Below are 104924 nucleotides of genomic sequence, written 5' to 3'. Positions count from 1 at the left end.
CTTGTAATTTTTATCCTTGAAAAAATTGAAAACTTTTATAGGAAAAAGTAAGAAAAGCACGGTTTTTACCGTGCTTTTCTATTATTTTTAACTTTAATATAATCTTCCCCTAAAACACTTTTAAAAGCTTCCTCAGCATTATTATAAGTAGGTACAGTACTATCTTTTGCTATTATTTCAGCTTCTTTTATAGCCTTTATTGTTTCAGGATTATAATTATTTATTTTTGCTTCAAAAGGTAATCCACCTGTTCTAATCATTGATTTAACAAACATATTAAATGCTGTTGTCATATTTAAACCTAACTCATTACATAAATCATTAAATTCTTTTTTATCTTTTTCATCAATTCTTATATTTATAGTTGCTAATCCCATCTTATATCCCTCCTTTGAATATCCATTGTATGTATATTATATACATATTATACATATATTTTTATAAAAAGTCAAAAAATGATAGTAAATTTATATAAAACAAAACTCAGCCTCAGTGTTTAAAACACCAAGACTGAGTTCTGTTTAATGGGAGTTTTTTCTATGATGGGTAATTATATTTTTATTTACCATCTAAAACCAAACTAGAATTCATATCTAAATCCTAAGTTAGCCTGCCATTTATTATCTACTGTTGCTTCTCCTGTTTTTTGAACATCAATATACACATTCATATTTTCAACAAATCTGTAGTTTACTCCAACTCCAAATTCTGCCCAAGTATCTCCTAAATCTTCAGAAGTTCTTTCTAATGCTCCATCTTTTTCATATTCTGTGTCAATATCTCCTTGGAATTCTTTTACAAGAGCTGCTCTTGCATAAACATTTCCTTTATCACTGAATTTATATCCAACTGATGTTCCAACATTTCCTACTAGAGAATACATTGTATCTTGATGAACATCTACTCCTGCACTTGTTGTATAAGTTGTGTCATCTACTCTTCCAAGAGTTAATTCTACGCTTGGTTCAAGGAAGAATTTATCGTTTAAGTCAAATCTCTTTCCATATTGTCCACTTAAACTTGTTCCCCAGTTATTATAATCTCCAGATTGAGATTTATTTCCATCTTTGCTTGTTACATCAAATTTATTATGAAGTCTGCTTTGTTTTAAAACTACATCTGCAAACTGTCCGTCATTATTAAGCCATGTTGCATAGATTCCTGCTCCTACTGAATAGTTTTCTCCATGTCCTAAAGCATAGTCTGTTTCTCCATCAGTATAGCTTACTAATCCTCCAACAAACATTACACCATTATCAACAGTGTATTTTTTATCATATCCAACTTGGTAAGTTTGATAATCATTATCATATTTACTTCCATTTTCAATTTTACCAGTATATACTCTTGACCAAACTCCATGCTCTCCTGTAGAATTTCTTAATTCTCCCATTCTTTTATTTAGAGAGTTCATTTCTTGTCTCCAAGTTAAAAGATTAATTGTAGCAAGGTCTCTTATTCCTTCAACCATTGAGTTAAGATTTCCAACTTTTACAGAATCTTCTTTTACAACAATATTTCCTTTTTCATCTTTTACAAGTTCTGAAACATATTCTCTTGAAACAAATCCCTCTTCAAGTTTTGCATCAGCATTAAATTCTCCTTTTTCTACTTTTATATTTCCTGCAAGTTGGTTGAATACTTCTTCTGCTTTTTCTTTATCAACTTCAAGATTATCTATTCCTTGATAATTTACAGCAAAACGAGCATTTTTATTTTCTATTGTTCCTACATTAAGTTTTCCTGAAGTTGCTTTACCTGTTTTTTCATCAATAGCAGCAGCCATATTTACAGCTCCACCAGTTCCTTTTAAAGTTTTAACTTTAATATCATTGTCAATAGAATTATTATTTATAATTCCATTATCTAATGTTAAATCAGTAACAAAGCTATCTCCTGTGTTATTCCATTGAGCTTCATTAGATAATGATAATAACATTCCATTATTTTCACTGTATTCTAAATCACTATATTTAGTTGGTCTATAAATTTTTCCATTTAATACAGAATCTTTAGTAGAAAGATTTAAATTTATTCTAGTATCTTTTTCATTATCAGAATCTCCTTGGTGTTCAAAATAGATATCTCCATTCAATATAACCTTCTTATCTTTATTTTGATTTATATTTAATATACTATTTCCTCTAGAATCAATAGCTATTGTTAATCCTTTTTCAGATTTTGTATTAATTGTTAAATTTCCATTAACATCTATATGACTGTTAGAAAAACAAAGTATCCCAAGGGCATTTCCTTTTTTGGTACTAATATCCATTATAATATTTTCACTATTTAGTTTAATTTTTGCAACTTTTGTCACATCTACTTTATTAAGAGGATTACTAGTATTATTTTGAGAAATTACCCCAAATCCTGCACCTTCAGTAGAATTTACTGTTATTTTTAACTCTTCCCCATTAACAACTGTTTCTGCTCCTAGATTTTGATTATTATCATGACCTATATTAGCAATCCCAATAGCTAAACCTGTATTTTTCACATTTATTTCAACTTTTTCTGTATTTTTCTTTCCTAAAAAAAGTTTACTACCATTTATAGTATTAATTCCTCTAGCACCACTTTTATTAGAATTATTACTTTCTAATCTAATACTTATATTATTGCTTTCAACTTCTAGATTATGATGATTATTTATAATGTCCTTAGAGTTTAATTGTATTCCTATAGTAATACAGTATTTATACTTACATCATCTCTTATTGTTTCTTGATATAGTTCATTTCCTTTATCAATTGGTTCTGTAATAACTTCAGCAAACCCAACAGTTCCAGTAATCATAAAAGCAACCACAAATCCCATTGTAATTTTCACTTTTCTCTTTAAAAATCTCTTCAATGAACTTTCTACATAATTTTTCCCCATTTTAAAATCCTCCCGTAAATAAAATTCCTTAATAAATTTTTCAGGCAATAAGATAAGGTAAAATTAATTTCTGTCCCCACAGCATTAATTTATAAAGCGTTACCATCTCTGCCTCTTATCCTGAGTATAGTACATTTTATTTGAAATGCAAAATATTTTTTATAAAAATAAATTTTTAATATGTTTTTTTCATTAAAAAATATAGAAAAAATTTTTAATTATTTTAAATATATATTTTTATATATAAAAATAGAACTCAACCCCGATGTTTTCACATTAAGACTGAGTTCTGTTTTATTAATGATTTTTACTTAGATACTTAGTTAGATAAAATTTTATTTAATAAAAAGCCTATAAGTTTACTACTCACTTTATTAAGCATATATAGCAACAGGAATTACTATCGCTGAAGGACTGTTTATTTCAAATCTTACTTCAGGTAAATTAAATTGTTTCATATCAGCATTATTAAAAATATCTAAAAATCCATTTAAACTATTTTCATCCAAAAGATATAAAGATGTTTTCCTCAATAAATTTATACTTTCATCCTTCTCTTTACAAATTTTTATTACCTTTCCTAAAATTTTAAATTTTCCTCCAATTATTTCAGAAATATTGTCATTAGAAAGATATTGTTCTTGAGTTGACAACACTAATGTCCCATTTGGATTTTCTAAAATAAAATCAACTGTTCCTGAATGTTTTAATTCATCTAAAAATAGTTTTATTTGCTGTGCTGTACTATTATCTTCTTTTTTATAAGGCATATTTTTAACTTTTCCTGTATGTTTTTTAATAAAAATATCACTCATACGAAATAAATCCACAAATTTTTCTAGAAGATCAATCATAGGATTTTTTTGAAGCTCCCCTTCAATCTCAATAAAATCCCCTGTATTTATTTTAGAAATATCTAAATCTTCTCCTGCAGTACATGCTAGTAACTGATTATTAATAAGCTCTGAACGAAATTTTGATAATAAAGATACATTAGTGTGTACTTTTTCAAGTTTTGTTTGAGATACATTACTTACATTATCTTCTTTATCAAGACTTGCATTCACTTGTATTTTTAATAATTTGTCTAAAATTGCTTTTGTTGATAATCCACCACCTATTTTCATATCAGTTGTATTACTATTTTGATTAGATGAACTTACTTCACTTATCATAGAAAATCCATCTTCAATTATTGCTAACATATCTAAAACTGTTTTTTCATTTAAATATATTGGTATAATTAATTGTTCTTTTAAAGATATTTTTTTCATCATTATGTCACCTTTTATTAAATATATTCTTACAGTAATTTATTTAATAACTGAAAATGTTTTTTAACTTCCTCTTTTTCTTCCCAAGAATGACTCATCAGTAAAGTATTAAAAGTTGCTGTTGATCTATCTGGGTTTGTCACTGAAATAACTGCTGAGAATTTAGCTTTCAATACTTCTCTTTCATGTGTTAAATACCTTTTTAATTTTGCTTCAGGAATAAAAAAACTTTTAATATATTTATTAGCTTCATCAACTATATATTTTTCTTCCTGAGAGCTTTCACTGATAGCTTTCATAAGGAGAGTTTCTATTGCTCCTTGTTCATCAAAAGGTAAAATTATTGGAATTATACCAGTTGTATAATTTTCTCCCTCTGATTCAAAGTTCCAAGAGTTCAAGGCATTATTATTTAAATTTTGTATATTTATTCCACTTTCATTTAAAACAAATTTTATATTTTCCAAAGCTGTTTCTATTTCTGCATTATCTCTGTCTTGAATTATAAACACTTGATTAACTGCACATTCAGGCTGATTTAAATTAATTTCTTTTATGCTTTGAAAAGCCTTAAGAAAGTTATACTTCTCTTACTCATACTCTTAACTCCAAATCATAGTTTTCTCTATTATTAAGAGCTTCTTTCCCATTCATAATTTTTGCATATGTTTTATTTTCTTTCTTTTTAAGTCTTATTATAGAAATATCTTCAAGTATATCCTTATTAGCATATAAGAATTTATCTACTGCTTCAAGACTATGAGTTGTTAAAAATAGCTGAACATTTTCTTTTTTTGCAACTTCAACCATAAATTTAAAAACTTTCTGCATAATTGAAGTATGAAGAGCAGTTTCATATTCATCTACCAATAAAACTCCATTTTCTGCTTTTATAATAGCATTCAGCATTGTAAGGGCTTTTTTCAATCCATCTCCATATAATGCTACTGGAAGATATTCTCCATTTGACAATTCTAATACAGGAATATAATTATTTTCATTTGGAATATATCTTATATCCATAATATCTTTATCAAATTCTTGCAATAATGTAACAGCCTTATCTTTAATATCCTTACTTTTTAATAATTCAACAAAAATATCATTTATTATATGGTCTATCGTTTGAATAAAATGAACTTTAAAGTCAGGTGAAGTTACTTTAAAAGAAAAATTAGAATATTTATTTAAAACTAACTTTTCAATTTTATTATTTATAGAAATTTCATAAGTATAGTTGTCAATTTCCTCTTGATTCCCAATAATATTTTTATTTTCAGTAAGATGATATATTTTTTCTTTTGTAACTTTTATTTGTACATCTCTATTTTTATTTTTTATAGTTCCATTTATATTAAAGAAAGGAGAATCAGACTCTTTAATATTAAATAAATAATATAGTGAGTCTAGTATATTCATTCTTATTTCTGTTTTATAATTGTCTCTTTGGCTTGAAATCTTTGAAAGAGTATACATGGTTGGATTTGAAAAAATCTGTATTGCCTCTAATAAACTGGTTTTTCCTGCATTATTATCACCAACTAAAATATTAACACTTTTTAATTCTGTAATATTTAATTCCTGTATCCCTCTATAATTTTTTATATTAATATTTTTTATTTTGAGCATACTTCACCTCTCTTCTTTATTTTATTATAGTATACCATATTTTATAATTTTTAAACAAAAAAAACACATACAAAAAACAAAACTCAGCCCCAGTGTTTAACACCAAGACTGAGTTCTGTTTTTATTAAGGATTTTTATTTGGGTGCTTATTTAGTTAAGATAATATTTAGAATTTATATCCTATACCTGTTCCTATTATCCATTCATCATCATTATTATCATGTTCAAATCTATATGAGCCTTTTACATCAAACATTAATCCTTTTTCTGTTTCAAGTTCATATCTTAAATTTAGAGATAATGTATCTTTTTCTTTTTCAGGGACAAGAATATCAAAATCTTTTCCTAATTTTTCTCTACCGATTATTCTTCCAGTGATATATTCACTGTCATAACCTGAAAGCATTCTCTCATAAGATACACCACTTATAAATGAATGAGTAAGAGTATCAGATGTTATATTTTTTCTTAAATCAAGATTAACTGTTCCAGATAGATAGTCAAAAGTTTTAGAATCTGTTTCTATTGCAAGAACACCATATTCTTTTACTCCATCTTGGTCTACATAGCTATATTCTAAAGTTACTGATGGTTCAAAGAAGAAGTTGTTTCCAAGTTCTTTTGAATATTTTGTATTTCCATAGATATTAAATCCTCTGTCATGATAATTTTCAGAGTATTTTCTTGTATCAGTTACTCCATAACCTAAGGCTGTTCTATCTCCCTTATAATCTCCATGTTGGAATCCTGCTCCTAAAGTAAATCTAAAATTATTTAGATATTTTTTAGCATAAGCACCAAAGTAGAAAGAATCTCCTTCAACTTTTGAAGCACCAATTTCTGTTTCAGAGTTATTTCCACCGAAGATTATACCTGTAGTTAAATCTTTTTCTTTTCCATATTCAGCTTTAAAGTATCCACCATTTATTTTTGTATCAGCATGGTCAGTATGAGAGCCTACATCATAAGTGTAGTATCCTCTTCCATAGAAAGTATCTTTTGTTCCACCGTCAACATGAGTGAATCCTCCGTAGATTGCCCACTCTTTATAATCAGGTTTTAAATCTCTGTCAGCAAGATTTTTCATCATGCTCATAGTTTTTCTTGAAAGTTCAGATGAATAAGCATAAGGGTTTTCTGCAAAAATATCGTGAAGATATTTTAAAAACTCTCCTACTTTTTCATCTGTAAGTCCTGCAAATTCACTTGGAAGAAGTCCATCTACAGAATGCATACTTTCATAAATTTTATTTAATTTTTCATAAGTAATTGTATCTATATCCCCTGTATCTTGTTTACTTCCTCCAATGAAATCATCTAAATTTTCTGCTACACTTACTTGTATTTCAGATGTTGAATCTTTATCACTTGTTTCTTTTGTCATATATAATGGATTAGTAAAATCAACTGTTACATTTTCTAATTTATTACTTCCAAAAGAGATAATCTCTTCATTTTGTCCACCAATAAAATTAATATTTAATTTTCCATTTTTATCAGGAGAAATAGAAGTTATAATTGTTCCGTCATTTCCATGAAGAGCATGACCTATAATTTTTCCATCAGAATCTTTTTTAGTTCCATCAACTCTTAAAGTAAGAGTTCCTTTATCTTCTATTGTTATTTTTTCTGCTCCTGAAATTTTTATATTTTCAAATAAAGTTATATTACTGTCTACATTAATATTTTCAAAGTTTGAAATATTATGAAGAACATTCATATTATCAGCAGAAGATGAATTAAATGTAAGTGTATCACTATCTGCTCCGCCATCAAGGTCTTTATTAATTTGAACAGTATTATTTATAGTAAGCTCATCTTCTCCAGCTCCTAAATCAATTTTACCATTTATTATTGATTCTCCTGTAAGAGTAATAGTATCTTTTGAAGTACTTCCAGTAAAAGCATTTTCTCCTGCATTTACTATAACATTATTTCCAGTGAAATCTTTTCCAGTAAGAGTTACTGCATTTTTATAACCATTTATTGTACTATCAGAAAGTGTAAGTTCACTGTCTATATTAAAAGCTGTACCTTCTTTTCCAACAACATTAATAATAAGGTTTTCATTTTTATTTTTATCAGCAAGTTCTGTTGATGTAACAACTCTAGCAGTAGTTTTATCAGATTCAACACCATTTATAATTTCTTTTCCGTCGTGTATTCCTCCATCTCCTGCTTCAATTTTATCTCCACTTATTAATAAACCATAGTTTGTTATTTTGCTTTCATCAACACCTTCAATAGCTTTATTACTTCCAGCTATTATACCATAATTTTTTACTGATACCATTTTATCATCATCAGCTATAGATATTAATCCATTCCCTGACATTTCACCTGAATTTTTATTTCCTAAAATTATGCCTTCATTTAATAGATTAATTGAACTTACAGTGATCATTCCATTTCCTGACCTATCTCCAACTTTACTACTTCCGGATATTATACCATAATTTTCTACTGATACTTCTTCTGTATGGGGATCCTTTGCAAATCCATTTCCTGAACCTTCTCCTGAACCTTCCCCTAAGATTATTCCTGTATTTAATATCTCTTTTATTGTTTTTCTTTCTGGATTGTAAATTCCACTTCCCTCAGCTTCTCCTAAAATTAAACCACTATTTTCTATTTTTTCTATTGTTCCATCATTATAAATTCCGAATCCTGAACCAAGAAATGGAGAATTTCCTGAGATTATCCCTGTATTAGTTATTTCTTTTATTATTCCACCAACATTTATTATTCCATTTCCTATATATGTTTCTGAAGGATTTCCTAAAAAATTTCCTGAAAAATTTCCTGAGATTATCCCTGTATTAGTTATTTCTTTTATTATTCCACCAACATTTATTATTCCATTTCCTGAAAAATTTCTTGAACCTTCTCCTAAACCTTCTCCTGAAATTATCCCTGTATTAGTTATTACTCCTATGTTTGTTTTAACCTCTTCTTCCCCTTTATAACCAATCGCAATTCCATTTCCTAATAAAGTATTATTTTCAGTATTTCCAAAAATACTTCCATTATTGATAATATTAAAGTTTTCATTTTCCCCTGTTATTTGAATTCCATTTCCATCTTGGACATTAATAATATCATCAGTAGTCCAAGTATTATTATTCTTATCAAGAATACCTATCTCTTGGTTTATTTTAATCTCTCCATTTTCAAGTGTGATTTCAACTGTTTTATCAGCAGCTCCAAATGAAACCATTCCAGTAATTAAAAAAGAAACCACAACCCCCATTGTGATTTTTACTTTTCTTTTAAGAAATCTCTTAAGTGAATTTTCTACATAATTTTTACCCATACTTAAACCCCTCCTGTGAAACCTTTACCTCTTTGACCTCTTTTTTAACCTTTTTTTTGACCTATCAAAAGTAATTACAATATTTTATCCCCCTTTAATATTGTATAATTACTTTTAAATTTTTCTACATCTTGGAAATATGGTAATCAGATTATTTTTCTATTACTTTTATTAAAAAAAGTAATAAAAAAACAGTCTGATTTAAGGGGAATCAAACTGTTTAATTAGTTAAAATTATTTATACTATTTTTTGTAAAACTCACTCTATATTTTTTAAATACATTCAATTTGATTATAGTCCTGCTTGTTTTAATTGTCAAGCACTTTTTTTAAAATTAAAATTTTTTAAAAAAATTGAAGTTTTTTTGATAATTTTTTTTATTCACAATTTTTTCTCATTTTACAACTGTTCACTTTTGGGAATTGGTTATTTCTTGTGCAAAATAAGCCCTTTCGTGTAAATTTTGACCGTTTTTATTTTTGACATTTTTCAAAGTTTTTTATATAATTCTGTCACGCATGCGGCTTAACTTAAGAGAAATTTCTCTGTTTAATAATTTTTTAAAGGGAGAGATAAAAATGCTTAAAAAGTCACTCAAAAGAAGAAGTAAAAAAAATTTAACACCTAAAGATATTTTAAAAATAAATAACTATTTTAAAGAACAGGAATATATAAAGTTCTTTCAAACTTACAAAACCTCTGAACAGCACCAAAAACAAATAAACGGTTTTTATTATAACTGTTCAAAATATCTTGAAAATCCTTTTTCATATATCCCAAAATATACTGACGACCTTTTTGAATACAGATATATGACAAAGGCTATAAAAACACTTGGACCTCTTACCAAACCCCATAACCTAGCCGATTTCCTTGACATTGATGTGGACATTGTATTTGATGCCATTGAAAAAGGAGTTATCCCCTGCTTTGCCTATGACGGCATTTATTCCATAAAAACAAAAGAAATTTTTCCATTTTTAAGTAAAATTCATCCTCATCAAAGATATAGAAATGAATACTGATAATATTACAACCTTTAAAAAAAGGTTCTTATTTCTTTTTGACGATTTAGATATTGATAAATACAGGCATTTAAAAGATGAAAGACTTAAAAGGGAAAGGGAAGAAAAAATTAAAAGGGAAAAAGCTATAAAACGGCGTGAAAAAAGGAGGCTTAAACTTATGCAGATTGCTCAGGATATGGATAAAGAAATAAAGCTATATCTTCTTAAGGTGTCTCCTCCAAGAGATGACTTTGAAGAAATGCTTCTTGAAAAATTAAAAAAAGAACTGGGAACAATAACTTCTGTAAAAGAAGTTTCCATGTTTCTTAAAATAAGCAGAAGTTATATTTATCAGGCAATAGATAACGGGGAAATTCTTACTTTGCAAAAAGGAAAAAGAAAATTTATTATAACAGAAGGGCTTCTTCCCTTCTTAAGAAATTAATTATTAAAATTTTAACTCTAAATAATCTTATAAAAGGAGAGGATAGGAAAATGAAATATAATATCTGTGGATATAATCAAAAAGCTCTTATTAAATATGGACTTGACGGAAATGATGCTCTGCTTTTAAGAACTATCATGGATATATACTCAAGTTCCTCTGACACACTTGAATATTTAATTATAAATGAAGATAAATATATGTGGCTCACTTATAGCTATCTTGCTGAACAAATTCAGATTTTAGGAAGTGTGAGAACTATTAAAAGAAAAATTGATAACTTTATAGAAAAAGATATTCTTAAAAAAGTTATTCTTTCAAGCAAAAAAGGAAGAACAGGAAAATTTATGTATCTTGCTCCCGGAAATCTTTACAGCACTCTTAATGATTTTGACTTTTATAAACAAAATGAAAATGATTATTCTGAAAATACTCATATGACAAAAACAGGGTATCAAGTGACAAAATGTGACAGCCCTCATGACACAATGTCATCTGAACCAGTGACAATTTGTCATGACAAAGATACTTCTATAACTGATAATTCTATAGCTGATTATAATATTACTCACACAGGGGAGGAAAATCCCATGCCTGTCATTGAGGATATTTTGAAAAAATACAAAGAATATTCTCTCCCAACTTATGACTTCAGACCTAAAAACAGTGTAATTTTAAACTGTCTTTATTCTCTTGGGGCAGAAAAATTTTTTAAAGCATTGGAAATTATGGGAAAAAGTCAGTTTGTTAAAAATAATTTCAGCATAAACACAATTTTTAAAGTTGATAATCTTAAAAGTGCTTTAAACGGAAGTTTTGCTGACAGATGTTCTTCTTACAGAAAATCTCCCTCTGATACAAGGCTTAATATTAATAACAGCAAAGTTTATGAAGAAAATAAAGACAATGAAGAACTTTATAAAATGTTAGGGTTAAGGTGAGTGCTTTGGAAATTATTACATGGGAAAATATTAAAGATTTAAGCTCAGGAAATAAAAATTTAAACCTTGATTTTTCAGGAGATAAAACCCCTGAATATGACTATTCAAGAAGATGCAGTGAGTGTGGCAGCCCTTATATTATAAACCGTATGCTCCCTGAAGAAATGATTAAAATTTTAGGGGACAAAATAAAATATATTCCCAGCTGTAAATGCCATGAAACTTTCTATGAAAGAAAAATTAAAGATCTTTCTCTTAAATCTGACAGGGAAAGACTTTTAAACAGAGGCTATAAATACAGACACTTCTCTGCTATTGACAGCAAATTTTTAAATTCAACTTTTGAAAAGGCTGATTTCACTGAAAACCTTTCTATCTGTAAAAGATATGCTCAGGCTTTTATGATTAAAGATGTCCGTGTAGGGCTTATTTTATATGGAAACTCAGGAACTGGAAAAACTTTTGACAGTGCTTGTATTGGGAATTACCTTATGGAAAGAGGGAAAAGTGTTATGGCTCTTAATCTCGGGCTTTATTTAAGCAGACTTAAACTTGAATGGAGCACTATGGAAGTGGAAGTTTTAAAAAAAGCTGCTGAATGTGACTTGCTTATTATTGATGATTTCGGAGCAGAAAAAATTTCTGACTGGGTGCTTGAAAAAGTCTTTCTCCTTATTGATACAAGATACAAATCTGAAAAACCTATTATTATTTCAACCAATTTAGAATATATAAAAGATAAAGACTGTGATATTTCAAAACTTTTCGGAAAAAGAATAAAAGACAGAATAAATGAAATGTGCTATGGTTTGTGCTACAGAGGTAAAAGCAGAAGAAAAGCTGCTGATGATAAATTTAAAGAGCTTATTATATAAATTTCATTTTTCATCAACTTCCTTCCTTTATATTATATATAATCTCTCCCTTAATATATACGAATTTATATATAATAAAATAAGCTAAGAAAAAATAACTGCTGTTTATTACGGCTCACAGAATGAAAATTTGGAACTCACTTCGTTCAGACAGCCAAATTTTCTTTATTCTGTTTTGCCTTATAAACTAGAGCAGTTATTTTTAATATTGCTTATTTTATTTATATAAATTCTAAAAATAATTGTAAAATATAAATTTTTCTTTTATATAAAAACTTATATGATTATTTCTCCAATCTTAGCACTATGCGAAAAAAAATAAATACTCCCTGATTAAATATAATATATAAAAACCTGTATATTACAAAGGAAGGTTTTTGTTAAATATTGCAAAGTATATAATTAGTTCTTTAAATCTTAGCATCATGCGAATGAAAGGAAGTGAAAAACCATAATCTCTCCCACAATTTCATGCAATAAGTTTACATATATATAAAGGAAGGTTTTTGATAAAAAATAAATTGTAAAATATGAAATAAAGTGATATACTTAAGTTAATATGTTAGTACCATAGTGTTGACGCAAGCTAATAACTTGCCGAGCAAGTGGGAGACATCGCTGTAATATATAAAATAGTTACAGCGATTTTTTTATACAAAAATTAGGGAAGAGTTTTATCAGAAAATATCGCTTAACTCATACTACTTTATCTTTAAATTTACTTTTTAAGTGAAAGTGTATAAAGGAAAATTTATATAAATAAGATAATTTAAAAAAATCTGTAAAAATAAAATTTTTGAGATTAAAAATATTTTTGTAATTTATGAAGCGAACTGAATGCTAAAAAATGACATGTTTGAGGGCTTTAGCCCGAGTTTGTCATTTTTAATGAAGTGAGCAAAATAAATAAAAAATATTTTTTTGTAAAAAATTTTATTTTACAGATTAAATTTATTTCATTTTTTTATTAATATAACTTAAAGAAAAAAAGTCAGCGATATTTAATCACTGACTTTTTATATATCCTATTTTGTATATTTATCTTTTAATTTTTCAAGAAGTTCCTCATCAACATCTATATCTTCAAAGTAAACTCTTGGAATTACTCTGTCCATAGGCAGAATACCTATTGACATTACTATCCCTTCAGGCAGAGACATTCTGAAAGTTTTTAAGTATTTAAGCATTTTATCAACTTCTCCACTTGGAACACTTAACATGAATATACAGTCTGTTCCAGGCCATACAGTTGAATTCTTATGTTTTATCTTATCACTCCACACAGTTTCAAGTTTTTTCTGAACAGCATAATAATAAAATCTTATCTCTTCAAAGAACTCTTCCAATCTGGCTTTTTGTGCTTCATTGATATAAACTAGTATTAACTTAAAATCTGAATAAAATTCCTCTCTTTTCATTTCCAATCCTCCCCTTCATGGTTGTTCTTAATTTATTATTCTAAATTATTTATTTTTTTCCTTTTTTTTAGGAAACTTTGATATTAACTTTCTAAAAATCTTTTTAATAAATCTTAAAACAGCGTTGTTCATATCTTCTACAAGTGTATAGAAAATAGGAATTACAACCAGTGTAAGAAGTGTTGAAAATGCAAGTCCGAACATTGTTGTAATAGCCATACCTCTGTAAATTTCAGAACCTTCACCAATTCCAAGTGATAATGGAAGCATACCAAATACTGTTGTCATTGTAGTCATAAGAATTGGTCTAAGTCTTGTTCTACATGATTCAATTACAGCTTCTTCTCTTTCGCTTCCTCTTTCTCTTGTCATCTTAATGAAGTCAATAAGAACGATAGCGTTATTAACAACTATACCTGCAAGCATTATTACCCCAATCATAACCATTACATCTACAGGCTGATTTGTAACTATAAGCCCAAATATAACTCCGATAAGTGCAAGAGGGATTGAACCTATAATAATTATTGGGAATACAAAGTTTTCAAACTGTGATGCAAGTAGTGCATAAATAAGGAAAATAGATATTGCAAGAGCTGCTCCAAGCTGTGTAGAAGCATCTGCAAGGTTTTCAGATTCTCCTCCCCATTTATATGAAATAGAACTTGGTGGATTTGTTTCTTCAAAGGCTTTTAACATTTCGTTTTGAATGCTTTTAAGTCCAACTCCTCCATCGTTTGCAGATACAGTAACACTGTATATTCTGTCTGTTTTATTAATTTCAGGAGAACCTTCTGCCATTTCTATTGTTGTAAGGTCAGATAATTTTATAAACTGTCCTTCTCCAATTTTTATATTAATATTACTTAAATCACTTACTGTTTTTCTCTTATCTTTAGGAAGTCTGATTAAAACATCAATTTCTTCTGTTCCTGTTTTAACTGTAAGAGTATCTCCTCTGTCTCCTCCAAGAACAAAATAACTTACTGTTTGTCCAACTTCAACTGGGTTTATACCGTAGCTTCTTATCTTTTCTCTGTTAAGAACTACTCTTGCTTCTGGGTTACCTGCGTCAACTGTTGAAGTAACATCAACTGCTCCGGGATATTTAACAAGTTTTTCCATTACCTCTTTACCTATTATCTTAAGTTCATCAAGGTTTGGTCCAACTATGTCAAATTCAACTGCTCTCTGAGGAGAACGCATTTGGAAATCTTCAGAAAGGTTTGGTCTGATACCGGGTATCTTTTCAACCTTTGGTCTGATTTCATTTATAATATTGAATACTGATTCGTCTCTTGTATCTTTTTTACCAATTTCAACATTGACTGCAACTGTGTCATTTTGAACTAAGCTGAAATATGTTTGAGTATATGGATTTGCTTTTACTATATCCTCAATTTGTCTTGCTATTCTTTCAGCTTTATCAATATCCACACCTTTTCCAAGCTCAGCTACAACTGAATATCTACCTTGGTCTTGTTTAGGCATGAATTCAACTCTTAAGAATCTTGTTCCAACTGTCATTGTAAATATGAATAAAACTATTGGAATAAGTATTGTTTTAAATCTATTTTTTACAGCCCAGTTAATAACAACAAGGTATTTTTCTTTTACTTTAGCAAATATTTTTCCTTCTTTTGTAATGTTTTGTTTATTAGAAAGGAATCTGCTGGCAACCATTGGCATTAATGTAAGTGATACTATAAGTGCTGCAAGGTTTGAGAAGATAATTGAGAATGATAGATCTCTGAATATCTCTCTGGCAATTCCCGGAATAAATAATACTGGAATAAATACGACCATTGTTGTAAGTGATGATGCTATAACTGACATTGTAACTTCTGTTGTACCATCATCTGCTGCTGCCATAACAGGAGATTTAAGTTCTGTCATGTGTCTATAGATATTATCTATAACAACAACCGAGTTGTCTGTAAGCATTCCAACTCCAAGTGAAAGTCCCATAAGTGAAATAAGGTTTAAACTTGTTCCATTAAGGGCAAGGAATGCAAATGTAAATATTACTGATACTGGAAGTGCTATTGAAATTAAAACTGTTGCTCTTATATTTTTAAGGAATAGTAAAAGTACTATTGTAGCAAGTATAAGGGCTTGAACTGCACTTGATGCAATACTTGAAATTGATGTTACGATATCTGTTGATGTATCAAGCATTACTGTAAATTCTGTTCCCGGAGGCATTACTGATTTTACACTGCCAAGAACTTTTCTTGCTCCATTATTAAGGTCTATTGTACTTCCGTCAGAAGATTTTTCTATTACAAGAACCACATTTTCTTTACCATTGAAGTATCCCACATCTGTAGGATCTTCTGTTGTAAGCACAACATCTGCTATATCTTTTACTCTTAAAGTATTACCATTACTTTTTAAGATGATATTTTCAATCTGGTCTATGTAGTTTGTTTCTCCCATAAATCTTGCAACTATCTGTTTATCTCCAGTGTCAATAGTTCCAAGAGGGATACTTTGGCTTGATGCACCTATAAGTTGATAAAGTTCCATAGGAGACATTCCAAATGCTGCAAGTTTATCTCCATTTACTTGGATTTGAACTTGTTTGTCTGGTGTACCGAATACATTAACTTCTCCTATACCTTTTAAACTTTCAAGTCTTGGTTTTACATAGTTTTCAATGGCTGTGTTAAGTTCCATTCTTGATGCCCCTGTAACTGAAACAACCATTGTTAAGTTTCCTACCCCTGCTTCAACTTTTCTTACAACAGGAGTGTCAGCATCATCAGGAAGGTCATTTGTAAGTCTTGATACCTCTCTCTGAATATCTGTTACTTTGTCATCTGCATCTATACCGTAGTTAAATTGTACAACTACTGTTGATTGCCCATATTGTGAAGTTGATTCAATTTTATCTATTCCTTCTACATTGGGCAGAACTTCTTCTATTTTTTTAGTAATCTGTGTTTCCACATCTTCTGGTACAGCCCCGTTCCATGTTGTTCTTATAGTTACAACAGGAATGTTCATATTAGGAAGCATTTCAGATTTCATTGAAAACATTGCTATAAGCCCTATGAACATCATAGAAATCATAAGCATTGTTGTTGCTACCGGTCTGCGTATTGATAATCCTGCTAATGTCATCTATCTTTTCACCTCATTAATTTCTTATAAATTATTTTGCCTGAGTATTTGCTTCAGTTACTGCTTCCTGAACTTTGTCCCCTTCTTCAAGTCCGAATACTCCGTCAACAACGATTGTATCTCCTTCTTTTATTGTATCTGAAAGAAGTGCTGTGTATGGAGGGTTAGTTGCTCCTGGTTTAACTTCTATTCTTCTTACTCTTCCATCTTCTACTTTATATACATAACTTATAAGTTCTCTTATAAATACAGCAGAATCTTTTGTAGAAAGAACTTCAACTTCTCCAACAGGAATTGTTGCATAAGCATACATACCATCTTTTACAGCTCTGTCATTATTTTCTATACCAATTTTGATTTTGAATTTTTTAGTACCTGAATCTGCAATAGGGTTAATTTCAAGAATTTTTCCTTCTATTGTTTTTCCTGCTGCAGGAACTTCAACTGAAACAGGCCCTCCAACTTGAATTTGAGTAAGCCATTCAGCAGGGAATCCTACATAACTTTCCATTACATTATCATCAATAACTGTAAATACAACATCATCTGCAGAAACTTCATTTCCTTCTTTTCCAAATAAGTTACCTACAATTCCATCAATATCAGCTTTTCTGAATAATTTATCATAATCATTCTTAGCATTTTCAAATGATGCTTTTGCTGATTCATAAGAACCTTTTGCATTTACATATGTATTTTCATAATCAACATATTCTAAGTAAGAAATTAAATCTTTTTCATAAAGTTGTTTGAATTTTGAGTAGTTATTTCTTGCAATTTTATATGCAGCTTCAGCTGATGCATAGCTTGCTTTTGCTGATAAATATGTTGATTCAGTAGCAGAGTCTGTAAGTTTCATTACAATTTCTCCTTTTTTAACTGAATCTCCATTTCTTTTTAAAATCTTAGCTATTGTTCCACCTTTTTCAGTTTTATGATCAATTTTTCCTTCAGGCTCTAAAACAGCGTCTGTTTTAAAAATTTGGCTCATTTTTCTCATTTGAGCAGGTTCTGTTACTACATATTTTATTTTTTCAACAGGTTTAGCTTCTTCTTTATCTTTTCCACACCCTGCAAACATTACTGCAGCTGCCAGTGCTGTTAAAAATATCTTTTTCATGAATTTCCTCCTAAAATTTACCCTATTTTATATTAATAATGATCTGTATCTTTCAAAAGCAACTAGATAATCTGTTTCAGCTTTGTTATAATCAACTTTGCTTTGTCTTAACTGAGCTTCAGAATTTAAATAATCCTGAGTTGATAAAAGTCCAGCTTTATATCTTTCAGTATCTATTGCATAATTTTCCTGAGATGCCTCAAGAGAACTTCTCATTGCAATTCTTAGTTTTTCAAGTCTTATAACTTCACTGTAAGCAGTTGTAAGATTGATTTCTATATTATCTTGTGCAATGCTGTCATTTAATTTTTCAATCTTATAGCTTTCATTTGCTGCTCTGTAGCTGTCTATTCCACTTCCGAAGTTAAACATTTCCCAAGAAACAGAAACTCCTCCTCTCCATTCTTCATTGTGGAAAGTGTCGTCCATACTGTCTCTTTCATATCCTCCATATTGTACAAAAGCATTAACTTTTGGAAGGTTGTCACTGAAGGCTACCATCTTTTCAGCCTTAGCATATTCTACATTGTTCTTTGCAATAAGTGCATCAAGACTTGAAGTCTTAGCAGTAACCATATCTTTATCAAAGTCTATTCCTTCACTTAAACCTTCAGGAACTGAAAAATCTGTAAGTGTAAGTTCTTCATCAAGAAGTCCTGTTTCTATTTTAAGTTTTTTCATTTCAACTTCAATAAGGTTTTTAACCTGAACTATATTTGATTCAACTTCAAGCATAGAAACCTCTGTTTTAAGAAGATCTGCTTTTATAATAAGTTTTAAATCTAATTTATTTTTTTGCTCTTTATGTCTTATTTCAAGTTCTTTTTTTGAAGTTTCAAGAGCTTCAAGGTCTTTCTGATATCTTATAATATTAGAATACATTTGGATTGTATCAAGTCTTACATCTCTTTTTTCTGCAATGTAAGATAAATCCATAATATTTGACTGAGCCTTTGCTCCTTTAATTCCTCCTAAGATTGCTCCTCCTTGGAAAATAGGCTGTGATATTACAATTTGACTTGAATATCCACCTTTACCTTCATGAGCGTTATTCTTATACTTTCCTGAATCGCTTATGTTTGAAATTTTATTTACTCCTGTTTCTCTTCCATACATATCTCTTTTTGTATGTTCAAAACGAGAGTAGCTTCCTTCATAAGCCACACTTGGCAATGCTGTTTTAAAAGCTCTTGCCAGATTAAGTTCTCCTATCTTCATGTTTTTTGAAGATATTTGGATTTTTTTACTGTTATTAAGAGACAGCTCTATAGCTTCATCAAGTGTAAGATTTCTTGCAAATGCAGCTGTGCTCATTAAAAATAGTATGCCCAAAACCTTTTTCATGTTGCCTCCTTTAAAAATATTTATAATTAAAATTTTATTTTCTTACAAGTTTTATTAATATATTTGTCATAAATTTTGCTTCATAATCAAAATCTATACTGCTTATTTTATTTTTTACATCTGTAAGAGATGTTTCAACAAATCTATTTTCAGATGGGAACAAATTATTTATGTAGAAAGTGTTTATCATACCAAAGATTAAAAGTCCATATCTTTCATAATCTCTCTCTTCTTTAATATCCACTTCATCTTTAAATTTTTTAAGTATATTTATAAATTCCTGTTTTCTTCTTGCTTTATCTTTTTCAAGTCTTTCTATAACAACTTCTCCAACACTGTCCACACTTCTCATCATAGTTGTCATAACCAAAATAAATTCAGCATCATCTACAGATACTGTCAGATAATATTTCACATACTCTCTTATTATATCTTCCAAACTTCCTTCAGAAGCTATAATCTCTTTCACACTTCCACTTCTATTTTCAAGTTTTTCTATAAGAAGTGTTTCCATAAGATAATCTTTTGATTTAAAGTAAGTGTAGAAACTTCCTTTTGCTATTCCAGCTTCTCTTGTTATATCCTCAACACTTGTTTTCCTATAACCTTTTTCAATAATAAGCTTTTTAGCTGCGTGTATTATCTCCTCTCTTTTAACTTGTTTTTTCACAGCAATCCCCTTTCCAGACATATGACTATATGGTCATTATTATACCAAAACATTTTACTACATTCTGACTGAGTAGTCAATACTTTTTTCTTTTATTTTTACTTATTTTATAACAAAAAAAATTATAAAAATAAAACAAGCCTCCACAAAAGTGAAGACTTGTATCATAGCTTTTTTGTTTATCCTAAATTTAAACGAATTCCCTCAGTAACGGTTGTTACTTAGTAATTAAAAGAAAAGCAACATAATAACAATTCTACCATATATTATGAGCAGCTGCTCCATAACCTGAACTAGTTGAATAATATTTTGCATCTACAGGTTTTCCATTATAAAGCATAACTTCCCCATAAGTTTCTTTTATTGCTCTTGTAGAAGTAGGATTTTCATCTACATTATTATACATCTGGCTTCTTGTATCATCTATAACATGGAAACCTTCTTTTTTAAATCTGCTGTTAAAATAATCATTAAGAGCATAAGTTCTTGCTGCAACAGCCTGTGCTTTAAGGGCTTCAAGTCCAAAACTTTCAGGCATTTCACTTGGAAGAACCTGAAGAAGATAGTCTTCCATATTAACTTCATTTATCATTCTCACTGCCTTTGAATTTGTAGGAGAAAGTTTAATTTCCATAGTTCCTCTGTATACAGGGTAACTTGTTTTTCTATGTCCTCTTTTAAGGCTCGTTACTATTACTTTATTATCATTACTTTTATATTTTACCCCTTGAACAGTCTCTGCTCTTTTTTTACCATTTACATAGATTATTTTTTTTCTTCCATCTGAAACTATTTTTACATTATCTCTTGGATTAAGTTTCATATTCATCCAGCTGTTTGTAAGTGTTGCCTTACTATGTGAAGTAAGAGTTACTGTACTGTGGTCAAGGCTTCTGTGCCCATTTGTTGTTATTCCAACTCTTATAGTTTTTCCAACACCATCAAGTCTGTACATATTTCTTAAAGAAACATCTGTATAATAGCAACCAAGTATTTTCTTATGGCTGTATCCATAGTTTTTAGCAAGGTCATATGCTCCATATTGTGACATTCCCACTCCATGTCCATATCCTCCTCCATAAACATGGTATGTCTTTCCTTTTTTCTCTATTGCAAGGAAACCTGAAGGAAGAAGCCATGGATTTGAAAGAGCAGCCTTTTCAGAATATGTGCTGTCACCACCTTTTGCTCTGTAAACTTTAACTTTTTCTCCTATGTTATTTTTACTAAGTCCAAGGACAACTCTTACTGCATATTCTCCTTTTACAAGATATTCCCCATTTGTTCCACTTACAAGAAGATAAGTTATTACACCTGATTTTCCTCTTTCAAGAACTATAAGTTTTTTTAAGTTTCCCACAGGATTTGCAGGAACTTTTTTTCTCACCCATCTATTTCCAGAAAGAGTAAGAACAGAACTTGCTCTTGAATTATAAGAAGAAACTAATGTTTTGTTTATACTTCTTGAATAATCTCTCTCATCAACTGAAAAATACCATCTCCAGTAATATGAATTATCTCCAAAACCTTCTGTATCAAGGTCTTTATAAAAATTCAGTATTTTTGATTCACTATATCTGTTTAAAAATGTTCTTTTCCCTTTTATATGGCTTGTTGCCTGAAGATAAGGAACTTCTGTCCCTCTTCTTCCATCAGGAGAAGGATAACCATATTTTGAAAAATATGACATTCTGTCATTTGTACTGTGCTCATTTCTTGATGCTTCAAAATTTCTTGTTCCTGTTGACGAACACCCTGAAATTATAATCCCCATAACAAGAACAAAAATTATATATATATTTTTCATTGCTTCTCCTTATCTATATTTCAAGCTTATGACAAGCTATATACTCTCTTACTCTTTCAAGTTCTTTTTCTGTATCAACACCTATTATTTTATAAGGTGTAGGAAGAACTTTTATCTTATATCCATTTTCAAGCACTCTTAACTGCTCAAGAGATTCTGATATTTCAAGAGGTGTTTGTTCCCATTTTGAATATTCAAGAACAAAGTCTCTTTTATACCCATATATTCCCACATGTTTATAATAATTTTTCATATCCTCTTTTCTTGGATAAGGAATTACAGATCTTGAAAAATATATTGCATAATCATTTTTATCTGTAATTACTTTTACACTGTTTGGATTTTCAACCTCTTCCATTGTATCAAGCTTATGTTTAAGAGTTCCCATTTTAAGTTCAGGTTCTTTTCTAAAAGCCTCAATAAGAGAATTTATCATATCTTTTTCAATTAAAGGCTCATCTCCTTGAATGTTTATAACCACATCATAATCTGTTATTTTTTCACATACTTCTGCTATTCTGCTCGTACCATTTGGGTGATTCTCACTTGTCATTATAACTTTTCCCCCAAATCTTTCCACTTCATCAAAAATTCTTTTATCATCTGTAGCTACAATTACATCATCTAGGTCTGAAAGTTTTGCTCTTTTATAAACCCACTCTATCATACTGTGCCCACATATATCCTTAAGAGGTTTCCCCTCTAATCTGCTTGATCCATAACGGGCAGGAATTATTCCTAAAAATTTCATTTTACATCCTCCTTATTAATGTGTAAAATATAAATACCTAATATTGATTATACAAGAAAATAGAAATTTATAAAAGATTTTTTTATGGAGGTTATTTGATTAATGAAATTATACTTTGTTCGTCACGGAGAAACAGTCTGGAATACTCTTAAAATATTTCAGGGAATAAAAAATTCTCCTCTTACTGAAAATGGAAAAGAGCAGACAAGAAAACTTAAAGAAAGTCTTAAGGACATAGAATTTACACATTTCTATTCCTCTCCTCTTGGAAGAGCCCTTGAAACAATAAACATTCTTACAGAGGATAGAAATAATCCAAAAATTGAAATTATACCTGAATTCAGAGAAATAAATATGGGAGAAATGGAAGGAATTCCAAGAGCAGATTTTGAAGCTATGTATCCTGTGCAATTTTATAATCTTTGGAATAACGGGCAAGAATATGATCCTGAAGCTTTTGGTGGGGAAACTTTTGACAGTGTTTACAAAAGAGCTGGGGAAGGACTTAAGAAAATAATAGAAAATCATTCTCAAGATGATGTTCTTCTTATTGTTTCTCATGGGGTAACTCTTGAATCAATTTTTGCAAACATTACAAATTCTGGTGTTGAAAGTTTTGCTGAAAGAAAAGTACCTAAAAACACAAGTGTCACTGTTGCTGAATATAAAGATGGAAAGTGGGAAATTCTTCTATTCTCTGATACATCACATTTATCATAAAAATAAGGGGTTATTGTAAATCTATAACCCCTTATTTATAAAGATTTTTTGTATTTATAAACTTTACTGTTTTATTAGTGAGAAACTTTGAAACATCTTCTCCATTTCTTATTTTTTCCTTTATCTCTGTTGAAGATATATTAAAATAAGGATTGTCAACTGTTATCATTTTTGGAGAATCAACAACATTTTTGAAGCCCTTTCTCTTTAAAACAACTACAGTTGAAAGTTCAAGAATCTTTTTATATTCCTTCCACTTATCAAAATAATTTGCAGAATCTTCTCCTATTATTTCAAAATATTCATTATCCTCTCCCATATCTTTTATAACTGCTTCTAAAGTTTTAAAAGTATAGGACACACCTTCCATATTTATCTCAATAGGTGAAACAACTGCTTTTTCTATATCTCCAAAAGTCAGTTCACACATTTTCATTCTATCTTCAGATAAACTTAGACTATTTTTTCCATGGGAAGCTATTCCCAAAGGAATTACAAGAAGTTTATCAAGAGAAAGCTCCTTTATTACAAATTCTGCTATATTTTTATGACCGTAATGAGGAGGATCAAAACTTCCTCCGTATATTCCTATTCTCACTATACTTCTGTCTCCATTACTGCTTCCACAAGTTCTTTCTGATCTCTTGCTGTTTTTATAGCATCTCTGTTTTTCTTAACTCTAAAAATTTTAGAAAGACTTGAAAGAAGTCCAAGATACTCTTTGCTCTTATCCTTAGGTGCTCCTACAAGAGCAATTGTTTTTATAAGTTCTCCATCAATAGAATTAAAGTCAACAGGATATTCAAGAACTGCAAGAGCTACAACAACATCTTTAACTCCTGTACTTCTTGCATGAGGAACAGCAACTCCCATTCCAATCCCTGTACTTCCTACAGCCTCTCTTTCAAGAATTTGCTTATAAAATTCATCTTTATTTTCTATAAGGTCGGTATTTTGCTCCATGAATGATACAAGCATCTGAAGTATTTCCTCTTTGCTGTGTTTTCCTTCAATGTAAGTAATAAGTTTCCCGTTAAAATAATCTATCACTTTTATACCTCCTTAGAAAGATTTCTAAATATCTCTTTTTCTTTTGAAGAAAGTTCTTTATCTTCAGAAACTTTTTCAAATTCATCTATTTTTTCTTTAAGAATAGATGCAAATATATTTTCTTTCTCATAGCTGTAACTTAAAAGTACTGATAAATAACCTAAAATCTCCAGTCCCTTTTTAGTTTCATATTTATTTATATCTTTTTTTATAATTTCTTTCAACTGTTCTTTTGAAATATTTTCTTTTACTGCATTTTCATAGTCTCTGAAATCGGCTCTCATTTTAGCAACATATGAAATTGTAAGGTAAAGTGCTTCATCTGAATAACCATATTTTTCAAAATATTTTTTTAAAGAATAAAGAGCAAGAGGCTTTTCAAAAGATATATTGTCCATCATTGAAAGTGTAAACATCATTTTAAAGAACTCATCTTTATCTCTCATATAAAGTTCTTTACAATGTCTCATTGAAAAATGACAATCGCCTTTTACAATAAGCTTAAATATATTTTTCTTTACTTCTAAAGTATCTGCATTTGTCATTCTTCCTGTTTTTTCTATCTTTGTTTTTTCTGTAAAATCTAAACTTTCAGCAGTATAATTTATAAAATCAGCATCCTTTTCTGTAAATACTGCTGCAGGAATCACATATTCATATCCTTTTCTTTTTATATTTCCATACATATCAACAGTAAAATATGCTCTCTTATCTAATACTTCTGAACAAAAAGATATAACACCTGCTCTCCCTGATTCCAGTAAAATCTTTTCTATTACATCTTTTCTGTCTTTTTTTAAATCTTCCAGTGTAAACATTTATTTAATTCGCTCCTCTAAAACATTTTAATGTATTATTTTCTAAAAATTCAAATTCTATTTTAAGTATATAGAGATTTTCTATATATATATGCTTAGGCAGTTTAACTATATCCTTTTCTGTGGTTATAATATAAGATGCCCTCATTTCTTCAGACCTTCTTTTAATAAGATCTATATCCTTTTCTTTAAAGCTGTGATGATCAAGGAAATCTATCCTCTCTATATAACTTGGATCAAGTGATATAACTGTTTTTTCAAAGTTAAGAGGATTGGCAAGCCCTGAAAATAAAAGAACTCTTTTTCCTTTAACCCAGAAAAGAGGCTTTGCATTCCCTTCAACATCACATAGAGAACTTATTCCATGCTTTGCTGTTGAAACAGGCTTTTTATATTTCCCTTTTAAAAATCTTTTCAGCTTTTCAACTTCTTTTTCAGAAACAAGATCTGATTTAGTTATTATAAATTCTGAGGCTCTCTTTGCAGCAGGGTGAAAACTCTCCCTTAAAGTTCCTTTAGGAAGAAGTGCTTCCCAACCAAAAGGATTTGTTGCATCTATTAGAACAACATCCCAATTTCTGTAAAGCTTTCTGTGCTGAAAACCATCATCTAGAATTATTGTATCTACATCAAATACTTCTTTTGCAAGTTTACATGCTTTGTATCTGTCCTTCCCTACTATAACAGGGACTTTTAAATTTAAAGCATGGCTGTATGGCTCATCTCCGCTTTCTCTTGAAGACACAAGGATATTTTTTCCATCTGAAACAATAAGAGGTTCTACTTTTCTCTTCCCTCTGTACCCTCTGGAAACAACTGCCACTTTTCTTCCCTCTTCAGAAAGTCTTCTGGCAAAGTACTGAACAGCTGGAGTTTTTCCTGTTCCCCCAACTGTTATGTTTCCTATGCACATGATAAAAACATCATCAAGCCTATTTATTTTTAAAATTCCTTTGTCATAAAGCCAGTTCCTAAGGCTTGTAACAAAGTAATATATATATGCCAAAATTTTCATAATTCCCTCTTAGTACAATTTTTTCTCTCTGCTTAATATTGTACAGTTAATACTAATAAAAATCAAAGACTTTTTTCTCTTTTTTTAATCTTTTTTAACTATTTTTACAATTTCACAGGAACAATTTTAGAAATTCCTATTTTTTTATTCATAGTTACTCCGAACAGTGTATCTGATGATTTCATTGTTTCTTTATTATGAGTTATTAAAATAAACTGTGATTTCTCTGTAAATTCTTTAAGTTTATTTATAAGTTTTTTAGTATTTTTTTCATCAAGTGCTGCTTCAATCTCATCAAGGAAAGTAAAAGGACTTGGCTTATACATAAATATTGCCATGATAAATGCTATTGCAACCATTGATTTTTCTCCTCCTGAAAGAAGAGTAAGAGACTGTTTTTTCTTATTTTTAAATTTAACATAAATTTCAACACCACAGTTCTCATAACTTTCTTCACCTGAAAGAACTAAACTTCCTTCAGAGTTATCTATGGTTTCCATACACATCATATTAAAGTTTTCATTTATATTTTTATAAGCATCATAGAATCTTTCTTCTATAGCTTTTGAAATTTCTTCAATTATTTGAAGAAGAGAGGCTTTACTTTCTTCAAGATCCTCTTTTTGTGTTTTTATAAACTGATATTTTTTATCCAGTTCTTTAAATTCTTCAACAGCTAAAAGGTTTACTGTTTCAAAGTCCTTAAGTTTATTTGTAAGATTTCTTACCTTATCTGATGACTCTTTGTAATTAAGTTCTGCTACAAGTTTAGCTTCAACTTTTTCAAGTTGAGAAAGTCCCTCTTCAAGAGAAGAAATTTTTTCAGATACCTGAGAATATTTTTCTCTCTCTCCTTTAAGTTTTTCTTCCTCTTTATATTCTTGAGTTTCAAAATCTTTTATAACTCCTATAAGTTCTTTTTCTTTAATCTCAAGAAGTGCTTCTTTTTCTCTTGCAATCTGAAGTCCTCTATTTTCTTTTTCAAACTCAAATTCTTTTATCTCTTTTTCATCTTCAACTTTTTTAAGCTGTTCAAGTGATTTTTTAATTTCATCTTCCAACCTTAAAAGAGCTCCCTTTATTTGAGAAATTTCATTTTCTATATCATGCTTTTCATCTTCATTTCTTTTTATTTCATTATCAAGCTGAGAAAGTCTGTCTTTACTGTTTAAAAACTTTATTTTAATATCTGAAAATTCATCATTTAAAGTTTTTACAACTCTGTTTATTTCCTCAAGAGCACTGCTGTTTTTATCAATTTGCTCCTTATATTCTTTAGTAAGTTTTTCAATATTTTCTTTTCCAAGACTTGAATTTTTTATTCTTTTTTCATATTCTTTTGCATACTGTTCTTCTTCCTCTTTTTCAAGCATGAACATCTCTCTGTTTTTAGAAAGCTTTTCATCTTTCTGTTTAAGGCTTTCATATTCTTCAGTATATGCTTTTATGCTTTTCTTAAGAGCTTCTTCTTGGACATCAACCTGATAAATTTCATTTTCAAGTTCTTCAAGCTTTCTACTGTAATCATCAAGTTTTTTTCTGTTCTCATTTATTCTTGAAACCTGTTCATTAAGAACTGTCTCAAGTCTTTTCATCTCTTTTCTTCTTTCAAACATCTGAGAAATTGCAGAGTTTTTACTTTCTCCCCCTGTAATTCTTCCTGAACCACTTATAAGCTCTCCTGTAAGAGTTACAACATTTCCTGAATAAAGATTCTTCTTTGAAATATTTACTGCTGTATCAATATCTTTAACTATAAGAAGATTTCCAAGAACCATATCTATTATTTTTTGATATCTTGCATCAAATTTTATAAGTTCTGAAGCTCTTCCAACAACCCCTTCAAAAGAAGGCATCTCTTTTCTTGTAAATGTTTTTATTGTGTCAAGAGCAAGGAAAGAAGCTCTTCCAACTTTTCTTTCTTTAAGAATTTCTATACATTTTTTAGCAACAGTACTGTCATCTACAACAATATCTTGAAGATTTCCAGGAATTGCAGATTCAATAGCTTTTTCAAGATATTCAGGAATAGAAATAAGAGATATAAGTGCTCCATTTACACCTTTTATTCCACAGTTTAAAATTTCCTTTACCCCTCTGAAGAATCCATCATTATTTTCTTCAAATCTCACTAGGCTTTCATATTTTACTCTGTTTCTATTTTCTTCGCTCTCATCTCTTCTTAATATTTCAGACACCTTATTTGTATTTATACTGATTTCTGAAATTTGCTTTTCACAGATTACTTGTCTTTCCTCTGTCTCCTTAAGCATTTTTTCTTTAAAAAGTTTATTTTTAAGGGCACTTTCAAGAAGTTCTTTATTATCTTTTATTCTATCTTCTGTTTCTTTTATTTCCTGATTAAGAGAGTTTATTCTTGAATTACTTCCCTTAACCCTTCTTGAAGAACTTTCAATATCATTTACATACTGAAGTTTCTCAACTTCAAAATCAAGAATCTGTCTTTTCTTAACTTCTATATCTTTTTCAAGTTCTTTCTTTTCTGTTTCTTTCACTTGAATTTCATTTTCATATTTTGAAAAGTCATTTTCTCCAGACTTAATACTTTCTGCTGTCTTTTCTTTTTCTTTTATTATATTTTCAAGATACTCACTGTTTCTCACAGCTTTTTCTTCAGCATTTTTAAGTCTTTCTTTTCTGTCTTCTCTGTCTCTTTTATAAGCTTCCTGTCTTTCTGTAAGCTTTACTTTCTCTTTTTCAAAAGCAGTTATTGTGTTTTTAAGTTCTTCATTTTTATCTATATTTTCCTGAATAGATATTTTAAGCTGTTCTCTTTCTTCTGTTATTTTATTCAGTTCACTTTTTCCAGTTTCTCTTTTTTCTTTAATTTCTTCAAGATTTTTTCCAGCTTCTTCTATTTTTTCTTCTGTTTTTTGAAGAAGATTTCTGCTTTTTTCAAGTTCAAATAAAGTTATTCCTTTATTAAGAGAATCTCTTTCATTTTTTATTTCAAGAAAAGCAAGAGCTTTTTCAGCTTGTTTCTTTATCTTATTTCTGTTTTCATATGTTTCATTTAAGATAAGCTCTATTTTTTCAACTTCGTTGCTTACATTTTCAAGCTTTCTTTCAGACTCAGTTTTTCTCTGTTGAAATTTTTTAACTCCTGCAGCTTCTTCTATTATTTCTTTAACTTCTTTTTTAGAAGAAGATATTATTCTTTCAACTTTTCCCTGACCTATTACAGAATAAGCTGATTTTCCAACTCCTGTATCCATAAACATATCATTTATATCTTTAAGTCTTACTCTTCTGTCATTTACAGAATATTCATTTTCTCCATTTGCATAAAGTTTTCTTGTTATTTTTGCTGTATCTTCATTCATTGGAAAAAATCTGTCTCTGTTATCTATGTAAAGGGAAACTTCTGCACTGTTTGCAGGTTTTTTCTTATCTCCTCCTGAAAATATTACATCTTTACTCTCTTTTGCTCTTATATTTTTATATGACTGTTCTCCAAGAACCCATAAGATAGCATCAAGAATATTTGATTTTCCAGAACCATTAGGCCCTACAATAGAAGTTATCCCGCTGTCAAAATCTATTTTTATTCTTTCTCCGAAAGATTTGAACCCGTATATCTCTACACTTTTTAAATACATCTTTTGTTCTCCTTGATTAGTTTACAATATATATTTATCAAGATTTTCATCTTCAAACTGATCTTTGAAGACTTTTTCAACATATTTTTTATCTATGTTTATTTTTTTAGGCTCACCATAAGGAGCTTCAAACATTATGTCTCTTAATACCAGTTCCACTATTGCTGCAAGTCTTCTTGCTCCTATATTCTCTACATTGTCATTTAGTCTAAGGGCTGTTTCTGCAATTTTTTCAATTGCTCCTTTTGAAAAACTTATTTCCACATCATCAGCTTTTAAAAGAATTTTATACTGCTCAATTATGTTAAATTCAACATCTGTCAGTATTTTTATAAAGTCGTCCTTTGTTAAATCTTTCATCTCTACAACAATTGGAAATCTTCCTTGAAGTTCTGGCATAAGATCTGAGAAATCTGATTCTGAGAAAGCCCCAGCTGCTATAAATAAAATATGATCTGTCTTTACAGGCCCATAATTTGTCATTACAGTTGTTCCTTCAACAATAGGAAGAATATCTCTTTGAACCCCTTGTCTTGAAACTTCACTTCTTCCACTGTTTTCTCTTTCTGCAATCTTATCTATCTCATCTATAAATATTATTCCATCTTCTTCAGCCATTCTTAAAGCCTCTGGAATTATCTCGTCCATATCAATATTTTCGTTTATCTCTTTATTAAGCATAAATTCAATGGCATCTTTGACTTTCATTTTCATTTTCTTTGATTTTTTACTGCTGTCAAAAGTTGACATTATATTTTCAAGGACACTTCCTATCTCTCTTTCATCTCCTGCTCCTACAACTTCAACAATAGGAGAACCCATATTTGCAGTTTTAGGTTTTTCCACTTCAATAACTTCATCATCATATTTTCCTTCAAGAATATGATTTATAAGCTCATTTTTAAACTCATCATTAAGAGTATCCAGATTATTTATTTTCTTTGCCACATTTTCCACAGCATTCATATAGTATTCTTTTCTAAGTGACTCTATTTTTCTATTTTTCATTTTAGTTATAGTCACTGCAACAAGATCTTTTATTATGCTTTCAACATCTTTTCCAACATATCCAACTTCTGTATATTTTGTAGCTTCAACTTTTAGAAAAGGAGAATCTGTAATTTTAGCAAGCCTTCTTGCTATTTCAGTCTTTCCAACTCCTGTAGATCCCATAAGAATTATATTTTTAGGAGTTATCTCCTTTCTTAAAACCTCATCTTTTATCTCTTTTCTTCTGTATCTATTTCTAAGGGATACAGCCACATTTTTCTTGGCTTCTTCCTGAGAAACAATGTATTTATCAAGTTCTTCCACTATCTTTTTTGGAACAAGTTTATTATCTGTCATTATTTTTCTCCCAAATTTATTTTTTTATAAAAGGGGACTTTTGTATCTGAAAATCTGTAAAATAAAATTTTAGGAGATTGAAAATTTTTCCGTAATTTATGAAGCGAACTGAACGCTAAAAAATGACATTATTTGAGGACTTTAGTCCGAGTTTGTCATTTTTAGTGAAGTAAGCAAAATAAATAGGAAAATATTTTCACAGTATAAAATTTTATTTTACAGATATTTACAATAGTCCCCTTTAATTTCTATTTTAATATTTCATCTAAATTTTCTTTTAATTTTTCCAAAGCCCTTGCTCTATGGCTTATTTTATTCTTTATTTCAGGAATTTCAGCAAGAGTTTTTCCATACTCTTTCATAAAGAAATGAGGATCATAACCAAACCCCTCTGTTCCTTGAGGATTATCTATTATATCTCCTTCAACCTCTCCTCTGAAAGAATAAGTTTCTCCTGTAGGTTTAGCAAGAGTTATAACAGCGACGAATCTTGCTTTTCTATTTTCTATACCTTGAAGTTCTTTTACAAGCTTTTTATTATTATCAAGATCATTTCCATGTTCTCCTGCATATCTTGCAGAATATACTCCTGGAGCTCCATTAAGTGCATCTACACAAAGTCCTGAATCATCAGCTATTGTTATCATATTTGTAAACTTTGCTATTTCAAAGGCTTTTTTCTTTGAGTTTTCCTCAAAAGTAGTTCCGTCCTCTTCAACTTCAGGAATTTCTATTCCATCATTTATTGATAATATTTCCACATTATCCATTTTAAAAATCTTTTCTATCTCTTTTATTTTATGCTTATTTCCTGTAGCTAAAAATATTTTCATTTTTAAACTCCTTATTAATATTCCTGTATTCCATTAACTTGAAACTCTTCATGAAGAGTTTTAGCCTGAATATCTAAAAGTTGATTTATAGCTGCTTCTGCAAGGTCAAGAAGCTCATTTAATTCTGCTCTTGTATAAGTAGCTTCCTCTCCTGTTCCTTGAACTTCTATAAATTCTCCCTTGTCATTCATAATAACATTCATATCAACTTCAGCAGCTGAATCTTCACTGTATTTTAAGTCTGTCATAGGTATTCCACTTACTATTCCAACACTTACAGCAGCCACTTTTGATTTTATAGGATTTTCAGAAAGAACTCCATTTCTTACCATTCTTTCAACAGCCATAGCAAGAGCAATATATCCTCCTGTTATTGAAGCTGTTCTTGTTCCTCCGTCAGCTTGAATTACATCACAGTCTATAGTTATTGTTCTTTCTCCAAGTTTTTCAAGATCAATACATGAACGAAGTGATCTTCCTATAAGTCTTTGTATCTCCATTGTTCTACCTGAAAGTTTTCCTTTTGCAGACTCTCTCTGTGTTCTTTCTCCTGTTGCTCTTGGAAGCATAGAGTATTCTGCTGTTATCCAACCTTTTCCTTGATTTCTTAAGAAAGGAGGAACTTTATCTGAAACAGATGCAGTACATATAACCTTTGTATTTCCAAATGATATAAGTACAGATCCCTCTGCATGAATAGTATAGTTTCTTATAACATTTACTTTTCTGATATTATCTACTTCTCTTCCGTCTTCTCTTAATATTTTTTCCATTATCCTACTGTCTCCCTGTTTAATTTTAGTTCTTCATTTCTGTTGAACTGTATATTATATAGTCTTGTATATATTCCATTTTTTGCAAGAAGCTCTTCATGAGTTCCTATCTCTTTTATTTCCCCTTTCTCCATTACAACAATTTTATCAGCCCCTACTATTGTTGAAAGTCTGTGAGCTATAACAAAAGTTGTTCTTCCTACCATAAGCTTTTCAAGAGCATCCTGAACAAGTCTTTCTGACTCTGTGTCAAGAGCTGATGTTGCTTCATCAAGAATCATTATTGAAGGGTTTTGAATAAGAGCTCTGGCTATTGCTATTCTTTGTTTCTGTCCTCCTGAAAGAAGAACTCCTCTTTCTCCCACTTCAGTTTCAAAACCTTTTTCAAGATCTATTATGAAATTATAAGCATTTGCCATCTTAGCTGCTTTTTCTATTTCATCTCTTGTTATTCCTTCTTTTCCAAAAGATATATTTTCAGCAATAGTTCCACTGAAAAGGAAAGTTTCTTGAGGAACCATTCCTATATGCCCTCTGAAATCTTTAAGTGAGTATTCTCTTATATCAATATCATTTATTTTTATACTTCCTGAAACTGGATCATAAAATCTTGGTATCATATTTACAAGAGTTGTCTTTCCACTTCCACTGCTTCCTACAAATGCAACAACCTCACCTTTATTTACTTTAAGATTTATATTCTTAAGAACCTTTGCATCTGAATTAGGATATATAAAATCTACATTTTCAAATTTTACACTTTGAATATTTTCATCAAAAGTTTTTGGATTTTCAATATATGAATCTACTTCCTTTGCCTCTTTAAGAACTTCCATGACTCTGTCCCCTGACGGAATAATTTCATAAAGTTCACTGTTTCTGCTTATAAGCTTTTTAAGAGGAGACTGCATAAGTCCTATGGCTGTTATGAAAGATATTAAATCTCCTGCTGTTATAGATCCTGTATAAACAATCTGATATCCTCCGTAAGCTGCAACTAAAAGAACCATAGTTGTTGCAAGAAGTTCATTTAAAGGAGAAATCTTAGCTTTTATCTTTTGAGTTCTGTAAGTTCTCTCCATCTCTCCAAGAGTAACTTCTTTATATTTACTTATAACCATATCAGTTTTATTAAAGCCTTTTATAACCTGTATACCTGCAAGAGATTCCTGCATAAAAGCTGTTGCTTGTCCTATTGTATCCTGTCTTATTTTTCCTGATTTTCTCATTTTTTTAGTATATTTTTTTACAACTGCAAGCATTGAAGGAAGAACAGTTATTGAAACAAGTGCAAGTATAAAATCAACTTGAAACATTCTTACAAGAAAAATAAGAACTGTTACAAATTCTTTTAACATTTCAAATAGTAAAAAACCTATTTTTCCAAGACTTGAAGAATCTCCTGAAAGTCTTGCCATTATATCTCCCAATTTATTTTGTGTAAAATATGACATTGGAAGATTTTCAATATGCTCAAATATATCTATTTTTATATCTCTTCTTATTTTTTCTGTAAGATAAGAAGATGTTGTAGATGAATAGTAAGCTGTTACAAGTTTTAAAACCGTAGTAATAAAAATCGCTGCTCCGATAAGAATCATTGTTTTTCCATTTTTAGATATTAAAACATCATCTACAAGATATTTTGTAAGCCATGCTGGTGCTGCTCCAAGAGCTGAAGAAAGCGATGATATAAAGATCGTCCATATAAGCCACCCTTTATATCTCAAGCTATATTTCAGAAAACCTCCAAGGGCATCACTTTTATAAACCTGGTTTAATTTTTCTTTTATCATTAGTTTTTATCCCCTTAATATATACTCGCCGTAATTTTTTACCACATCTTTTCCTGAAAGCTTTTCTCTTATTTCTCTTATTTCTTTATTTATTTTATCCTCTTTGCTCTTTAAAAGATTAAGATGGAAAAGAACTTCTTTTCCTGTACATTTCTCCTGAAGAAGCTCAGGAAAAACTTCTTTGTTAAGAGTCAAATTAGGAAGAGAAACAAGCCCTAGTTTTAGTATATGTCTTGCTATAAAGGCATTTACAGCACTTGTTTTATAAAGAACAACAGCAGGTATTCCCATAAGAGCAAGTTCAAGAGTAACAGTTCCTGAAGCTGCCACTGCCACTTCACACTCCTTTACTGCCTCTTCAAGAGTTTTATTTGTCTCTATCACAAGATTTGGATATTTCAGTAAATCATTTTCTATCCATTCAAAAGGTTTTGCACTATGAAGTTTAAGTACAAAAGTTTTATCAGGTCTTTCTTTCACAACCTGAAGCATAATTGGCATAAGAGACTGTATCTCCTGCTTTCTGCTTCCAGGTAAAAGAAGAATTCTGTCCCCTCTCTTTTCAATAAGAGAATATTTTTCAGAAAAAGGATTTCCATAATAAACTGCATTTATCCCATGTTTTTTATAAAAATCAACTTCCCATGGGAATATAACAAGAATATGATCTGCAAGCTTTAAGGTATCTATTCTTTTTTCTCCCCATACCCAAAGTTTTGGAGGTATATAATAATAAACCTCAACCTCAGGTTGTTCTTTTTTAAGAAGTTTTAAAAAAGCAAGATTAAATCCTCCGTAATCTACAAGAATAACCTTATCTATCTTATTCTTTCTTATAAATTCAAGGTATTCTGCAGCCTTTTTTTTAAGAAAACCGTATTTTTTCAGTCCTTCTACAAATCCCATTACAGCAAGTTCTCTGATATCTTGTATTATCTCAACCCCTGCTTCTCTGCTGTGGTCTCCTGCTGCTCCATAAAATTTTACACTGCTGTCTATCTTTAAAATATTTTTTACTAAATATGAAAGGTGCAGGTCTCCTGAAACTTCTCCTGCTGATACAAATATTTTCATGCTGCTGCCCCCTTTAAGGCTTTACTCCTATTATAAATATATTATGTTCATCTGCAAGCTTTATAGATTCTTCCTGATCAACAAAAAGCATCTTTCCAGCTTCTCCTACAATTCCTCTGGCTTTTATTTCAACTAATCTTTTAATTGTGTTTATACCAACTGTAGGAATGTCAACCCTCATATCCTGCTGAGGTCTTGCCATCTTTACTACTATACATCCTTCTCCTCCAAGCTCTCCCCCTCTTAAAATAGCCTTATCTGTTCCTTCTATTCCTTCAAGGGCAACAACGGAACTGTCTTTGCATACTACAGTCTGACCTGCATCAATCTCACTTAAATGTTTTGCAGCTTCAATTCCTATGCTTATAGTCTTATTTTCCTCCTGAGCTGGTCTCATTTTTGTATAGCATTTTTCTTCAAACATTATGTTTTTTAAAAGATAGTTCTGAGGAAGAACTTTAATTCCATTAAGTCTGAAAAAAGCAATAACGGCAAAAAGGAGAGTTTCATCTTTTTTGTCTGGAAGACCTTTGATTATTTCCTCTCCATATTTGTCAAGCTCCATATTTTGAAAAATTACCTCTTTTTCCACTTTTCCAAGCATAACAACTTCTTTTATTCCGTTAATTATAAAGTGTTTTGTAATTTTTCCTACTTCGCCTATATTAAATCTTTTAAAGTTTTTATACTCTTTTACTTCATTTTCTATAGTGTCAAACAGTCCTATTGGAAAAACTTCTATATTTTCTTCTCTTTTTATTTCCCTTAAAAAAGAGCAAGGAAGCTTTCCATTTCCAACTATCACACCTATTTTTTTCATTATTTTGCTATCCCCCGTTTACTGTTTTTTATAAAATCAACAAGGTACATTACATTTTTACTTTCAGAATAAGTCTCTTCCAACTGACTTAATGCTTCTTTTAAAGGAAGTCCTTTTCTGAATATTGTTCTGTAGGCTCTTTTCAGTTCAAGAAGTTCCTCATCTGTAAATCCTCTTCTTCTAAGTCCTACATTATTAAGTCCTGCAGGGACAACTTTATTTCCATCTGCAAGGATAAATGGGCATACATCCTGAGTAACTGCTGATGCTCCTCCTACCATTGCATGTGCTCCTATTCTGCAGAACTGATGAACAGGAGTCATTCCTCCAACTATTACATAATCATCTATAACAACATGTCCTGCAAGAGTTGCATTATTTGAAAAAATACAATTATCTCCTATGATTACATCATGAGCAACATGAACATAAGCCATGATAAGATTGTTGTTTCCTATTCTAGTTTCCCATCTGTCGTCTGTTCCTCTGTGAATAGTAACAAACTCTCTTATAGTATTGTTATTTCCTATAATTGTTTTAGTTGGTTCACCTTTATATTTTAAATCCTGACTGGCTTTTCCAATAGATGCAAAAGAATAAATTGTATTATTTTCTCCTATTTCTGTAATACCTTCTATTACAACATGAGACTGAATAACTGTATTTGCTCCTATTTTTACATCCTTCCCTATAATACAAAAAGGACCTATCTTTACACCATCTCCTATAATGGCTCCCTCTTCTATTATGGAAGTCTTATGTATTTCTACCACTTTCTTCCCCCTATCCAGATATTATTTATCCATAATACTGAAAGTAAATTTTACTTCTGCAACAACTTTTCCGTCAACTTTAGCAGTTCCATTAGCTTTTACTATATTTCTTTTTTGTTTTTCAATTTGTGCTTCATACACAAGCTGATCCCCAGGTCTTACAGGTGCTTTGAATTTAACATTTTCAATAGCTGCAAAATAAGGTACTTTTGGATTTTCAGGATCTCCTTGTTGTTCAAAAACTAAAACTCCAAGACATTGAGCAATTCCTTCAACAATTATTACTCCAGGTACTATAGGGTGTCCTGGGAAATGTCCATTAAAATAGTTTTCATTTACTGTAACATTTTTTATTCCTTTTACTTTTTGATTTTCTAAATCAAGTTCTAATATTCTATCCACAAGCAAAAATGGATATCTGTGTGGTATTCTTTTCATTATTTCAAGTGTATCTAACATTAATTTATCCTCCTAAATGTTCTCTTAATATATTATACCAAATTTTTAATATAAAGTTATATTTTTTTTAATAAGTGTGCAAATTCTATATCAAGAGCATGTCCTGCTTTTACTGCTATTATATGTGCTTTTATAGGTCTGTTTAAGATTTTAAGATCCCCTATTATATCAAGCATCTTATGTCTTACAAACTCATCTTCATATCTAAGCCCTCCAGGATTCATCACTCCATCTTTCTGAATAACTATTGCATTTTCAAGAGTTCCTCCAAGAGCAAGATTATTTTTCTTTAAGTACTCAATTTCATAATCAAAACCAAATGTTCTTGCATTTTCTATATTATTTTTATAATTTTCTAAATTAATATCCAGTTCAAGCATCTGAGTTTTTAAAAAAGTATGATCAAATTTTATTGTATATGTAAGCTTATATCCATCATAAGGAAGAGCAACTATATGTTTATCGCCCTTTGAAAGATATACTGGCTCTTTCACAACTATTTCCATAACATCTTCATCAAGTTCTCTTATACCTGCTTTTTCCATTTCTTCAATGAATACTTTTGCACTTCCATCTCCTATTGGAAGTTCATTTTCATCAAGCTCCACAATTAAATCTGTTATTCCTAAAATATAAAGGGCAGATAAAAAGTGTTCTATTGTATGAACTTTTGCATCATACTCATTTTTTAAATTAGTTCCTCTTGTAAGGTCAAATGTATTTTCTATGTCAAGGGCTATTTCATTTTTCCCCTCTTCCATATCAACCCTTTTAAAAATGATTCCTCCTTTTTCAGCAGGAATAAGATGAAGCTTTATATTCTTTCCTTTATGAAGTCCTATTCCTTCATAAAATACTTCATTCATCAGAGTTTTTCTTTTCAATTCAATGCCTCCTATTTTTAAAATTCTATCTCTTAAAAATATTTATTTTTTTAAAAATTTATCTGCAAGTATCATAGCAATCTCTTTTTTTCCATCTACAAACTGCACCTGTATTTTTTTCTCATTTACACCTACAACTTTTCCAAGTCCGAATTTTATATGTGTAACCTTATCTCCCACTTTATATGGAAAATCTTTTACTGCCTCAAGCTGTTTCCCAAGTTTTTTTGTGTCTGAAATAATATTAAGTTTCATTCCACTTTCAGCTGCTTTATTTATTTTTCTTTCAATTTCTTTTACAGCTGTTTCTATTGCTATATTTTTTCTTACTTCAAAAAGATTCTGAGGTATCTCATCAACAAATCTTGATCTTGTTCTGTAATCCATATTTCCATACATATATCTAATTGCAGCATGACTTATATAAAGTTTTTCCTCTGCTCTTGTTATTGCAACATAACAAATTCTTCTTTCTTCTTCAAGAGCTTCTCTGTCAATCATAACTTTAGTTGTATTTGGAAAAATTTCATCTTCCATTCCCACTAAAAATACAACAGGAAATTCAAGACCTTTTGCATTATGAATTGTCATAAGTTTTACATATTCTCTTTCAGAATCAAGATCATCTGTTGCACTTACAAGAGAAACATTTTCAAGATATTCTCTTAAAGTAAGATTATCAATTACATTTTCAAGTTCTATAATAGAGTTTTTAAGTTCTTCTATATTTTCAATTCTTGATTCTGCATCATCATAAGAACTATTTAAATATGAGAAATATCCAACTTTTTTTATAATTTCATCAAAAAGTTCTGATACAGAAAGTTCCATGCTAAGTTCTTCAAATTCTGTCATCATCATTGAAAATTCTTTTAATTTTTCAATAACTGCAGAACTAAGCCCAGGTATATTTTCTGCTTCTTTTAAGCTGTCATATATTGAAAGCCCTTTCTCTTCAGCATAGACTTTTATTTTTTCTATTGTTTTATCCCCGATTTTTCTTTTAGGAACATTTATAATTCTGTCAAGATTAATACCATCTCTTGTATTATTAACTACAGACATATAAGCAAGAATATCTTTTATCTCTGCTCTTTGATAGAATTGCATTCCTCCAAAAACCTTATAAGGAATATTATATCTTAAAAATCCTTCTTCAAAAAGTCTTGACTGTGCATTTGTTCTGTAAAGGATAGTAAAGTCATTATATCTTCTTCCTTTATTTTTCATCTGAACTATTTCTTCAACAACAAAATTTACTTCATCACGACCGTCAGCACATGGCTTAAGTATAATTTTATCCCCTGAAACTTTCTTTGTCCAAAGTTTCTTATCTTTTGAACTTGTGTTATTTTTTATAACTTCATTAGCTGCTTCAAGTATTATCTTTGTTGAACGGTAATTTTCTTCAAGTTTTATAACTTTTGCATCTTTATAGTCTTTTTCAAAATCTAAGATATTTCTTATATCTGCACCTCTGAAACCATAAATACTTTGGTTTTCATCTCCTACAACACAAATATTTCTATATTTCTGTGCAATTTTATTTACTATCCTATATTGAATATTATTTGTATCCTGATACTCATCAACCATTATATATCTAAATTTTTCCTGAAGTTTTTCTAAAATTTCTCTGTTTTCAAGAAGTTTATATGTATTTGTCAAAATATCAGAAAAATCCATTCCATTATTTTCTTTTAAAGTTTGATTATATCTTTTATATACCTCATAAATTATATTGGCATCAGGTTCAAACCTACAAGTTTTTTCATATTCTTCAGGGGACATTCCATCCTCTTTTAATTTTGAAATTTTTGAAACAATTTTTCCCTCTGTTAAATCTTTATTTTTAATAACTAATTGTTTCATTATTCCTTTTACAACTTTTTTCTGATCATCAACATCATAGATTGTAAAGTTGGGATTATATCCTATGGCTTTACTGTAAACTCTTAAAAGTCTTAAACCAAAAGAGTGGAAAGTTGAAATCATTGCTCTTTTTCCATCTTCTCCAATTAAGTTTTCAACTCTTTCTCTCATCTCTTTAGCAGCTTTATTTGTAAATGTAACTGCAAGAATTGAGTAGGGAGAGATTCCAAGCTCCTTTATCATATGTGCTATTCTATATGTTATTGTTCTTGTTTTTCCTGAACCAGCTCCTGCAAGAATAAGAAGAGGACCTTCTACTTTTGCTCCTGCTTTTTTCTGTTCAGCATTTAAGTTATCAAGTATACTCATTGCATCTCCTTAAAATTATACCATATTTACTTCATCAATTAATCTATCAGGTAATCAATATGAATCATAACCTCTTTTACCTCTTTAAAATCCATCATAATAGATTCTTCAAGAGCATCAGCAAGGTGATGTGCCTTATATACAGTAAGATTTTTATCAACTCTTATATGAAGGCTTAAAAATATCTTATCTCCTGATCTTCTCATATATATATCATGTACATTTTTTATATTTGTATTTTTATAAACATATTCTTCTATCTCTTTTATAAAATCTTCTTCCTGTTTATCAAGAATTATATTTGAAGTTTCAAAAATTGTGCTCACTCCCTCTTTTAAAATAAGAGCAGCTACAATTATACTCACTATTGTATCAAATATTGGAGAAACATAAATAGAAAGTAAAATTCCTATTATAACCCCCCCTGAAGACAATACATCACTTTTACTGTCTCTTGCATCAGCTATAAGAGCTATATTATTTGTTGCTTTCCCAACTTTCATTTTATAAAAGTACATTCCATATTTTACTACAACTGAAATAAGAGCCAGATAAATTGTAGAAAAAGCTGGTATTACTTTATCATTTCCATTAAAAAGTTCAACTACTGCTCCCCTTCCTATTTCAAAAGCTGTAATTACAACAAAAAGACCAACCATTATCCCTATTACACTTTCTATTTTTTCGTGTCCATAAGGATGATCTTCATCTTCTGGCATATTGCTGAAATGAATACCAAGAAGAATAGCTGCTGAACTTACAACATCAGAAAGAGAGTTTACCCCATCTGCTATAAGGGCATTTGATTTCCCTTTTATACCACCAATTATTTTTATTGCAGCAAGAAATATATTAAGAAAAATAGATCCCAATGCAACAAGTGCACCATCTTTTTTTCTACTGTCTTTTCCTTTTATGTCTATAATAAATTTTCCTTTTATATCTTTAAAACCAAATTTTCTCAAGAAATTTTTTATATTTCTGTCTTCTCCCTCATAAACTATAACATCTTTTTTATCTTTTCCTGCATAATTTATAAAGAAGTTCATTAACTTTGTTCCAAAAGATTTATATCTTTCCTCTTTTTTTATAAAAATTTTTTCAATGATGAATCTGTTTCCCTTTTCAACAGCTGCAATATACCCTGTCTTTTCTCCATTGCATTCTAAAATTATATATTCTGCATCATCAAATACAGGTATTGACTTATCAAGTTTTTCATATTCTACTATGCTTTCTTTAATTTCATCTGCTTCTGCAACTCTGTACATTTTATGTCCACCTCTGTTTTATAAAAAAAAGGAGAAGTTACCTTCTCCCTATGACATCTTTTTTAAAGCCACAAACAGAAAATAACTTTGAACCTACACCCGCAATTAATACCTTAGTGCTGCTTCCTTCCGAATCTGACACGGTTCGATATAATTACGCCGTAAGCCTCCATCACCTCTGTTTGTGACCTTTAGCATTATATCATATCTCTTTTTTCTAGTCAATGTATATTATTTTTTATTTAAAAGATTTCAAAAATCCTTCAAGTTTAGATTTCAGTTCCTCTTTTCCTTTTTTTATTTCATCTCCATATTTTTCTTTAAATTCTCTCTCAAGTTTTTTTAGCTGAGACACATCTGCTCCCATATAAATTCCTATCTCTTCAGCAATATTACTTTTTACAGTTATCTTTCTTGTAGCTGGATTATATTTATATGATATTTCCATATCGCCTATTCTGTCTGAAATATTTCCTGTTATTTTTTCAATTGCATCTTTATCATTGAAGAATCTTTTTGCAATACTTTCTTTGTTAAGAATAATATTTTTTACTTCAACATCTCCTGAAATTCCTATTGCATCTCCATTTAAAACAATTTTTTGATTAAGGAAAGCCATTCCTCTTGCATAATCAGCCACTTCTTTTACTTGAGTTATATCTGCATTATTTATAACTGTTGAAATTTGTCCTTGCATTTTATAAGGATTTACAGATCCTGAAATTCTTCCTGTCTCCCCTCCTAAAAGGCTTTCAAGAACAAAAACAACTTCTTTGTCCATCTTTGTTTTATCAGTAGAAAATTCACTTACCATTCCTTTAAATTCTCTTCCAAAAAGATGTGTAGAAAGATTTATAACACCTATTTCAACACTCCATTCCATTTGAGAAGCTTCTTTAAGTCCTATTTGAATATTGTTGCTTAAAGCTCTGTATTCTTTTATTATTTCTAAAAGATATTCTTCTGCAACACTTCCAATTTTATAATTTATATATTTATCTATCATAGGAGTTGTTGCTGCAAGAAATATTCCTCTTGCTCTCTTAAATCTCTCTGCATCATTATCTGAAACTTTAAGAAGAAGCTGATAATTATTTAAAACTGTATCAGCAATAGCTTTAAGTTCTGCCTCAGAAAGTTTTTCTGTATTTGTTCCTGTAACTTCCTGTCTTGCATTAAGAAGAGGCTGTTTTACATTTTTTCTGTCAGTTTTCACATTAAGATCTATATTTTCAATATTTACACTGTCAACTCTTATCTTTTTATTGAAAAGTTCTTTATAATTTAATTTTGTTGTTATTTTTCCAATATGCACGATGTCATAAGCATCATTTTCTTTGCTTTCAATTCCTACACCTTTAAGTTCAAGAAGTTCTTTAAACACAGAATAATCAACACCATAAATTCTTACTGGTGTTCCAAGTGAGTTAGTAAGCTCTTTTTCAAGCACCTTTTTTATAACTGTATCTTTTAAACCAAAAAATCCTACAACTAAAACCATAAGAAAGACTATAATACCCTGTAATAATTTTCTCATTGCTGTTCCTCCTTCTATATGAACTTTTTCACATTTATTCTTATTTTATTTTTTCTGTTTTCTCCTTTTATTTCCTGAAACTTAAATTTTCCTATTTTCTTTACAGTGAGAATATCTCCCTCCTTTATTTCTGTACTTTTATCTTTTTGGATATTGTAATTAAGAAGAACATTTCCCTTTTCAATCTCTTCTACACTTTTTTGCCTTGAAAGTCCTGTAACAGCTGAAACAAAACTATCTATTCTAAGAGAACTCACAAGAAGTATTTCTGATTTAAATTCACTTTCAGGAACATCTTCTTTAAGTATTTCCTGAAATTTTACAGGAACATTACCTATTTTTTTTATCTCTTGATTTATTATACCATATTTTTCCTCTGTAATTATACCAAAACATATACTATTTTTTACAATTAAGTCTCCCATTATCTCTCTTTTAATTCCAAGACTCATTATTGTTCCAAGAAAATCTTTATGAAAAAGTTCTCTGAATTTATTTTGTCCATCTATTTTAAAATATACAACTGGAAAATCAAAGTATGAAATATCATAATCTTTAGGAGAAATCATTATCATTTTCTTTTCAGAATCACTATTTAAACCTTTGCATATAAATTTAAGCCCATTTATATTATTTTTTTCAAGAAAACTCCATATTGCTGGAGGATAAAATTCCTTTGTAAATATTGGAACTTCTGTTTCTTCTGCAAGTTCTATATCATTCCACAAGCTGCTTAGCATATATTCATCACTATCTTTAAAAAGTTTTAAAAATGATTTTTTATCCATCTTCTGCTCCTTATAAATCTTATTAAATCTAAATTTTATCATATTTTTATTTAAAAGAATATTTATTTTCTTCTTACCTTTTATATATAAAAATGGTAAAATTTATGTAAGGAAAACTGTGTTTATTTTTTATTTCAGCTTATTTTTACAATGTCTAAGGAGGTTTTATTTAATGAATTCAAACATTTTTCTGAAAAACAGATCCTACAGAACTTTTACACAGAAAACTCTTACTAAAAATGACCTTTTAAAAATGATTGAGAATGCAAGAGTTTCTGCAAGCTCAAGAAATAACCAATCAGTAAGATTTGCTCTTGTAAACTCACAGGATTTATGTGATAAAATATTCCCTCTTACAAAATGGGCAGGAAGTATTCCATGGAACCCTTCTAAAGAAGAAGCTCCTCATGCTTATATTGTTTTATGTCTTCCAAATGATATTCCTATAAATAAATGCCTTTTATATTTTGATATGGGAGTTGCTTCACAAAGCATACTTCTTACAGCTGTTGAGATGGGATATGGTGGTTGTATCATAGGAAGTTTTGACAAAAATAGTGTACATGAAGTTTTAAATATTCCTCAGAATTATGACTGTGAAATTATTATTGCTCTTGGAGAGCCTGCTGAAGTTTCAACTGTTGTTGATGCAGTTAATGGAGATATAAAATATTACAGAGATGAAGAAAACAGACATCACTATGTTCCTAAACTTCCTCTTAATGAACTTATATTATAATAATAAAAAAAGACTTATAAAATAAAATTTTATCTTATGAAAATATTTTTTATTTATATTGTTCGTTTCACTAAAAATGGCAAACTCACTTCGTTCAAACAGTGCCATTTTTCAGCGTTCAACTCACTTCATAAATCACAAAAATATTTTCAATATTCTAAAATTTTATTTTTATAATCTTTACAATTACCTGCATTGAAAAAAGTTTGTTGTTAATGTAATAAACAAAATCAACAGAACTTTTTTCATAAGCAGGGCATTTTTCATAAATTAAATATCAATTTTTAAATATACCTTTTCTATTATATAATTTTCAGGTTCTTTTATTCTTGCTTTTACAGCTCTATAATATTTTTCAAGCTGGCTTTCCTCAAATCCCCCTGTTTTATAATCAGCTATAAGAATTTTTCCCTTTTCTTTTTCTTGAGGAAGTTTTATCATAAGTCTGTCTATTCTGTAAAGTTCACTATTTTCATCTGAATATATTGAATATTCAGGATATATATAATCCCACTCCCTTGAAAAAATCTCACTGTTTTCAGAAAGAAATTTTTCCATTCCACTGCTTTTGAGAATACTTTCTATTCTATCTTTTCCAAAAGAAGCACCATATTTTATTACAACAGCTTTATAAGCTTTTTCTCTTTCTGATTCATTATTATAAATAAGATTTTCCAAGAAATAGTGAACAATATTACCTATTTCTCTTTTTTCTTCTCTTTCTGTAGAATATCTTTCTTCATCTTCTTTTATTTTTTCCCTGTTTTCCTTAAGTTTTTCTTCATTATACTCATATTTTGAAAAATCAAGTTCAAAATTAAGAAATTTTTCATCTTCACTTAAAATTTCTGTTTCTTTTTTTAGTTCTTTAAGTTCAAATTTTCCATTGCTCCATCCTACACAATCTTCAGAAAGAAAATTCTTATCTATAACCTCTTTAAATGGAGGAATTTTTTTCGGTGGATTTTTTAAAGTTTTTTCATTTATAATTATAAAAAAGTTCTGTTTACTTCTTGTGAAAGCAACATAAAGGTTATTTATTTCCTCTTCCTCTCTTTTTCTTTCTTTATAATCTTCATAATCAAACTGCCCTTCAAGATATTTCAGTATCTTTTCATATTTGCTATTTATAATAAAATAATTTTCAACTTTATTATAATCTTTTGACATTATTACATTAAATTGAAGTCCTGATTCTTTTCTTGGAGAACTTTTTTTATAAATATAAAAAACAGTATTAAAACCAAGCCCTTTTGATTTATGTACAGTCATTAAAGATACACTGTTTTCTGCTTCCATAGAACTTTGCTTATACTCTGAAGAACTTCCATTTTCTTTTATTTCATTTAAAAATTCTCTTATATTTAAAAATCTTTTTGAAATTTCTATAAATCTATAAATATTTTGTATATCACTTTCTCTGTCATATTTTTTTAATATTCCAAGTTCTTTTATAATCATTTCAGGAATATTTGAACTTTCGTATCTATCTTCATCATATTTTTCTTTAAAACTTAAAACTTTCTTAAATATATTTTCTGCATAAGAATCCGAAAAACTAAAATCTTTTATCTCACCTTTAAAAGAAAAAAGTTCTTTTAAACTTTTATCTGAAATTAGAATAAGATTATCTCTTAAAAATTCTGCAAGATAAAATATATTGTCATATACAAGATATTTCATAAACTTTATAACAGGTTCTGTTGTCCTGTGTGAAAAAATATTAAGATTTGTTTCAAGAAAATATGGAATATGATTTTCTGAAAGAAATTCTCCAGTTTCAGAAAGAGTATCATTATTTCTTGCAAGAACACAGATATCTTGATAATTTCCATTAAATTTTTCCTTAATTATCTCTGCCACTTTCTCACAACAGTTTTCCTCTCCCTCTTCTGTTTTTCTTATTTCAACATATCCCCTGTCTTTGTCATCGCTGCTTTCCACAGGTTCAAAATTCCAATTTATTCCTTCTGACTTTGCTATAGCAGAATACTCTGAGAAAAATTTATTTGTAAAATCAACTATTTTTTTTCTGCTCCTATAGGAAGTTCCCATTGTTTCTTCTTTACCATTTATTATTTCTGAAAGATTTACAAAAAGGTCTTTTTCTCCACCACGCCATTCATAAATACTTTGCTTTTCATCTCCAACACAAATAACTTTTTCTGCACTGTCAATCATGCTTTTAAATATCTTCCATTGAACAACACTAGTATCCTGAAATTCATCAATAAAAACTGTTGTTATACCACTTTCCAAAATATCTTTCATATATTGAGTAATTCCGTTTTCATCAACAAGATTTAATCTTTTATCATTTATATATTCAAGTGTATAATTTGTTATATCTGTCTGAGTAAGTTTTTTTTCTCTGAATTTTATTTCATCATAGGCAGTATATACTCTTTCAAGAAAAGAGAAAATATTTTTTTCATAATCTATAAGAACTGTATTATAAAGCCTTTTTGACAATTCTTTCAATAATTCTTCATAAAGAAAATTAAGTTCTTCTATCTCTTCAGCAAAGTTTTTTCCTTTTATTTTATTTCCATTTCTTATTCCCTGCTTAAAAATTTCAGCCCATTTATCTACTATAAATTTTTCTTTTTCTTTATCAGTTTTTAAGGAAAGATAAGGTTTATAAGAAGAATTTATAAATTCCTCTATATTTTTTCCTTTTTCCTCTGCTATTTTTTCAATAATTTCAAGAGATTTATCAATTTGATTTAATTTGTTTAATACTTTATATGATTCTCTTTCTTTTTTTTCAATAACAAGAGACTTCCATCTTTCATTTATTATATTTCCTATAACACCCACATAATTATCAATATTTTTTTCCATATTATCTGCAAGAAAGTCTTTTAAAAAATCAAAATCTTTTTTGCTCTTAAATATTTTTTCAAAGCATTTTCTTAAATATTCTGTATTAAGGCTGTCATCTATGATGTCATAGTTATTTATATTAAGCATTGGAGCAATAGCAGTTTTAAAAATTGTATTTTTAAGACCATCTATTGTAAAAATCTTAAGGTTATCCTTATTTAAAATAATATCCTTATAAGCTTTTTCAGCTTTTTTATATATTTCTTCAGGGCTTGAAAACATCTCAGGATATATTTTCATTATTGATGAAACTGCCCCTTCTCTCTCTTTTTCAGAATCTGTATCCTTAGGAGAAACAGCAAGTTTTTTTATAAATTTTATAATATCCTCTTTAATTTCTCCAGCAGCTTTTCTAGTAAAAGTCATTATTATTATATCTTTTATTTTTTCACCATTAAAAAGAGAAACTGCATATTCAAGTGAAAGTCTGTATGTTTTTCCTGTTCCTGCACTGGCTTTTAAAACTTTTCTTTCCATTTAGATTTCTCCTTTTTTACATATATTTTCATATTCGCAATAAGTGCATGCTTTCTTTTTTTCAGCTCTTTTATACTCATCTTCTTTTATAAAATTATTAAAAAGTTCCAGAAGATTTTCTTTTGTCATATGAATTTTATCTTGTTTTACATATTCACCTGCCACAGCATTATATATTATTTTCTGTGCCACACTTTCATCTCCATATAATATAATTGAATATATATCAAGCTGTCTTGAATCTGCCTGACCTGTTTTATAATCTACAATATATTTATCTCCCTCTTCTGTTTCAGCCATAAGATCTATTCTTCCTGTTATAAAAATATCAGTATCTCCTGTTACAACTCTTTCTGTTCTTCCTTTTTCTCCCCAGAAAATTTTTACCTTTTTTCCTGAAAGTTCTTTTTCCATCTCTTTATAAAATTTAAAAATATTCTCTTTTATTTTGGGAAACATTATTTCTTTAAGGTATAAATCAACATATACAGGAACTTTCATCTTATTTTCTTCAAAGACTTCTTCTATAGTTCTGTCAATAAAAGTTTCATCAACTTTAAAATCATGTTTTTTTCTTATTCTTGTATGAATATTTTCAGCTGTTTTTTCAAAAATCTTATGAACTGCCGTTCCTAAAACTCTTGGAGAAACTCCATAAACCTCATCTTTTTCCCCTGAAATAAGAGCTTTATTCTTAAGAAAATATCTGTATCTGCACCCTTCAAGTTCAAGAATATCATATGCCCCTAAAACTATTTTATTTTCTTCAAAATCTTCATTTTGTTTTTCAAGTTTAAAATAATCTTCTGAAAGATTAAAATTACAACTTTCATTTTCTTTTATAAGATTTATTTTCAATATCTTAAAAATATCTTCTTTTGAAAGGGGATTTTTTTCTTCAGGAGAAATATTATATTTCATCATAATTTCATCTAAAAAAGCAGATCTTTCAATTTCATTATTTATATCTTTTCTTACAAAAATAACAGAACTTCTGCTGTTAAAAATTCCCTGTATAAATCTGTATTTTATTATATTTTTTTTATCTTCAAAAGTTATAAAACCACTTTCTGCTCTCTGTTGTTCTGTAAAATTAAGATTATCTCTTAAATTTCCTGGAAGAGAGATGTTATCTGTATCAATAAAATATGTTTCACTGCTGTAGATATTATCAAAATTAAGTCTTGCCTCTGTTATATTTTTTACTGTTCCAAGTATATTTTCTCTGTCTCTTTCAACCTCTTTTATCTCTATTCCTTCCATATATTTTATAAGAAGAGTATAAAGATTTGCTCCTGTCTCCCTTTCAAAAAGAACTTTAAATCCATTTTTTCCACAAAGTCTTTCACTGCTTTTTATATTGTCCACTGCCTGATAAAATTTTTCTGTAATATCAATAAAATTTTCTTCCCTAAATTTTTCAAGCCCTATTCTTTTTATATATTCTACAAATTCATTTACAGAAGTATATTCCTTTATTTCTGAAATATCCCTATAAATATCTGAAAAAACAGTGTATATTATTTTTCCATTTTCTAAAGCCTCTTCATCTTCCATTCCCTCTCTTTTAAAGATAAAAGCTGTTTTTTCAGGCTCAAAAACTTTTTCATCAACATATTTATACTCTTCATCAAGAACTTTTTTTAAGTTTTTAAGAAGAATATCGTCTATATTATAAATTTCTCTGAAAATTTCATTACTTATTGCTTTTCTAAATTCCCGAGATGGTATCCCATATCTTTTTCTTGGTTCAACAGAAAGAAGAAGTTCATTTTGTACCTTCATAAATTTATACAGTTTTGTATCGTCAAGAACCTTAAGTTCCTGTGAAGTAAAATATTTTGGAAATATTTTATGATAACTGTTTTTTTCAGGAGCAGGAGAAAATATATCCTTTCTTTTTTGCTCTCCAGTTTTTTCAAGATATATTATATTAAGAAGTTCTGACATCTCATCACTGTTTTCATATACTTTTATATTTACAGACTCTCTTTTTTTCACAAGAGACACTTTCTCTATTTTTAAAAGTTCTTCATTATAATCTTCCTCAGGTATCTGAATCATAATTTCAATATCACAAATTTCAGAAACTCTTTTTAAAGCCTCTCTCATAAGAGGTGTGAAATAAGGTATATCTACAAATATTATTCTTTTAAATTTTTTTATATATTCCTCTGTATAATTTTCAATTTTTTCTATCCAGTCACTTGGAATAAAATCATTTTCTTTAAGATATACATCATATTTTTCTTTTAAAATTTCAAATTTCTCTATATAGTCTCTCTGCCACTCCTGAAGTCCTTCAGGTTTTCCCATCGCCGAATAAACTTCTCTGTAATATTTAAAAAACAAATCTGCAAAATCTATAATATCATAATAATTCTGCATTTTAAGTTTATCTTTAAGACTCTTATCAAGAATTTTAAAAAGTGTAAGAGGTCTCTTTGCTTCTGTAAGAATCATCTTATCTGTTTTGAATATTTTCTTTTGAAATTCTTCTATCGTAAAATATTCAGGCTCTGGAGCAAGAATATTTTTTTCACGGTTTTTCATATAAGAGTTTTTAAAAAAATAGTCACTAAAAACAATAGCTGTATCTCTATCAGGTTTTCTTCCTTTTATCTCATTTATAAAATTTTTTCCATAATCAATATATATAAATTTCATAACACACCTTCCTCTATACAGATATTTTATTATACCATATAAAAAAACAGCACAAAGTTAATTATGCTGTTTTCTATTTAATTTTTATAGAAAATTTTTCAACTGTTTCCTTTAATTCATATATACATTCTATTACATCATAAGTATATTGCTCTATAGTTCTTTTAGATTTAGACATATATTACACTCTCCAATATTTCTTTTTTTATTTTTTCTTTATATGCTCTCACTTCAGGACATTTATATTCATATTTAAATTGGCTTTTATCAATTAAATCAACTTCTTTTCCAAATAGTTCTTCCAGATGTTTCTTTAAGTCAAATAATCTAAAATATGAACTTTTTGGATAAGGTTTTTCTGGAAAAATATCCATTTCAACTAGAATATCTATATCACTTTCTGGAGTTTGTTCATCTCTTGAAAAACTTCCAAATAATCCTATTGATTTAAAACCAAATTCATCTTTATCTATCTCAGCAAGCTTCTTTAAGATATATTTTTTATCTAACATGATATAAACCTCCTTTTTCTATATTTCTATTGTAACATATATTTAAGTTCAAAAAGAAAAAAGAAATAAAAAATAATTTTTAAAAATTTATAATTTCTACACTGGCTTCATACCATTTTCCCTCTTCATCTTCACCATATTCAAGGAAAAAGTTTACTTGCATATCTTCCAATGTAAATCCAACTGAATTTTCTTCATCAACATTAAAAAATTCTATATTTTTAAACTTAGTTTCAGAAAGTGCCTTTGCAACATCACTTCTTTCTTCTACAAGTTCTGTTACATCTTCACCAATATCATAACCTCTTTTTTTAAATTCTTCTATAATTCTTTCAACTGTTTTCTGTAATTTTTCGTCCATTCTTCCTCCGATTATATTTTAAATATACTTATAAATTTTTTATATTTTTTTATTAAAAACAAAATTACCTTTATTTTTTTCACTTCAAAAGGAACTTTTTTTACAGCTTTTTCCATCTGTTCTTCTATTTCTTTTTCAGTCATCTGATTTTCTCCCAATATATTTTTCTTATTTTAAATTATAATATTTTTAAAAGAATAAAGCAAATATAAAAAAAGACTGTTGCATTTTCTAATTTACAAAATGCAGCAGTCCCCTTAAAAAATACTTTTTTTACTAGAATAATCCAGGAATATTCATTCCTCCAGTTACTTTTCCCATTTCTTTTTCAGATAATTCTTCAGCTTGTCTCATAACTTCTTTTACAGCTGAAAGAACTAAATCTTCAAGCATTTCTTTATCTTCAGCAGCTTCTTTAATTATATCTTCAGAAATATTGATGCTTAAAATTTCTTTTTGTCCGTTTGCTTTTACTACAACAGCTCCTCCACCAACAGATGCTTCAACTTCTTTTCCTTTTAATTCTTCTTGAATTTTAAGCATTTCTTGTTGCATAGCCTGAGCTTGTCTTAATATATCCATTTGATTGTTTCCATTTCCTTTAGGTGATTTTAATTTTCTAACCAATTTTTGTTCCTCCTGATTGTTATATTTGCTTTACAGAATTGATTATATCATAATTTTTCAGCTTTTTTCAACAGAATATTTTATTTTATATCTATATTTGGTGCATAAAGAACAGGTTTATACAATAATTCTTCGCTTATCATATCACTTTTTTCCAATGTCTCTACCACTTTATTTCCCATTACCTGTGCCATAAGATATTTTGGCAAATAATTTTTTATTACAGATTCTATTTTTTCTTCTTTAAGACTTTCTAGAGTTTCGTAGTCTTTAAGGCTAAGCATTTCAGCGAGATCAGAAACAGCTTTTTCTATTCCACCTATTTCATCAACAAGCCCTATTCTTTTTGCTTCCTCTCCAAGCCACACTCTTCCTTCTGCTGCCTTAAGAACTGCATCTCTTGTCATATTTCTTCCCTCTGCAACTCTGCTTACAAACTCTTCGTAAACTTTAATGCTTGATGCACGGATTTTATCTTTTTCATCTTCAGTCATTTCTCTTACAGGACTTCCCATATCTGCATATTTTCCTTTTGACAAAGAAGAATAATTTATTTCAAGCTTTTTCATAAGTTCAGCTGTATTTGGAATCATTGTTATAACCCCTATTGAACCTGTAAGAGTTTCTTTATCAGCATATATTTTATCTCCTGCAGCTGCCATGTAATATCCTCCTGAAGCTGCAACTCCTCCCATAGAAATATATACAGGCTTTGTCATACTTTTTATGCTGTTATAGATTATATCTGAAGCAAGAGCAGAACCTCCTGGAGAGTTAATTCTTATTACCACCCCTTTTATATCAGGATTTTTTTCTGCTATTTTAAGTTCTTTCTGTATTCTCTCAGGTGTTATTATGTCACTTATTTTTTTACTGTCATCAAAATAATTTATAGTTCCCTCTGCATAAATTACAGCAATCTTATCTTTTTCCTTTTCAGATTTTTCTTTTTTAGGTTTAGGATCAACAGCAAGTCTTGAAATATATTCTTCCATTCCTACTTTATTAATTATTCCATTTTTTTGAAGAAAATTTTCATAATATTCTGTCTCATCAATAAGCCCATTTCTCATCATAGTTTCAGGATCTGCAAGAACAAGTCTTCCATCAAGAATCCTTTCATTCAGAAGGCTTTTCTCTATTTTTCTATTTTCAGAAACTGTTTCTACAAAATTATTATAAACAGTATCAAGCATTCTTGTCATATTTTCTTTATATTCTTTGCTCATCTCTGTTCTTTCATAAGGTTCTCCTGCACTTTTATAATCTCCAATATGAATAACATTCATCTTTACACCAATTTTATCTCCAAGAGCTTTATAATAAGGAATTTCTAAAAAATATCCTTTTATTTCTGACATTGCTCCCATAGTCTTAGGCATTATTATTTTGTCTGCAGCAGAAGCTATCATATAATTTTGATTTGTAAAAGAAGGAGCATATGCATAAACCTTTTTTCCATTCTTTTTAAATTCTTTTATCTTTCCAGCAAATTCCTCTGCTTGTCCTCTGCTAAGCCCTACAGTATCAAGTTTTAAAATAAGCCCCTCAACTCTTGGATCGCTTTCAGCCTTTTCAAGATTTTTTAAAAGTCCATAAAAGTTTATCTCTTTTTTTATATCAAAAGGGGTAACTATTCTGCTTTCAGGTATTTCATCAGCAAGTTCAAGTTCTATGTAAGTTCCTGCATCAACAGGTTTCTTCTTTGTTTCTATTGAAATTATTTTCCCTACAGCATAAACTACAAGGGCAAACATAAGAAGCCTGAAAAGAGCCTTAAAACACTCTGCCACAACAAATAAACAAATTTTCTTAAATCTTCTCAAAATTGTATCTCCTTATTAATAATTGTAGAACACACTTCCTCCTATAAATTCTTTCATTATTGAATCTACAGGAATAAATGATGGATCTATATCAACAAAACAGCTTAAAAGGCTTGCAAGTTTTTTTGCTTCATCATATTGATCTGAAGTTACTCTTACTTTTATAAGCTCTTTTAAAGCATAAGGCTTAAGAACTCCAAGTTCATATGTAAAGCTTGAATTAAATATTGCATCAGCTTCTTCTTGAAATGGGAATATCCATTTTTCTTCCCCTCTTCTTATAGAATTCCACATAGAAAGAGTGTGTTCCCCTGATGTTTTTCTTGAAAGGCTGTCTCTTACAATTCTTCTTATCTTTCTTACATCTGTTGTATGAATTCTGTTATGCATATCCATATTTGTCTGAGTAAGACAGCTTATATATATTTTATATTTATTTTCTCTTGGAATATGGCTTGTAAGCCTGTCATTAAGACCATGAATTCCCTCTATTATTATAATTCCATCTTTTGAAAGCTGAGCTTTCTGAGTTTTTTCTTCTCTTTCTCCTGTATAAAAATTATAAATTGGAAGTTCTGTTTCCTGTCCTGAAATTAAATCTTCTAAATTTTTATTAAGAAGTTCAAGATCTAAAGCTTCTATTGTTTCAAAATCTTTTTCACCATTTTCATCAAGAGGAACATTTGCTCTTCCTATATAATAGTTATCAAGAGATATTGCCAAAGTTTCTACTCCTCCAGTTTTAAGCTGAAGTTCCATCTTCTTTGAAAGAGTTGTTTTTCCTGATGATGAAGGCCCTGCTATTGTCACTATTCTTATTTTTTTATTTGCAAGAATTTCAGTTGCTATCTCTGCAATTTTTCTGTCATGGAAAGTTTCATTAAGCATTATTTGTTCAATGATTTTGTTTTCAAAAACCTTCTCATTAATACTTCCCACATAATTTATCCCCATAATTTTTTCCCATCTGTCTCTTTCATGGAAAGCTTTTGCAATTTTAGGAGTATTTTTATAAGGAGCAATTTTCCAATCAAAAACCTCAAGAGGAGTTTTTAAAATAAGACCTCTATTATATTTATATATTTCAAAATCTATAATTTTTCCTGTTGAAGTTTCTGGATCAAGATAAAAATAATCCATATAATCTCCTAAAGCGTATTCTTTTAATCTTGCCCAACCACAATTCTCAAGAATGTGTTTTATATCACTTCTTTCCATTGACTCAGCTTTTCTCTTAAGTTCATCAACATCATCTGTTACAAGTTTTATTGGAATATCTTCTCTTATTATTTCTCTCATTTTTTCATTTAAGCTTTTTAATTCATCTTCTGTTAAAATTTTTATTTCTCTTTTTTCAAGATGATAAATCTCAGCATATGAACCGTTATTTAAAGAATTTTGTATTTCAGCTATATGCCCTTGAAAAAGATCGTGCACTGCTTTTAAAAAAACAAATTTTACTGTTTCATATTGTCTGCTTTCTAAATATTTTGTCAAGTCTATCACTCTCCTTTGGTTTATTATACTATATATTTACTCATTTAACCAGTGAGCAAGATAGTTTTTGACAAAGATAAATTTTCATGCTATCATTTAATTGTTATATAACTGACGGAAGTGGAAATAACCACATGAAGTATAACATTATAATGCCGACCGTCTGGGCAAAAAAGCCTAGTCGTTCGGCTTTTTTCGTTGGTGTAAAAATATAAAAATAAAATTTTATTTTTATAAATTACAAATTGAATAACTTCTTGTTCATTAATTTTTTTAGTTCAAAGAAAACAAAGGAGGGCTTTATGTCTAAAACTTTTTTAAATCCGTCAGAAACAACTTGTGCCGTAATTAATATGGGAATTACAAGAGGGGGAGAAAAAAGCAGTTTAAAAATTCTTGTTTCAGGATTTGCAGCAGGAATGTTCATTGCTCTTGCAGGAATTGGTCAGCTTACAGCTGCACAGCTTTTCACTTCAGGAGCTGCAAGATTTATAGGAGCTTCTGTTTTCCCTGTGGGACTTATGCTTTGTGTTTTTACAGGAACATCTCTTTTTACTGGAAACTCTCTTCTTTCCCTTGCATACTTTACAAAAGATATAAGTCTTTTTCAGCTTATAAGAAATCTTATGCTTGTATGGATTGGAAATTTTCTTGGAAGTATATTTACTGCATATATCACTTTTTATTCAGGAGTTTTTTCATCTCCACTTATGGAAAAAACTGTTGTACAAGCTGCTCTTTCAAAAACTGTGCTTCCTTTCTCTCAAGGAATTTTCAGTGGATTTTTATGTAATATGCTTGTTGCTCTAGGAGTTATTATGGCAATGTCTGCAACTGATGCTGTAGGAAAAATATTTGCCTGCTGGTTTCCTATTATGCTTTTTGTTCTTTCAGGATACCAGCATGTTGTTGCAAATATGTTTGTAATTTCAATGGGAAAATTAATCTCTCCTGAAACTTTTTCTATGGGAGAAATTTTTATAAATCATTTCATTCCCGTTACAATAGGAAATTTCTTATCTGGAGGAGTTTTTCTCCCTATTATTCTTTATTTTTTATATGTAGAGAAAAAATAATTTTCAAAAAAAGACGGAGATTTTTTTATTTTTCTCCGTCTTTTATTATTTCCATCATATTTCATAAAATTTTTACTCAATTATTCCTTCATAATCTTCTGTTTTAAGATTTTCTATTTCATCTAAAGAATAATGATTTATAGGGCAGTGAAATGTTCCATTTTTTAATTTAACTAGAACTACTCTATATCCTCCAGCTAAACTGTGAATACAGATAGGTTTTCCGTATTTTTTTAACAGCATGGATTTTTTGTCATAAAATCTTTTGGCTTTTTTTCTATCAGAATTTTTTTTGGCTTCCTTTGCCTGCCTGTTATATTCAATAACTCTTCTGAAAGCCTCTTCTTCTGTAAGAATTTCTTCACTTGGAGCATGTTTGGTTTTTATAGTCTGCTTTACAATTATATTTATTTCATCTAAAATATCATAAAGCCCCATTATAAATTCTTGATTATCTTCCTGTTCTCTTATTTTTTCAATGACATATTCATGATTTAAAAAATCCAAGACATTCTGCTTCAATTCTTGTTTTAAAATTTCAATTACTTTTTCTTTGTTTTCGTTATTCATTTTATATCACCGATTCTTTTAAAATTAAAAATTTTCCTCAATGATTTTTATTTCTTCCTCTGTCAATTCATAAAGTTTATAAATCATTAAATCAATTTCTTTATCTGTTACAGAAATTTTTTGTTTTATTTCTAAAATTTGTTTTTTATAATCTTCAAAATATTCTTCCCACTCATCTTGCTGAGAAAGAGTTAATTTTATTTTTTGTTTCCCTAGTTCTTTTAAAAATTCTTTAAAACCTAGTTCATAAAAACTTTCCATTTTTTTGGAAAATTCTTTTAAATCTAAATTTGATGATAATCTGTTTTTAAATTTTTTAATTTTATTTTGAAGTTCTTTATTAAGTTCAATCATAATATCTGCTTTTTCAATAAAAGGTTTTTGTTCTTCTAAAGAAATATTTTTTATCGGTAATTTTTTTAATTGAAAACCTTTTATTTTTGGAAAAAGTTGCTTTCCATCAGAATACTTGCTAAGCCAATAATATTTTATTAATTTAGAATTTAAAATACTTAGCACATAATATAAAGAAAACTTTTCATCTTTTATATATAAATTATACAAAGTATTAGAAGTTAATATTTTTGGTTCGCAAATTCCAATTACAGGAGTTTTACCTATTTGTCTTACTACTATTCTTTTTTTCAAATAAACATTAATATTTCCACCACTTTTTATATTTTCTTCTCTATAATCAAAATATTTCTGTGGAATAGAATATTCATATCTATTTACTTCACTTCCATCTATTAAAGGCATATAATTTTCATTTATTTTTTCATTACTTGTAGAACTCTTTTTATCAAATGCCTGTATCCCAAAGTAAGAAATTCCTATTTTTTCAAACTCTAAACAATTATTAAATTTTATATTTAAAGATTGCTTTATATTAAATATATTATCTTCATCTTCTTCCCATTCATTTTGAAATTGATTTTTTATAAATATTAATTTTTCACTTTCTGCTTCATAAATATTTATTTTATGATTTATTATTTTATTTTTATTTAATATTATAGTAGCTACATCTACATTTGCCTCTGAAAAAACTTGATTTTTATAATTTATAATTTCATTGATTGAACAACTTTTTAAAATAAATTCTCTCAGTTTTTGAATATATTTATTTGTTAAATAAGTATTTGGAGTTATAAAGCCTAACTTTCCATTATTTTTTAATATTTTTATTCCTTTTTCAAAAAATAGATGAAATAAATCTATTTTATAAGATGCTACCTCAAAATTTTTATAGTATTCCAATAATTTTTCTTCAGTATTTGACGGTTGCATTAAAACATATGGAGGATTTCCAATTACAATATCAAATCCACCCTCTTTAAAAACTTCTGGAAATTCCTCTTTCCAATCAAAAGCTTTTTCAGTTAAACTTTTATCAGAAATTAAAGAATTTCCACATTTAATATTATTTTCTAAAGTTGCAAGAGTTTTATCTTTATTTGCAGTTCTAAGCCATAATGAAAGTTTTGTTATTTCAACACTTTCTTTATTTAAATCCACACCAAAAATATTATTCTCCAAAATCTCTTTTGTTGTATCATCAAAAAGATTTTTTGTTCCTGTCATATTAAAAATTTTATCATCAATCATTTGATTGTATTTTAATAAAAAGTCAAATGCTTCTATAAGAAAAGCTCCTGAACCACAAGCAGGATCTACAATTTTTATTTTTCTTAATTTCTCACGGAACTTTTCCCAAAATTCAACATGCTTTCTGAAATTTTTTGAATAATTCTTTTTATATAAATCATATTTAAAGTCTTTTTCTTGAAGTTCAGGAAGATTTTCTTCCCCTAACTCTTTTTTCTTATCTTCAATCCAAGCATTCATTGTTGATTCTACAATATATTTTGTAATATATTTTGGTGTATAAAAAATTCCATCTTTTTTTCTTTTACTTTCTTTTTTATCAAATTCTTCATTCTGAGAAATTTTTTTAAGTTCTTCAATATCACTTACAGATTGTTCAAAAATATGTCCTAAAATACTTTCATTTAAATCTGAATCAAAATCATAATCTGCTATTTTTTCCAATTTTCTAAATACTTCGTCATCAACAATCAGGTTATCTAAAACTGAATCAGGCTTGAAAAGCCCTCCGTTAAAATGTGGAATATTTTTACTTTTATTCCCTGTATTTATCCAGTTACAAAAAGATTTAAAACTTTCAAAAATATCTTCAAGTATTTCTCCCCGTTTTACAAGATTACTATAGGAACTTTCAGGTATAAGTCCTTTATCTTCACAGAAACATATAAATAAAAATCTGTCTAGTAATTTTTGAACTTTTTCTATAATCATAAGTTCAGAAATATCAGGATTATTATTTTTCATATTTTCAAAAATATCTATTCTGATTTTTTTATACTCATTATAAAATTTCTTTTCTATTTCACTTTGTACCTTTTGATATTCTTCAGAAAGTTCAAGAGATTTTGCTTTTTTCTTTTCAGTTCCCACAAGAGCATAAAAAGATAAAACATATATAAATTTTTTAAATTCTAAATCATCTCTCAATTTTTCCAAGAAAAAAACTTGATATTCAAGCATTGAATTTGCTCTATAAAGTCTTATTTCTTTAAAATTAGAAACAATTATCCAATGACAGTTTCTTCCATACTTAGGAGCATAACCAAATGCCTGCTCAACTGCAGAACGAGTATCTCCAACTCTTTTTTGTCTTGCATCAAGATTTATATTTACACCTTTAAGTTCAATTAAGGCTCTTATATCCTTTTTCCCTTGATTATTAAAAAATCCCAAAGTTCCATCAGCTTTTTGACCATCTAAAAGTGTTTTTGTTTCTCTTTCAAGATTCCATTCTTCTTTTCCGTCAGTAATATTTGAAGCATTTAGAACTTTTGAAAAAATATCAGAGATAAATTCTCCCTGTAGCTGTTCTTCTTTTGTTTTTTCAAGAACTCCTTTTTCAAGCATATCAATCCATTTATTTAAATATTTTCTTCTCTCTGCTAAATTATTTTTTGATAAATCAACTTCACTAGCTGCTTTTTGAGATAAAATTTTATCATTAAACAAATTATTCATATAATCTCTCCCATTTATATATAAAAAATACTTTTAAATATTATATCATTTTTAATTATTTTTACAAAAAATAAAAAAAGGCTTATTATATTAATAAACCTTTTTCATTAAATTTTATTTTCTTAGATTTTAGCTAAACCTTGTTCTAAGTCAGCAATAATATCTTCTACATTTTCAAGTCCAACAGAAAGTCTTACAAGTCCATCAGTAATTCCTGCTGCAAGTCTTTCTTCTCTTGTATATGGAGAGTGAGTCATTGATGCAGGGTGTTGAATAAGAGTTTCTGTATCTCCTAAGCTTACTGCAAGAGCACATAACTGAACACTGTTAAGAAGTGTTTTTCCTGCTTCAAATCCACCTTTAAGTTCAAATGACATGATTCCACCAAAATTTTTCATTTGTTTTTTAGCTATTTCATATCCTTCATGATCTTCTAGTCCTGGATAGTAAACTTTTTCTACTTTAGGATGAGCTGCAAGCCATTTAGCAACTTTCATTGCATTAGCACAATGTCTTTCCATTCTCACTTCAAATGTTTTTAGCCCTCTTATAATATAATAAGCTTCCTGAGGTCCAAGTATAGCTCCTGTCATATCTTTAAGACCATTTCCTCTTATTTCCTCTACCATTTCTTTTGTTCCTACGACAAATCCTGCAAGAACATCTCCATGACCATTAATATATTTAGTTGCAGAATGAACAACAATATCTGCTCCAAGTGTTAAAGGATTTTGATTATATGGAGTAGCAAAAGTATTATCTACAACAACTTTTGCATAATTATTTGTATGAGCTATTTTTGCAACTTCTTCTATATCTGTAATTTTTAAGTTAGGGTTTGCTGGAGTTTCTAAATATACAACTCTTGTATTAGGTTTTAATTTTTCTTTTACCATTTCTAAATCAGCTGTATCTATGAAGTCAACTTCAACACCAAATTTTGTAAGTCCATGACTTAATAAAGCAAATGTACAACCATAAAGAGTTTTATCTGCCAGTACATGATCTCCTGCTTTTAATAAAGTCCATAAAGTAGAAGAAATTGCTCCCATTCCAGAAGATGTTGCCATTGCATGCTCTCCTTTTTCAAGCATAGCTACTTTTTCTTCTGCAACTGTTACAGTAGGGTTTTTTGTTCTGCTGTAAATATACCCCTCTTCTTCTCCCATAAATCTTGCTTGTCCTTGTTCTACTGAATCAAAAACAAATGTTGAAGTTTGATAAATAGGTGTAGCTAAAGTACCAAAAGGATTTTTTGTCTGTCCTGCATGAATTGCTTGTGTTCCTATTCCTTTTTCTTTTAAATTTTCCATTTTTTCACCTTTCCTTCATAAAAATATAATTTATAAAAATAAAAATTACCATCTGCAAAAATTTATATATTTCTGCAGAGATAATTTTTATTTACTTACTTATACTAAATCTTTACCAGCTTTAATTTCATATCTGTTCTTTATGAATCTTATTCCAATTTCAATAAGTTCTCTTTCAACAGCAACTCTTTTTTCTGTGTCTTCAATAGAAGTAACTTCCATTACTTTAGAGTCACCAACAACTCTTCTTATAATTTCAAGTCCTGCTGAACCAACAGAGTCTGCTAAAACCTGAGCAAGATACCAGTTTTCAAATTCTTCATTTGTATACATAGGATCTTTTACTATTTCTTTATATTTTTTATGGAATTTTACAACAAACATATCAAATATATCTCTTATTGTTTGAGAAAGCCATTTTATAAATTCCTCTTTTTTATCTCCTTCTTCCATAAGATGTCTTCTGTTTGAAAGTGAGAAGAATAAATTTCCTATAACATTTCCTATATCATATCCCATAGGTCCATAGAAAGAAAATTCAGGATCTATAACTTTCATTCCATCTTCATTTATAAATATTGAACCTGAGTGTAAGTCTCCGTGAATAAGAGCTTGTGCATTGTTCATAAAGTTATTTTTTAATTTTGCAGCTTCTGCACGAAGTTCTACATCATCATAAAGATGTTTTTTTACATATTCCATATTTTCAGGAATTACTATGTTTCTATCTCTGTCATTTACATACGGTTCTGTAAATACAAGGCATTCTGAAATATCACAAAGTTCTTTATTTACAAAAGCTCTTACTCTGTCTTTTTTTTCTGCTCTGTCTAATACTAAATCTGTTGTTGGTAAAAGTGTATCAACTAAGAAACTGCTTATTTCATCTGCAAATTTAGGGAAAATTTTTCCTGCCATAAGTTCTTTTCTTAAATTTTTATATGCTGATATATCTTCCATAACAATTACACACATAATATCATCATAACGATATACTTTTGGTACAAATTCAGGAGCACATTCTCCTTCAAGTTTTAATATTTCAGCTTCTATTCTGTTTCTATCTAAATCTAAAGGACGACCTGATGAACGCAAGAATTTATCTGCTTGTTTAAGTACAACTGATTTTCCTGTTTCGTCCTCTATTACTCTGAAAATATAGTTAATATTTCCATCTCCTATTTCTTCCCCTCTAAGCTTTGCATCTTTTGGAAAGATTTCAAAATCTTTTGTATAATTTATTGCATCTTCTACAGACATACGAAAGTGTTCTTGATATTTATTCATCTGGGTACCTCTTCCTTTTGATTTTTTTATTTTTAATAATATTGTTCTACTTCTTTTTCATAATATTCAGCTAAGTTATATGGTGAATATACTCCTTGATCTGTTACAACAGCACTTACTAAATGAGGAGGTGTAATATCAAATGAAGGATAGTATCCTTCAACTCCTTCAAGAGTATTTTTTATTCCATTGCAGCTTATAACTTCTTCAGGATTTCTTTCTTCAATAACTATATTTTCAAGTCTCTTATCTTCATCAGGAATTCCTGTTACAAAATAAGGTATTCCAAAATATTTTGCTGTTATAGCAATTTGAAGAGTTCCTACTTTATTTACAATATGTCCGTCCATGCTGATTGTATCAGCTGCAGATGTAAATAAATCTATTCCTTTTGATTTCATTGTCCATGCAGGCATATTGTCTGTTATAACAGTTACTTTAAATCCTTGATCTTTTAATACACTTGCTGTAAGTCTTGCACCTTGTAAATAAGGTCTTGTTTCTGGGCAGTAAAATTCAATATCTTTGTTTTGATTTCTAATTTCTCTTCCCATGCACCCAACTATTGTTTCTCCAAAGCATTGTGTCATTACTTTTCCTTTTTGAGGGAACATATTTACAAGATTTTTAGCAACTATTGACATTCTTCCATATCTTCTTTCAAGAGAATCTATTGTTCTTTTAAAAATTGCATCTACTGCTGATTCTCCTTTTTCAATAGCTTCTTTTCCAACCTCATAACAAGCATCTGTTATAAGTTTCATACGATTTGCTGTTGTAGGTCTTGCATGAGAAATAACTTCTGATGCTTCAGCTAAAAAAGCTATTTGTTCATCTTTAGATAATCCCTCTGCCTGATATGCTGCAAGAGCCATTCCCATTCCAGCTGCTGTATAAGGACCAGCACTTTGTGTTACCATATCTGTTATAGCTTGTCTTACTTCACGATAATCTGTACATTCTACAAATTTAACTTCTCTTGGGTATATTCTTCTGTCAAGTATTCTTACTTTTCCATTTTCATACCATGCTATATTTTCATATTGAAGCATAAAAGCTAAACCTTCATCCATTCTTTTCATCTTTTCTTCACCTTTTCATTTTCTTCTTAAAAACTTTTATTTTCTATGACATATATTTTAAAATATCAGAGCTGAGAGAATCAATTTCTCTCAGCACTGTATAAATTACTAACTATTCGTTTGTTGTTTTAAAATTAGGGAAACCTGTTGCTATTGATAAGATTCCCATAACAACCATTAACATTGAATACCAGCAATATGGAACAATTGCTCCTGGAGATATTTGAGCCATTCCAGCTGCCATTAAAAGCTGTCCTGCATAAGGCATAAGTCCTTGGAATGCTGATGAGAATATATCTAAAAGTCCTGCTGTTCTTTTACGGTCAACACCAAATTCATCTGCTATATCTCTTGCAAGAGGTCCTGCAGTAATTATTGATACTGTATTGTTTGTTGTTGCAAGGTCAAGTACGCTTACTAGAGCTGCAATTCCAAATTCAGCACCTTTTTTACTTTTAATTCTTGCAGTAAGGTTTTCAAGTATGAAATCAATTCCTCCATGATAATGCATAAGAGCAACAACTCCTCCAACTACCATTGCGATAATTGACATATCTTCCATCCAACCAAATCCTCTTTGAAGGATTCCAAAGACTTCCATAAAGCTAAAGTCTCCATGTACAAGTCCTATTGCAAGTCCAAGTCCTATTCCTATACTTAAAACATTTATAACATTTAATCCTATAAGAGCAAGTACTATAATAGAAAGGTAAGGAATTATATTTACAAGATTGTATTCATATACTTTTCCTGCAACTCCATTTCCACCCATTAAAGATATAAGCACAAGATTGATTATTACTGCTGGAAGAACAATTGCAAAGTTTACTTTAAACTTATCTCTCATTCCAACTTCCTGAGTTCTTGTAGCTGCTATTGTTGTGTCAGATATAAATGACATATTGTCTCCGAACATTGCACCACCAATAACAACTCCACAAACTAATGGAAGAGCTATTCCAGTTTCTCTTGCTATTCCAACTGCAACTGGTGTAAGAGCACTTACTGTTCCCATTGATGTTCCCATTGAGAAGCTTAAAGCACAACCAACTAAGAACAATCCAGGCAATAATGCTTTTGCTGGAAGAACTGAAAGTCCAAGATTTACTGTTGAACTAACTGCACCCATTGCATCTGCAACTGAATAGAATGCTCCTGCAAGTAAGAAAATAATAACCATAAGAATTAATGTAGAATCTCCTGCTCCTTTACAGAAAATTTCAACTTTTTGATCAAGAGTTTTCTTGTCGCCTTTTTTATCAAGAGCAAATGAAACTCCCATTGTAATCATAAAAGCTGTAAGAAGCGGCATGCTTCCAAAGTTTTTTGTAAAAATTCCTGCACCTGCATATAATCCCAAGAATATAAACAATGGGATTAAACCTTTAATGTTACCTTTCTTTTCCATAACTAACCCTCCTGAATATATTTTTTATTTTGTTTTAGATTTCTTCATGTTCCTCTATTCTTTTTCCATAGTCTTTAAATCTCTCAACTACATTTTTCATTTCTTCATCTGAAAGAATATTAGGTTCTCCTACAGTTTTTGCAATAAAATACAGTTCACAGCAAAATTCTACATTTTCTGCTATATTATAAGCTTCTGCAAGTGTTGCTCCTCCTGTAATCATTCCATGATTGCTAAGAAGAACAGCTTTTGTTCCCTTCATTGCTTCAAAAGCATTTTTTGCAAGCTTTACTGTTCCATAAGTTGCATATTCAGCACAAGGAACATCTATACCTGCAACTGCAAGTAAATAATGAACAGCAGGAAGTTTTTTTCCTGTGCAAGAAAGTCCTGCAGCAAATTTTGAGTGAGTATGTACAACTGCTTGTATATCATCTCTGTATTTATAAAAAATTCTATGCATATCTGATTCACTTGATGGAACTCTTTCTCCATCAACGATTTTTCCTGTTTGAACATCAAGAATTACAATATCTTCAGGTTGTATTTTCATATAATCTATTCCACTTGGAGTAATAGCCATAAGCCCTTTTTCCTTATTTACAACACTTATATTTCCTCCAGTACCTTTTGTAAGTCCCTCTGTTATCATACGCTTTCCATACTCTATAACTTCCAGTCTTTCTTTTTCTAATAACATTTCTCTACCTCTTCCATTAATTTTATTATTTTGATATTTTTAAGATATTTACTATATCTTCCTTAGCAAGTTTTTTAAATCTTCCTAAAGTCTCGCTTCCACCAAGAGCTTTTTCTGCCATGATTTCAAAATTTTCTTCTCCTATTCCTGATTCAGAAAGAGAGATTTTAAGACCTAAAGATTTAAAGAACTCTTCCAGTTTTGCTATTCCTTTTAATGCTGTTTCTTCTTTGTTTTCAGATTTTTCTACTCCAAATACTTTCACAGCAAAGTTTACAAACACATCAATATTCTCATCTTTTACATATTTCATCCATGCTGGGAAAACTATTGCCATTCCTGCACCATGAGTTATATCATAAATTGCACTGATTTCATGTTCTATTCTGTGAGATGACCAGTCTGCTATTCTTCCACAAGCTATCATTCCGTTATGAGCCACTGTTGCTGACCACATAATCTGAGCTGCATTATTATAATTTTTTGGCTCTGCCATGATTTTTGGACCAAATTCAACAACTGTTCTCATTGCAGCTTCTAAAAGAGCATCACTAAGTTCTGTATGCTCAGCTTGGCTGAAATATCTTTCCATTAAGTGAGACATAATATCTGTAACACCACATGCCATTAAATGTGCTGGGATAGTAAAACATACCTGTGGATCTAATATAGAAAATACAGGGAAGTTTTTCTCAGTATCACATACGCATTTCATAGATAATTCTTCATTACTTATTATTGAGCTTTCTGACATTTCTGAACCTGATCCTGGTATTGTAAGAACAACACCAACATTCATTGAACTTTTTGGTTCATTTTTTCCTGTAAAGAAATCCCATACATCTCCATCATAAGCTGTTCCTAAAGAAATGGCTTTTGCAGAGTCAATAACACTTCCTCCTCCTATAGCCAATATAAAATCTATTCCATTTTCCTTACAAATTTTTATACCTTCATATACAAGTGATAATCTTGGATTAGGAACTACTCCTCCAAGAGTTATATATTCTATTCCATTTTCTTCTAATGATTTCACTACTTTGTCATAGATACCAAGTTTTTTTATTAAGGCTCCGTCTCCCTCATAATGAACAAGTATTTTTTTACTGTATTCCTTTACATATTTACCTGTTTCCTCATGAGTATCTTTTCCAAAAACTAATCTTGTGCTACTTTTAAAATTAAAGTTTTCCATTTTTCCTCCTTAATAAAATGAATTAATATCTTTTAATGTTGAACATATATAATATCTACTTTTGTCTTTTTTAATGTGTTTTCCCATTCAGAAGATAATCTTTGTTCTGTAATAATTACATCAATATCTTCTAATTTACATATGAGATGTGATTCCAAATTATCAAACTTTGTTCTGTCCACTATTAAAAAAGATTTTTCTGAATTACTTATCATTTTGGCTCTTATTTCTGCTTCTCTTTCACTGTCATCTGTTGCACCAAATTTTCTATTTACTGCTGTACAGCTTACAAAAGCTTTATTTGCATGAAGCTTTTCTAATTGATTTAAAGCTTGATTTCCTATAAAAGATTTTGTTCTTTTTCTCAAGCCTCCTCCAATACAAATAACTTTTACCCATTTTGAATCTTGAAATTCTTCAACTACTTTTATTGAATTAGTAATTACAGTAACTTTTTTTTCATATCTGCGAATATTCTGAGCTACACAAACAGCTGTTGTACTACTGTCTATCATTATTGTGTCCCCATCTTCAATAAACTCTATACACTTATCTGCTATCTCTTGTTTCTCAGTCAAATAAATTTTCTCTCTGATTTCCAAAGGAACCTGTTTATCTGATTCAGATTGAAGATAAGCTCCTCCTCTTACTCTTTTCAATACATTTGTTTTTTCCAATTTATCCAAGTCCCGTCTTATTGTTTCTTCCGAGACTTTAAATTGTTTGCTAAGAGAGCTTATAACAACACTCCCTTTTTCGTTAAGCATTTTTTCAATTTCTTTCAGTCTTTGAATAGCTAACATAAGTACCTCCTATACGATATAATACAATTTAAATTATCAACTAAAATAAATTATATACCATATCACAAAATGTATCCATCAAATTCACAGACTGTTTTTCACTTTTTACAACATTTTCTCACATATTTTTATATCTACAAACAAAATATCACATTTTTAAAAATAACGCAACATTTTTTTGAAAAATTTATGATTATTTTTAGAATATAAAGATATTTTAAAGTACAATATGCGTATATATTGATATTATGATTTCCTTGTATCTTTATATAAATTCTTGTTTTTAATTATATTTATATAACATTTTACATATTCTCACATTTTCCAACATCACACAATAAAAAAATAAGCTGAAAATAAAATTTCAAATTTTTCATGAAATTTTATTTTCAGCTTGTACTAAGCATCAATCTTTATAATATTTATTAGTCTCTGAATGTTATTTTATTTCCTTCAAGACTATCAATTATTGCAAGAGACTCAAGTTTAATTCCTTGTTCTCTAAGCATGTCCCCACCTTTTTGGAAACCTTTCTCAACAACTATTCCTACTCCTACAACTTCTGCTCCTGCTTCTTCAACAATTTCTTTAAGACCTATAACAGCATTTCCCATAGCTAAGAAATCATCAACTATAAGAACTCTATCTCTTTCATTAAGAAATTCTTTTGAAACTGTAATATTATAGTCTGTATCTTTTGTAAAAGAATGAACTGTCACATTATAACTGTCGTCCATTGTTGATGGTCTTTTCTTCTTAGCAAAAACTAAAGGCACATTAAAAGCATAAGCTGCCATTATTCCTATTGCTATTCCTGAAGCTTCTATTGTAAGAACTTTTGTTATTTTTTCTCCTGCAAATCTTCTTTTAAGTTCCTGACCAATTTCATACATTAAAACAGGATCTATCTGATGGTTTAAAAAACTGTCAACTTTTAATAAAGCTGAGTTTTTAACCTCTCCTTGTGACACTATTAAACTTTTTAGTAATTCCATTTTTCCCCCTGATTATTTTTCATCATTTAATTCTTCAGATATTTTATCAATTAATGAATATTTTAATTCACGCAGATCATTTGATAAGTTAACTTTATATCTGTGTGGAAACTCCAGTCTTTTTCTTTCTTCAGAAAGTTTTTCAAGACTGTCCAGATAATATTTCTGAGAACTTAGTACATCTACTAGTTTATCATATTCTTCGGTAGTTTTTCCAGCTTTTACATAAGTTCTTGTAAGTTTTTTGCATGTATACTCCCCTTCCTTAAGAGTGCTGCATTTATACTCATCAAGTTCTGCTCTTGTTGTAAAAGTTTCTCCTGCAAGGAATTTATCTTTATCAGAGTCATCTCTTGCAAGAGTTATTATATCAACATAAGCAAGTCCTTTTTGATCATATATTCTGTACACTTCTTTAAATCCAGGATTTGAAATTTTTATTGCATCTTCAGAAAGCTTTATTACAGGCTCCTTGTCAATTTCAACTATTTTATAAACTCCTCCGAAACATGGATAAGATTTGCTTACTGCAATGGCATCTCCTACACCAAATATATCAACACAAGCATTTTGCTGTTTTAAAGATTTTATTAAATCTTCATTAAGTGAATTTGTCAGGAATATTTTTGCTTTTTTAAACCCTGCATTATCAAGTTCTTCTCTACATTTTTTAGAAAGATATGCTAAGTCTCCAGAATCTATTCTAACTCCATAAATTCCTTCATAGCTGTCATCAATTCCATTATCTTTAAATGCTTTTACAGCATTTTTTATTCCTATTTTAAGAGTATTATAAGTGTCTATAAGAAGAATCAGAGAATTTGCTTTTCTCTCTCTTCTGTATTTTATAAAAGCATCAAAGGCTTTTTTCTCAGCCTCTCTTCCTACACCAAAGGTCTGAATATATGAATGAGCCATTGTTCCCACACTAGGCACTCCATATTTATATTCTGCCACAAGATTTGAATGAGATGTACATCCTCCTATGACTGCTGCTTTTGTTCCACTTACTGCACTGTCAAAACCATGTGCTCTTCTGCTTCCAAATGCAGACACTCCTATAGGTGCTGCTGCTCTTGTCACTCTTGATGCCTTTGTCGCTATAGCCATCTGAAGATTCATAATATTAAGCAAAGGTGTTTCAAGTATTTTTGCCTGAACAAGAGGAGCTTTCACTGTTATTACAGGCTCATTTGCATAAGCTAGCTCTCCTTCTCTCATTGCATAAATATCTCCTGTAAATTTCATTTTTACAAGATAGTCCACAAGATGCTGTTCACTTATTATTTTTGAAAAATATTCTCTTTTTTCTTCCTCACTTGTATTATTTAATATTTCAATAAGATTTACCACTTCTCTTATTCCTGAAACAACTGCAAATCCATTATCTTCTGTGCTTCTGAAATACATATCAAATACAGCTTCTCTCTCCTGTGTCTGTTCCATTATAAAAATGTCACTCTCTGTATACTGATATCTATCAGAGTTGATAACCCTTGCAAATTCCGTAAGTGCTCTTTCTTCTGCCATCATCTTACCTCTTTATCTGTAATTAAATTTTTAAAATTCTTTCTATGATTATATCACTTTAGCCATTTTTTTCCAAGTTTTCTGTACAGTTTATTTTATTTCTTAAATTGTGATATAATTTTATTTATGATATAATCTTAATAACTAAATTTAAGGAGGATAAAACTAATGAGAGCAGTGGTTCAAAGAGTTACTTCAGCAGAAGTTAAAATAGATGGAAATTCAGTTGGAAAAATTGATAAAGGCTTTCTTGTTCTTCTTGGAGTTACTCATACAGACACAGAAAAAGATGTTGAATGGCTTGCAAATAAAATTAAAGGACTTAGAGTTTTTGAAGATGAAGAGGGAAAAATGAATCTAGGTCTTGATGATATAAAAGGAGATATACTTATTGTTTCACAATTTACTCTTTATGGAAATTGTCTTAAAGGGAAAAGACCTAGCTTTATAGAAGCTGCAAGACCTGAAACAGCAATTCCTTTATATGAAAAATTTATTGATATATTTAAATCTTTTGGACTTAATAAAGTTGAACACGGAGTATTCGGAGCTGATATGAAGGTTTCTCTTATAAATGACGGCCCTGTTACAATGATAATTGATACACCTGAAAAATAATTTATTTTATTAATTTCCAATACAATAGAGATTGTAATTTTTTATTAATGGAGGATTTATATGGATATTAAAGAAATAAAAGAAAATGCCCGTGAAAGAATGAAAGGTTTCTGTAATATGTGCAGAGAATGTGATGGTGTTTGGTGTGCAGGAAAAGTGCCAGGAATGGGAGGAACTGGTACTGGAGATTCCTTTAAAAGAGCTCACAATAAATTAAAAGAAATAAAAGTTATTATGAAAACTATACATAGTGCATCAGATCCTGTTCTTCAAACTTCAATTTGGGGAAAAACTCTTTCTTTTCCTGCTATAGCAGCTCCTATTACAGGTACTGTCTTCAATATGGGAGGATATGTAAATGATGCAGAATATTCTGATGATGTTGTTTTAGGATCACTTGATGCTGGAACTATTGCTATGATAGGAGATACAGGAGATCCAAAATGTTTTGAACACGGAATTAATGCCATTAAAAAAGCTGGAGGACAAGGTATAGCAATTATAAAACCAAGAGCTAATGAAGAAATTATTAAAAGAATAAAAATTGCTGAAGAGGCAGGAGCTGTAGCTATAGGTATTGACAGTGATGGAGCAGGACTTGTTACTATGAAACTTTTCGGACAACCTGTAGGACCTAAATCTTTTGAAGATTTGAAAATTCTTGTTCAGTCAACTAAACTTCCTTTTATAGTTAAAGGAATTTTATCTGTTGAAGAAGCTATCTTATGTGCTGATGCAGGTGTTGACACTATCGTTGTTTCAAATCATGGAGGAAGAGTTCTTAATGAAACTCTTGCACCTTGTGAAGTACTTGAAGATATTGTAAAAGCTGTTGGAGACAGAATAAATGTTCTTGCTGATGGTTCTGTAAGAGAAGGTGTTGACATCTTAAAATATCTTGCTTTAGGAGCAAAAGCTGTACTTATTGGAAGACCTCTTATTTGGGGTTCTGTTGGAGGAAGACAGGAAGGAGTAAAAGTTGTTCTTGATACTTTCAAAAATCAGCTTTATCAAAATATGATTTTAACAGGATGTGTTGATGTAAAAACAATAGATTCTAAAGTAATCTTTAAATAATTTATTTCAAAAATATAATTTAAAATAAAAAAATGTCAGACATAAGAATTTTAAAAATTCCTTGTTTGACATTTTTATTTTTTAAAAATTTATTTCATAAGTTTTTTAAGATATTTGAAAAAATCCTCTTTATCAGAAGGACAAGTAATGCAGACATTAGAAAACATCTCCATTATTTCCTGATTAACACTTCCAAGAGCAGATTTTACAGCAAGAGATTGATTAAGAATATCTCCACAATATTCACCATCAAGAAGCATTTTTTTCATCCCTCTTATCTGCCCCTCGATTTTATTAAGCCTTGTTACTATTCTTTTTCTTGTTTCAATTATCTCTTCATTATCAAGCTTTGATACAGTTGTAACAAGCTCAGAATCCTTCTGCCAAGCTTTTAAACCACCTATCATTTCATAAATATTTTTAAATCCTAATTCTGCCATAAGTTCACAAGCAGGTTGACTCACTCTTCCTACAGCACAATATACTAAATAAGTTTTATTTCTATCATACTTTTGAATCTCTCTCTTGAATATACGAGGTTTTAAAAAATCAATAAGTATTGCATTTTCAAGTTTTCCCTCATAAGTAAATTCCATCTCTGTTCTTGTATCTATTATCACCAAATTTTTTTCTCTATCTATTAATTCTTTTGTTTCCTGAGGTGTTAATTTTATATATCCTTCAGCTTTTTTCATCTTTTCCCTCTCAAATTTTTATGTTATCAAGTTCATTATACCTTTTTAAACAATTTAATGTCAATTTTTTTACATATTGTAGATTTAAAAATTGCTCCCAACACACACCAAACTAAAAGTGTTATATATGAAGCACTGTTTAAAGAGGTTGAAAACACAGGAACAAGAAGAAGTAAAACAAAAACTCCACCTGTTACTATTCCTATAATTCCACACAATGAAAATTTTCCCTCTTTATGATAAAGTTTATAAGCTGCATAAGATGTATAAAGATATCCCATTGCTGCCCCTACAGATGAAACATCTAAAGACCATAATACTGTATTTCTTCCTGAAAATACAGTGATACAACTTAATACAAATAAAAGTATCAAAGCATTTACAGGGTTTCCTTTATCTCCTTGAGCAAAACAAGATGGAAGATCTCCCTCTTCTGCCATTGCTGCCATAAGACGACTGCTTGACATATAAAATCCATTTATTCCTGCTACAATAGCTGTAAAAAATGCAAAACCAAGAAATAATACTCCTGTTCTATGAAGAAAAAGTTCAACTGCATAACCTGCTGCCCAATTTACATCCATCATTAAAAGTTCATTTTTTGTCAATCCGTAAGATGCAATAAATGTCAAACAGATATATAAAAATCCTCCAAGAAAAATTGAAAATCCTGCTAAAAGAGAAAGTTTTTTAGTATCAAAATTAAGTTCCTCTGTTATTTGAGGAATACAATCAAAACCTATAAATAAAAAGGGAGCAACAGAAAGTATCTTTAATATGTTTGAAAAATTAAGAGGCTCTCTCATATGACTCATAAATACAGAATGATAAATCCCATTTATATACATAAGAAGTCCAGCTGTTGTAAGAACAATTCCCACAAGAAAAAACACCATTATATTCTGTACCATTGAAGCAAATTTTATCCCTTTTATATTAAAATATAAAAATATAAGAAGAGATATTATTCCAACTATAAGTTCTCCAAAATATATATCCCCTTTTAAACTATAAAGATATCCAAACTTTAAAGCCCCTGGAAATATTGTATCTATTACTACAGGAACTGCTGTTGCATTAAGAGGTATAATTGTAAAATATGAAAGAACTAAAAGCCAACCACAGATAAAAGCATTTTTTTGCCCTATTACATTTTTTACAAATATATATTCTCCTCCTGCTTTAGGAAATTTTTTTATAAGAAAACTATAATTTTTCTCTATTGCAAAAACTAAAAAAGCTCCCAATGTTATCCCTATAACAGTATTTAAAAATCCTATTCTGCTTAAAAACAAATCTCCTGGCAGAAGAAATGCACCTGTTCCTATAATAGAACCTATAGCGATGCTTATTACTTCAAATTTCCCTATCTCTTTTTTCCTTACCACTTTTTCTCCTTCATCAATAATATAAAACCACTAATATAAAAATAAAATTCTCAATATTAAAAATCTTTACATAACGCTGAACAAACTGAAAATTTAAATAATTAAATTTTCCAGTTCGTCGGCTCTGCTAGTCGCTGAAAGTTTTTCCAAACTCTCAGCTCCTGCATCGACGATTTTTTCTTAGAGAATTTTATTTTATAACTACATTATCTAACTTTTTCAGCAACTTTGTTTCCTAAAATTCCTCCTGCAACAAGGAATACAAGGAATACCCATCCTGATAAAGAGAAGTTTGCTATAGGAGTATATAATGCTCCAACATTACATCCATTTGCAAGTCTTGTTCCGTATCCCATTAAAAATCCTCCAACAGCAAATAGAACAACATCCTTTGCAGATATTTTCATTTCAGACATAAATACCTCTCTGAATGATCCTGCAAGAAGAAGACATACTAATGTTCCTAAAGCTATACCTATATTTTGAACATTTATTCCACTTTCAAAGAAAGGAGATGTATAAGCTTTTACAGCTTTATTTGACATATCTGCAAGAGTTTCAGGAGCTACCCCAAACATCATAAGAGCTTTACCAAACCAGATTCCATAAGGAGTAGATGCTCCCCATCCTGCTTTTGTAACACCCATAAGAACTGTAAATACTGCTATTATAACAGAAGCACCTGTGCTCATTCTCCAAGGCTTTACAAAAACTTTTTTGTAAGTTTCCTCACTGAAAAATACAAAAGGTTTGTACTCCTCTTCAGTGTGTTTATACTGTTCTATCTCACTTCCAACACCTTTAAAAGTTCCGTCAGCTTTTTTAGCATCTTCATACTTCATTGAAAGCCATACAACTATTGAAGCTAAGATTCCTGTTACAATCATAGCACCTAAATATCCATTAAGTCCATCCCATTTAAATAGATCTGGAAGATATACTCCCCCTGCAAGTTTTGCTCCTGTTTCTGATGTGAACCAAGATTCTTTTACCCATGCTCTGCTTTGGATAGGATATCCTAAAAATACTCCCATTCCAAAGAAAATTATTGTTACAAATGCTCTTGGAAGCCCAGTTATTAAATCTGTAAGTACTCCTGAAGCACAGCACATTGAAAAAGTCATTCCAAATCCGAATAGGATTCCTCCAAGAATAAGTCCAAGATTAATTGGATTTACCCATAAATCATATGAAGCTGGATCAGCATTGTATAAAAATGCTATTGAAATTGCTGCTGTTGCTGTAAACATTCCCATTAATACTCTCATAAGTTTTGTTGAACCTGTGTTGTAAGCTCTATTTACGCTTCCTGCAAATCCCATGAAACTTCTTGTAAGTGCATATCCTAAAGTCATTCCTAAAACAAGTCTTAAAAATAACATACTTGATTTTAAATAGTTGTGTCCAATAAATAAAATTAATAACAGTATAACTGCTCCCAATAAATTTTGTCCTTTTTTCATAATTATGTTTCTTCTCCCGCTTTAAATATATTAGTCAAAATTGTAGTTTGTTAAAATAGGTTTTCTATTCATTGCTTTATCATTGAAAAATTCATAGAATGATATTCCCATAAATCCTGCTGAAATATTCCAAATATTTGTAAATCCAAGATGACTTAATAATAAACATACATTGTAACTTCTTTGTCCACTTCTGCAGTGAATATATACAGGTCTATCCTTAGGAATTTCATTTATTCTCTCTCTGATTTCACTCATAGGAATATTTACAGATGTATTAAGATGACTTAAGTCGTATTCATCTTTTTCTCTTACATCTATTATAAATGCTCCATTTTCAACTAACTCTCTAACTTCATGGAAATGAACTTGTCTGAAATCATCGTTCATTAAGTTTGTTGCAATGTATCCTGCAAAGTTTGTTATATCTTTTGCTGTTCCGAAAGGCGGTGCGTAACAAAGTTCTAAATCTTTAAGATCATCTATTGTTCCTCCAAATTTAATAACTGTTGCTATAACATCTATTCTTTTGCAAACCTCTCCTTTACCAATAGCTTGTGCTCCAAGAACTCTTCCTGTAGGAACTTCATAAATTAATTTAAAGTGAGCAGGTCTTGCTTCTGGCATAAGTCCAACTCTATCTCCTGGAATCATATCTACAGTTTCATAGTTTATATTTAATTTTCTTTCTTTAATTGCTGCTTCTGTAAGTCCTGTTGAAGCTCCATTGTAATCAAATACTTTTATAACTGATGAACCTATATATCCTCTGTTATCTATTCTCATTCCATTTATATGGTCTGCTACACTTCTTGCTTCTTTTTGAGCAGGTCCTGCTAAAGAAAGTTTGAAGTAATCATTGAATAGAGAGCTGTAAACTTCTATTCCATCTCCAACAGCGTATATATCTCTATCATTTGTCATATAGTTTTGATTTACTTTAATTGCCCCTGTTTTTCCAAGTTCAATTCCTGCTTTTACAGCAAGTTCTGTTTCAGGAGTTACACCTATTGCCATAACAACAGCCTGAGCTTCTATTTTCTTTCCAGATTCAAGAATAACAGTGTCTTTCTCAAATCCTACTACTTTATCTCCAAGGATAAGATTTACTCCTTTATCATAAATCTCTTTGTGAAGAATTTGTACCATATCATAGTCAAATGGTTTCATTATTTGAGCCGCAGCCTCTACAAGAGTTACATTGAATCCTGCTTCTTTCAGATTTTCTACAGTTTCAACACCAATAAATCCTCCACCGATTACTGTAACATTTTTAGAATCCATATTTTTTATAAATTTATTTAATCTATCAATATCCACAACATTTCTAATTGTGAAAGTATTTACATTTTCAATACCAGGGATTTTTGGAACTATTGGTTTTGCTCCCATTGATAAAATAAGTTTATCATAATTTTCAGTATACTCCTCCCCAGTAACAGAATTTTTAACAGTTACCTCTTTTTTAGCTCTATCAATATTGATTACTTCATTATTGACTCTTGCTTCTATTCTGTATTGTTTCATAAATTTTTCAGGCGACATAAGAACTAGATTATCTGCACTTTCCACTACTCCACTAAGATGATAAGGCAAACAACAATTTGAAAAAGATACATGAGGTCCTTTTTCAAACATAACTATTTGGTCTTCTTCGCTGTGTCTTCTAAGTCTTGCAGCAGCTGAAGCTCCACCTGCAACACCACCGATTATAAGTATTTTTTTCATAAAATACTCCCCCCTTATTCTATTTTATTTTTCAATAAATTAAACTATTATATTATACCCATACCCAGTATATCAAATTTAGGATAGTATCGTCAATAGTTTTCTGAATAATTTCAATGGGTAACATAAAAAATAAAATTCTCTAAGAAAAAATAATTTCTTAGAGAATTTTATTTTTATTTATATATCTTTTCTAAATAATGTGCTTCAGAATCCTCTGAAGATGTTCCTATCACTTCAAAATCTGGAAGAAGAGCTTTTAATTTATCACTGGCATTTCCCATAATAACACCTTTTCCAACAACTGTAAGCATCTCTTTATCATTAAGCCCATCTCCAAAAGCTATAGCTTCTTCAGGAAGAATTCCTTCTTTCTCAAGAATTTCTATAACAGCATTTCCTTTTGTTGCTTCTTTTATCATAACCTCAAGACAATTATCTAAAGAAGCTGTTATATCTAATTTTTCTACAAACTCTTTGTTTGCTCTTAGTTCTTTTTCAAGTTCTTCAAGTCCTTTTATATTTTCACTTATAAAGAAAATTTTTGAAATTTCCTGTCCTTTTAACTTTTCAAAATCTACAACTTTTGGTTTAAATCCTGATTCAACATGATATTCATCAAATTCAGAAACATGAATTTCTGTGAACCAATTATCTCCTGCGTATACCCCCCTTATTATATCAGAAGAAACTTTTACATTTAAAAGTTTCTCTGTAAGATCTTTTGGTATATTGTGAACTATTATTTCATGATTTTCATTATCATGTACTTTAGAACCATTTGCTGAAACTAAATATGAATCTGCTCCTAACTGATTTTTAAAACAAAGAGCATCTGTATGATGTCTTCCTGTTGCAATTATAAATTTTACTCCCTGCCCAATTATTTTTTTTATTACATTTTTTGTATATTCTGATATCTTATGTTCTCCATTTAACAATGTTCCGTCAAGATCAGAAATAACTGCTTTATATCTCACTGTGCACCTCCTGTTTATGTATCTTCTTATATTATAACACACTCTCATAGCTGTTATATTTATATTTTATTTTTAAATATTTTTGTTGACTTTTTTTTCTTTTTAAGATATAATAATTTTTGTGAGTAAAAATGTATTGGGGCGTCGCCAAGCGGTAAGGCAACGGACTTTGACTCCGTTATGCGTTGGTTCGAATCCAGCCGCCCCAGCCATTTAAAAAATAATAACACCTTTAGGTGTTTTTTTTATGGTTCATAATAAAATTTTAATATATAGTCTCAAAAAAGAAAAAGTGCTTTTAATTAAGCACTTTTTCTTTTACATCCATTTTTTATTCTTAAAAATTATAATCATTCCTATTACAAGAACTGCCATTATTGCTAAAACTATAAAATATCCATATGTCCAATCTAATTCTGGCATATATTTAAAATTCATTCCGTAAAGTCCTGCCAAAAAACTTAAAGGCATAAATATTGTTGAAATTATTGCTAAAACTTTCATAACATTATTCATATCATTGCTTAATATAGAATAATAAAGCTGAAAAAGTTCTGAAGTTCTTGAAGTCATATTTTCTATAATATCACATATTGTTATCCCATGATCATGAAGATCTGATAGATACATCTTATTGCTCTTTCCAAAATAAGGAAGCACATCTTCACTTTGAAGTTTTGCACTTATTTCCCTTATAGGATAAATTCCTTTTTTTAAGACAGAAAGTTCTGCTTTTAATTTTAAGATTTTTTCTGCCAGTTTATCTGAAAAATCATTTAAAATTTTTCTTTCCAATCTATCAATCTTTTCTTCAATAGAATCAAGAACAACAAAATAATTATCTGCAATCACATCAATCATAGCATAAGTAAGATATCCTATCCCTCTCTGAAATATTTTTGATCCTGGTATTTCTATCCTCTTTCTTATTGTATCAAAAACATCTCCCTCTTTTTCCTGAAAAGTTATAAGATAATTCTTTCCAAGAATAAAAGATATTTGCTCATACTCAACTACTCTATTCCTTGTGCTGAATCCTGCCATCTTAAGAACAATAAAAAGATAATTTTCCCATACTTCTATTTTTACTCTTTGATTTATATTGGTAAGATCTTCTAAAACTAAAGAATTTATCCCTAAAACTTGTCCTATTTTATTAATAAGTTCAATATTATGAATCCCATTTATATTAAGCCAATTAAATTTTCCTTCTTCTTTTAAAAAACTTAAATCTTCACTCTCATTAAGAGTTTTCCTCTGAATCTCTGCTCCGTCAAAAGAATATAATTCCATTTCAATATTTTTATTTACTTTATCTCCTGTATAAAAAATTGTTCCAGGAGGGAGACCTACTTTTCTTCTGCTATATATATTTTCCTTCATATAAAGCTCCTTTAAAAATAATAATGGTTATATATAATTTGACTTAGATATTAAAAATAAAGTTATTTTAGAATATTTTATCTCTTAAAAAAATTTTTAAAATTAAAATTTCATTTCATTCTTATTATTTTTATCTGAATCATTATATTTACAAAAATAATATTATTTTAATATAATATCACATATTTTATCTACAATTTCTAACTCTAAATCTGCATACAAAGGTAATGTTAGCACTCTATCTGCCATATATTTAGCCACAGGAGTATCTTTAGAACTGTATTTTTCTTTATAGCAATCAAAATCATTTATTAAAGGATAAAAATATTTTCTAGCAATTATATTTTCTTCTCCTAATTTCTTAAATATTTCATCTCTTGTGTATTTATAATTATCAAAAATCACTGGGAAATAAGCATAATTTTCTTTTATTCCTTCAGGAGTGTGAATAATTTTTATTCCCTCTACATTTTGTAATCTTTCTCTATATTTTTCTACAACTCTTTTTCTTTTTTCTATTTCTTTATCAACATGACGAAGATTACAAATTCCCATTGCTGCTTGAAATTCATTCATTTTTGCATTTCCACCAATGTATTCCACTGATTCTGGTCCTGTTATTCCAAAGTTTTTAATATCATATAGAACCTTATTTAATTTGCCATCTTTATAAGCTACTGCTCCACCCTCTATTGTGTTAAATACTTTTGTAGCATGAAAACTAAACATTGAAGCATCGCCAAAATTAGCTACTCCTATTTCATTTTTTTCTACTCCAAAAGCATGAGCTGCATCATAAATGACTTTTAAATTATGTCTCTTTGCTATCTTTTCTATTTTTTCAACATCACAAAGATTTCCATAAACATGAACAGGAATAATAGCACATGTTTTTTCTGTTATTAAACTTTCTATTTTATCTGCATCAATAGTAAAATTCTCTGGATTTATATCACAGAAAACGGGTATAAGGCCATTTCTTGATATTGCATGTGTTGTTGAAGCGAAAGTGAAAGGAGTTGTTATTACTTCGCTTCCTTTTTGAAAATTAAAAGCTGCTATTATGCATTCAAGAGCTAAATGTCCATTTGTAAAAAGTGTAATGTTTGGAGTTTTTAAATATTCTAATAAAGATTTTTCTAATTCTTTATGCTTTATTCCCATATTTGTAAGCCAATGTGTTTCCCATAATTCTTTTATTTCATTACAATATTCTTCAAAGTCAGGCATTGAAGAACGAGTTACTAATATTTGTTTATTCATTATATTTCCATCCTTATCTTTATTTATTATCATAAATAATTTTTTTGTAAAAATTCTTTTACTGCCCATCTCTCTCTAGCAATAGAATATTTATCTTTATCTTTCACGATTACTTTTGGAAAGTATTCTATGAATAACGGAGATAATGTCATCGTGTAGGACCCCATATTTAAAAATTCTATTTCATCATTTAAAAATAATTCTTTTTCATTTTTTAGACATAACAAAATATCATTTTCCATACAAGTATATCCTGCTATTATTTGATTCTTTATTATATTTCTTGCAGTTAAATCATTTTTAAATTTTATATTAAATTTTTTATCTCTCATCAAAGGATTAATATTATTGCAACTTCCATTAATAGTTAATATTCTATTTTCTTTTACATTTTTTATACTAATAACCTTACTAATAAAAGAAATTGGAGAAGCAACCAAAGATGCTCCAGGCTCTATTATTAAAGTTGTATCCTTTGAATATTTTTTTTCTAATATTTCTGTAATAACCTTTGCATACTCTAAAAATTGAGGTTTATCTTTTAAACCACCAAAAAATCCTCCACCTACATCTATATATTTAAAATTTAAATTTTTAAATTCTTCTTTTATTTTTATAGCCATTTCTGAAATATCTTTATATACATTTAAACTTCTAGTTTTAGTACTATTATGTAAATGTAATCCTGATATTTTTATATATTCCAATTTTTCTAATTCTTTTATAGCATTAAAAAATTCACCATTTTCATAATTAAAACCAAAACGACCACCCATTTGTCCCATTACTGTTTCACCAGGACACATACTTTCTAAATCAAAGTTTATTCTTATACCTATTTCCCACATCCTTTGATTTTTTGGTTTATTCTTCTTCAACCATTCTATTTCTGTAAAAGAATCTATATTTAATATACTATTTCCTTCTAAGGCTTCTATAAAAGTTTTTTCACTTTTAATTGGACCATTATAAATAATATTATTTAAAGAAAATCCTAATGCTTTTGCTAATTCAAATTCATCTTTAGAAACTACTTCCGCATAAGCTCCTTTTTCTTTAAAATAATTAATAATCCAAGGTAAAGAATTGGTTTTTACAGAATATCCTATAATCAGATTTTTCCATTTATTTTTAAATGCAACATACATATCTTCAAAATTTTTCTCTAATTTTTCTTTATCAATTAGAAAATATGGTGTTTCTATTTTTTCATTCATTTTTCTCCCTCATATTATTATAATTTTATTATTTTTATATCTTTTTGACCAATTACATTATATTGAATTTTTAAATCTTTATTATCGTCTAATTTTTCATTTTTTAGCCATTTTATAATAACCTCTGGTAAATTAGCACCTGCTAGATGGCTAAATGGATAACCTCCACCAAATCTTGCATTCATTTCTAATATATAAGGTTTTTCTTCTGATAAAAATAAATCAACATCTAAGTTTCCTATATGCTGCATTTTACTACTTATCTGTCTGCCTAGTTCTCTTAATTCTAAAGAATCTATCGTTTCTGCACAGTCAGTTTCTCCTGATCTCATTGCATTTTTTCTTTTAACAAAAGTAGTACAATAATTTTTTTCTAAATCATTTACTATATCCAAACCATATTCTTGCCCTTTAAGTTTTTCTTGAATTAAAATATTTTCTCCTATAGTTTGACTTGATTCATATTTCAAATAATTTTTTTGAATTTCTCTATCTATTTTTTTATAAAAAATATCTAATTCTTCTATATTCTCAGCTTCGTATATTGATATAGAGCCCATTCCCCAACGAGGTTTTAACATTAATGGAAAATTTATTTTCCCTTTTTCTAAAGCATTCTTAGCCTCGTTTAAATTAATATAAGTTTCTGGGACATTAAAATTATTTTCTCTTAAAAATAAAAATGTTTGCCATTTATCATTACATACTTTTATAACTTCTTCATCTGAAACAATTATTCTAATTCCTAACTTTTCAAATTCTTTTTTATGTTTTGATAAAACAAGTAAATCTATATCAAATAGTGAAATTATCGCTTTTATATTTTTTTCTAGGCAATATTTCTGCAAAAAATTTATGTACTCTTTATCATAAATAAGAGGAGTAACTACATATTCATCAGCATATTGAAATGCTGGAGAAAGATTGGAACTATTAGAAACATAAACTTTCCCTTCTTCTTTCAAAGCTTTTTTAAAATATTCAACTAAATAACTTCTTCTTCCAACTGATGTTAATAAAATATTCATAATTAAATCTCCTTTATATCATTAAAAATATCTATTAAAACTTGGAAGAAAAAATTTTTTTATTATTTAGTTCCTAAAAATTCTTTTTCCAATTTTAATAAATCTTTTTTTCTATCTTTTAATTTCTTTATTGGAGAACCTGCATAAATTCCCCAAGGTTCTGTTGATTTTAATACCAGACTATTAGCTCCTATAGAAGTTCCTTCTTCCAAAGTAACTCCTGGAAGTATTGTTGTTCCACTTCCTATTATTGAATGTTTTTTTATGATAACTTTTCCATATTCTAATTTTTTATATTTTTCAGGAATCATGGGATTAGTCATTGTTTCTCCTGAATAATCATCAGATATACTATATATACATACTCTTGAAGAAGTCGTTGTAAAATCTTCCATTACTATTCCACTTCCCCCAAAAAAAGCTCCAAAAGCTGCTATATGAATATGGTTTCCTATATTAATGTATCCCCCCCCCCGCACTCAAAATGCTGAAATCATCTACTCTTACATTATTTCCTATTGAAATATTTTCGGGAGAATAAATACTTGTTTTATCACTTATTAATACATTATTTCCTAAAAATTTAAAACCTATTTTTTCTAATTGTTCTCTTGAATAAAATCCCATAATCAAACCTTCCCTAAATTAAATTCTATATTTTTTCTTATTCAGACTTTCTTTTAAGTCATCAAATGGTTTAATCAAATTATATATAAATATTTTTAATTTATCATCTAATTTTAAGTTTCCTAAAACATCTTCTATTCTTTTATCTTCTTTTTGTATTTCTTTTAGAACTCTATTTCTTCTTCTTTCTAAGAAAAAATATTTTTTCAGCCCTGATAAATTATAATATTCAGCTATCCCTTTAAATACTTTGTATAATTCGTATTCTTTATATAAATCACTTCTAGACGAATAAGAAGTTGAATTTGTTATATATCTATATGCTCCTGTAAATTCGTTCAGTTTATAAAATTTTCCTTCTTTAATAAGAGCTGCAAACAAACTTAAATCTCCTATCATTTCACTGCTAGTTAATAATTTCTTTAAGTTATCTATATTTTTCTCATATTTAAAAATATTTTTACACATTATTGTTCCTGTTGGTATTTCCCCTCTGTTTGCCATTAAAGAATTAAAGTTTTCTATACACTCTCTCTTTACTAACTTTTGTCCTATTATTTGATTATTTTCATTTACCGTATACGAATCTGTGTAACACAGTACTGCATCATCATATTTTTGTAATATTTTTAATTGTTTATCTAATTTATCTTCGGTAACCCAATAATCATCTCCTTCTAAAATAGCTATATAATCTCCTAAACACTTCATTTTGATATCTAATTCATTCTTAGTAGCTCCCATATTTTGCTTTCTATTAAAAATTTTAACTCTCTCATCTTTTTCATATTTTTTTAGTATTTCTGCCGTTCTATCAGGAGATTTATCATTCCCTATTAAAAGTTCCAATTCAAAATCTCCTTTTTGCATCAAAACACTTTCAACAGCCTTTTCTATATATTTTTCATGATTATATGTTATCATTACAACACTTACTTTAATCATATTTCTATACCTTCTTTTTTTAATTGTTTTATTAATTCTTGCATAAAAACTTTGCTTCCTTCTTTACTCAAATGATCATAATCATCAAAATATTCTTTCTTATTAAAAATTTCATATTCATGGGAAAAATCAAAGTATCTTATCTTATATTTTTCAGATAATTTTAATATTATACCATAAAAATTTTTTTCTAATAGTTCTTTAGGAAAAAAAGAATTATAATATTCTGTAAATGGAGTTGTTATAAATATGACTTTTATTTTCTTTGCTTTACATTTTTCTAAAATATCTATAATCAAAGCAATATTATACTCTTTATTAATTGAGGTTTCTAATTTTTTAGCATGACCTTTTATTCTCTCTTCTTTTGACAGTTTTCTGCTTTTTAAATATCTTTTTTTTATTTTTTTCTTAATACTCCATATAATCGGTAAATATCTATATATGAAACATTCTAATTTTTCTTGTTTTTTAAATTTTTTTAATTTTAAAAATTTATAATACTTTATAAGATCTTCTTTTAACCATCTTTCTTTTCCTGCAAAACTAAAATAGCTTAGAGTTAAAAAACAAATTGCATTTTCTTCTATTCTATCATATATATGATCAAACACAATATTGTCATAATACAATGTTTGTGAAATATCTCCTAAATTTACACATTTCTTTTTTTCATCATAATCATATGCAAAATAAGCATGTGAACTTCCTAGATTAAAAATCTTTATTTTAATTGGAAAATGTTTTTTATACTTTCTTTTATTTACGATTATTATAATAAAATTCCATAAAAGTAATGATATTAGTAATAATATTAATATTTTTCCCACCATTTTTTCTCCATTCACAAAAATATATTTTATCTATACATCTTCTCATAATATTTTTGATAATCTCCACTTGTCACATCTTCCATCCATTCTTGATTATCTAAATACCATCTTATTGCTTTTTCTATTCCTATTACAAATGGTGTTTCTGGGTACCAGCCAAGTTCTTTTACTATTTTACTTGGGTCTATCGCATATCTTGCATCGTGTCCTAGTCTATCTTGAACATAAGTTATTAAATTATAATTTATATTTTCTAAATCTGTTTTTAAAATTTTTCTATATTCAGGTTCATTTGTCATTATTTTTGAAATTGTATCAATTATAAGTTTTACAATATTTATATTTGTTTCTTCGTTAAATCCACCAATATTATAGACTTCTCCTAATCTTCCTTTTTCAAGAACTGTATCTATTCCTTTACAGTGATCTTCTACATATAACCAATCTCTCACATTCATTCCATCTCCATATACTGGAAGATTTTTTCCATGTAAAACATTATTTATTATTAAAGGAATCAATTTTTCAGGAAATTGGTATGCTCCATAGTTGTTTGAACATCTAGTAATATTCACTGGCATATGGAATGTTTCTTGATATGCCATTACTAACATATCTGCACTTGCTTTTGATGTTGAATATGGAGATTTTGGAGATAGAGGTGTTGTTTCAGTAAAAAACTTATTTCCAAAAGTTTTTACTTCTCCCCTATTTTGTAAAAGAATATCTAAGTCTTTATCGTTAAAAGTAAGTTCTTTCCCCTCTGCTATATCTTTTTTAAGACTTCCATAAACTTCATCTGTTGAAACTTGCAAATATTTTTTATTTTCTTTATATACTGGATAACCTTTTTCATCTTTTCCAACAGTCCAGTATTTCTTTGCTGTATCTAAAAGAGTTTGAGTTCCAAGAATATTTGTTTCAAGAAATAGCTTTGGATTTTCAATACTTCTGTCAACATGAGATTCTGCTGCAAAGTTTACAACATAATCAACATCATATCTTGAAAAAATATTTTCAACTAATTCATTGTTGCAGATATCTCCTTTTACAAATTCTACTCTTTTATCTTTTAATTCGTTTTCTATATTTTTTAAATTTCCAGCATAAGTTAATTTATCAAGAACAACTACAAAAATATCATTATGTTTATTTAAAATATATTTTAAATAATTTGCTCCAATAAATCCTGCTGCTCCTGTTACTAAATATGTTTTCATAAAGATTTTCTCCTATTTCATTAATTCTGCTTCTTTTTCTCTTTCTTTTTCAATATAATACTCAACTATTTTTATATCAATATAATTATCAATATCTGTAGTATATTTTCTCTCCATTATATATCCAAGCTTTCCATCATTCAGACTTGTATTTAAATTAAATTCATCATCTATTTTTTGAATATATATTGCTCCATCTACTTTATAAAACTTTGGAAAATCTTGTCTTCTCATAGTACTGTTCATATGAAGTAAATTTTTCACACTTTCATCTTCATTTAAAGTTCTCATTAAAATTGGGTGTTCATCTACCTCTGAAATACTTACAAGACTTCTTTCGTTTTTATCTATAATTTTTTCTATAGCTTCATCAACATGCCATGATTTTCTAAGAGGAACTGTGTTTTGTAATATCATAACATAATCATATTCTTCTCCCATGGCTTTTAAAGTATTTACAGCATGAACTATGCAATCTATTGTTTTAGAAGTGTCTTCTGCTAATTCAGCAGGTCTTAAAAAAGGAACATCTCCCCCATTTTCTTCAGCTATTCTTTTAATAGTTAAATCTTCTGTAGAAACTATTACCCTATCAAGATATTTAGAATTTTTTCCGCAATCTATTGTATATTTAATAAGAGGATTTCCTCCAACTTCTATTATATTTTTTCTTGGTACTCCTTTACTTCCTCCTCTTGCTGGAATAATTGCTAAAATTCTTTTATTTTTATACATAGTTTCTCCTTTTTACTTTGTAATTTCTTCTAAAAATCTATCTATTCCATTTTCCCATGAAGGTATTTTCATATTTATTGTCTTTTCTAATTTGTTACTTGCAAGCTTTGTGTATTCTGCTCTCTCTGCTTTTAAATTAAAATCTTTTGTTTTAGCTCTCTTTAATTTTCCTTGCCAACCTATTTTATCTAAAACATATTTTGCTTGGTCATATTTACTCGCTTCTCCATCATTTGACAAATGATAAAGCCCATATTTTTTTGTTTTAATTAGTTCCCAGCTATAATATGCTAAGTCTTTTGAATATGTTGGTGATGAAATCTGGTCATCAACAATAGAAAGTTCATCTTTTGATCTACTCCAATTAATAACCTGCTTGTTAAAGTTATTATTAGCAATTCCAAATACCCAAGATGTTCTTACTACAAAACTATTTGGTTTTACTCTGAAAACTTCCTGTTCTCCCTCTAGTTTTGTTTTTCCATAAACTGATAATGGATTAGGAATGTCTTCTTCTGTATAAGGAAATTTCTTTTTCCCATCAAAAACAAAATCTGTTGAATAAGTTATATAATCTGCACCTATTTCATTTGCAATTATTGCTAAATCTCTTGAAGCATATGTATTTAATTTTCTACAAAGTTCAGGTTCATCTTCTGCTTTATCTACATTATTGTATGCAGCACAATTTATAATAAGAGAAATATTTTTATCTTTTATAAATCCTCTTACTTTTTCTATATCTGTAATATCTAAATCATTTACATCTGTTGCAATATACTCTTCTTTTATTTCGTCAAACATTCTCCTAAAATCATATCCAAGCTGACCATTTGCACCTGTTATTAGTATCATTTATTTTCCTCTAAAAATTTTTCAAAAGATAATTGTTTTTTATCTTTTTCAGATAAAATAAGATTTTTTCCATCTATACCGTATTCTTTAAATTTCCAATCTATATTAAGTGTCTTATCATTCCAAATTATCCCATCTTCATCTTCAGAATTATAGTAGTCTGTAGCTTTATATAAAACTTCCGTTTCATTTTCCAAAGTCAAAAAACCATGTGCAAAACCTTTAGGAATATATAACATATACTTATTTTCTTCAGATAATTCTACTCCAAGCCATTTCCCAAAAGTAGAATTTTCCTTTCTTAAATCTACAACCACATCATATATTTTCCCTTTAATAACTCTTATTAATTTTCCCTGTGGATAATTTTTTTGAAAATGGAGACCTCTTAAGACATTTTTTTGAGATTTAGAATGGTTGTCCTGTACAAACTCATCTGTTATTCCCAATTCAAAAAAATCTTTTTTATTGTAACTTTCATAGAAAAAACCTCTGCTATCATCATGAACAAATGGTTTTATTAAAAATACTCCTTCTATTCCTATTTCTATCTTCTCAAATTTAATCAACTTCATTCCTCATTTTTTAAATTTCTTCATTAGATAATTCCTCTAAATATTTTCCATATTCTGTTTTTAAAAGTGGTTTTGCTAATTCTTTTAATTGTTCCCTTGTAATCCATCCATTTTTATATGCTATTTCCTCTATACAAGCAACATAATTTCCTTGTCTTTCCTGTATAGTCTCAATAAAATTTGAAGCTTGTAATAAATTTTTATGTGTACCTGTATCAAGCCATGCAAAACCTCTTCCCAGAAGATTGACCTTAAGATTTTTTTCTTTAAGATACATTTTATTTAAATCTGTAATTTCTAATTCTCCTCTTTTACTTGGCTTTATTTTTTTAGCTTTTTCTACAACTGTATTATCATAAAAATATAATCCTGGCACAGCAAATTTTGATTTTGGTTTTTCTGGTTTTTCTTCCAAAGATAATACATTTAAATCTTCGTCAAATTCTACTACTCCATATTCTCTTGGATCTTTTACAAGATAACCAAATATTTCTGCTCCTTTTTCTATCTCTGTAGCTTTTTTTACTATTGGAGAAAATCCTTGTCCAAAGAAAATATTATCCCCAAGTACCAAAGCACAAGAATCATTACTAATAAACTCTTCTCCTATTAAAAATGCTTCTGCTAAACCATTTGGTCTTTCTTGCACTGCATATGATATTTTTAGTCCTATCTTATCTCCGTTACCAAATAGTTCTTTAAAACAGTTAATATCTCTTGGAGTAGAAATAATTAATATATCTCTTATTCCTGCCAACATTAAAACTGATAAAGGATAATATATCATTGGTTTATCATATATTGGTAATATTTGTTTTGACACACTTATTGTCAATGGATGAAGCCTTGTTCCACTTCCTCCTGCAAGTATTATTCCTTTCATATCTTTTCCTTTCTTTAAATTTTCCAATTTAATTCTTTTATAACTCTCTCTATTTCACTTTTACAAAATTCTTCAAATTCCTGAGTTTCATTAGAATGAGTATACATTTTTCTCAATAAAGTTATTAATTTTCTTTTATATTGCTTAGTTAAAATTATCTTTGTCTTATAAGCATCTAAATCTATTAGTGTTAATTCTCCTTTATTATTAATTAAAATTCCACCTAAATTATAATCTGTACAATAAATTCCATTTTTTGCAAGTTTTATATAAATATCAAAAAATTTTTTAAAAAGCTCAATATGTTCCATATAATTTTTAGAATACTTTGCCAATTCTTCTCCACCATATTCTGTAACAAGTATTGAAGCTCTTTTAAAAAAAGAGTATCTCTTTATTTTTGAATATACAGAATGAACATGTTGAATTCCTATTTTATCTAATTTTTTAGAAATATATTCATAATGTTTTGCTCTATCTCTTTGTAATCCAAAAGCTATAGCTTTTTCTCTTTTACCATAAGGTACATACTTTTTTATAAAATAAATTTTTCTATCTATTTCTTTTTTAAAAATAACTTTTCTATCTTTATAATTTTTAAAACATTCTTCACTATTTAATTTTTCCTTATTAAAATATTCTAAAAATACTTTTTCTTTATTCACTATTTTTCTCCCTAAATTATATAATTTCTCCTTTTTTTTCTCTATATATTTGATTTAAACTTATTCCAATTATAAAGAAAACATATGGTAACGCTATAACAGTAATAAACATTGTCTCTATATTTTCATATAATACTAAAGTTAAAAGAGTTAAAAGTCCAATTAAAAAATATTTATTTTTTTTATACCTTTTCCATAAATTTATAAGAATACTTCCTACAAATAAATAATAACTTATAAATCCTATTACTCCAGTTTCAGCTAATAATTTTAATGCCATATTATGTGGATGTCTATATTTTTCATTATATTTATAATCTCTAGTATCTTGTAATTTAACAAAGCCATCTAAACCAATCCCATTTAATTTATTTTTTTCAAATAATCTAAAAGCTTCTTTGTATACCTCTACTCTTGCTAAAGAACTTGAATCTTTTCCTAGATTTTCATACCTTTGAACATAATGTGAATTTGAAAAATAAATCCCACCTATAATAGAAAAAACTATAATTAAGCTTGAAACTATTCTTATTATTTTTTCTTTTCTTATTACTCCTAAAAATATTACTAAAATAAATAAAGTTAATGTCATTCCTCTAGACTGAACACTTAAAAGAACTACTCCAGAAAGTAATAATTCTAGTAATAAAAATAATTTATATTTTTTTTCATCATTTATACAAATAACATAATATAATACAATAGAAGTAACACCTAAAATTAAAGCTGATTGAGGTATACTATATTCTGATAAATATCTATAGTTCCACGGTAAAGAAGATTTAAAAAACTCCAACCATGAAAGCTCAGGATTTTTTAAATTTATCATTTCATCAATAATTCTGTAAGTATAACCTAATATTCCAAAAAAGGTTGAAAGAAACATGCATTTTATATCTTCTTTTTTTATTTTTAATTGTCCTAAAAGAGTTGGTAAAATAAGCCATCTAAGATGTCTTTTTATCATAACTATTCCACTGCTTGTAGTTGTGTTTTTAAATACTATACTAATTAATATTGCTACAACAAAAGCCAACATAAATTTTTCATAAAATGTAAATACAATTTTCTTATTTATATATATATTTCCTAAAACCAATACTAATAAAACAAAAACCATAAAATTATTTGCTAATTTTGGATCTAATATTAATACAGCAGGATATATTAAAAATAAAAATTTTTGAAACTTTTCCAATATACTATTCATAGTTCTACTTTCTCCTTATTGTTTATCATATTTTATATTGTTATGATATCTTTCTTTTTCTTTAAAATCTATATTCACTATACTTTTTTCAGGAATAAAATTCTCCCATTGTATATAACTTAAATCTATTAATGTATATGGTAAATCCTCTGTAATATATTTATTATCTAAGCTTTTTGATACTTGACTAATTTTATTAATATCCTTTTTATAGTTATCTGATATCCACAGCATAAAAGGAATTTCTACAATATATTTATTAATTCCATTTTGGCCATGTCCCATAAAATCTTTACTGTCATATATTTCTTCTCCATGATCTGAAAAATATAAAACATATGATTTTTTATTTTCTTTTTTTATTTTTGAAATTACTTCACTTACTATATAATCTACATATAAAATAGAATTATCATAATCATTTACTGCTTTAATCTTATTTTTTTGCCACTCATTAAAGTTATTATTCATATCAGTAAATTTTTTAAATTTTTCAGGAACTCTTTCTTTATATTGGATATGATTTCCCATTAAATGAATAACAATAAACTTTCTATCATTTTTTTCTTTTAAAATCTTATCAAATATTGGAAGCAGAGCTTCATCATATTTTTTAAATTTCCTTGAATCTAATGCTGAAATTTCTGTATATTCTATATAATCCGCTTTACTTGCAAGAGCTGCCACTACATTTCCTATTGATCCATAACTTTCCTGATTACTTATCCAATATGTCTTAAATCCTGCCTCTTTAAATAAATCCAATATACTTGGACTTTCATAAAATTTATAATTATTTTTACTATCCTTTAAAGTTAATACTTTCTGCAAAGATTCTCTTGTAGTACCATGTGGAGAAATTACATCATCAAAAACAAAAAGTTCATTTTTTTCTTTTAATTTTTTAAGATTAGGATTTGTTTCTCTAAAATATCCATAAAGAGATGAATGATACTTAGAACCAGATTCACCTATTATCATTACATATATACTCTCTTCTTTATTTAAATCCGTTAATTGATCTTTTAAATTAAAATTTTTTAATTCTTTTAAAGTCTCTTTATATTCTTTTGCATCATTTTGATATTTTACATAACTAGATTTTAAAGTTGCTAATACATATTTTCTTGTATAGTCATTTCCTTCTAAATTAAAAGAAAAAACAATTATAATTACAGATAATATTCCTACTATAAAAGATATCAGTTTATATTTTATTTTTGCTATAAATAAAATATAAATTAAATATGCTATTATTATTAGAAATTTCATATTAAAATAGTTTAAAAGAAACTCTTTACTTTCATTTATATTAGTTTCCAGCATTGTATAAAAAATATCTGAATTAATTTGTGTACCAAAATTTATATATGCAAATAAATCAAAAATATTTGCTGTTACATTGATAATTATTAAAGATGTCATCACAAATTTATATATCTTTTTAGGAGAAATAAATGACAACAAAATAAAAAATAAATACATAATTATACAAATTCTTATTCCTGCTTTTAAATTCTTTACAACTTCTATATTTCCTATATTTTTATATCCATTTATTATATATATTAAAATTGGAAATAGTTGTGACCATAAAAATACATAGCTATATTTTTGAATACTATTTATCTTATCTTTATCAAAAAAACTCACTTTTATAACTCCTCTAGTACTTTTTCTATTTGCTTAATAATAATTTTACTATCAAATCTCTGAATTGCTTCATTAATGTATTCTAAATATTGATTTCTTTTTTCTGAATTTTTATTTAAAAGATCATATATTTCATCAGCCATTGCTTTGTAATCTCCAATATTAACTAGGCTTCCATATTTTCCATTATTAAGTATTTCTTTAGGACCTGTAGGACAATTTGTAGATATTATTATTTTCTTTAAAATCAACGCTTCTATTAATACAGTTGGAAGACCTTCGTGTTTTGAACTATGAATTAAAAGTTTTGCATTTTTTATCCATGGATATGGGTTTTTCTTCATTCCAAGTAACAATATCTTACTCTCTAAATTCATTTTTTTTATTTCTTCCTCTATTTTTTTTCTATCAGGACCTTCTCCTAATAAATATAATTTTAAATCATTATTATTTAATAATATTTTTTGATAAGCCTTAAATAAAGTAAAAAAATCTTTCATTTTCAATTCTAAACGAGAAACCATTATAATATACTTATCTGTTAATAATTCTTTTTCTTCTTCAGATAATTCAAAAATATTTTCTGATAGTTTTCTTATTTTTTCTATATTAAATGGATTATATATCATTTCTAATTTATCTTCAATTTCTGGTATTTCTTTAATTACATTTTCTTTCATCTCGTTGCAAATACAGACTATTTTATCACAATTTTTAAATTGCTTTTTTAATTTATTTTTCCTTTCTTTATACCTATTTAGTTTTGTTATCTCTCCATGTAACCAACAAATTTGTTTTTTATTTTCCTCATTTTTTAATTCAATTAATTTCAAAAAATCTCCACTTTTAAAATCAATAACTATATCTCTATCTTTTGAAAATTCTAAGTAATTTTTTTTTATTAGATATTTCTCATATTTAAGCATAAAAGAATATAAAACTTTATAAAATACATTCTTTTTCTTAGATCTATAATATAAGCTTTTGTCTATTATAACTTGAGGTAACATATATTTATAATTTATTTCTTTTGGGATTTCATTTTCAAAAGTATTTTCATTTTCATACTGAAGGCCCAGTTTTATATCAAATTTCTTTTTATCAATTGCTTTTAAAATTTCTAAAATAACTCTTTCTACTCCACCAAGTCCTACTCCACTTGTATAAAATAAAATTTTCTTCATATGTATCATTCTCCACATAATTGTTTTTTTAATATTCCATCTTTATCGTATGAATTATTATAGCCATATTTACAATAATAATCTTTTTTATTGAAAATTTCTTTTTTCCTCATATAATAGTACTCTTCATTAGCACTTTGCTTTTTAGTTGGGTCAAAAGGATGATATAAATGCATTTGGATTAAGCTGGCTTTCATCTCTCTTCCTCTTATTCCATATACATATAATCTATTTCCAAAATCATCGTCTTCAAGTCCCCAACCTCTATACTTTTCATCATATCCATTTACAGCAATATAATTTTCTTTGTATAGAGCATAAGACATTCCTACTAATCTTATCCCTCTTTTATTAAGCTTTAATTTATTTAAAATACGCCTAAAAAAGTCTTTTCTCAAAATCCATCTTTCTATATCACTATATTGTTTAGGTAAATATTTTAACAATTCACTATAATTTTTTCCAAAATTTAAGTCCTCTAGTATTTTATTTTTTTCTTCTTGAGTAACTGAAATAGGTCTAGACATTAAAAAAATCTTTTTATTAATATTTTCCTTTATTACTTTTAAATAATCAGGTGGAAAAATTAAATCTTGATCGCAAAAAACAAGTATTTCACCTTCAGAATGTTTTACTCCATTGTTTAAAGCTCTTGTCTTTCTAAATCCCAAATCTGATTGTCTTACATACTTTACTTTAAATTTTATTTTAGGTATTAAATCTTTTATAAAATCCATTACATCCTGTGAAGAGCCGTCATCAGATATTATTAATTCATATGGCTGTATTTCTTGGTTTATTAGACAAATAATCAAACTTCTCAAATGCTCTAATCTATTATATACAGGTACTATAACACTTATTTTTTCCATTCTTTCTCCTAACTTTTTAATCTTCTAAAATTAATTTTTCATACTCTTTTATTACATTTTTTATATTGTATTTTCCTATTCTATCTTGTATTAAATCTGTATTAACTTCAGGATTTTCAGTACATTTTAATACTATTTCTTTTATTTCTTCATAATCACCTACATTATAAAGATATCCTATTTCTCCATTTTCTAAAATTTCTTTTGGACCAACTGGACAATTACTTGAAATCACTATTTTATTTAAGATTAGTCCTTCTACTAAAACTAGTCCAAATCCTTCGTATTTAGAACTATGAATCAGCATTTTTGCTTTTCTTATCCATGGGTATGGATTAGCTATATTTCCTAATAATATTACTCTATTTTCTTGGTTATAAAATTTTATTTTTTCTTCTATTTTTTTTCTAGCTGGACCTTCTCCTAAAATATAAAGTTTTGTTTTAAAATTTACTTTTTCTAATTCTTTCCATGCTTTTATTAAGGTTTCAAAATCTTTTGAACTTTCTGTTAATCTCATAACACTAACTATAAAATCTTCTTTAAAAAACTCTTCTTTATCTTTATCCACATTTTTTACGGATTCTGATATTATTTTTTCAAAAGAAAAAGGATTATATATTCTTAATATTTTTTTCTCTAAAAATGGATAAAGTTTTATTGTACTCTTTCTCATTTCATCACATATTGTTACTATTTTATCGTATTTTTTTAACCTTTCTCCTAATCTCTTTACTCTAGATTTTTTTTGATACCAATTTTCTATTGAAGAATGAACCCATGCTATTTTTTTATTACTTTCTATCAAATCAATATACTTAGAAAGTCCCATATCAAAATCTATAACCACATCATATTTATTATTTTTTACTATTGTTTTTAGATTTTTCTTTTTTAAATACCCTTCATAATTCATCATTAAATTATAAATTATTTTATAAAAAATATTTTTTCTTCTTTGTCTATAAAAATCTGTTTTTTTTATTACTTCTTCAGATTTTAAATAATATATTTTTATATCTTGTGGAATATCTTTTTCAAATATATTCAGGCTCCTTATGCCATCTTCTATTATCAAATCTATATCTATTTTTTTGCTATCTATATTTCTAAGGACCTCGGTTAAAACTCTTTCTATTCCTCCCATTCTAAGACTTCCATTATAAAATAAAACTTTTGTTTTTTTACTCATATTTTCCAACCTTTTTCTCTTAATTTTTTTTTCTTAGCTTTTATTTTTTCTATAAATTTTAGTTTTTTAAATTTTTTTATACCCAGTACAAAATAATACATTACATCTTTTTTATATGGATATTTCATTTCTTGATATGAATCCATTTTCATTGTAAGCATATCATAATGTGCCCTGTAGTTAAAAAATTTCATTTTTTTACCTTGAGTATCTATTATTCTTATTTTTTCATTTTCTATTAAAAAATTTCCAGGATTAAAATCTCCATGATAAATTTTAAAAGAATGAACTTTTTTCATTAAAGACACCATTTTATCTAAATAGTCTCTATCTATCCTACCATCTATATTTTCCATAATAAGAGCTGAATAAGTTATAAATCCATACTTTCTTTTATTGATTACAAGAAATGGTTTTACATATTCTTTTATTTTATAATTTTCTATTAATTCATTAAGATTGATAAGAGTTGTTAATGCTTCTCCCTTCTTAAACAATGTCATTAATTTCCTTTGCGGTATTATGTGCTCATTTTTATTTTCTTTTAAGACAAATCTTATATTATTAACACTAATAATTTCAACAAAATTTCTTTTTGTATTTTTTAAAATTTCACACTCTGTATATTCTTTATCTATAATTTTTTTCCCTATATTTGAAAACTTATCTTCTAAATAATATAATTTATATCCTTTATATTTTTCTGCTTTATATTTCATCTATTTTTTCCTTTAATTTTTCTATTTTTATTTTATTTATATCTATTTCTTCTCCATTTTTAACTTTTTCATCTACATATATTACTCTTGCTTGATCATAATTTGGACCCCATAAAATTGAATTTTTATCTTCTTTACCTATTTCTCTTCTATAAATACAAAGCATCTTTCTTTCAAATGTTGCTGCTATATGTACAATTGATGTATCTGGTGTTACTACCAAATTAGCTTTACTTATTAGTTCAACTACTTCTAAAATATTTTCTGTTTCAGGTATTATTATTTTATCGCCAAATCTTTTTTTTATTCTTTCTAATTCACTTAAATGATTTTTTGTTCCTATTAAAATTAATTTATCAAAATTTTTTTCTAAAATAATTTCTGAAATTTTTATCATATTTTCTAAATTAAAACTTCTATGTTTACTTGCTGCATATGGATTAAATACAACATATTTTTTATTCTTCAAATTTAATTTTTCTATCATATAATTTGTTGGAAATAAGTCATATTTTCTTACTATATTCTTTATTCCTAAAAATTTTAAAATTTCTAAATATAAATTTGAAATATGATAATGATAATCTATCGATTTTAAAGAGACTTCAAAAAGATTCCAATCTTTTTTATTTATTCCTATATTTATTTTTGCTTTACACATATTTATAAACATCATTTGATTTACTCTTAACATTTCAGAAAAGTCTATTAATAAATCATATTTTTCTAAAGCTATTTCCCTAGCAAGTTTTTTTACTTCACTTGTTTTTTTATTATATTCGTATATTTTATCTACATTTTTATTATTAGATATAATATCTTTAGCTCCCCCTCTTGTGACAACACCTATCTTTATTTCAGGATAACTTTTTTTTATTTCACGGAACATTATAGTATTTATTACCATATCTCCTATTTTCCCATCGTATCTTAAAAAAAGAATAGATTTTATATTATTATCTTCTATAAAATTATTATCTTCTATAATTTTTTCTTTATTTTTTCTATCCCAAATATTCTTTCCTATCTTTAAACGCTTTTCTCTCATATAGTCTTGAAATATTCTATTAATTTTCCTTATCATTCATTTGCTCCTGTAATTTTTTTCTTCTTAATATTATAACAAATATATCTTTTTTTTAATACTTTTCTTAAGAATTTTCTTTAAAATTTTTCTTGTAATTTATTTTTTATCTTTTTTTCATAATTCTTATTTAATTTATGCTATAATTAATATTATTTTTATAAATCATATTTATATAATAAGGAGAAATTTTATGAAAAAAGTAAAATTTATATATAATCCTTTTTCTGGAGAACGGGAAATTTTAAAATATCTTGATTATATTATAAATGCCTATCAAAGACATAATTTTATAATCGTTCCTTTCCGTATAAGCTATAATATTAATTTAGAAAATGCTTTTACAGATATTGATGATTCATACGATCATATTCTTGTATCTGGAGGAGATGGTACTGTAAATCAAGTTATCAATATAATAAAAAATAAAAATATTGATATTCCTGTTGCTGTTCTTCCAGCAGGAACAGCTAATGACTTCGCTCATGTAATAGGTATGCCTCATAGCATAAGACAGTCTGTTGATATGATTTTAAAAAGCTCTCCAAAATTTATTGATTTAGGAAAAGTAAATGATAAATATTTTATAAATATTTTCAGCTGTGGACTTTTTACAGATGTTTCGCAAAAAACTCCAACAAACCAAAAAAATACTTTTGGTAAACTTGCTTATTATTTTACAGGATTAAAAGAACTTCCTAATTTCAAAAAATTAAATCTTTCTGTTACTTCAGAACACGGAGATTTCTCTGGTTCTTCCATACTTTTCTTTGTTTTCAATGGAAGAACTGCAGGAGGATTTGAAATAGCTCACGATTCTCTAGTAGATGACGGTATGCTTGATGTAATTATTGTAGATGGAGAAAATATTTTAGAAAAGCTTACTTTTGTTTCACAGTTTATTTTAAAGAAAAATCTTGAATATCCAAAAGGAATTATACATTTTAAAACAGATAAATTAGAAATAAACATTGAAAATAATTATACAACTGATATTGATGGAGAACCTGGTCCTGTTTCTCCTTTAAAAATAACTTGTGAAAAAAAATCTTTAAAAATTTTAGGCTATCTATAATTATTAAGAGGGAGTTTAATTACTCCCTCTTACATTCTCTTCTATTTTTTTAAACACTTCTTTTCCATCATAAAATTCTGACATTCTACCTAATATTTCTGTTCTTTCAAAAAGTTGGCGTTTTAATCTTTTTATCAAAGATTTTTTTCTATATTTTGAAAAAAAATCCTTTCTATAATCTTCTAAATCTATAACATAGATTTCATTCTCTGAAACTATAAAATTTCCAAAATTAAAATCCCCAAAATAAATTCCTAATCCTATTATTTTAGAAACAATTTCTGTATACTTTTCTATCAGTATTTTTCCTTCAGCTTTATTTGAATCCATTAACTCTTCAAAAAGACTTCTTCCCTTAACTTCTCTTGTAGTAACACTATATTTATCATAAAATAAAATTTCTGCTGTCCTTATCCCTACTGTATTTAAAACATTTGTAATATAATTATAATTATCTCCTGGATATTTTCTAAATTTAAAAAAATATTTTATTCTTTTATTTAATTTTGGATAAAAATATTTAGTATATATTTTTTTATCCTCATCATAAACAACTTTTGTCCTTTTATGACTAACTATTACCTTTTCCATTTTACCACCATCATCTTAAAGTATTAACCCATTTTTAAACCCTAATATTTTATAACACATCTTTTTCATTTTTACAATAAAAAAAGAGTTGTTTTTTAAACAATCTCCTTTTCCATTCTTCTAAATATTCACTTTATAAATATCTTTGATTTCTGTTCCAAGAAATTTTTCAGCTTTTACTTTAAAACTCTCTTTATCTCCTGTCACATAAAATTCTATTCTTCCTTTATTTTTATCATTATTAAGAATATCTTCTTTTTTCAGAACCCTGAAAAGTTCTCTTGCACATTCTTCACTAGGATCAATTACCTTGCCTTCAAATCTTTTTTGTATATCTTCAATTATAAATGGGTAATGTGTACATGCTAAAAGAAGAGCCTCTGAACTTTTAGGAATATGTGACATATATTCACCTAAAACTTCATATCTTTTTCCAAATTTTTCCCATCCCTCTTCTATCATTGGGCATAATTCTTCACAAGCAACTGTATTTATTTTCATTTTTTTATTTTTTTTCTTTATTTTTTTTAAATGTTCACCACTCTCTATTGTAAAAGGAGTTCCAAGAACAGATATTTCATCATATCCATTTGAAGAAACTGCTTCAACTCCAGCATCTATTATTCCTACAACAGGTATGCTGCATTGTGTTTTAAGCATTTCCAAAGTAGCTATTGTTGCTGTATTACATGCAATAACAATAGCCTTACAATTATTTAAAATTAAAAATTCAACTATTCTTCTGCTTAAATTTTGAATTTCTTCCTTTGTTCTTCCTCCATAAGGAACATTCTTAGTATCTCCAAAATACATTATATTTTCATTTGGAAGTAATTTTATTATTTTTTTTAAAACACTGACTCCTCCTATACCTGAGTCAAATATACCTATATTACACCTTCTATCCATACTGTATCACCATTTTTATTTATTTTGTTTTTAACACCTCAATAAAGAATGTTATTATAGGAGCATTGACAAAGTCTATAAACATAGCCCCTACTATAGGTACAACGAAAAATGCTTTAGGAGAATATCCATTAGCTTTTGTAAAAGTTTCCATATTTGCTATTGCATTAGGACTTGCTCCCATTCCAAATCCACAATGACCAGTTGCTATAACTGCAGCATCATAATCTTTTCCCATAATTCTAAATGTTACAAAATAAGCATAAAGAGCCATTATTGCTGTCTGAACTAAAAGTATAGAAATAAGAGGCACTGCAAGATTTGCAAGTTCCCAAAGCTGCATAGTCATAAGTGCTATTCCAAGGAAAAGCTGAAGTGATATAGAACCTATTATATTTATGCAATGAAGAGGAAGTGATTTTCCTTTTTTATCCATAAAATTTCTTATAACTGAAGCAACTATCATAGGACCAAGATAAGCAGGAAAAACCATTCCAAGCTTCTTAAATCCAAGAATAATGAAACTTCCGATACCCATACTAATTATTATATACATTAATGCATTAAATAACAAGTTCTCATCTATATTTTTTTCATCTTTTGTAAGTTTTCCCTCAACAATTTCTGTATTTTCCCCTTCAGAAGTAGCTTTTAAGTTATTTTTATTCATAAGTCTTTTAGCAATAGGACCTCCTATCATACATCCTGCAACGAGACCAAATGTTGCTGCTGCAACTGAAACAGATATACCTGCTTCTGCTCCAGCCTTAACAAGTTCTGGGCCAAAAGCTGCTGCTGTTCCATGTCCTCCTGTAAGAGCGATTGAACCTGCTGCAAGTCCTAAAAGTTTATTTATTCCAAGAACTCCACATAAAGTTATTCCCACAACATTTTGAAAAATGATAAGAATAATTGAAACTACAAGGAATACCATTACTTGAAGGCCACCTTTTAAAAGCATTTTTATACTTGCTGCAAATCCTATTGTAGTAAAAAATGCAAGCATTAAAAGAGATTTAAGCTGACTGTCAAATGAAAGCTGAAATAGATTATATTCATAACCTATAAGTGTAAAAACAGAAAAGATAAGTCCTCCTACAACAGGGGCTGGAATAAAAAATCTCTTCAAAACTGCCACTTTTTCTTTAATCCATCTTCCTAAAAGAAGAAGGACAACTGCTGTTGCAAGAGTTTCAGGCATTCCAAAAGTATATTTAAAAATTTCAGTATTCATAATTTCATATTCTCCTTTGTAAAATATTTTAGTAAAAACAATAATCTTTTAAATAATTTATTATTTATATATTTTTATATTTTTTTATAAATTATTTCAATTACTCAGCCATTATATAATACTAAAAAAAAAAGTTCAAGCACTTTTTTTAATGTTTGAACTTTTTTACATATATTTTATATATTATTTAGATAATTTTTTTATTTTTTATGCCCACAGTGACATCCAGTTCCATTTTTTGAAGCTGCACATCCTCCACAGCACCCATCTTCTCCCTTAAAATGTCTCACAATACTTCTGAAAGAATAGAATACTGCTACTGCAAGCACTGCAATAATTATTATTGTTTTCATATTTTTCGCCTTCTTTCTAAAAAATTAAATATTTAAAATAATCACTTAAAAGAATAAACGCCCTACTTGGAATATAAGAGTTGAAGCGATATATGGAACTATAAGCATGATTCCTATAAGCTTAAACAAATATTCTTTTCCAAATTCTTGTTTAATTGCTCCTAAAGTAACTGCACAAGGAACAACAAGAAGAATAAATACCATGAATGAGTATGCTCTTAAAGGAGCTAAAGGATCTCCAGCCCATAATCCAGCAGTTGCTTCTACCACTCCTCTTCCTTCTTCCTCTATTTCTTCTGCATCAGGTGCTGCAAAAAGAGAACTTACATCAAAACTTATTATTCCTGAAACTGAATCTTTTACTGCACCACCAAGAGCTGAAACTTGTTCTTTTAAATCTTCACTAAAGGTTACTTCTGCCTCTTCTCCTTCTTCTTCAGGAAGTTCAAGAACCTGTGCCATAAATCCTACTACAACTTCTTTAGCAGCAATACTTGGAACAATAGCTGCAACTGTCTCCCATCTATCAGCAAATCCTGTAGGCTTTAAAACAGGAGCTATTACTCTTCCAACACTTGCCATATATGATTTTTCTGCATCTCCATGATTAGGGAAATAAGTAAGTCCCCAAAGAAGAATCAAAATACCAAGAATAATACTTGTTGCTTTTTTTAGATATCTTCCTGTTCTTGTTAAAGTAGAATTCATAATAACTTTAAAGCTCGGAATTCTATATGGTGGAAGTTCTATAAGCAGAGCTTTATTATCAACTTTAAAATATTCAAATCTTTTTAAAATCATTCCTAAAAGAATTGCTGTAAATATTCCAAAAAGATAAAGAGATACTACTACAAGACCTGCTTTTGCACCAAAGAATGCAGCTGTAAATAATCCGTAAACAGGAAGTCTTGCACCACATGACATAAAAGGAGCAAGGGCTGCTGTAAGCTTTCTTGATTTTTCATCTTCAAGAGTTCTTGTTGCATAAATTGCAGGAACTGTACAACCAAATCCTAAAACCATAGGAACAAATGCTTTTCCATTAAGCCCAAGTTTTCTCATAATTTTATCCATAAGAAAAGCAACTCTTGTCATATATCCACTTTCTTCTAATATTGAAAGGAAGAAATAAAGGAAAAACATTAGAGGCACAAATGTAAGAACTCCTCCTACTCCACCAATTATTCCATCAACCACTAAAGAATTCAGCCAGTCAGGAGTACCTTCCATAAGTATTCCTGCATATTTTCCTATAAATCCTCCAACGAATCCATCAATCCAGTCAATGAAAGGAGCACTTCCATTAAATACGATTGTCATAAGACCTGCTATTATTACAAAGAAAATAGGCAGTCCTAAAACTCTGTTAAGAAAAATTTTATCAACTTTATCTGTAAAATCAAGTCTTGATTTCAATGAAGTCTTTAAAGTATCTGCAATAATTCCTTTTATTTTTCCATATCTTTTTTCTGCAAGAACTGTTTCTATCTCTTCATCATATCTATTTTCAATTTCTTCAGTATAAGATCTGAAATATCCCTCACAGTCAATTCCATATTCTTTTTTCATTTTTTCAAGGAAGTCACTGTCTTTTTCAAGTGTTTTTATTGTTACAAAATCAAGACTATAT

General features: G+C 28.4%; 92 protein-coding genes, 1 tRNA gene, 1 other RNA gene and 1 riboswitch (1 of these 95 only partly in view). Of the genes, 11 read left to right on the top strand and 83 right to left on the bottom strand.

Translation table 11 applies throughout. From position 1 onward, the window contains the following. Nucleotides 1-65: 65 nt before the first annotated feature. From I6E17_RS05235 to I6E17_RS05205, 7 genes are all read right to left on the bottom strand, one after another. Nucleotides 66-377 (bottom strand): type II toxin-antitoxin system RelB/DinJ family antitoxin, encoded by a 312-nt coding sequence (locus I6E17_RS05235; protein WP_235236007.1) that lies wholly within the window; start codon nt 375-377, stop codon nt 66-68. Nucleotides 378-580: 203 nt separating this feature from the next. Continuing rightward, a complete protein-coding gene (locus I6E17_RS05230) occupies nt 581-2500 on the bottom strand; it encodes an autotransporter outer membrane beta-barrel domain-containing protein (RefSeq protein ID WP_235236005.1) in 1920 nt (639 codons plus the stop codon). Between the two features lie 182 nt (nt 2501-2682). Continuing rightward, nucleotides 2683-2883: a hypothetical protein gene (locus I6E17_RS05225; protein WP_235236004.1), complete on the bottom strand. Its 201-nt coding sequence runs from the start codon at nt 2881-2883 to the stop codon at nt 2683-2685. A gap of 374 nt (nt 2884-3257) precedes the next feature. Next, nucleotides 3258-4160 (bottom strand): DUF6414 family protein, encoded by a 903-nt coding sequence (locus tag I6E17_RS05220; RefSeq protein ID WP_235236002.1) that lies wholly within the window; start codon nt 4158-4160, stop codon nt 3258-3260. Nucleotides 4161-4186: 26 nt separating this feature from the next. After that, on the bottom strand, nt 4187-4669 hold the full coding sequence (locus I6E17_RS05215; RefSeq protein ID WP_235236000.1) for a hypothetical protein: 483 nt from the start codon (nt 4667-4669) through the stop codon (nt 4187-4189). 82 nt (nt 4670-4751) lie between these two features. Continuing rightward, on the bottom strand, nt 4752-5786 hold the full coding sequence (locus I6E17_RS05210) for an AAA family ATPase (RefSeq protein ID WP_235235999.1): 1035 nt from the start codon (nt 5784-5786) through the stop codon (nt 4752-4754). A gap of 166 nt (nt 5787-5952) precedes the next feature. After that, complete coding sequence (locus I6E17_RS05205) at nt 5953-9099, bottom strand: autotransporter domain-containing protein (RefSeq protein ID WP_235235998.1); 3147 nt, start codon at nt 9097-9099, stop codon at nt 5953-5955. A gap of 579 nt (nt 9100-9678) precedes the next feature. Between I6E17_RS05205 and I6E17_RS05200 the strand changes: the two genes are divergently transcribed. The 4 genes from I6E17_RS05200 to I6E17_RS05185 are packed head-to-tail and all read left to right on the top strand — an operon-like array spanning nt 9679 to nt 12368. Next, nucleotides 9679-10125, top strand: coding sequence for a hypothetical protein (locus I6E17_RS05200; RefSeq protein WP_235235997.1), 447 nt, complete (start codon nt 9679-9681; stop codon nt 10123-10125). Further along, nucleotides 10115-10552, top strand: a complete 438-nt coding sequence (locus I6E17_RS05195) for a helix-turn-helix domain-containing protein (RefSeq protein WP_235235996.1) — start codon at nt 10115-10117, stop codon at nt 10550-10552. Before I6E17_RS05200 ends, I6E17_RS05195 begins: the two co-directional genes overlap by 11 nt. A gap of 50 nt (nt 10553-10602) precedes the next feature. After that, nucleotides 10603-11493 (top strand): hypothetical protein, encoded by an 891-nt coding sequence (locus I6E17_RS05190; RefSeq protein ID WP_235235995.1) that lies wholly within the window; start codon nt 10603-10605, stop codon nt 11491-11493. A 5-nt stretch (nt 11494-11498) separates the two neighbouring features. Next, nucleotides 11499-12368 carry an ATP-binding protein gene (locus tag I6E17_RS05185; protein ID WP_235235994.1) on the top strand — a complete coding sequence of 290 codons (870 nt, stop codon included), beginning with the start codon at nt 11499-11501 and terminating at the stop codon, nt 12366-12368. A gap of 1025 nt (nt 12369-13393) precedes the next feature. On the opposite strand, the gene I6E17_RS05180 is transcribed toward I6E17_RS05185, so the two are convergent. From I6E17_RS05180 to kdsB, 7 genes are all read right to left on the bottom strand, one after another. Continuing rightward, complete coding sequence (locus tag I6E17_RS05180) at nt 13394-13786, bottom strand: PG0541 family transporter-associated protein (protein WP_235235993.1); 393 nt, start codon at nt 13784-13786, stop codon at nt 13394-13396. A 45-nt stretch (nt 13787-13831) separates the two neighbouring features. After that, nucleotides 13832-16912 carry an efflux RND transporter permease subunit gene (locus I6E17_RS05175; RefSeq protein ID WP_235235992.1) on the bottom strand — a complete coding sequence of 1027 codons (3081 nt, stop codon included), beginning with the start codon at nt 16910-16912 and terminating at the stop codon, nt 13832-13834. A 31-nt stretch (nt 16913-16943) separates the two neighbouring features. Then, nucleotides 16944-18032 (bottom strand): efflux RND transporter periplasmic adaptor subunit, encoded by a 1089-nt coding sequence (locus tag I6E17_RS05170; protein WP_235235991.1) that lies wholly within the window; start codon nt 18030-18032, stop codon nt 16944-16946. Between the two features lie 27 nt (nt 18033-18059). Further along, the gene (locus I6E17_RS05165; RefSeq protein WP_235235990.1) at nt 18060-19376 is read right to left on the bottom strand and encodes a TolC family protein; all 1317 of its coding nucleotides are present in this window, start codon (nt 19374-19376) and stop codon (nt 18060-18062) included. A 34-nt stretch (nt 19377-19410) separates the two neighbouring features. Next, the gene (locus I6E17_RS05160) at nt 19411-20046 is read right to left on the bottom strand and encodes a TetR/AcrR family transcriptional regulator (RefSeq protein ID WP_235235989.1); all 636 of its coding nucleotides are present in this window, start codon (nt 20044-20046) and stop codon (nt 19411-19413) included. 256 nt (nt 20047-20302) lie between these two features. After that, the gene (locus I6E17_RS05155) at nt 20303-21853 is read right to left on the bottom strand and encodes a SpoIID/LytB domain-containing protein (RefSeq protein WP_235235988.1); all 1551 of its coding nucleotides are present in this window, start codon (nt 21851-21853) and stop codon (nt 20303-20305) included. Between the two features lie 13 nt (nt 21854-21866). Further along, complete coding sequence (kdsB, locus tag I6E17_RS05150) at nt 21867-22604, bottom strand: 3-deoxy-manno-octulosonate cytidylyltransferase (RefSeq protein ID WP_235235987.1); 738 nt, start codon at nt 22602-22604, stop codon at nt 21867-21869. Nucleotides 22605-22706: 102 nt separating this feature from the next. On the opposite strand from kdsB, the gene I6E17_RS05145 reads away from it, so the two are divergent. Beyond that, nucleotides 22707-23324, top strand: a complete 618-nt coding sequence (locus I6E17_RS05145; RefSeq protein WP_235235985.1) for a histidine phosphatase family protein — start codon at nt 22707-22709, stop codon at nt 23322-23324. Between the two features lie 31 nt (nt 23325-23355). On the opposite strand, the gene nadD is transcribed toward I6E17_RS05145, so the two are convergent. The 19 genes from nadD to I6E17_RS05050 all read right to left on the bottom strand — a co-directional run bounded on the left by nadD (nt 23356) and on the right by I6E17_RS05050 (nt 44423). Continuing rightward, a complete protein-coding gene (nadD, locus tag I6E17_RS05140; protein ID WP_235235984.1) occupies nt 23356-23922 on the bottom strand; it encodes a nicotinate (nicotinamide) nucleotide adenylyltransferase in 567 nt (188 codons plus the stop codon). Beyond that, complete coding sequence (locus tag I6E17_RS05135) at nt 23922-24374, bottom strand: PTS sugar transporter subunit IIA (RefSeq protein ID WP_176828519.1); 453 nt, start codon at nt 24372-24374, stop codon at nt 23922-23924. The genes nadD and I6E17_RS05135 overlap by 1 nt, the downstream gene beginning before the upstream one ends. A gap of 2 nt (nt 24375-24376) precedes the next feature. Next, nucleotides 24377-25192 (bottom strand): hypothetical protein, encoded by an 816-nt coding sequence (locus tag I6E17_RS05130; protein ID WP_235235983.1) that lies wholly within the window; start codon nt 25190-25192, stop codon nt 24377-24379. Nucleotides 25193-25196: 4 nt separating this feature from the next. Beyond that, nucleotides 25197-26207, bottom strand: a complete 1011-nt coding sequence (gene lpxK / locus I6E17_RS05125; protein WP_176828517.1) for a tetraacyldisaccharide 4'-kinase — start codon at nt 26205-26207, stop codon at nt 25197-25199. Nucleotides 26208-26311: 104 nt separating this feature from the next. Continuing rightward, nucleotides 26312-29827 (bottom strand): chromosome segregation protein SMC, encoded by a 3516-nt coding sequence (smc, locus tag I6E17_RS05120; RefSeq protein WP_235235982.1) that lies wholly within the window; start codon nt 29825-29827, stop codon nt 26312-26314. A gap of 21 nt (nt 29828-29848) precedes the next feature. Next, complete coding sequence (hslU, locus tag I6E17_RS05115) at nt 29849-31174, bottom strand: ATP-dependent protease ATPase subunit HslU (protein WP_235235981.1); 1326 nt, start codon at nt 31172-31174, stop codon at nt 29849-29851. A gap of 248 nt (nt 31175-31422) precedes the next feature. Then, the gene (locus tag I6E17_RS05110; RefSeq protein ID WP_235235980.1) at nt 31423-32007 is read right to left on the bottom strand and encodes an XTP/dITP diphosphatase; all 585 of its coding nucleotides are present in this window, start codon (nt 32005-32007) and stop codon (nt 31423-31425) included. 14 nt (nt 32008-32021) lie between these two features. After that, entirely contained in the window at nt 32022-32780 is a 759-nt protein-coding gene (gene rph / locus I6E17_RS05105) for a ribonuclease PH (RefSeq protein ID WP_176828513.1), read from the bottom strand. Further along, nucleotides 32780-34576: an ABC transporter ATP-binding protein gene (locus I6E17_RS05100; RefSeq protein ID WP_176828512.1), complete on the bottom strand. Its 1797-nt coding sequence runs from the start codon at nt 34574-34576 to the stop codon at nt 32780-32782. The genes rph and I6E17_RS05100 overlap by 1 nt, the downstream gene beginning before the upstream one ends. A gap of 6 nt (nt 34577-34582) precedes the next feature. Then, a complete protein-coding gene (lpxB, locus tag I6E17_RS05095) occupies nt 34583-35650 on the bottom strand; it encodes a lipid-A-disaccharide synthase (protein WP_235235979.1) in 1068 nt (355 codons plus the stop codon). 13 nt (nt 35651-35663) lie between these two features. Beyond that, nucleotides 35664-36470: an LpxI family protein gene (locus I6E17_RS05090; protein WP_235235977.1), complete on the bottom strand. Its 807-nt coding sequence runs from the start codon at nt 36468-36470 to the stop codon at nt 35664-35666. Then, on the bottom strand, nt 36470-37243 hold the full coding sequence (gene lpxA, locus I6E17_RS05085) for an acyl-ACP--UDP-N-acetylglucosamine O-acyltransferase (RefSeq protein WP_176828509.1): 774 nt from the start codon (nt 37241-37243) through the stop codon (nt 36470-36472). The genes I6E17_RS05090 and lpxA overlap by 1 nt, the downstream gene beginning before the upstream one ends. A 21-nt stretch (nt 37244-37264) precedes the next feature. Next, nucleotides 37265-37702 carry a 3-hydroxyacyl-ACP dehydratase FabZ gene (gene fabZ, locus I6E17_RS05080; protein ID WP_176828508.1) on the bottom strand — a complete coding sequence of 146 codons (438 nt, stop codon included), beginning with the start codon at nt 37700-37702 and terminating at the stop codon, nt 37265-37267. A gap of 56 nt (nt 37703-37758) precedes the next feature. Then, a complete protein-coding gene (lpxC, locus tag I6E17_RS05075) occupies nt 37759-38586 on the bottom strand; it encodes a UDP-3-O-acyl-N-acetylglucosamine deacetylase (RefSeq protein WP_176828507.1) in 828 nt (275 codons plus the stop codon). A gap of 42 nt (nt 38587-38628) precedes the next feature. Next, nucleotides 38629-40827, bottom strand: coding sequence for an ATP-dependent helicase (locus tag I6E17_RS05070; RefSeq protein ID WP_235235976.1), 2199 nt, complete (start codon nt 40825-40827; stop codon nt 38629-38631). Between the two features lie 38 nt (nt 40828-40865). Then, nucleotides 40866-42098, bottom strand: a complete 1233-nt coding sequence (locus I6E17_RS05065) for a GNAT family N-acetyltransferase (RefSeq protein ID WP_235235974.1) — start codon at nt 42096-42098, stop codon at nt 40866-40868. Nucleotides 42099-42179: 81 nt separating this feature from the next. Then, nucleotides 42180-42273: signal recognition particle sRNA small type (gene ffs / locus I6E17_RS05060), an RNA gene on the bottom strand. 63 nt (nt 42274-42336) lie between these two features. Further along, the gene (locus tag I6E17_RS05055) at nt 42337-43635 is read right to left on the bottom strand and encodes a hypothetical protein (RefSeq protein WP_176828504.1); all 1299 of its coding nucleotides are present in this window, start codon (nt 43633-43635) and stop codon (nt 42337-42339) included. A 14-nt stretch (nt 43636-43649) separates the two neighbouring features. Continuing rightward, on the bottom strand, nt 43650-44423 hold the full coding sequence (locus tag I6E17_RS05050) for an RNA-binding protein (protein WP_235235972.1): 774 nt from the start codon (nt 44421-44423) through the stop codon (nt 43650-43652). Between the two features lie 172 nt (nt 44424-44595). Between I6E17_RS05050 and I6E17_RS05045 the strand changes: the two genes are divergently transcribed. Further along, on the top strand, nt 44596-45162 hold the full coding sequence (locus tag I6E17_RS05045) for a nitroreductase family protein (RefSeq protein ID WP_176828502.1): 567 nt from the start codon (nt 44596-44598) through the stop codon (nt 45160-45162). Nucleotides 45163-45432: 270 nt separating this feature from the next. Here I6E17_RS05045 and I6E17_RS05040 read toward each other — a convergent pair whose 3' ends face one another. The 8 genes from I6E17_RS05040 to I6E17_RS05010 form a co-directional block, all read right to left on the bottom strand. Further along, a complete protein-coding gene (locus tag I6E17_RS05040; protein WP_235235970.1) occupies nt 45433-48525 on the bottom strand; it encodes a UvrD-helicase domain-containing protein in 3093 nt (1030 codons plus the stop codon). Beyond that, a complete protein-coding gene (locus I6E17_RS05035; RefSeq protein WP_235235968.1) occupies nt 48526-51192 on the bottom strand; it encodes a PD-(D/E)XK nuclease family protein in 2667 nt (888 codons plus the stop codon). 170 nt (nt 51193-51362) lie between these two features. Beyond that, the gene (locus I6E17_RS05030; protein WP_235235966.1) at nt 51363-51704 is read right to left on the bottom strand and encodes a nucleotidyltransferase family protein; all 342 of its coding nucleotides are present in this window, start codon (nt 51702-51704) and stop codon (nt 51363-51365) included. 79 nt (nt 51705-51783) lie between these two features. Then, complete coding sequence (locus I6E17_RS05025) at nt 51784-52065, bottom strand: hypothetical protein (RefSeq protein ID WP_176828498.1); 282 nt, start codon at nt 52063-52065, stop codon at nt 51784-51786. An 11-nt stretch (nt 52066-52076) separates the two neighbouring features. Next, nucleotides 52077-52208, bottom strand: coding sequence for a hypothetical protein (locus I6E17_RS09895; protein WP_268825947.1), 132 nt, complete (start codon nt 52206-52208; stop codon nt 52077-52079). 133 nt (nt 52209-52341) lie between these two features. Continuing rightward, nucleotides 52342-52692, bottom strand: coding sequence for a YbaB/EbfC family nucleoid-associated protein (locus tag I6E17_RS05020; protein ID WP_176828497.1), 351 nt, complete (start codon nt 52690-52692; stop codon nt 52342-52344). Nucleotides 52693-52772: 80 nt separating this feature from the next. After that, on the bottom strand, nt 52773-54518 hold the full coding sequence (gene sppA / locus I6E17_RS05015) for a signal peptide peptidase SppA (protein ID WP_235235964.1): 1746 nt from the start codon (nt 54516-54518) through the stop codon (nt 52773-52775). A 15-nt stretch (nt 54519-54533) separates the two neighbouring features. Then, a complete protein-coding gene (locus tag I6E17_RS05010) occupies nt 54534-56024 on the bottom strand; it encodes a nucleoside kinase (RefSeq protein ID WP_419180977.1) in 1491 nt (496 codons plus the stop codon). A gap of 88 nt (nt 56025-56112) precedes the next feature. Further along, nucleotides 56113-56191: riboswitch (ZMP/ZTP riboswitch) on the top strand. Nucleotides 56192-56317: 126 nt separating this feature from the next. Here I6E17_RS05010 and I6E17_RS05005 point away from each other — a divergent pair. Next, nucleotides 56318-57091 carry a formate/nitrite transporter family protein gene (locus tag I6E17_RS05005; protein ID WP_235235960.1) on the top strand — a complete coding sequence of 258 codons (774 nt, stop codon included), beginning with the start codon at nt 56318-56320 and terminating at the stop codon, nt 57089-57091. Nucleotides 57092-57163: 72 nt separating this feature from the next. Here the strand turns inward: I6E17_RS05005 and I6E17_RS05000 are convergent, their stop codons facing one another. The 11 genes from I6E17_RS05000 to I6E17_RS04950 all read right to left on the bottom strand — a co-directional run bounded on the left by I6E17_RS05000 (nt 57164) and on the right by I6E17_RS04950 (nt 71040). Further along, nucleotides 57164-57661, bottom strand: a complete 498-nt coding sequence (locus tag I6E17_RS05000) for a hypothetical protein (protein WP_235235958.1) — start codon at nt 57659-57661, stop codon at nt 57164-57166. Between the two features lie 24 nt (nt 57662-57685). Further along, nucleotides 57686-60727, bottom strand: a complete 3042-nt coding sequence (locus tag I6E17_RS04995; RefSeq protein ID WP_235235956.1) for an Eco57I restriction-modification methylase domain-containing protein — start codon at nt 60725-60727, stop codon at nt 57686-57688. A gap of 122 nt (nt 60728-60849) precedes the next feature. After that, nucleotides 60850-62040 (bottom strand): methionine gamma-lyase, encoded by a 1191-nt coding sequence (gene megL / locus I6E17_RS04990; protein ID WP_235235954.1) that lies wholly within the window; start codon nt 62038-62040, stop codon nt 60850-60852. A 99-nt stretch (nt 62041-62139) separates the two neighbouring features. Next, on the bottom strand, nt 62140-63327 hold the full coding sequence (mtnK, locus tag I6E17_RS04985) for an S-methyl-5-thioribose kinase (protein WP_235235952.1): 1188 nt from the start codon (nt 63325-63327) through the stop codon (nt 62140-62142). A 32-nt stretch (nt 63328-63359) separates the two neighbouring features. After that, nucleotides 63360-64409, bottom strand: a complete 1050-nt coding sequence (locus I6E17_RS04980) for an S-methyl-5-thioribose-1-phosphate isomerase (protein ID WP_235235950.1) — start codon at nt 64407-64409, stop codon at nt 63360-63362. A gap of 112 nt (nt 64410-64521) precedes the next feature. Next, nucleotides 64522-65817: a Na+/H+ antiporter NhaC family protein gene (locus I6E17_RS04975; protein ID WP_176828490.1), complete on the bottom strand. Its 1296-nt coding sequence runs from the start codon at nt 65815-65817 to the stop codon at nt 64522-64524. 34 nt (nt 65818-65851) lie between these two features. Beyond that, nucleotides 65852-66517, bottom strand: a complete 666-nt coding sequence (locus I6E17_RS04970) for an L-fuculose-phosphate aldolase (protein ID WP_176828489.1) — start codon at nt 66515-66517, stop codon at nt 65852-65854. A 25-nt stretch (nt 66518-66542) separates the two neighbouring features. Next, nucleotides 66543-67712, bottom strand: coding sequence for an iron-containing alcohol dehydrogenase (locus tag I6E17_RS04965; RefSeq protein ID WP_235235947.1), 1170 nt, complete (start codon nt 67710-67712; stop codon nt 66543-66545). 32 nt (nt 67713-67744) lie between these two features. Further along, entirely contained in the window at nt 67745-68515 is a 771-nt protein-coding gene (locus I6E17_RS04960) for a DeoR/GlpR family DNA-binding transcription regulator (protein WP_235235945.1), read from the bottom strand. A 425-nt stretch (nt 68516-68940) separates the two neighbouring features. Next, nucleotides 68941-69510, bottom strand: coding sequence for a xanthine phosphoribosyltransferase (locus I6E17_RS04955; protein ID WP_176828486.1), 570 nt, complete (start codon nt 69508-69510; stop codon nt 68941-68943). Nucleotides 69511-69522: 12 nt separating this feature from the next. Beyond that, a complete protein-coding gene (locus I6E17_RS04950; RefSeq protein ID WP_176828527.1) occupies nt 69523-71040 on the bottom strand; it encodes a nicotinate phosphoribosyltransferase in 1518 nt (505 codons plus the stop codon). A gap of 168 nt (nt 71041-71208) precedes the next feature. Here I6E17_RS04950 and dtd point away from each other — a divergent pair, with 168 nt between their 5' ends. Next, nucleotides 71209-71658 carry a D-aminoacyl-tRNA deacylase gene (dtd, locus tag I6E17_RS04945; RefSeq protein ID WP_176828485.1) on the top strand — a complete coding sequence of 150 codons (450 nt, stop codon included), beginning with the start codon at nt 71209-71211 and terminating at the stop codon, nt 71656-71658. 60 nt (nt 71659-71718) lie between these two features. Further along, on the top strand, nt 71719-72735 hold the full coding sequence (locus I6E17_RS04940) for an alpha-hydroxy-acid oxidizing protein (protein WP_235235943.1): 1017 nt from the start codon (nt 71719-71721) through the stop codon (nt 72733-72735). Between the two features lie 89 nt (nt 72736-72824). Here the strand turns inward: I6E17_RS04940 and I6E17_RS04935 are convergent, their stop codons facing one another. The 5 genes from I6E17_RS04935 to I6E17_RS04915 form a co-directional block, all read right to left on the bottom strand. Next, nucleotides 72825-73430 carry a metal-sensing transcriptional repressor gene (locus I6E17_RS04935; RefSeq protein ID WP_235235941.1) on the bottom strand — a complete coding sequence of 202 codons (606 nt, stop codon included), beginning with the start codon at nt 73428-73430 and terminating at the stop codon, nt 72825-72827. Nucleotides 73431-73465: 35 nt separating this feature from the next. Beyond that, entirely contained in the window at nt 73466-74818 is a 1353-nt protein-coding gene (locus tag I6E17_RS04930) for an APC family permease (RefSeq protein WP_235235940.1), read from the bottom strand. Between the two features lie 206 nt (nt 74819-75024). Continuing rightward, entirely contained in the window at nt 75025-76281 is a 1257-nt protein-coding gene (locus I6E17_RS04925; protein WP_235235939.1) for a YeeE/YedE family protein, read from the bottom strand. A gap of 30 nt (nt 76282-76311) precedes the next feature. Continuing rightward, nucleotides 76312-78009, bottom strand: coding sequence for an FAD-dependent oxidoreductase (locus tag I6E17_RS04920; protein WP_235235938.1), 1698 nt, complete (start codon nt 78007-78009; stop codon nt 76312-76314). A gap of 176 nt (nt 78010-78185) precedes the next feature. Further along, nucleotides 78186-78989, bottom strand: coding sequence for a Cof-type HAD-IIB family hydrolase (locus I6E17_RS04915; RefSeq protein ID WP_235235937.1), 804 nt, complete (start codon nt 78987-78989; stop codon nt 78186-78188). Between the two features lie 137 nt (nt 78990-79126). On the opposite strand from I6E17_RS04915, the gene I6E17_RS04910 reads away from it, so the two are divergent. Beyond that, nucleotides 79127-79201, top strand: a tRNA-Gln gene (locus I6E17_RS04910). Nucleotides 79202-79307: 106 nt separating this feature from the next. Here the strand turns inward: I6E17_RS04910 and corA are convergent. The 21 genes from corA to I6E17_RS04805 all read right to left on the bottom strand — a co-directional run bounded on the left by corA (nt 79308) and on the right by I6E17_RS04805 (nt 99132). Beyond that, nucleotides 79308-80372, bottom strand: coding sequence for a magnesium/cobalt transporter CorA (gene corA / locus I6E17_RS04905; protein WP_235235936.1), 1065 nt, complete (start codon nt 80370-80372; stop codon nt 79308-79310). Nucleotides 80373-80534: 162 nt separating this feature from the next. Beyond that, nucleotides 80535-81635, bottom strand: a complete 1101-nt coding sequence (locus I6E17_RS04900; protein WP_235235934.1) for a DegT/DnrJ/EryC1/StrS family aminotransferase — start codon at nt 81633-81635, stop codon at nt 80535-80537. Between the two features lie 29 nt (nt 81636-81664). After that, nucleotides 81665-82852: a hypothetical protein gene (locus I6E17_RS04895; RefSeq protein ID WP_235235932.1), complete on the bottom strand. Its 1188-nt coding sequence runs from the start codon at nt 82850-82852 to the stop codon at nt 81665-81667. A 17-nt stretch (nt 82853-82869) separates the two neighbouring features. Next, nucleotides 82870-83880: an ATP-grasp domain-containing protein gene (locus tag I6E17_RS04890; protein ID WP_235235930.1), complete on the bottom strand. Its 1011-nt coding sequence runs from the start codon at nt 83878-83880 to the stop codon at nt 82870-82872. 62 nt (nt 83881-83942) lie between these two features. Continuing rightward, nucleotides 83943-84275, bottom strand: coding sequence for an acyltransferase (locus I6E17_RS04885; RefSeq protein WP_235235927.1), 333 nt, complete (start codon nt 84273-84275; stop codon nt 83943-83945). 61 nt (nt 84276-84336) lie between these two features. Beyond that, the gene (locus I6E17_RS04880) at nt 84337-84507 is read right to left on the bottom strand and encodes a hypothetical protein (RefSeq protein ID WP_235235925.1); all 171 of its coding nucleotides are present in this window, start codon (nt 84505-84507) and stop codon (nt 84337-84339) included. A gap of 18 nt (nt 84508-84525) precedes the next feature. Next, nucleotides 84526-85452, bottom strand: a complete 927-nt coding sequence (locus I6E17_RS04875) for a glycosyltransferase (protein WP_235235923.1) — start codon at nt 85450-85452, stop codon at nt 84526-84528. Continuing rightward, nucleotides 85449-86282: a D-alanyl-lipoteichoic acid biosynthesis protein DltD gene (locus I6E17_RS04870; protein ID WP_235235922.1), complete on the bottom strand. Its 834-nt coding sequence runs from the start codon at nt 86280-86282 to the stop codon at nt 85449-85451. The genes I6E17_RS04875 and I6E17_RS04870 overlap by 4 nt, the downstream gene beginning before the upstream one ends. 29 nt (nt 86283-86311) lie before the next feature. Further along, nucleotides 86312-87505, bottom strand: coding sequence for a dTDP-glucose 4,6-dehydratase (locus I6E17_RS04865; RefSeq protein WP_235235921.1), 1194 nt, complete (start codon nt 87503-87505; stop codon nt 86312-86314). 12 nt (nt 87506-87517) lie between these two features. After that, the gene (locus tag I6E17_RS04860; RefSeq protein WP_235235920.1) at nt 87518-88240 is read right to left on the bottom strand and encodes a cytidylyltransferase domain-containing protein; all 723 of its coding nucleotides are present in this window, start codon (nt 88238-88240) and stop codon (nt 87518-87520) included. A 12-nt stretch (nt 88241-88252) separates the two neighbouring features. Beyond that, a complete protein-coding gene (rfbD, locus tag I6E17_RS04855) occupies nt 88253-89095 on the bottom strand; it encodes a dTDP-4-dehydrorhamnose reductase (protein ID WP_235235919.1) in 843 nt (280 codons plus the stop codon). Next, complete coding sequence (gene rfbC / locus I6E17_RS04850; RefSeq protein ID WP_328225683.1) at nt 89092-89664, bottom strand: dTDP-4-dehydrorhamnose 3,5-epimerase; 573 nt, start codon at nt 89662-89664, stop codon at nt 89092-89094. The genes rfbD and rfbC overlap by 4 nt, the downstream gene beginning before the upstream one ends. A gap of 16 nt (nt 89665-89680) precedes the next feature. Continuing rightward, nucleotides 89681-90553 (bottom strand): glucose-1-phosphate thymidylyltransferase RfbA, encoded by an 873-nt coding sequence (gene rfbA, locus I6E17_RS04845; RefSeq protein WP_235235917.1) that lies wholly within the window; start codon nt 90551-90553, stop codon nt 89681-89683. 14 nt (nt 90554-90567) lie between these two features. Then, nucleotides 90568-91218: a lipopolysaccharide kinase InaA family protein gene (locus I6E17_RS09995; RefSeq protein WP_235235915.1), complete on the bottom strand. Its 651-nt coding sequence runs from the start codon at nt 91216-91218 to the stop codon at nt 90568-90570. Between the two features lie 16 nt (nt 91219-91234). After that, complete coding sequence (locus tag I6E17_RS04835) at nt 91235-92428, bottom strand: O-antigen ligase family protein (RefSeq protein WP_235235913.1); 1194 nt, start codon at nt 92426-92428, stop codon at nt 91235-91237. A gap of 15 nt (nt 92429-92443) precedes the next feature. Further along, complete coding sequence (locus tag I6E17_RS09990) at nt 92444-94081, bottom strand: phosphoethanolamine transferase (protein WP_235235911.1); 1638 nt, start codon at nt 94079-94081, stop codon at nt 92444-92446. A 2-nt stretch (nt 94082-94083) separates the two neighbouring features. Then, on the bottom strand, nt 94084-95265 hold the full coding sequence (locus I6E17_RS04825) for a glycosyltransferase (RefSeq protein ID WP_235235910.1): 1182 nt from the start codon (nt 95263-95265) through the stop codon (nt 94084-94086). Between the two features lie 5 nt (nt 95266-95270). Then, nucleotides 95271-96137, bottom strand: coding sequence for a glycosyltransferase (locus tag I6E17_RS04820; RefSeq protein WP_235235908.1), 867 nt, complete (start codon nt 96135-96137; stop codon nt 95271-95273). Between the two features lie 16 nt (nt 96138-96153). Further along, nucleotides 96154-97329 carry a glycosyltransferase gene (locus tag I6E17_RS04815; protein ID WP_235235906.1) on the bottom strand — a complete coding sequence of 392 codons (1176 nt, stop codon included), beginning with the start codon at nt 97327-97329 and terminating at the stop codon, nt 96154-96156. Beyond that, nucleotides 97326-98048, bottom strand: a complete 723-nt coding sequence (locus I6E17_RS04810) for a lipopolysaccharide core heptose(II) kinase RfaY (protein WP_235235904.1) — start codon at nt 98046-98048, stop codon at nt 97326-97328. Before I6E17_RS04810 ends, I6E17_RS04815 begins: the two co-directional genes overlap by 4 nt. Next, complete coding sequence (locus I6E17_RS04805; protein WP_235235902.1) at nt 98038-99132, bottom strand: glycosyltransferase family 9 protein; 1095 nt, start codon at nt 99130-99132, stop codon at nt 98038-98040. The genes I6E17_RS04810 and I6E17_RS04805 overlap by 11 nt, the downstream gene beginning before the upstream one ends. A gap of 193 nt (nt 99133-99325) precedes the next feature. Here I6E17_RS04805 and I6E17_RS04800 point away from each other — a divergent pair, with 193 nt between their 5' ends. Then, the gene (locus I6E17_RS04800; protein ID WP_235235900.1) at nt 99326-100207 is read left to right on the top strand and encodes a YegS/Rv2252/BmrU family lipid kinase; all 882 of its coding nucleotides are present in this window, start codon (nt 99326-99328) and stop codon (nt 100205-100207) included. Nucleotides 100208-100222: 15 nt separating this feature from the next. Here I6E17_RS04800 and I6E17_RS04795 read toward each other — a convergent pair whose 3' ends face one another. The 5 genes from I6E17_RS04795 to feoB form a co-directional block, all read right to left on the bottom strand. Further along, nucleotides 100223-100798 carry a hypothetical protein gene (locus I6E17_RS04795; RefSeq protein WP_235235898.1) on the bottom strand — a complete coding sequence of 192 codons (576 nt, stop codon included), beginning with the start codon at nt 100796-100798 and terminating at the stop codon, nt 100223-100225. 120 nt (nt 100799-100918) lie between these two features. Beyond that, the gene (gene murI / locus I6E17_RS04790) at nt 100919-101707 is read right to left on the bottom strand and encodes a glutamate racemase (RefSeq protein WP_235235896.1); all 789 of its coding nucleotides are present in this window, start codon (nt 101705-101707) and stop codon (nt 100919-100921) included. Nucleotides 101708-101726: 19 nt separating this feature from the next. After that, a complete protein-coding gene (gltS, locus tag I6E17_RS04785; RefSeq protein ID WP_235236011.1) occupies nt 101727-102929 on the bottom strand; it encodes a sodium/glutamate symporter in 1203 nt (400 codons plus the stop codon). A 212-nt stretch (nt 102930-103141) separates the two neighbouring features. Continuing rightward, complete coding sequence (locus I6E17_RS04780) at nt 103142-103294, bottom strand: FeoB-associated Cys-rich membrane protein (RefSeq protein ID WP_176829420.1); 153 nt, start codon at nt 103292-103294, stop codon at nt 103142-103144. A gap of 45 nt (nt 103295-103339) precedes the next feature. Then, nucleotides 103340-104924, bottom strand: the 3' portion of a protein-coding gene (gene feoB / locus I6E17_RS04775; protein WP_235235894.1) for a ferrous iron transport protein B. The gene runs 602 nt beyond the window's last position; 1585 of the gene's 2187 nt are visible here — the last part of the coding sequence; its start codon lies off the right edge, out of view — the gene reads right to left on this strand; the stop codon is at nt 103340-103342.

The sequence above is a fragment of the Fusobacterium perfoetens genome, from assembly GCF_021531595.1.
Lineage (GTDB): Bacteria > Fusobacteriota > Fusobacteriia > Fusobacteriales > Fusobacteriaceae > Fusobacterium_B.
This window is presented reverse-complemented; position numbering and strand designations above follow the sequence as displayed.

Excerpts from the sequence above, each read along its gene's own strand:
- I6E17_RS05235 (WP_235236007.1), bottom strand. The coding sequence starts at position 377 with ATGGGATTAGCAACTATAAATATAAGAATTGATGAAAAAGATAAAAAA.
- I6E17_RS05225 (WP_235236004.1), bottom strand. The coding sequence starts at position 2,883 with ATGGGGAAAAATTATGTAGAAAGTTCATTGAAGAGATTTTTAAAGAGA.
- I6E17_RS05220 (WP_235236002.1), bottom strand. The coding sequence starts at position 4,160 with ATGATGAAAAAAATATCTTTAAAAGAACAATTAATTATACCAATATAT.
- I6E17_RS05210 (WP_235235999.1), bottom strand. The coding sequence starts at position 5,786 with ATGCTCAAAATAAAAAATATTAATATAAAAAATTATAGAGGGATACAG.
- I6E17_RS05205 (WP_235235998.1), bottom strand. The coding sequence starts at position 9,099 with ATGGGTAAAAATTATGTAGAAAATTCACTTAAGAGATTTCTTAAAAGA.
- I6E17_RS05200 (WP_235235997.1), top strand. The coding sequence starts at position 9,679 with ATGCTTAAAAAGTCACTCAAAAGAAGAAGTAAAAAAAATTTAACACCT.
- I6E17_RS05195 (WP_235235996.1), top strand. The coding sequence starts at position 10,115 with ATGAATACTGATAATATTACAACCTTTAAAAAAAGGTTCTTATTTCTT.
- I6E17_RS05190 (WP_235235995.1), top strand. The coding sequence starts at position 10,603 with ATGAAATATAATATCTGTGGATATAATCAAAAAGCTCTTATTAAATAT.
- I6E17_RS05180 (WP_235235993.1), bottom strand. The coding sequence starts at position 13,786 with ATGAAAAGAGAGGAATTTTATTCAGATTTTAAGTTAATACTAGTTTAT.
- I6E17_RS05175 (WP_235235992.1), bottom strand. The coding sequence starts at position 16,912 with ATGACATTAGCAGGATTATCAATACGCAGACCGGTAGCAACAACAATG.
- I6E17_RS05170 (WP_235235991.1), bottom strand. The coding sequence starts at position 18,032 with ATGAAAAAGATATTTTTAACAGCACTGGCAGCTGCAGTAATGTTTGCA.
- I6E17_RS05165 (WP_235235990.1), bottom strand. The coding sequence starts at position 19,376 with ATGAAAAAGGTTTTGGGCATACTATTTTTAATGAGCACAGCTGCATTT.
- I6E17_RS05155 (WP_235235988.1), bottom strand. The coding sequence starts at position 21,853 with ATGAAAAATATATATATAATTTTTGTTCTTGTTATGGGGATTATAATT.
- kdsB (WP_235235987.1), bottom strand. The coding sequence starts at position 22,604 with ATGAAATTTTTAGGAATAATTCCTGCCCGTTATGGATCAAGCAGATTA.
- I6E17_RS05145 (WP_235235985.1), top strand. The coding sequence starts at position 22,707 with ATGAAATTATACTTTGTTCGTCACGGAGAAACAGTCTGGAATACTCTT.
- I6E17_RS05130 (WP_235235983.1), bottom strand. The coding sequence starts at position 25,192 with ATGTTTACACTGGAAGATTTAAAAAAAGACAGAAAAGATGTAATAGAA.
- lpxK (WP_176828517.1), bottom strand. The coding sequence starts at position 26,207 with ATGAAAATTTTGGCATATATATATTACTTTGTTACAAGCCTTAGGAAC.
- smc (WP_235235982.1), bottom strand. The coding sequence starts at position 29,827 with ATGTATTTAAAAAGTGTAGAGATATACGGGTTCAAATCTTTCGGAGAA.
- hslU (WP_235235981.1), bottom strand. The coding sequence starts at position 31,174 with ATGACAGATAATAAACTTGTTCCAAAAAAGATAGTGGAAGAACTTGAT.
- I6E17_RS05110 (WP_235235980.1), bottom strand. The coding sequence starts at position 32,007 with ATGAAAATATTTTTAGCTACAGGAAATAAGCATAAAATAAAAGAGATA.
- rph (WP_176828513.1), bottom strand. The coding sequence starts at position 32,780 with ATGGAAAAAATATTAAGAGAAGACGGAAGAGAAGTAGATAATATCAGA.
- I6E17_RS05100 (WP_176828512.1), bottom strand. The coding sequence starts at position 34,576 with ATGATAAAAGAAAAATTAAACCAGGTTTATAAAAGTGATGCCCTTGGA.
- lpxB (WP_235235979.1), bottom strand. The coding sequence starts at position 35,650 with ATGAAAATATTTGTATCAGCAGGAGAAGTTTCAGGAGACCTGCACCTT.
- I6E17_RS05090 (WP_235235977.1), bottom strand. The coding sequence starts at position 36,470 with ATGAAAAAAATAGGTGTGATAGTTGGAAATGGAAAGCTTCCTTGCTCT.
- fabZ (WP_176828508.1), bottom strand. The coding sequence starts at position 37,702 with ATGTTAGATACACTTGAAATAATGAAAAGAATACCACACAGATATCCA.
- I6E17_RS05070 (WP_235235976.1), bottom strand. The coding sequence starts at position 40,827 with ATGAGTATACTTGATAACTTAAATGCTGAACAGAAAAAAGCAGGAGCA.
- I6E17_RS05065 (WP_235235974.1), bottom strand. The coding sequence starts at position 42,098 with ATGTACAGAGTTGCAGAAGCAGATGAAATTAAAGAAAGCATAGTAGAA.
- I6E17_RS05055 (WP_176828504.1), bottom strand. The coding sequence starts at position 43,635 with ATGAGAAAATTATTACAGGGTATTATAGTCTTTCTTATGGTTTTAGTT.
- I6E17_RS05050 (WP_235235972.1), bottom strand. The coding sequence starts at position 44,423 with ATGGATAAAAAATCATTTTTAAAACTTTTTAAAGATAGTGATGAATAT.
- I6E17_RS05045 (WP_176828502.1), top strand. The coding sequence starts at position 44,596 with ATGAATTCAAACATTTTTCTGAAAAACAGATCCTACAGAACTTTTACA.
- I6E17_RS05040 (WP_235235970.1), bottom strand. The coding sequence starts at position 48,525 with ATGGAAAGAAAAGTTTTAAAAGCCAGTGCAGGAACAGGAAAAACATAC.
- I6E17_RS05035 (WP_235235968.1), bottom strand. The coding sequence starts at position 51,192 with ATGAAATTTATATATATTGATTATGGAAAAAATTTTATAAATGAGATA.
- I6E17_RS05030 (WP_235235966.1), bottom strand. The coding sequence starts at position 51,704 with ATGTTAGATAAAAAATATATCTTAAAGAAGCTTGCTGAGATAGATAAA.
- I6E17_RS05025 (WP_176828498.1), bottom strand. The coding sequence starts at position 52,065 with ATGGACGAAAAATTACAGAAAACAGTTGAAAGAATTATAGAAGAATTT.
- I6E17_RS09895 (WP_268825947.1), bottom strand. The coding sequence starts at position 52,208 with ATGACTGAAAAAGAAATAGAAGAACAGATGGAAAAAGCTGTAAAAAAA.
- I6E17_RS05005 (WP_235235960.1), top strand. The coding sequence starts at position 56,318 with ATGTCTAAAACTTTTTTAAATCCGTCAGAAACAACTTGTGCCGTAATT.
- I6E17_RS05000 (WP_235235958.1), bottom strand. The coding sequence starts at position 57,661 with ATGAATAACGAAAACAAAGAAAAAGTAATTGAAATTTTAAAACAAGAA.
- I6E17_RS04995 (WP_235235956.1), bottom strand. The coding sequence starts at position 60,727 with ATGAATAATTTGTTTAATGATAAAATTTTATCTCAAAAAGCAGCTAGT.
- megL (WP_235235954.1), bottom strand. The coding sequence starts at position 62,040 with ATGGAAAATTTAAAAGAAAAAGGAATAGGAACACAAGCAATTCATGCA.
- mtnK (WP_235235952.1), bottom strand. The coding sequence starts at position 63,327 with ATGAATAAATATCAAGAACACTTTCGTATGTCTGTAGAAGATGCAATA.
- I6E17_RS04980 (WP_235235950.1), bottom strand. The coding sequence starts at position 64,409 with ATGAAAAGAATGGATGAAGGTTTAGCTTTTATGCTTCAATATGAAAAT.
- I6E17_RS04975 (WP_176828490.1), bottom strand. The coding sequence starts at position 65,817 with ATGGAAAAGAAAGGTAACATTAAAGGTTTAATCCCATTGTTTATATTC.
- I6E17_RS04970 (WP_176828489.1), bottom strand. The coding sequence starts at position 66,517 with ATGTTATTAGAAAAAGAAAGACTGGAAGTTATAGAGTATGGAAAGCGT.
- I6E17_RS04965 (WP_235235947.1), bottom strand. The coding sequence starts at position 67,712 with ATGGAAAACTTTAATTTTAAAAGTAGCACAAGATTAGTTTTTGGAAAA.
- I6E17_RS04960 (WP_235235945.1), bottom strand. The coding sequence starts at position 68,515 with ATGTTAGCTATTCAAAGACTGAAAGAAATTGAAAAAATGCTTAACGAA.
- I6E17_RS04955 (WP_176828486.1), bottom strand. The coding sequence starts at position 69,510 with ATGGAATTACTAAAAAGTTTAATAGTGTCACAAGGAGAGGTTAAAAAC.
- I6E17_RS04950 (WP_176828527.1), bottom strand. The coding sequence starts at position 71,040 with ATGGCAGAAGAAAGAGCACTTACGGAATTTGCAAGGGTTATCAACTCT.
- dtd (WP_176828485.1), top strand. The coding sequence starts at position 71,209 with ATGAGAGCAGTGGTTCAAAGAGTTACTTCAGCAGAAGTTAAAATAGAT.
- I6E17_RS04940 (WP_235235943.1), top strand. The coding sequence starts at position 71,719 with ATGGATATTAAAGAAATAAAAGAAAATGCCCGTGAAAGAATGAAAGGT.
- I6E17_RS04935 (WP_235235941.1), bottom strand. The coding sequence starts at position 73,430 with ATGAAAAAAGCTGAAGGATATATAAAATTAACACCTCAGGAAACAAAA.
- I6E17_RS04925 (WP_235235939.1), bottom strand. The coding sequence starts at position 76,281 with ATGAAAAAAGGACAAAATTTATTGGGAGCAGTTATACTGTTATTAATT.
- I6E17_RS04920 (WP_235235938.1), bottom strand. The coding sequence starts at position 78,009 with ATGAAAAAAATACTTATAATCGGTGGTGTTGCAGGTGGAGCTTCAGCT.
- corA (WP_235235936.1), bottom strand. The coding sequence starts at position 80,372 with ATGAAGGAAAATATATATAGCAGAAGAAAAGTAGGTCTCCCTCCTGGA.
- I6E17_RS04900 (WP_235235934.1), bottom strand. The coding sequence starts at position 81,635 with ATGAATAAACAAATATTAGTAACTCGTTCTTCAATGCCTGACTTTGAA.
- I6E17_RS04895 (WP_235235932.1), bottom strand. The coding sequence starts at position 82,852 with ATGAATGAAAAAATAGAAACACCATATTTTCTAATTGATAAAGAAAAA.
- I6E17_RS04890 (WP_235235930.1), bottom strand. The coding sequence starts at position 83,880 with ATGAATATTTTATTAACATCAGTTGGAAGAAGAAGTTATTTAGTTGAA.
- I6E17_RS04885 (WP_235235927.1), bottom strand. The coding sequence starts at position 84,275 with ATGGAAGATTTTACAACGACTTCTTCAAGAGTATGTATATATAGTATA.
- I6E17_RS04880 (WP_235235925.1), bottom strand. The coding sequence starts at position 84,507 with ATGGGATTTTATTCAAGAGAACAATTAGAAAAAATAGGTTTTAAATTT.
- I6E17_RS04875 (WP_235235923.1), bottom strand. The coding sequence starts at position 85,452 with ATGATTAAAGTAAGTGTTGTAATGATAACATATAATCATGAAAAATAT.
- I6E17_RS04865 (WP_235235921.1), bottom strand. The coding sequence starts at position 87,505 with ATGAAAACATATTTAGTAACAGGAGCAGCAGGATTTATTGGAGCAAAT.
- I6E17_RS04860 (WP_235235920.1), bottom strand. The coding sequence starts at position 88,240 with ATGTATAAAAATAAAAGAATTTTAGCAATTATTCCAGCAAGAGGAGGA.
- rfbD (WP_235235919.1), bottom strand. The coding sequence starts at position 89,095 with ATGATACTAATAACAGGTGCAAATGGTCAGCTTGGATATGATTTTAGG.
- rfbA (WP_235235917.1), bottom strand. The coding sequence starts at position 90,553 with ATGAAAGGAATAATACTTGCAGGAGGAAGTGGAACAAGGCTTCATCCA.
- I6E17_RS04835 (WP_235235913.1), bottom strand. The coding sequence starts at position 92,428 with ATGAATAGTATATTGGAAAAGTTTCAAAAATTTTTATTTTTAATATAT.
- I6E17_RS04825 (WP_235235910.1), bottom strand. The coding sequence starts at position 95,265 with ATGAAGAAAATTTTATTTTATACAAGTGGAGTAGGACTTGGTGGAGTA.
- I6E17_RS04820 (WP_235235908.1), bottom strand. The coding sequence starts at position 96,137 with ATGGAAAAAATAAGTGTTATAGTACCTGTATATAATAGATTAGAGCAT.
- I6E17_RS04815 (WP_235235906.1), bottom strand. The coding sequence starts at position 97,329 with ATGAGTAAAAAAACAAAAGTTTTATTTTATAATGGAAGTCTTAGAATG.
- I6E17_RS04810 (WP_235235904.1), bottom strand. The coding sequence starts at position 98,048 with ATGAAATATAAAGCAGAAAAATATAAAGGATATAAATTATATTATTTA.
- I6E17_RS04805 (WP_235235902.1), bottom strand. The coding sequence starts at position 99,132 with ATGATAAGGAAAATTAATAGAATATTTCAAGACTATATGAGAGAAAAG.
- I6E17_RS04800 (WP_235235900.1), top strand. The coding sequence starts at position 99,326 with ATGAAAAAAGTAAAATTTATATATAATCCTTTTTCTGGAGAACGGGAA.
- I6E17_RS04795 (WP_235235898.1), bottom strand. The coding sequence starts at position 100,798 with ATGGAAAAGGTAATAGTTAGTCATAAAAGGACAAAAGTTGTTTATGAT.
- murI (WP_235235896.1), bottom strand. The coding sequence starts at position 101,707 with ATGGATAGAAGGTGTAATATAGGTATATTTGACTCAGGTATAGGAGGA.
- I6E17_RS04780 (WP_176829420.1), bottom strand. The coding sequence starts at position 103,294 with ATGAAAACAATAATAATTATTGCAGTGCTTGCAGTAGCAGTATTCTAT.